We start from the raw sequence: 112538 nt of genomic DNA, 5'->3' as shown, positions 1-112538 counted from the left end.
GCCCGGCGGAATGCCCGCCTCCATGGCCAGTTGCGCCAGGGCCAGCGCCGAATAGGGCGTGGCCGACGCGGGCTTGATGACGATGGTGCAGCCCGCCGCCAGCGCGGCGCCCGCCTTGCGCGTGATCATCGCGTTGGGAAAGTTCCACGGCGTGATGGCCGCCACCACGCCCACCGGCTGCTTGAGCACCACGATGCGCCGGTCCATGCTGGCGGCCGGGATCACGTCGCCGTAGACGCGCTTGGCCTCTTCGGCAAACCATTCGATGAAGCTGGCGCCGTAGGCGATCTCGCCCTTGGCCTCGGCCAGCGGCTTGCCCTGCTCCAGCGTGAGGATCATGGCCAGGTCGTCCTGGTGCGCCATGCACAGGTCGAACCAGCGCCGCATCAGGCGCGAGCGCTCCTTGGCGCTGGTCTCGCGCCAGGCCGGCAGCGCCTGGTTGGCCGCATCGATGGCCGCACGAACGTCGGCGGTGCCGAGTCGCGGGACCGTGCCGAGCACGCTGTCGTCCGCGGGATTGGTGACCGTCAGCGTGGCGCCGTCGGTGGCGTCGACCCAGCGGCCGCCGACGAGGCATTGCTGGCGGAAGAGTTGAGTGTGTTGGAGCTTCATGGGGCGTGCTTGGAATGAAAGGGATCAGCGCAGAAGGTTGTCGGGCGTGCGGCCGGCGCGCAGCGCCTCGATGCCGTCGATGAGCAGCCAGCCCATGGCGTCGCGCGTCTCGTGGGTCGCGCTGCCGATGTGCGGCGAGAGGAAGACGTTGTCGAGCCCGCGGTAGCCGGGATGCACGTGGGGCTCGTTGGCGAACACGTCGAGCCCCGCGCCGCGAATGTGGCCACGGCGCAGCGCATCGATCAGCGCCTCGTCATCGACCAGATCGCCGCGGGAGATGTTGACCACCACCGCGCCCGCCGGCAGACGCGCCAGGCGCTCCGCATCGAGGACGCCCTTGAGCGCCGGCGAACCCGGCGCCGCGATCATGAGGATGTCGATGTCCGGAAGCATGGCTTCCAGCGTCTGGTGGTAGGTGGCACCCGCCTCCAGGTCGGGCACGAGACGCGAGCGGTTGTGATAGTGGATGGTCAGGCCGAAGGCCCGCGCGCGTTCGGCGATGGCGCGGCCGATGCGGCCCATGCCGAAGATGCCCAGGCGCCGCCCGACCAGCCCCATGCCCAGCAGCTGGGTGGGTGCCCAGCCCTGCCAGGCGCCGCTGCGCACCAGCCGGTCGGCCTCGAAGCCGCGGCGGCAAGCATTGAGCAGCAGCATCAGCGCGATCTCGGCGCAGGCATCGCTGAGCACGTCGGGCGTGTGCAGCACCTGCACGCCTTGGGCGCGGGCGGCGACCAGGTCGATGTGGTCGTGGCCCACCGACAGCGTGGCCACCACGGCCAGCGTGAGCGACAACGCGGCCATGACCTCCGCCGTCACCGGCTCGGTGGCCGTCACGAAGAGCAGGTGGCAGCCCTGCGCACGCGCTGAGATCTGTTCGGCAGAAAGAATCGAATCGTCCTCGTTGACGACGAGCTCGAAGCGCTCGGCCAGGGCGGCCTCGACGGCGGGGGTGAAGCGTCGGCAGAGGAAGGCCCGCGGCCGGTCGGGAAGGTTCATGACTGTCTCTCTTTGTCCTGCGATGCGCTGGCCATCGCCGTTTCGCGCACAAGTTGTATTACAAATACGTCACACCACTTCTGTCAAGCACGAAGCGCCGGTGCTATTCTTCGGGCCCCGACCTGCCTGCCCTCATCATGGCCTTCTCGATCCAAGACGATGCGACCTCCCGCGCTGCCGAAGGCACGCTGGCCGACCGGGTGACCGGCCTGATCGCGGCGGACATCCGCGCCCGTGTCTATCCCGTCAACACCCGCCTGCCCACCGAACTGGCCATGACCCAGCAGTACGGTGTGAGCCGCACCGTGATCCGCGAAGCCATCTCGCGCCTCAAGTCCGAGGGGCTGGTGGAAACGCGCCAGGGCAGCGGCACCGTGGTGCGCGACCCCAAGGCCGCGGACGCCTTCCGCCTGGGCCAGGGCAGCGCCAACGACGCCGAGTCGCCCGCGCACGGCGTGCTGCGCATCCTGGAACTGCGCCGCGGCATCGAGGCGGAGATGGCCGCGCTGGCCGCCGAGCGGCGCACCGGCGCCGAGATGACGCAGATCCAGCAGGCGCTGCGCGCCATCGCCCGTGCCGAGAAGGAAGGCCGCGACGGCGTGGAGGAAGACCTGGCCTTCCACATCGCCATCTCGCATGCCGCCCACAACGCCCACTACACCGAACTGCTGGGCATGCTCACACGTGCCCTGCACGACGCGATCCGCCTCACCCGCTCCAACGAGGCGCGGCGCACCGATCTGGCTGCGCAGGTGCAGGCCGAGCACGAGGCCATCTGCGCCGCCATCAAGGCACGCGATGCCGCGGCGGCCCGCACCGCCGCCTTCATGCACATGCACAACACCGCAGGGCGCATCGAGCAGGCGGGCCAGGACTTCTGGACCGGCGACAGCCGGGCCGCCGCACGCCGCGTGGCCCGCGCCAAGCTGGGCACGACATCGCCCACGCCGGTCAAGGCGGGCAAGCCCTCCGCCCCAAGGTAAACACGGGGTTCGCGCGCAAAGTTGTCTGATAGATTCATCACACAACTTTGGCATAAGTTTGGCGAGCGACTCCGCACGGACACCGCCGCCGCCCACCCTGCAGGCACCTTCTCGGTGCTGCAGGCCCCGCACCCGCCAACGGCCTCCGCCATGAGCCCACCTCGCGTCCTGCTGACCGATCCGCTGCATCCCGATGCCTTCGCACGGCTCACCCAATGGGCCGAGGCCGAGCAGATTCCCGACGGCGTGGTGCGTGAGGCCAGCGATGCCTGGCTGCGCGAGGCCATCGGCCGCTTCGACGGCATCGTGGTGCGGCGGCTGCTGCCGGCCGACCTGTTCGACCGCCCTCACCGTCTGCGCTGCGTGATGCGCCAGGGCGTGGGGCTGGACTTCATTCCGGTCGAGCGCGCAACCGCGCGTGGCATTCCCGTGGGCAACACGCCGGCCGTCAATGCCAATGCCGTGGCCGAGTACGTGTTCGCGGCATTGCTGGCCCACGCCCGGCAGCTGGCCGACTTCGACGCCAGCGTGCGCACAGGCGACTGGGCGGCGCGGGCCCAGGCCGGCGCCCGCACCTTCGAACTGCGGGGCCGCACGCTGGGCCTGATCGGCTTCGGCGCCATCGGCCAGCGCATCGCCGCCATCGCGCAGCAGGGCTTCGGCATGGGCGTGGCGGTGTGCACCGGCACGCCTGCCAAGGTGCCTGCAGGCATGGCCGCCTTGCAACTGCCGGCGCTGTTTGCGGCCAGCGACTTCGTGGTCGTCGCCTGCCCACTCACGCCGCAGACACGCGGCATGGTCGATGCCGAAGTGCTGTCGCACGCCAGGCTCGGCGCCGTGCTGGTCAACGTGGGGCGCGGGCCCGTGGTGCGGGAAGAGGACCTGGTGCAGGCCCTCGCCCAGGGTCCGCTCGGCGGCGCCGTGCTCGACGTCTTCGAGACCCAGCCGCTGCCTGCCGACAGCGGCCTGCGCCAGCACCCGCGTGTGCTGCTCACGCCGCACTTGGCCGGCATCACGCAGGAGGCCGAGCGGGCCATGGGCCTCATGGCCGTGGACACGCTGGCCGCCGTGCTGCTGCGCGGCGAGCGGCCGCCCAACATCGTCAACCCCGAGGTCTTCGGCGCCCTGCCTCCGCCCGGCCGCTGAAGACCTTCACCCCACCCTCAAGAACAGGAGACACGCCATGAAGATCACCCGCATCACCGCCATCCCGCTGTCGTACCGGCTGCCCGAGGGCAAGACGGTCACGATGGGCATCGGCAGCACGCTCAAGCGCGACTGCATCATCGTGCGCGTGGAGACCTCGGAAGGCATCACTGGCTATGGCGAGGCGCATCCGGGCCGCAGCCCCGGTGCCATCGTGAGCCTGATCCACAACACGCTGCAGCCGTTGCTGGTGGGCATGAACGCCACCGACGTGGTGGGCGCCTGGCAGCGCGTGCACCGCATGCAGCTGTCCAGCCACGGGCTGGGCGCCGGCACCTGCCTGGCGCTGTCGGGCATCGACATGGCGCTGTGGGACATCCGCGGCAAGGCCGCCAAGATGCCGCTGTACGAGCTGCTCGGCGGCTCGCACCGCCGCATTCCCGCCTACGCGGGCGGCATCGCGCTGGGCTACCAGAGCCCCGAGTCGCTGGCCGAAGAAGCCCAGTCCTATGTGGCGCAGGGCTACAAGGCCGTCAAGCTGCGCATCGGCGACACCGTCAAGAACGACGTCGCGCGCCTGCGCAAGGTGCGCGCGGTGCTCGACGACGACATCGACATCCTCACCGATGCCAACACCGCCTACACCATCGCCGACGTGCGTCGCGTGATGCCCGTACTGGCCGAGATCCAGGCCGGCTGGCTGGAAGAGCCCTTCGCCTGCAACGACTTCGCCTCGTACCGCGAGGCCGCCAAGATCTCGCCGCTGGTGCCCATTGCGGCCGGCGAGAACCACTTCACCCGCTTCGAGTTCGGCCAGATGCTGGACGCGCGCGCCGTGCAGGTCTGGCAACCCGACCTGTCGAAGAGCGGCGGCATCACCGAGGGCGTGCGCATCGCGGCGATGGCCTCGGCCTACCGCATTCCGCTGCATGCGCACAGTTCGGCCACGGGGCTCAACCATGCGGCCACGCTGCACTTTCTGGCGGCCACCGAGAACGCCGGCTACTTCGAGGCCTGCGTGTCGCACTTCAACCCCTTCCGCGACATGTTCGGCAGCACCTTCCAGATCGGCGACGACGGCTGCGTCGAGCCGCCGCGCGGACACGGCATCGGCATCGAGGTGGACGAGTCGATCTTCGACAAGTACCCCATGGTCGATGGCCCGGGCTATGTCGTGAAGTTCTGACCCACCCCGCAGCCGCCACCCCGCCCGCCGGTGCGCAACCGGCAGCACGACAACGACGACGAACAACGGAGACAAGCCATGCAATTCGACAAGCGCCAACTGCTGCGGGCCATGGCCGCAGCCCCCCTGACCCTGGCCGTGGGCCATGCCTGGGCCAACGACGACTACCCGAGCAAGCCCACGCGGATCATCGTGCCCTACACGCCGGGCGGCTTCAACGACACGCTCGCGCGCACGGTGAGCGACCGCCTCAACCGCACGTGGAAGCAGTCGGTGGTGGTGGACAACCGGCCAGGCGGCAACACGGTGCTGGGCAACAACCTGGCGGCCAAGTCGCCGGCCGACGGCTACACCATCCTCATCACGCCCCTGCCCTTCTCGGCCCTGCCCGCGCTGTACGGCAACAAGCTGCCCTACAACGCCACGGCCGACTTCCAGCCGCTGGTGTGGGCCGGCTACACGCAGAACGCGCTGGTCGTACGGCCCGACCTGCAGGGCGTGACCAACGTGCGCGAACTCATCGCCTACGCCAAGAAGAACCCCGGCAAGCTCAACTACGGCTCCACCGGCTCGGGCTCGTCCAACCATCTGTCGATGGAGCTCTTCATGAGCATGACGGGCACCAGGATGACCCACGTGCCCTACAAGGGCAGCGCGCCGGCCGTGATGGCCATGCTGGGCGGCGAGATCGACGTGCTGTTCGACAACGTGCCCAACCTCATGCAGCAGATCAAGGCCGGCAAGCTCAAGCCCATCGGCGTGACCGGCGCCAGCCGTGCCGCGCTGCTGCCCGAGGTGCCCACGGTGCAGGAGGCCGGCGTGCCGGGCTACGAGGTGATCGTGTGGTTCGGCATGCAGATGCCGGCGGGCGTGCCCAAGCCCATCGTCGAGCGCGCCAACCGCGACATCGTGGCCGTGCTGAAGGACCCGGAGGTGGTCAAGCTGTTCCGCGACCAGGGCGTCGAGGTGGTCGCCAGCACGCCCGAGGCCTTCGGCGAGCTGCTGGCCAAGGAGATCCCCAAGTGGACGAAGGTGGTGAACGACGCTGGCGTCAAGCTGGAGTGAGCACACGGGCGGGCGCGCACGAAACGTGCTGGCGGTCAGCCAGCCCGTCGCACAATCCAACGCCATGCCCGCCAGCCTCAGCCCGCTGCCTCCGGCGCCTGCCGGTCAACCCTTCACCCGCGAGAGCCTGTTCGACGGCTCCGTGATGGCCGCCCTGAAGGCCTGCGCACCGCCCGACGTGCGGCTGCGCACCCAGGAAGAGCTGGACGCCTGCCTGGACGCCACCCTGGCGAGCCACGACGCGGCCGACGACCTCTACCTCTTCGGCTACGGCTCGCTGATGTGGAACCCCGCCATCCACCACATCGACGCCGCGCCCGCCCTGGTGCGCGGCTGGGGCCGCCGCTTCTGCCTGTGGCTGTACATGGCCCGCGGCTCCGTCGAACACCCCGGCCTGATGCTGGCCCTGGACCGCGGCGGCGCCTGCCGCGGCATCGCCCTGCGCATCGCCGCCGAGCAGGTGCGCAGCGAGCTGCAGCTGGTGTGGCGGCGGGAGATGCTGTCGGGGGCCTATGCGGCGCGGTGGGTGACGGCGGAATGCCAGGGGGAGCGGCGGCGGATGCTGACCTTTGTGGCGAACCGTGAGCATCCGCGATATGCGGGGCGGATGGAGCCGGGGGAGGTGGCGCGATATATCGCGGATGGGCGGGGGGCGCTGGGGAGCTGCAGGGACTACTTTCAGCACACGGTGGATGCTTTGGCCGGTCTGGGCGTACGTGATCCGGAGATCCAGCGACTCGTGCACGCCTTGAGCACCACTGCGCAAACTTTTACGTTGTCGGGTTAGACGTAGCGACGTGAATGGGGGATCCCAAATGAAGACTTGGACATTTCGGACCTCTTGCTCTTTGCCCATTCGTCTACATTTACGACACCGCATTATCTTAAGCGCAGTCAATGAAGCAACAACATAGTGCTCCGTAGTGCTCCGCCAACAAACAGATATGCTGCCAGCCAAGTCTGACAAACTGAGTCCGAACTCGCGAAACAAAGCCTTAGGTTTTCTTCCCCTCAACGGATACCAGTTCGCAAAGCCCCATATCGAGATCTGCCATGAGAAATTTGTATTTTCCTCGAACGAGCCGCTCTCCGTAGCGCACAACGACGATCATATTGCGGCCTATCTTTCGCGCCTCCCTTCGACCCAATCCCTCGCTCATACTCGCAAGATCGGCCAAAAGCTCTGAAGCAAATGATTTGTGAATATTGCTAGAGAAAAAAGGAAGATCGAAATTCCTGAAATTCTGAAGGTTTGCGATTACGGCCCTTGCCCGAGACAAGAAGGCGGAATCTTTCCCGCGTCTCAATTCACGCTTAGAACTAACAAACTCCCTTAAAAGGGTCAACGAAGCTCGCATCGTGTTTGACAAATCGGCCTCGTCAGCAAGCTGCGTAAAAATCAAATCTCCCGCGACTGCACTAGATTTCACCACCTGGCGATTCGGCCCTCCCAAGAAAACCGAGAGCAATGCGAAAAGGTTATGTGAGCTTGGCACACCTATTTCGCTGCCATCAAACAGTTCTACAAGCTCATCACCATATTTGGCGATCATCGACGGATCAAGGCTTAGCAGTAAGCCAAGCAAGTCTCGCCGTTGAGCAGATGGTGCGTCTTCTGGAGACGCAGACACCATCCCCTCTAAAATTCCACTTGCAAGCCTTAAATTTCCTGAAGTATTCGCCAAACCGGATAGATGCGAGAACACGTCCATGAACTCGCCCTCTTCGACATGCGCTACAAGATGAGCAATCACTTTCGTGAATAGGTCCATCATTTGAGCTTTTTCAAGCTCAAATAGCATCTTATAGACAATCTCCGCGCTACAGACGACCGAAGACTCCATATCAGCAAGCGAAAACTTCTTAACCTCCGCAAGCACCGCAACTGCCTTATTTAAAATAAACTTGCGCTGAATTATGTTCTTGGTGGATTCTAATTGAGCAGCGAATACCTTGAGTTTAACCGCGCCGCTCGATAAACGTTCAGCGTATTCAAGTTCAGCTCTGGCGGCATCATTTTGTTCTCGCGCTTTTGCCAACTCCGCCAAGACGATATGCGCTTCAACGAGCGTCGACGCCGCGCTCTTGAATAAGGTACTCGAGTTCAAAACTCTGTCTTGGGCCGCCACGACGCTTTTGCAAATACCCTCGATAACCGATTTCGGCTTGCTACCCGTTTTCAAAATACAACGAGCAAGATCCACCCGAACTTCATAACCACCCGGTTTATCTACAGAAATCAGCTCTGCTGCCCGTTCAAGAGACGTTTCTGCTTTGCGAAACAAGCCTGCCCTGAACAGTGCTGTCCCTAAGAAAAATTGCTTTTGTATTTCACCGGAGTCGTCAAGCGCGCGGGAAGCTTCTAGGGCTTCTGCCGCCTCCTCATATCTGCCTAATGAAATAAGCGATCGTGCCGTCCACAGATGAATGAACCATAATTTTTCCGAATCGGGAGATGATTCGCGAAGCGCCTCTAATTCGAACAACGAACGTTGATGCTCTCCTGTCATATACAGCTTAGCAATAAGCTCAACTTTTGAGTCAAAACTGTCCGGTAGGGCATTTTGCAAAAACTCTTCGGAGAGCGCTTCCTCGAAGATCTTGTTTTTGAAATTGGGAGCCCTTCCGTTCGCCCCAGAAAGGCTTATGCCCGCAAGGTAAAGCTTTGTCTTGATGCTGTCTGCGACTGTTGATCCACGGTTGTAATGCATGGAGATGAGAGCATCCCTCACCTCTCGACTCTCGATTGCTGCCCGTTTGATCTGATCCACTGGCGGTAGCTCGATATCTCCGAAATAAAGGCGGCCTACAATTTCATCTACGGTTGCAGGCTTAGGCGTAGAATTCGCGAGCTGGACATCTTCCAGAGCGGAACAGATATCCCAAGTCATTCGCGGGTGACCGCTCGTCCAAAAAAAGAGTCGATCGACGACTTCTGTTGAGAACTGCAACCCGGCGCGCCTTAAGAAGGTTTCAACCTCGTCCCGCTCGAAATCTTCCAAAAAAATTTTTGCGCCAATATTGAAAGGAGAGACGTCCTTGTTCTTAATAATGTCGCTGGGCTCCGCGACACCAGACAGCAAATAGGTTATACGCCCAAACTCTTCAAAATTGGCTCTACCCGAGAAATAAACGCTTCGTATAAAGGAGAAAACTTGATCAGAGTAATTTGAGCCAATCAATGCATCGATCTCGTCAAGACAAATCACCAACTTTCCGGGTATGTGCTTTACCAAAAGAGAAAGCTCCAGCTCGTGCTCTTTATGGGCAAGAAGTCGGTTGTTTAACCGCAGGCTGGAGATTTGGGCCGCTAAGGCCTGATTTTCAAATATTGGATGCTCCAAACATACATCCACAATATTACGAAAAAATGATCGAAGATCCGGTATTAAGTTCGATACATCGAGATAAGCGAAGAGATCTTCTGGGCGAGAAAGTGAACGACGGGAATTCAATATAAGATTCGTCTTCCCCATCTGTCTTGCAACTAAAACATACCCGGGACGTCCCATGTCATTCAGAATCGCCGCAACTTGCCGATCCGCTTGACGTTCAACATATAGGGAAGGAGGAATAATTGTAAATGATCTAAGTTGCTTTTGCATATTACTCACCTAACTGCTGCTTGGCGGCGTCAATTAATTTATCCAAACTACGCGACGAGCCATAAATTTTCAAATCTCTTAAAACGGCTTTTGCGAACCGTGGATTTCCTTTAGACTCGCGTACGATATGTTCTCGTCCCTCATTTGAAATCTTTATCTCTGGCAACGCGGCAAAAATTTTATGAACGAGAATACTAATTTCTTCATCATCCCAGCGGTTCACCGAATAATTCGAAAAGAAATCATAGAATTTATGATTGCCCGCGGTCGCTACGGGCTGATTTATAGAGCAAACGATGACCCTGATATTTGCCGTTTTTCGCTTTAGCCCATCTAAAAGTCCAATTATCTGCCTTAGCGCATCTTGTGAGTTTGACTCAATCCCCACCTCATCGACGAACAAAACAAACGGATTATTGGCCGCATATTTAATCAAGAGATCCACAACCTTCGACGTAGTTGGATCGGCGTCGGCAGGACTATTCGAATTGATGGCCAACGTATCCGCTATTTCTTTTATTGCGTTTCCTCCTCCGCCCGAGGTTGAGGTCAACGCCAACTCCAGATGCATTATCTGCCGAACGTCGAGCCAGCGTCGTACTAATGATGTTTTTCCAGTTCCAGATCGTCCTGAAATCCAAGTACTTCCGCCATCAAAAAACTGGAATATTTCTGTCTCGACCCCTCTTTCGATATAGTATCTTGCATTTATTGCAGTGTAAATCTCGAATAGTGGGTCTGCCTTCTTTTTAACTAAATCAGGCGCCTCTCTGGTGATTACACGCGGCGGTCCCGCATGAAGCCTGACGAACTTGCTCAAAAGGCGATGCTGTATTGCGGATACGTTATCTGGTTTTGAGATGCTGGAATGATCAGAGCCAGGAACCTTAAACGAGTCTGGAAAATACAAAGCGGCCGAATCTGGTTCAACAATGCGGCCCATTAGCCAATTGAGTCCTCTATCTTCGAGTAGTTCTTTACCTACTATTGCTAATGCACTTGTATGAATAAGATTTCTAAAACTTTTATCTAAATCAGCCAGCCTGGTATTTGTCGCTGTAAGCTGCAGGATTCGCGCCTGTTCGTGTCTAAAGATCCGGGCAGCGGGAGCAATAAGATTCGCCCATCGCGAGCCGCGAGATGGCGAACCAAGAAGAAAAAGTCCAATCTTTTTGCCCGATAACGCTATTGCATTGTCGACAACAAACCTACGTGCGACGATTCCGCCCAAACTATGGCACACAAAAATAATGGTTGGAAACTCTATTATTCCATCAAGTCCAGCCAGTTCTTTCAAGGCGTCAGCTGCGTCCCCGATCCCATAGTCCCCAGTCGCGATACCTGTTTCAAAGCTGAAGTTGTAGACAGACACATCTGCCAAACTTGGATCTGTAGCAGCCAAAGTAGGCCAGTGAGTACCACTTTTGTGGGTCCAGCATTTTATTGCGTCGGACAGAATCCCATGAATAAATACCAGGCACACTGTTTTTTCGGGTCTGCTTACCCAATGACCTTGCATTTTATGTCTCTTAAAACTGCGTTTCGATGAAGAATATTAGCAGCCGAAAGCATCCCTCTCCATCAACTACTTGGCTATCGGCCTGACCCAGTTTTTCTACATCAGAACTTTTGCCGGTGAGGCTTGCGCGAAAACGTTGAAATCATATTTAAACGAAATTCCACGCAGAGGTAGAAAATCTAATTTATTTTTTCTTTGTGCATGTTGGAGATTCAATAGATCGTTTCCTTAATTCACCGTGATTTATAACATTTTCATTACGTTTGGCAATCTCACACCTCAAAATGCGGCTGAATCTCCCGAATCCGCTTGATCGCCACCCCCGCCGCCGCGGTGCGCGTCTCCACCCCTAGCTTCACATACACCCGCTCCAGGTGCTTCTTGGCGGTGGCCGGGCTGGCACCCAGGATTTCGCCGATGTCCTTGTTGGTCTTGCCCTTGACCACCCAGTACAGCACCTCGGCCTCGCGGGCGGTGAGCTTCAGGGCCAGGCTCATGGCCTCGATCACCGCCGTGTCCGACAGCTCCCGGATGATGATGAGCCAGTCGCCCGCGCCGGGCACCGTCGCGCTGGGGGTGCCGTCGGCGTCGCCGGTCTGGCGGTGCACGCGCAGTTGCAGGCGGCTGGCGGCCTGCTGGCCGATCTCCAGCGGCGGGGGCTCGGCACCGGCCTGCTGGGCCTGGGGCAGGTGGCGCTCCAGCCAGACCACGATGGCGGCAGGCGTGGCGGGCGCCTCGGTGCCGCAGTAGCGCATCAGCAGCTCGCGCGCCAGGGAGGTCTGCCAGATCAGCCGCCCCTCGGGCATGCGCACGGTGATGCTGGCGTAGCCGAAGGCGTCCAGGGCGTTGCGGGCCTGGCCCGCCTGCTGGGCCTGCTGGCGCGCACGGCGGGCGCCCTGCAGGTGCACGTTCATGCGGGCCAGCACTTCCTTGGGCTTGATGGGCTTGGTGACGTAGTCCACGCCGCCCGATTCCAGCGCCGCGACCAGGTGCTCGGTCTCGGTCAGGCCGGTCATGAAGACGATGGGAATCTCGGCCGTGGCGGCGTCGGCCTTGAGGCGGCGCGCCACCTCGAAGCCGTCCATGCCCGGCATCATGGCGTCGAGCAGCACGATGTCCGGATGGGCCTGCGCGGCGCGGGCCAGCGCGGTGGGGCCGTCGGTGGCCACGAGCACGGTGTAGCCCGATTCGTCCAGCGCGTCGTGCAGCACGGCCAGGTTGTCGGGCACGTCGTCGACCACCAGCACGAGGTCGCCGCGGGCGGTGTTCTCGCGCAGGCTGGCGGCCAGGGGCGAGATGGCGGGGACCGGCGCGTGGCCGTCGGCAGGATCGGTGGTGCGGATGCCGCTCATGGTCAGGAGGCTTCCAGTGCTTCGGCCAGGGCGCGGCCCATGTCCTCGAAGCGGAACTGCCGCGCCAGCGCGCGCTGCTGCGCCGTCCAGGCGGCGCATTCGGGCTGGGCGGCGTCGATGTCGTCGAGCTTGGTCATGATCCCGCGAAGGTAGCCGAGCTGGACGGCCTCTTCCAGCGCCCGCAGCCGTTCGGCGCCGGGGGCGACGATGGCGGCGGGCTCGGACGGCTCTTTGGACGCGGCGGCGGCGGGGTCGGCCGTCCAGCGCAGGTCGAGGCGGCGGCCGATCCAGTCGAGCAGCTCGCTGTGGCGCACGGGCTTGACGAAGAAGTCCTCGGGCGTGATGCCGACGTCGTTCTCCAGCCGCTTGTCGAAGGCGTTGGCGGAGACGACGGCGAACACGGTCTCGTGAGCGCCGCCCCGGCTCGCGCCCAGCAGGGCACGCGCGCGGCGGATGGTCTCCCAGCCGTCGATGCCGGGCATGGCCAGGTCCACGAAGACGGCATGCGGGCGATAGCCGGCGGCCAGCAGATCCAGCCCGTCATGGCCGCTGGCGGCGGTGCGCAGCTCGAAGCCCAGGGGCTGCAGCAGGTGCACCAGCAGGTCGCGGTCGGCTTCCTCGTTGTCGATCACCAGCAGCTGGCGGCGTGGGCCTTCGTAGCCGCGCCGCTGCACCGGCGATTCGGCCGCCGGCCCCGCCGCCAGGCTGGTGCTGCCGATGGAGGCGCCGTGGCCCAGCGTGCCGGCCATGGCCTCGTGCATCCGCGGCAGGAAGAGCCGCACGCGAAACAGCGCGCCCTGCCCCGGCGTACTGCTGACCTTCATCTCGCCACCCATCAGGTCGGTGAGCATCTTGGCCATGGTCAGGCCCAGGCCGGCGCCCGGTGCGCTGCCGCGCGAATCGCCGCGGGCGAAGGGCTCGAAGATGCGGGCCAGCTCGTCCTCGTGCAGGCCGGGGCCGGTGTCCTCCACCTCCAGCGTGGCGAACTCGCGGGCATAGGCGGCGCGAAACGTGACCTGGCCCCGGGCCGTGAACTTGATGGCATTGCCCAGCAGGTTGATGAGGATCTGCCGCACGCGGCGCTCGTCCGCGCGCACCACGGCCGGCAGCTGCAGCGCGGGCTCGAAGACGAAGCGCAAGCCCTTGTCCGCGGCCTGCAGCTCGAACATGTCGGCCAGCGACTGCAGCATGTCGCCGAAGGCCATGGGCCGGGCCTGCAGCGTGAGCTTGCCGGCCTCGATGTGGGCCAGGTCGAGCGTGCCTTCGATGAGCGAGAGCAGGTGCTCGCCCCCGCGCTTGATGACGGCCACGGCCTGCTGGCGGTGCGGCGGCACCGACGGGTCCTGGCCCATCAGCTGCGCATAGCCCAAGATGCTGTTGAGCGGCGTGCGCAGCTCGTGGCTGATGGCGCTGATGTAGCGGCTCTTGGCCTGGTTGGCGGCCTCGGCGGTCTGGCGGGCCTCGTCGGCGGCCTGGCGCGAGGCCTGCAGGGCGCGGTCGGTCTGGCGGTGCAGCTCGATCTCGCGCATCAGCAGGCGGGTCTGGCGGTTCGATTCCTCCTGCGCCACCTTGCGGCTCTGGTGCGCCAGCACCAGCCACCAGGCCACGATGCCGGCGATGAGCAGCAGCGCCATGTAGGCCTTGAGGAAGCCGGAGCCCAAGGCCTGCGCGGCCTCGCTGCCGGCGGCCCGGCCGGCGGCCACCGAGGGCGCACCGCCACTGTCGATCCAGTCGCCGATGCCGCGCAGCTCCTGCTGGTAGAGCACGCCGAAGACGGCGGCCAGCAGCGGCACCACGATCAGCATCAGCATCAGGAAGTGACCGAGGCCGGTGTCCAGGTAGGGCCACACGCGCCGCGGCAGCAGCCAGCGCAGCACCGCCGACCACTGCGCCGACAGGCCCGCATGCGGCTTGCACAGGTCGCCGCAGCGGGCGTCGAGGGTGCAGCACAGCGAGCAGATGTCGCCCTGGTAGGCCGGGCAGTGGGCCATGTCGGGGCCCTCGTACTCGCGCTCGCAGATGACGCAGCGGCGGGGGGCGAGGCGCTGGTAGGAGGCTTCGGGGGCGACCCAGTGGATGCGATGGGCCCGCTGCCGCGATGCCGATGGCTGTTGCTCCTTCCCCCTCTGGGGGAAGGTGGGGATGGGGGCCTGGGCGCTTGCCGATGAGCGCTGCGCCTGAACTGGCCCCCACCCCTGCCCTCCCCCAGGGGGGGAGGGAGCAACACGCGGGGCGTCGGAACCAGCAACAGCAGCAGCAGGCACCGCTCCCGGCTGCCGCGCCAGGTAGAAGCGCCCGCCCGTGGCCCAGGCGATCAGCGGCGAGGCGACCAGCGCCGTGCCCAGCGCGATCACGGCCGAGAAGGCCTGCGCCATCGGCCCGAACACGCCCAGGTACGCAGTGATCGACACGCCCGAGGCCAGCACCATGGCGCCCACGCCCACCGGGTTGATGTCCCACAGGTAGGCCCGCTTGAACTCGATGCCCGGCGGCGACAGGCCCAGCGGCTTGTTGATGACCAGGTCGGCCACCACGGCCATCATCCAGGCGATGGCGATGTTGGCGTACAGGCCCAGCACGTCGCCCAGCGCCTCGAAGACGTTCATCTCCATCAGCATGAAGGCGATCAAGGCGTTGAACACCACCCACACCACCCGGCCCGGGTGGCTGTGCGTCACGCGCGAGAAGAAATTGCTCCAGGCCAGCGAGCCGGCATAGGCGTTGGTGACGTTGATCTTGAGCTGCGAGATGACCACGAACAGTGCCGTGGCCGCCACCGCCCAGCCGTACTGCGGAAAGACGTACTCGTAGGCCGCCAGGTACATCTGGTTGGGATCGACCGCCCGCTCGGTGGGCACCATGTGGGTGATGGCCAGGTAGGCCAGCAGGGCGCCGCCCAGCATCTTGGCCACGCCCAGCACCACCCAGCCCGGGCCGCCCGCCACCACCGCCGCCCACCACCGCCCGCGGTTGGCGGCGGTGCGCGCCGGCATGAAGCGCAGGTAGTCGGCCTGCTCCCCCATCTGGGTGATGAGGGCGATGCCGACCGTCAGCGCGGCACCAAATCCGTGCAATCCAAAGCTGGAGGCACCCCCGCGATCACCACCGTAGTGCGTGATGCCCGCAAATGCACCAGGATCGCGCGCCAGCACGAAGGCGAAAGGCACCACGAGCATCAGCAGCCAGATGGCCTGCGTCCAGACCTGCAGCCGGCTGATGGCCGAGACGCCGTGCGTCACCAGCGGAATCACGACCAGCGCGCACACCAGGTAGCCCCAGGCCGGCGGAATGCCCAGCGCCAGCTCCAGCGCATAGGCCATCACGGCGGCTTCGAGCGCGAAGAAGATGAAGGTGAAGCTCGCGTAGATCAGCGAGGTGATGGTCGAGCCGATGTAGCCGAAGCCGGCGCCGCGCGTCAGCAGGTCCATGTCCACGCCGTAGCGGGCCGCATAGGCGCTGATCGGCAGGCCGGCCAGGAAGATGATGAGCCCCGTCGCCACGATGGCCCAGAAGGCATTGGCAAAGCCGAACTGAACCAGCAGCGTCGCGCCCACGGCCTCCAGGATCAGGAAGGAGGCGGCGCCGAAGGCCGTGTTGGCCACCCGCCATTCGGACCACTTGCGAAAGCGCTGCGGCGTGAAGCGCAGGGCGTAGTCCTCCAGCGTCTCGCTGCCGACCCAGCTGTTGTAGTCGCGGCGGACCTTGACGATGCGCTGGGGCGCGTCGTCGGCGTCGGGCGCGGCGGGCAGGGGCGGGGCGTCGGCGTTCACAGGCGGCAGAGTGCAGCTTTCATGCCGAGCAAGGCACGACTGTTGCAACGCGTTGACGCTGCCTATCATGCGGCGCCCGGCCCTTCCTGCCGGCATGCGGCCGCCCGTCGCCGCACGGACACCAGAGCAAAGCGAACCATGGAACTCACGCCCAGAGAAAAAGACAAGCTGCTGATCTTCACCGCCGCCCTGCTGGCGGAGCGGCGCAAGGGCCGCGGCTTGAAGCTCAACTACCCCGAAGCCGTCGCGCTGATCTCGGCGGCCGTGATGGAAGGCGCCCGCGACGGCAAGACGGTGGCCCAGCTGATGAGCGAAGGCCGCGAGGTGCTCACGCGCGCCGACGTGATGGAAGGCGTGCCCGAGATGATCCCGGACATCCAGGTCGAGGCCACCTTCCCCGACGGCACCAAGCTCGTGACGGTGCACCAGCCCATCGAATGAGGCGCCGCGCGGGCGCCCGAGCACCGCGTCCGGTTGCGGCCCTCTGCGCCACCCGCACGCACTCCGCCGCCCGGCCCGCATCGCCATCCACCCCATTTCTCAGAAAGACGCCCATGCGCACTTCCCGCCCCCTGCTTCTTCGCATCGCCACCGCCCTGGCCGCCACGGCCGCCCTGCCCGCCCTGGCCCACACCGGCGCCGATGCCGGCGCGCACCATGGCTTCGTCGCCGGCTTCGTCCACCCGCTGACCGGCCTGGACCACCTGGCCGCGATGGTGGCCGTGGGCCTGTGGAGCGCCCTGGCCGCGACCAGCCGCCGCGAGCTGCTGGCCGCGCCGCTCGGCTTCGCCGGCATGCTGCTCGCCGGCGCGCTGGCGGGCCTGGCCGGCCTGTCGCTGCCGGCGGTGGAGCCCATGATCGCCGCCTCGCTGCTGGTGCTGGGCCTGCTGGTGGCCACGCAGCGCCGCCTGCCCGCCCCCGCCGCTGCCGCGCTGGTGGGCGTGTTCGCCGTCTTCCACGGCATCGCCCACGGCCGCGAATTGGCCGAGCACGGCGGCGCCATCGCCACCCTGGCCGGCATGCTGCTGGCCACCGTCGGCCTGCATGCCGCGGGCATCGGCCTGGGCCTGGCGCTGCGCCATGCCAACCGCTGGCTGCCCCGCATTGCCGGTGCCGCCGTCGGCCTGTTCGGCCTGGCCCTGCTGGGCGGCATCGCCTGATCGAAAGGCCACGAACATGATCCCGGGCGAACTGCTCATCGATGCGGGCGACCACGACCTCAACCCCGGCCGCCGCACACTCACCGTGGTGGTCAAGAACGGCTCGGACCGGCCGATCCAGGTCGGCTCCCACTACCACTTCGCCGAAACCAACGGCGCCCTCGACTTCGACCGCGAGGCCGCGCGCGGCATGCGGCTGAACATCGCCTCGGGCACCGCCGTGCGCTTCGAGCCCGGCCAGCAGCGCACCGTCGAGCTGGTCGACTTCGCGGGCGACCGCATCGTCTACGGCTTCCGCGGCCTGGTGCAAGGAAAACTCTGATGGCCTCCATTTCGCGCCGCGCCTACGCGGAAATCTTCGGCCCCACCGTCGGCGACCGCGTGCGCCTGGCCGACACCGGTCTCGTCATCGAGGTCGAGCAGGACTACACCCTGCGCGCCGGCGGCTACGGCGAGGAGGTCAAGTTCGGCGGCGGCAAGACCATCCGCGACGGCATGGCCCAGAGCCAGCGCACGCGCGCCGAAGGCGCCGTCGACACGGTGCTGACCAACGCGCTCATCCTCGACCACTGGGGCATCGTCAAGGCCGACATCGGCCTCAAGGACGGGCGCATCGCCGCCATCGGCAAGGCCGGCAACCCCGACACCCAGCCGGGCGTGGACATCGTGATCGGCCCGGGCACCGAAGTCATCAGCTGCGAGGGCAACATCGTCACCGCCGGCGGCATCGACAGCCACATCCACTTCATCTGTCCGCAGCAGATCGAGGAGGCCCTGGCCAGCGGCGTGACCACCATGCTCGGCGGCGGCACCGGCCCGGCCACCGGCACCTTCGCCACCACCTGCACGCCCGGCCCCTGGCACATCGAGCGCATGCTGCAGTCGGCCGATGCCTTTCCGATGAACCTGGGCTTCCTGGGCAAGGGCAACGCCAGCCGCACCGGCCCGCTGCACGAGCAGATCGAGGCCGGCGTCATCGGCCTGAAGCTGCACGAGGACTGGGGCACCACGCCCTCGGCCATCGACCATTGCCTGGAGGTGGCCGAAGCCACCGACACGCAGGTGGCCATCCACTCGGACACGCTGAACGAGTCGGGCTTTGTCGAGGACACCATCGCGGCGACCAAGGGCCGCGCGCTGTGCGCCTTCCACACCGAAGGTGCGGGCGGCGGCCATGCGCCGGACATCCTGCGCGTGGTGGGCGAGGCCAACTTCCTGCCCTCGTCCACCAACCCCACGATGCCGTACACGCAGAACACGCTGGACGAGCACGTCGACATGCTGATGGTGTGCCACCACCTGGACGCCGCCATCGCCGAGGACCTGGCCTTTGCCGAATCGCGCATCCGCAAGGAGACCATCGCGGCCGAGGACATCCTGCACGACATGGGCGCCATCAGCATGATGAGCAGCGACTCGCAGGCCATGGGCCGCGTGGGCGAGGTCATCATCCGCACCTGGCAGACGGCGCACAAGATGAAGGCCCAGCGCGGCAGCCTGCCCGAGGACAGCGCCCGCAACGACAACTTCCGCGCCAAGCGCTACGTGGCCAAGTACACGATCAACCCCGCCATCTCGCACGGCATCAGCCACGAGGTGGGCAGCCTCGAGGTGGGCAAGTGGGCCGACATCGTGATCTGGAAGCCGGCCTTCTTCGGCGTCAAGCCCTTCTGCATCATCAAGGGCGGCAGCATTGCCATGGCGGCGATGGGCGACCCCAATGCCAGCATCCCGACGCCGCAGCCGGTGCACTACCGGCCCATGTTTGGCGCCTTCGGCGGCAACATCGCCAAGAGCAGCCTGACCTTCGTCTCCCAGGCCGCGCATGCTGCCGACGTGGGCCGCCGCTACGGCCTGGCCAAGACGCTGGGCGTGGTCAGGAACATCCGCAACGTGCGCAAGAAGGACCTGATCCACAACGGCCTGACCCCGGTGATGGAGATCGACCACCAGACCTATGCCGTGCGTGCCGACGGCGTGCTGCTGACCTGCGAGCCGGCCAAGGTGCTGCCGATGGCGCAGCGCTACTTCCTGTTCTGATGGGGATGCCGCCCGAGGCCTCGAAACCCAGCGGCGCGCCGGCCCTGGTCATCCGGCTGGACGATCTGCGCGATGCGCGCATCGCGCGCTTCCTCGAAGAGCACCTGGCCGACATGCGGCGCGTCTCGCCGCCGGAGAGCGTGCATGCGCTGGACCTGGAAGGTCTGCGTCGCCCGGAGATCCGCTTCTGGAGTGCCTGGACGCAGGATGGCGCCGACGAGGCGCTGGCCGGCACGGTGGCGCTGAAGCGGCTGGACGAGGGCCATGCCGAGTTGAAGTCCATGCGCACCGCCGCCCACCTGCGCGGCCGCGGCATCGCCGCACAACTGCTGGCCCACGCCCTGGCCGAGGCCCGCGCCGCCGGCCACATGCGCATGAGCCTGGAAACCGGCAGCCAGCCCTTCTTCGCCCCGGCGCGCGCGCTCTACGCACGCCACGGCTTCGCGCCCTGCCCGCCTTTTGGCGACTATGGGCCCGATCCGGCCAGCTGCTTCATGACGCGCGGACTGTGAGGGTGGTGTCGGACAGTCAGCTGTGCCGCTCCATGCGATCGCGGACCCAGGCACCCAGTTCGTCCTCGCCCAGCTCGCCCGCAGCCAGACGGACGATGGCAGACACACACTCTTCATCGGTCGCCGTCAGCGACCAGCCGTTCAGTTCAAGGAACACTTCAAGCGCCACGAATGCCACCCGCTTGTTGCCGTCCACGAAGGGATGATTGCGTGCCAGACCGAAGGCATAGCTGGCAGCAAGATCGGCCACGTCGGGAGATTCGTAGAGCGCGCGATGCCGAGGCCGCGCCAGCGCGGATTCCAGCCCTCCCTCGTCGCGCAGACCGGCAGGCCCACCGTGCTCCGCCAATTGCTCCTCGTGCACTGCCCGCAGGAGCCCGGCACCGAGCCAGACCCAAGCCGCATTCGCGGCACTCATTTGGCCAGTTCGCGCAGTACGTTGCGGCGCTTCTTCATGACCTTGCGCGCGGCATCCATCTGACGCGCGAACTCTTCGTCATAGGGAGAGATGTGATACCCGCCGATGGCGGATTCGGACAGGAAGAGGTTGTCGCCCTTCTCGACATTCATCTTGGCGAGCATCTCCTTGGGAAAGATGACCCCCACCGAATTGCCGATCTGCGTAAGCTTGACGATGGCCATGGCCGTCCCGAAAAGTTATAACAACCGTTATATTATCGACCGCTCGTCGCAGAGGCAATCCACCATGCTCACCGCCAACAAACTCATGCCCCAGGGCCGCGGCCTCGCGCCCGTGCTCGTCAAGCGCGCCGCCACCATCGAACTCGACTGGGACGTGCGCCAGAAGAGCCGCTTCGACACCACCGACTCGCAGGGGCGGCGCATCGGCGTCTTCCTGCCGCGCGGCACGGCCGTGCGCGGCGGCGACATCCTGGTGGTGGAAGACGGCTCGCTGGTGCGGGTGATCGCCGCGCCGCAGACGGTGCTGCGCATCACCCATTGCACGGCCCACGGTACGCCCTTCGACCTGGTGCGCGCCGCCTACCACCTGGGCAACCGCCATGTGCCCATCGAGCTGCAACCCGACCACCTCAAGATCGAACCCGACCATGTGCTGGCCGACATGCTGCGCGCCATGCACCTGATCGTGAACGAGGTGCAGGAAAGCTTCGAGCCGGAAGGCGGTGCCTATGGCGGGCATGTGACCAACGATGGGCATTCGCACCATCACCACGGGCATGCGCATGGGGGCGGGCATGACCACGAACACGCGCATGACCATGACCATGACCATGACCATGACCATGACCATGACCATGACCATGACCATGACCATGACCATGACCATGACCATGACCATGACCATGACCATGACCATGAGCACGGCAAGGCACAGGGCGGCCATGTGCATGGGCCGGGCTGCGGCCATGACCATTCGCACTGACATGACGCTGCAGATGGGGAGGCGCGAAGGCTCCTTCCCCCTCTGGGGGAAGGCAGGGATGGGGGCTTGTGCGCCGCGACGCATCGCGAGTGGGCAGGCCCCCACCCCCGCCCTCCCCCAGAGGGGGAGGGAGTCCGTCTCTGCCCTCCCCCAGAGGGAGAGGGAGCCAATCCCTGCGCCTCATGCATGGCGACGAAGCGGCCAGCCGGCGCGAGGGTTCTGACCATGCTCGCCCCCCACAGCCTTCTGCAGCTCATCTGGCTCGCCTCGCCCGCGCTGCCCGTGGGCGGCTTCTCGTATTCCGAAGGGCTGGAGGCCGCCATCGAATGGGCTGGCGTCAAGGACGAAGTCTCGGCCGCCGAGTGGCTGGCCGGGCAACTCCACCTGAGCCTCGCGCGCGGCGACCTGTCGGTGGTGGCCCAGGCCATCTCGGCCTGGTCGGCTGGCGACCTGGCCCGCGTGCAGGCGCTCAACGACTGGGTGCGCCAGACGCGCGAGTCCGCCGAGTTCCTGCTGCAGACCGAGCAGATGGGCCGCTCCTTCGTCGAATGGCTCAAGCTGCACCACACCGATGCCGCCGCCTGCTTCGCCGAGCTGCCGCCCACCTATCCCGTGGCCTTCGCCTTCGCCGCCGCGCGCGCGGGTGCCAGCGCCCAGGACGGCTGCCTGGCCTTCGCCTTCGGCTGGGCCGAGAACATGAGCGCGGCCGCCATCAAGGCCGTGCCGCTGGGCCAGAGTGCCGGCCAGCGCATCCTGGCGCGGCTGGCAAAGGAGATCCCCGCCGCGGTCGAGGCCGCCCTGGCCCTGCCCGACGAGCGGCGCCAGTCCTTCTCGCCCATGCTGGCCATCCTGTCGGCGCGGCACGAGACGCAGTATTCGCGGCTGTTCCGCAGCTAGGCCCGACAGGCCCTTCCCCACCTTCACGCAACAAGACCATGACCGCACTCCACCACGTTCCGAACCGCACCAAGAAACTGCCGCCCCTGCGCGTGGGCATCGGCGGCCCGGTGGGCTCGGGCAAGACCACCCTGCTGGAGATGCTCTGCAAGGCGATGCGCGCGCAGTACGACCTGATCGCGATCACCAACGACATCTACACCAAGGAAGACCAGCGCCTGCTCACCGTGGCCGGCGCGCTGCCGGCCGAGCGCATCCTGGGCGTGGAGACGGGCGGCTGCCCGCACACCGCCATCCGCGAGGACGCCTCCATCAACCTCGAGGCCATCGACCGCATGCTGGGCGACTTTCCCGATGCCGACGTGGTGTTCGTGGAAAGTGGCGGCGACAACCTGGCCGCCACCTTCAGCCCCGAACTGTCGGACCTGACCATCTACGTGATCGACGTGGCCGCTGGCGAGAAGATCCCGCGCAAGGGCGGCCCCGGCATCACCAAGAGCGACCTGTTCGTCATCAACAAGACCGACCTGGCGCCGCACGTGGGCGCCGACCTGGGCGTGATGGAAGCCGACACGGTGCGCATGCGCAAGGGCAAGCCCTTCGTCATGACCAACCTCAAGACGCAGGACGGCCTGGCGCAGGTGGTGCGCTTCATCGAGGAACGCGGGATGCTCGCTGCGGGCTGAGCGGGCGCGGACGAACCCGCATCAGCCCAGCACGCGCCGCACCCACTGCCCATAGCGGCGCACCTCGCGCGCGAGCGTGGCCTTCTCCGCGTCGGGCGCCGCCTGCAGGGCCATGGTGAACGCACCCAGCTGGAAGGCCGCGTACAGCGGCAGGTACAGCGCCAGCAGCGACGACTGCACGGCCACCCCAGCCGCCCGCAGTCGCCCCATCAGCCAGTGCCGCTCGCCGGCATCCAGCCCGAACTCCACCGTGGCGCCGGCCACGTCCCACTCCAGCGGCTGGCTGCCCACCAGGTCATGGGCCACGGCATGGTCCACCGCATCGGTCTTGCGCAGCGTGCGGCCGTCCCACAGCCATTCCCAGGCATGCAGCCGGTTGTCGGTCAGCACGCGGCGCAGCGGCATCGTCAGGCCGGCGGCCGGCAGTGCGCCGCGCCAGGCCTGCCAGGCGCGCGCGCCTTCGTCGCCCAGGCCCTTGGCAATGTTGTGGCCCGCCATGTCGAGCAGCACCTCGCGCGTGGCGCCGGCTGTGGCAGGTGCCGGCAGCCGCGTGCCGCGGAAGGCCAGGTACTCGGCCAGCCGCTCCAGCAGCAGGCCACGGGTGGGCTGCTGCGCCGCCGGCCACAGCGGCAGCGGCCGTGCATGGGCCAGCCAGCGCTCGGCCGTGAAGCCATGCCACAGGCCCTGCACCGGCGGGCAGAAGCCATGCCGGGCCAACAGGTGCCGCCGCGCGCAGGCCAGGCGGCTGCCACGGCCCAGGCCCGCAAAGCGCAGCAGCCAGTCGCCACCGTCGGCCGGCAGCAGGAACTTGAGGCGCTCCATGTGCACCTGCGCGGGCAGCGCCTCGGTCCCCTCGCCGTGCCGGGCCCGCCAGGCGCCGCCCGACAGGTCGATCATGTCGCCCGCCACGCCCGGCAGCCGGTCGCGCACCCAGTCCATCACGCGGTGCGGTGGCAAGGCGGCGGCGCCGGCCACGTCGTCGAAGCCCAGGTAGTGGACGGGCTGCTCGCGCCAGAGCTGGCGTGCCGGCGGGCTTGCCGCCGGGCCCGGGCCATGGCCGTGCGAAGGAAAGAGATGCACCCGTCGCGGCGGCACGCCCGCGCGCCGCAGCGCCTCCACACCGGCCAGGAAACTGCTGCCCGACAGGCCCGGCCCCTCGTCGACCAGGGCGGCATCGGGCGCCCAGCCGGCCGACGGCAAGGCACCGGCCTGGCGGTCGAACGGATGGCCCTGCGGCCGCAGCGTCTCGAAGCCCGGCGCACGCAGGCCCGCGGCCACCATGGCCGCAAGGCTGGTGCCGATGCTGCGCAGCCCCACCACGCGCGTGCGCTCGCCCGACAGCGCGCCGGATTCGCGCACCTGCAGCGCCGCCATGCCGTGGCCCTCGGGGTAGAGCCCATAGAAGGCATAGCCCTCGCAGCGGTGCACGGTGATCCAGGCCGGCAGCGGCTGGCAGGCGCAGTCGCGCACGGCGTCCTCCACCGCGTCCTCATGGGCCAGCGCAAAGCCGTAGCACCAGCTGTGCAGGCAGCAGCGCGCCAGGGCCAGCGTGAGCTGGGTGGCGCTGGCAACGCCCGGAGGCACGCCCTGGGACAGCGCCTCGTCGCCCACCGCATCGGCCACGCCCTGCAGCAGTTCGCCGGCCTCGATCAGCGCCTCCACCAGCCGCGCATGCCGCACGATGCCGGGCGGCAGTGCACGTGCACGGCGCAGGCCGATGCACACGCGCGCCAGCTTGGCCCGGGAACGCTCCTTCCGCTGCCCGTCGCCGTAGACGATCATGGCCGGGCCGGACGCCTCACCGGTCGGGGGCGCCGCGCGTGGCGACGTCGGCCGTGCCGCTGCCCGTGCCGCCCATCAGGTGCGCATAGGCGATGCGTTGGCACTGCGCCATGGTAGGCACCGCGAAGGGCTCGGGCGCGATATCGCGATGGCGTTCCATCCACGCGATCCAGCAGCCCAGTTGCGCGGGCGATGGCGAGACCACCGCGCGCCGCGACTTCATGTCCGCCAGCGCCTGCAGCGGCGGCATGCCGCGCGCTACCAGCACGCACAGCGCCAGCGTGGCCGAGCGGCCGATGCCCCACTGGCAGTGGATCAGCAGGCGCTCGCCCGCGTCGAGGCTGGCCTGCGCGAAGCGGATGCCGTGGTCCAGGTGCGTATCGCCCACGCTGCACATGTCGGGCGTGGGCAGGTGCAGCAGCCGCACGCCGTGGCGCGTGAGGGCCTCCTCGTCATCGCGGTCTTCCTCGCGCAGGTCGATCACGGCACGCACGCCATGCATGCCGGCCAGTTCGGGATAGAAGCCCACGGGAACATGTCCGCCCACCGCCAGCTGCGGCGTGATCCAGTCGAAATGCGGGGATGCGCGCAACGTATTCATCCGCCTGATCTTGGCGGGCAGGCCATGGCGCGCGCAAGCACCTGGCACCCGCAACGCAGTCAGCTTTGTCCCACAGGGGCACTGCCACAGCCCGGCCGAGACCGGCCCCCGGTTGCTGCGTTTCGACGGCGATGCGCGGCAGGCGGTGCGTGCGCTCAGCCCGCGGCCGCGGCCCTGTCCAGCGCGCTCGCGCGCGCCACGGCCTGCTCCGCGGTCCACGCCGCGATCCAGCCGCCGAAGGCCTCCCAGGCCATGGGCCGCGCGATGTGGAAGCCCTGCGCCTTCTCGCAGCCCATGCGCGCGAGCTGCGCGAGGGCCTCGGGCCCCTCCACGCCTTCGGCCACCACCTCCAGCCCCAGGTTGTGCGCCAGGTCGACGATGGCCCGCACGATCTTCGCGTCGCTTTCGTCGTCGGCCATCTTCAGCACGAAGGACTTGTCGACCTTGAGCTGGTGCACCGGCAGGTGCTTGAGGTAGGCCAGCGACGAATAGCCGGTGCCGAAGTCGTCGATGGACAGCCGGAAGCCCATCTCGCCCAGGCGCACCAGCGTGGCCCGGGCGCGCTGGGGGTCGTCCATGATCGCGCTCTCGGTGATCTCCAGGCAGAAGGCCCCGGCCGGCACGCGATGGCGGTCCAGGCTGGCCTGCAGCCGGCCGATGAGGTGCACATCGACCAGGTCGCGCGTGGAAAGGTTGACCGACACCATGCGCAGGCCCTGCGCCGACAGCGTGAGCCAGCAGCGGCAGGCCTCGTCGAACACCCATTGCGTGAGCCGCCGCACGAAGCCGGTCTGCTCGGCGAAGGGGATGAAGTGCGCTGGCGGCAGCAAGCCCCGTTCGGGATGCTGCCAGCGCAGCAGCGCCTCGGCGGTGCACACCTGGCCGCTGTCCAGGCTCAGCTTGGGCTGCAGGAAGAGCCGCAACTCGCTGCGCGTGACGGCGCTGCGCAGCTCGGACAGCAGCGACACGGCCACCGCCGTGCTCACCGACTGCACCGGCTCGTAGGCCAGCCATTCGCGGCCCTGCCGCTTGGCCGCCTGCAGCGCCAGCTCGGCCCGGCCCACCAGCTCGTCGCCGGTGGCGGCATCGCCCGGCCAGCGTGCATAGCCCGCGCTCATCTGCACATCGATGCGCTGGCCGGCGACCAGCAGCGGATCGTCGAACAGTCGCACCAGCGACTGCGCCCAGTCCTCCGCCTCGGCCTGGTCGAGGCCGCTGCGCACCGCGGCGAAGGTGTCGCCGCCGATGCGGGCCACGCCATCGCCCGGCAGCGGCATGCGCGCCTGCAGCCGGGCGGCCACGGCCCGCAGCACGCCGTCGCCGAAGGGAAAGCCGAGCACGTCGTTCACCAGCTTGAAGCGGTGGATGTCCAGCAGCAGCACCACGCCCTGGGCGCACGGGCTGTCCGGCGCGGGCGCCTTTTCGGCGGCCACGCCCGCCTTCGCGAGTTCCTTGGCCAGCATGCGCTGGAAGGCCTCGCGGTTGGGCAGGCCGGTCAGGGTGTCGCGGAAGGCCAGCCGGGTGATCTCGCCCCGGTGGTCGCGCAGGTTCAGCCGCATGTCGTCGAAGTCGCGCGCCAGCATGCCGACCTCGTCGGCGCGGTTGCGCTGGTGGATGGCCACGTCGAAATTGCCGGCACCGATGGCCCGGGTACTGGCCGACAGCTCGGCCAGCGGCTGCACCGCCTGGCGCACGGCCATGCGGCCGCTGATGGCGAAGAGCACCAGGCCCAGCAGCGTGATGAGGCCCAGCTGCAGCGTCATGTCGCGCGTGGCCCCGGTGGCCGGCGCGAGCGAGGCCATCAGCACCGCCTCCATGCGGCCGTCGAGCATGGGCTGCGGGGCGCGGCGCAGCAGCCAGGCCTGACCGCCATGCGTCCACTCGAGGGCGGCGTCGTCCTGCAGCCGCTGCGTGGGCGGCTGGCCGCCCACCGGCAGGGTGTCGAGCACGGGCACCAGCGGGCCCGGCCCGTCGTCGCTGGCCATCAGCACCAGCTGGATCTGCGCCAGCGCGCTGAAGTCGCGCGCAATCTCGGCGGTGAGCTCGAAGCTCATCAGCACCCAGCCGACGATCAGCGGCGCGCGGATGGGCACCAGCACGAGCTGGTAGACCTTGCCGCCCGCCGCATAGAGCTGCGCACCGCTGCCGGCCTGCAGGCCGGCCAGGTGGCGCAGCTGGGCCGTGCTCAGCCTCAGGGGCAGGTCGCCGGGGCTGTCGGCGAGCCAGCGGAACTGCGCATCGAGCGAGGCCGCCGTGCTGGCACCGATGCGCGCGAGCCCGTTGCCCAGCGCCGAGGCCAGCGTGACATCGTCGCCGGCCGCGAGCGCGGCGCGGAAGCCGTAGTCCGAGGCCAGCACCGAGGCCGCCTCGTGCAGGCGCTGCTGCCGCTGGCCCAGCAGGTTGCGCCAGATGCCCTCGCCCACCACCAGCCGCTGCTGCACGTCGGTGCGCGCCTGCCGCCACAGCGACTGCCGCGCGGCCCAGAAAGTGCCGGCCTGGATGAACAGGAGCAGCGCCAGCATCACCAGCGCGATGCGGTTGACCAGCGAAGCCCGTTGGAAGGCGCGGATCATGGCGGGGCCGTGCGCACCGGCAGCTGCGTCCGTGCCTGCACCCCTTCGCGCCCCACGTTCAGGACGGCACCGGCCGGCGGCTCGCCCACCGGCAGCGTGGCATGCCAGGCGCGCAGCTGGTAGCTGCCGGGGGGCACATCCTTCAGCACCAGCCGGCCGGCGGCATCGGTGCGGCCGTAGTGGGGCGTGTCCAGCACCAGCACCCAGCCCACCATGTCGTCGTGGATGTTGCAGCCCAGCACCACCACGCCCGGCATGTCGAACAGCACCGGGTTGGCGGGGCGGCCGATGTAGAGCTTGAGCTCGAAGCGCTTGGCCGGCGAGAAGGAATAGACGTGGTGCCGTACCTCGTCCCGGTTGGGAAAGTCCACCGAGGTGCCGCGCGTGACCAGCAGCACCTCGGGCATGAAGCGGCGCTGCGCCTGCGCCAACTCCACTTCCTTGAGCGGGCGCACCTGGGCGGCCGCAGCCGGCGATTCGAGGAACACCACCGCCTGCGCCAGCGGCCGGCCGGCAGCGTCGACCACGCCCACCTCGACCGTGGCCGCCTCACCCGCCAGCGGCAGCAGGGCGACGGGCAACAGGCGGGCGGCGCGCCGCAGTCCTGCGAGGGCCGGCATGGGACTTGGCCGCGCGGGGGATCAGGGCTCGATGGCGAAGCCCAGCACCGGCGCGCCCTGGCCCAGCGTGCCCAGCAGCGTGCTGGCGCCCGAAGCGAGCCGGATGCGGTAGAGCTGCGTGGGCGACTGCGGCGTGAGCCGGATGGCGGCCAGCGCGTCGTTGTCGCGGTCGGCGATGTCGAACTGCACCGATTCGATCCGGCCCAGGGCCAGCGCGCCCACGGTGGTGAGCTGCCCGGTGTTGGGAGACACGACCGGGGTCGCGCCTTCCAGGCTGCCCTGCATGAGCAGCCAGCCCTGCGAGGCCTCGATGGCGTAGTTGGTGGTGATCTTCGGGTCGCGCTTGTTGTAGGTGTAGGCCACGGCCTTGATGCACACGCCCTTGCCGGCGCCCGAATCCGTGGCCGCATAGGCCAGGCGGCCGTCGAGCTGCACGCCCGGCGTCGCCGGATCGGCGTCGACCACCTCGTTGGTCAGCGGGTGGAGGCGGAAGTTCTGGCCGGCGCAATCGACCACCCGCAGCCGGTCGGCGCTGGGGTTGAAGTTCATCCCGTACACCTCGCCCCGGTCCATGGGCACGGCGGTGGCGGCGGCACTCACGGCCCTGGCCTCGCCGGTGTCGGTGTCGAGCACATAGAGGCGGCCGCTGCGCGTCAGGGCGTAGAGCTGGCCGTAGGCGACGCGGTAGTCGATGCCCACCACCGGATCGCCGGCAGGCAGACCGGCCACCGGGCGGCTGGCCTGCTCGACGGCGGGCTCGTCCGCCGAGTAGCGGTGGAGCACCCGGTCGGCGGTCAGCGTCCACAGTGCGTGGGGCCGTGCCGCGGGCGCGGGCTGCGCGAGTGCCGGATCCGCCAGCCCCTGCACCAGCAGGCCGGCGGCGATGGCGGCGGGACCCAGCCCGCCAAGGCACCCACGCCGAGAAGAAATGGACAAGGTCATCTTTTGATCTTCGGCAATTCCGGCGCGGACTTGAGCCCAATCCCCCTACACAAACCCGGGTCGGGCGAAAGCCGTCCAATGCGCGCCTTGATCCGACTCAAGTCTTGCTGCGTATAGCCGAAGTCTTGGTCGTCCCATTCCTCCTGGGCTGCGCTCGGCCTCCAATCCGGCGGGCCACCTGCCGCCGTGAACTTCCTCATTCCCCGCTATGACCCGTGGGTCGTGGCCGCCTCCGTCCTGATCGCGGCCTTCGCCTCCTACGTGGCGCTCGATCTGGCCCGGCGTGTCCACACCCGCGACCGCATCGTCTCGCGCACCTGGTCCGCCGCCGGCTCGCTCGTGCTGGGCACCGGCATCTGGTCGATGCACTTCGTGGGCATGCTGGCCTACTCGCTGCCCATCGAGCTGGGCTACACCTATGCTCTGACGGCTCTGTCGTGGCTGGCGGCGGTGGCGGTCTCGGCGCTGGCCTTGCGGCTGGCCGCCCGACACCGGCTGGGCGCGAAGCCGCTGCTGTACGGTTCGGCGGCGATGGCTGCGGGCATCTGCGCCATGCACTACCTGGGCATGGCGGCCATCGACGTGGCACCGGGCATCCAGTGGCACTGGCCCATGGTGGCGGCCTCGGCCCTGATCGCGTGGGGCGCCTCGGCGGCGGCGCTGCTGCTGTTCTTCCTGCTGCGCGAGAGCGAAGGCGGCCAGGCCCGGCTGCTGCAGCTGGGCGCCGCGGTGGTCATGGGGCTGGCGATCAGCGGCATGCACTATGCCGGCATGGCCGCGGCCGGCTTCGTGGAAGGCAGCGTCTGCCTGAGTGCCGGCGAGCTCGGCGGCAAAAGCCTGGGCCTGATGGTCATGGCGGCGACGCTGCTGATGCTGATGCTCACCCTCTTCACCTCGGTGCTCGATGCCCGGCTGCGCGGGCGCACCATGCAGCTGGCGCGCTCGCTCAAGGAGGCCAACCACCAGTTGCAGGAGGCCAACGAGGAGCTGCACCGCCGCGCCTTCCTCGACCCGCTCACCGACCTGCCCAACCGCGTGCTCTTCGACGACCGGCTGGGCCATGCCCTGGCCCGCACCGATGGCGGCAAGGAGAAGCTGGCGGTGCTGTTCGTGGACCTGGACGGCTTCAAGCCGGTCAACGACTCCTTCGGCCATTCGCTGGGCGACGCCGTGCTGCGCGACGCCGCCGACCGCCTGCGCGCGGTGGCCCGCGGCACCGACACCGTGGCCCGCATCGGCGGCGACGGGTTCGTGGTGCTGATGGAGAACGTGGTCTATGCCGCCGACTGCACGGCGGTGGCCCGCCGCATCGTTGAGGCGATCCGCGCGCCCTTCCTCGTGGGCCAGCGGCCGGTGCAGATCTCGGCCTCGGTCGGCATCGTCGTCTACCCCGACCATGGCGAGAAGCACAAGCTGGTGGCCTGCGCCGACGCCGCCATGTACGCGGCCAAGCGCGCCGGCGGCGGCAACTACGCCATGTTCGAGTCGCGCATGGGCACCAACGCCGAGGAGCAGCTGAGCCTGCAGTCCGACCTGCGCCTGGCCATCCAGGGCGGCCAGCTGGCGCTGCACTACCAGCCCAAGATCGACGGCCGCCGCAACCAGATCCGCGGCGTGGAGGCCCTGCTGCGCTGGACGCATCCGACGCTGGGGCCCATCAGCCCGCTGGTGTTCATTCCGCTGGCCGAGCGCTTCGGCCTGATCAACGCGCTGGGCCACTGGGTGATCGAGGAAGCCTGCCGCCAGGTCGCGCAGTGGGAGGACGAGGGCCTCCTCATGCGCGTGGCCATCAATCTGTCGGCGCACCAGTTGCGCGAGCCCGACCTCGTCGAGCGCATCGCCGACGCCCTGGGCCGCCACCGCATCTCGGCCGAACGACTGCTGTGCGAGATCACCGAGAGCGTGGCCATGGAGGACGTGACCGCCACGCAGCGGGTGTTCGACGGCCTCTCGCGCATCGGCGTCTTCCTGGCCATCGACGACTTCGGCACCGGCTACTCCAGCCTGAGCTACCTGCGCCAGCTGCCGGCGCGCCAGCTCAAGATCGACCGCAGCTTCGTGAGCGACCTGGAGACCAGCGCCGACGCGCGGGCCGTGGTCGACGCGGTGGTGCGCCTGTCGCACGCGCTGGGCCTGCGCGTGGTGGCCGAGGGCGTGGAGACGGCCGGCCAGCGCGACATCCTGCTGGGCATGGGCTGCGACGAGCTGCAGGGCTTCTTCTTCGCGCGGCCGATGCCGGCGGACCAGCTGCTCGCATGGAGCCTGGGCCGGCGGCCGGCGGACACCCACGGCGATTTCTCGCCTTCGGTGCTCGCGCCGCTGTGAGCCGCCCGCGGCGGCGGCCCGGCGCCGCCGCCCCTACCTGACCGTGCCGACCTCGCGCCAGCCCAGCTGGCGTGGATCGAAGGCCCAGAAGCTGCCCGTGGGCGCGGCCACCTCGCCCTTGGTGTTGCCGGCAATCAGGCGCGGCTTGCCACGGGCGTTGTAGAAGCTCAGGTCGGTGAGCACCGAGCTCTGGGGCACGTAGGCCACGCTGCTGTCGAGCACCGAGGTGGCCCTGGCGTAGTTCAGCGCATAGATGCGGCTCTGGCCGCCCGGGCTGCAGGCGTCGCCGGTGGGCAGCGTGGCGCTGAAGGCGATCAGGCCGCTGAAGGCCGTGGCCGGCGAGATGGCACGCCAGCCCACCGAGCCGCTCTGGCCCAGGTCGATGTACCAGCCGGCCTTGCCGGCCAGGTTCACGGCCGAAGTCAGCGTGCCGCCGTTGGCGTTGCCCGTGGCGCCAGCGGGCGTCACCGCCGCCAGGCGGGTGCGGCCGTCCACCGGATAGCTTCCGGCATTGGTGCCGCTGGCGTCGGCCGCCGCGGTGGCGAAGCTGCCGATGCCGCCATCGATCAGCGCATAGAAGCTCTGGCTCTGGCTGCTGAGGATGTCGGAGCGGTCGAGCAGCCGGCCCGTGCCCACCAGCACGAAGCGCTGACGGGTGACGGGATGCACCTCCACCAGCGGCGCGGTGGTGATGGGCTGCACGGCGCCACTGCCGTCCTTGAAGATCGCCAGGCGCGTGGGTGCGGGATAGGCGCCGCCGCCCTTGGGCGCCGTCAGGTCGAAGCGCCAGAGCTGGCCGCCGAGGTCGCCCACATAGACGGCATCGGCGGTGAAGTCGTTGTAGTCGCGCACATAGGCCGTCGCCCGGGCCATGCCGTCGGCGGCAGTGGTGCCGGTGGACACCTTCTCCAGCAACTGGCCGTTGCGCGGATCGACGACGAACAGCCAGCCCTTGCCGTCCTGGTTGTTGTAGCCCGAGGTGAACAGCGCCACCCAGCCCCACTTGGCGGTCTTGACCACCACCGGGTCGCCGAAGCTGTAGCCGATGTCGACGCAGTTGCCGCTGCTGAGGTTGCAGGTGCCGCCCGCCGCGGAGGGCAGCTGCGCCGCGCTCGGAAATTCCCACAGCACCTTGCTGGCCACCGTGGCCTCGGTGGTCATGAGGTCGGGCCGGGTGACGTCGATGGCGTAGTAGCTGCGCCCGCCCTTGCCTAGTCCGCCGATCAGCAGGCTGCGCCAGGCCGGCGTCGGGCTCTGGCCGGCGGCCGTGTCGGCGAAGGCCTGGCCGGTGCGGGCGAAGTCGATGTCGATGACCTGCGGCGTCGCATCCACATAGTTGCGGTGCGCATAGGTGGGCTTGCCCAGCTGCGCCAGCAGTCCGTCGGCCGGATTGGTTGCATCGCCCGGGTCGCGGCCGAACGCCGCCATCGCGGGTGGCCGAGCTGTCGTTGAGGTAGCCGAAGGCGCTGAATCGGATGTCGCCCGCGTACTGCTGCACCAGGCCCTCGGGCTTCCAGTTGTTGCCGTACTGCGTGCAGTTGGCCTCCACGCCGCCGGCACCGGCCGAGGGGTCGCAGACCTTCACGCGCACCGTGTAGTCCAGCGTCGGCGCGAGCTGCGAGGACAGCGAGGCATAGCTGCCGCCCGGCGGCTGCATCTCCAGTTGCATGACGGCGCCGCCGCCGCGCTCGTAGTACTTGACCTGCACCCGCACCGACTGCCCGGCCGTGAAGACGAGGTCGCCGGTCACGTCCTGCTGCGTGCCGTGGTCGTTCCACTGGTTGATCTGCAGCACGTCGTTGACGTAGAGCAGCACGCCGTCGTCCGACGTGGTGCGGAAGCGGTAGCTGCCGCTGCTCGGCGCGGCGAAGGTGACGTTGTAGATCGCCGTGAAGTTGTCCGTGCCCACCCCATTGCCCGGCCCGCCCGTGCCCCAGTTGGTGTTGAGCGAATCGGCGTAGTTGGTATAGGTGGGGTTGCCGGCGGGGTTCTGGTTGACGGTGTTGGCGTAGTAGTCGCCGCGGATGCCGGTGGTGGGCGTCAGCCGCATCGCGAAGCCGCGGCCGTTGATGGAGATGCCCAGCGAGCTGGCGCTGGTGAACGGCGTGGCGCCGGCAATGTACTGCTGCGGCAGGTTGCGGTCGTTGAACAGGCCCTGACCCGAATGCCAGCCCTTCTCGATGATGGTGGTGTCGACCGTGTCGACCACGCGGCGCCCGCCCGTCATGGCCCAGCGGAAGGGATCGATGGCCGCGGTGGTGGCCCAGTTGAGGAAGTTGCCGCTCCAGGCCCCGCTGCAGGTGCGGTTGGTGGCGGCGCCGATGGGCGTGAAGTAGCTCTGGTCGCCCTTGCCGGTCTCGATCGTGATGCCGCCGTCCGTCACGTTGGCCGCCGTGTTCTGCACGTAGCGGTAGCACTTCTCGGTGTCGAAGTAGCCCAGGAAGCGGCTGGTGTTGGCGTAGTTGTCGGTGTGCGCCGTGCGCGAGGCGGTCGGCCATTCCACCGACAGTGCCAGCGCCAGGTTACCGGGCACGCTGGAGCTGGAGAACACCGGCTGGTCGGCCAGCGACGCCGCCAGCGCCACCCCATGGAAGGGCAGCACCAGCATCAGCAGCAGGCAGCACAGGCGCTGCGCGCATCGAAGGAGGGGCTTGGGCATGGCGGGTTCGTGCTTCACGACGGGTAGGCGAGGCGGCTCGGGGCGCGCCCGCATCAGCTTTCGGGCTTGGTGAACGAGCTCTGGACGAAGACCTGCGTGTTGCGCGGCCCGGTCACGCGCACGGTGACGCGGTAGATGGGCTGCACCGGCGGCGGCGCCCGGGTGGCGAGCTGGGCGCTGCCGCCCACGGCCTCGCGCGTGATCGGCACGCAGTGGCCGCGGCCCTGGTCGGTGGCGCTCTGGGCGGCGATGTCGCACATGCGGTCCACCACGTAGCGGATGCGCACGCCCCCGGTCAGGTCGCCGATGGCGCCGTCCATGTCGTTGGCCGTGCTGCCCACGGCGCCGAAGGCCGTGTCGGTGAGCAGCGCGTTGGGGATGCCCATGTCGTTGACGTCCAGCGGCGTCGGGCTGTAGTTGAGCGCCTTGTTGGCGGCGGCCGTGCCGCCCACCGGATAGGTCTGGTCCATGGCGCGCTTGATGGCCGACTCGGCCTGGTTGACCAGGTCGCGGCGCAGCGCCAGGCTGCCGGTGTTGGACAGCGAGGCATTCATCGAGCGCGTGACGGCGACGCCGCCGGCCAGCAGCACCACCAGCACGATCAGGCAGAAGACGAGCACGACGCCGCGCTGGCGCCGCAGGCCGGCCGCGCGGCGCGGCCGTGACACGGGACGAAAGCTCATGAGGCGGGCTGCTTCATCAACAGGTTGCGCAGGGGAACGACGGTGTCGATGACGCGGTAGCGGTAGTGCCGGTCGTCGTCGGAAAGGTTGACCGTGTACTTGAGCGCCGTCTGGTCGCTGAACAGCACGTACGTGGCCGGCGACACCATCGTCTTCTCGTACACGGGGCTGCGCACCAGCATGGCCACGCGCACGCCGACGATGCGGCGCTGGGTGTCCGGCGTCTTCATCAGGGTCTTGATGGTGTAGTCGCCGGTGGGCGCCACATAGCCGCCGTCCCACACGCCGTCCGGCGTCGAGCTGCTGTCCACGGCATAGAGCGCCCGCAGCGCATAGACGCCCTCGGCCAGCGGCTCGGCGGCACTGCTGCCGGTCGAGCGCAGCAGGTCGTAGCGGTACAGGATGCCGCCGGTGCCCACGCCGAACATCTGCATCTGCAGGTTGTCGGCATCCTGGTTGCCGAGGGCGGTCATGTAGGCGTCGGCGCTGCCGGCGATGCCGGCCAGCGAACTGCTGGTGGTGTTGGCGCGGAAGTACAGGCCGGCCAGCGGCAGCGTGTCGGTGCCGCCCGCGGGCGGCGTGAAGGTGCCATCGACCTGCGTGACCACGCAGTCGCCCGCGCTCTTGGCGCTGATGAGCAGCACGTCGTTGGCCTGCAGGCCGAGGGTGTTGTCCAGCAGGATCTTCTGGGTGCCGGCATTGCCGCGCACCAGGCGCGGCAGGTCGCCGAGCGCGGCGCTGCCGCCCATGGTGACGAGGATGTCGGAGCCGGTCTGGCTCTGCCCCTGGCCGATCAGCACCGGCGCCAGGCGCAGGTCGGCGCTGTCCGTCGCGCCGCCCAGCAGGCCTGCGAAGGGGGCCGGGAAGGCGGCGCTCACCGGCAGCACGTTGGTGCCGTTGCGCGCCGCATGGAGCTTGCAGCCCATCACGCCCCAGTCGAAGCCCTGGGCGAAGCCCGCGCCGGCGGAGCGCAGCGCCCGGTCGAGCGTGGCGACCGTGAAGCCGCCGGTCTGGGTCATGTCGTTGGTGCCGGTGGTGGTGCGGCGGTTGGCCTCACCCACCACCAGCATGCTCATCACGGCCAGCACCACGATCAGGCCCAGGGCCATGGCGACCAGCAGTTCGATCAGCGAAACGCCGCGCGCGGACCGCCGGCCCGCGGCAGCGCGAAGGAGCATCGTGCGTGCGGCCATCCGGTTCACAGCGAAGGCACGGTGACCCGCGTGCGGAAGCTGCTGGCGGCGTCGGTGCTGCTGCGCGAGGGCGGCTTCCAGGTGATGGTGATGTCCACCGCGTTGGTGCTGCCGACGCGGTCGAAGCCGCCGGTGCCGCTGGGCAGCAGGCTGGCGGACGAGGCCACCTTGTTCTTCCAGCTCGTGATGGCGTCGTTGTCCAGCGCGACCGTCTTCTTCATCCAGACCTGGGCGGCGATCTCGTCGGCCAGCAGGGCCGCGCGGCTGCGGTAGTCGGCCTCCAGCGACAGCGAGGTCGCCTGGGCCTGCAGGCCGATCAACCCCAGCAGGGCGATGGAGAACAGCAGGATGGAGACCAGCACCTCGATCAGCGCGACACCCGCCTGGCGGGGGCCGCGCGACGGGGCGGCGCGATCGGTGTGGAGGGGCATGCGGCGCTCAGCTCGGACAGCCGTCGGGGCTGCTGGTGATGTTGCGGGCCGGGTCGCACATGCGCACCTGGCCGCTCAGGCCCACGGTCACGCGCAGGGGCCGGTCGGCACCCGTGAGCGTGACGTTGTAGGCCTGCTGCGGCGGTGTGCCGGTGGGCACCTGGCAGGCGGCCGTCAGGCCCGAACTCGCACCGGTGGACACGACGCGCCCCAGGCTGCTGAAGCACAGGGCCGCGGGCCCCGTCACCGCCACGCCATCGGCCCCGCCGCTGAAGTTGCCCGAGACGACCAGTTGCGCCGTTTCGGCCGAGCCGTCCAGCGGCAGCTGGTAGACGGCCCAGAACCTGCCGCCGCTGCGCACGGCCACCGACGCGGGGGCCGTGGCCGGCGGACTGTCGGTGAACACCAGCACCATGGGACGGCTGCGGCTCATCGCCTCGGCCTGGGCGGTGCGCAGGCTGTCCTGGATGTTGTTGGCCGCGGTACGGATGCGGCTGTTGCGGACCCAGTCGGCCAGCGAGGGCACGCCCACCGCCAGCAGGATCGCCAGCAGCGAGACGGTGATCATCAGCTCGACGAGGGTGAAGCCGGCCACGCGGCTCCGCCCCCCGCGCGCGCCGCGCCTCAGGAGGGACACGTCTGGCCTCGCTTGAGGATCCACGCGTTGGCGCAGTCGGCGCCCCAGCCGGAGGGCAGGTTGGAAGTCGAGCGTTTGCCGGTCTGGTCGAGCTTGAAGGTCAGCCCGCCCAGCGCGCTGGAGACCGCCTGGATCGAATAGGCATTGGCCGTCGTGCTGTCGCAGGAGATGAGGAACTTGCCGACCGTGCGCGAGGCGTCCGTGCCGGTGCGGCAGGGCGACTGCACGCTGCTGCTCACGTCGGAGTACTGCCGGTTGTCCTGGAAGTACCGCTCCATGTTGGCCTGCATCGTCGCCAGGCCGTTGGTGCCGTCCACCATCTGGCCGCGCAGCACGTAGTCGCGGTAACTGGGCAGGGCGATGGCCGTGAGGATCGCCACGATGGCGACCACGATCATGACCTCGATGAGCGTAAAGCCCCGAGCGTGCCGCGTGCTGAACCTCATCGGGGCCTTTGCGGAAGATGGAGAGGGAAAAAAGGAGACTCTTGGCCGAATGTTAATGAATTGTTAACTGCGGTAACGAGAACGTCAATCGAACGGCTGCTTGCCGCGCGGGCCATCGACGTGCTAGTGGCTAGGCCGCAACGTGCGCCTTATGGTGGATGGACGTACCCGCGCCAGCCAGGCAGGAAGTCGCTTCGTGGGGAGGCATGCAAAAGCGACGGCCCACGCCATCCGGCGCCTACAGGCGGCAGGCTTTCCGCACTACGCCGGCATGGGGTGGTCCGCCCTGTTCTGCACGCCTCGTCTGCCTAGCATGGATGCATTCGCCGCATCGCGAATGCCTGGGGCAATCCCGCCGCAGGCGCTTCGACCAGGAGGTATTCATGAACAAGGATTCCGTGCAGGGCAACCTGAAGCAGGCCAAGGGTTCGGTCAAGGAGACCGTGGGCAAGGCCTTCGGCAGCGAAAAGATGCAGGCCGAAGGCATGGCCGACAAGGCCGCCGGCAAGGCCCAGGAAGCCTACGGCGACACCAAGGAAGCGGCCAAGGACGCCGCCGACAAGCTGCGCCACTGAGCGTCCACCGCCGCGGAGCCGGCCCCTGTTTTCCGCCCGCCCGTCGGGGCGCGGCCGAAGATGCTGGGCGCCGGGGCCCCCGCGGTCGGCGGCGATCCCCGCCGCCCCCCTTTTCAAGGTCCCCCTGCCTTCACCGGCAGGGGGACCTTTTGCATTGGACCGGGTCATCGGCCACATGGCCTGGGCGCACGGAGTCAGGCTCCGCTGGGAAAGCCCGGCGACGCTCGCCGTTAGTTAACAATAGTTCACATTTCAGTCCCTTTTCAGCGTGCAGTTCGGCGTCTTGTCCGGCACGCTCGATACCATAGTTAACTAAAGTTAACAGTCCGTACCGTTGAAGCCAAGAGTCCCGGGGACGCGGCGGAGTCCGCCGTCCGGGCGCTCTGGCCGCGGCACGCTTTCCGCCTTCCGATGCACGTCCTCTCGATTTTTGGAACCCGCCCCGAAGCCATCAAGATGGCGCCCCTGGTGTCCGCGCTGGCCGCGGAGCCCCAGCTGCGCAGCACCCTGTGCATCACCGGCCAGCACCGCGAGATGCTGGCGCAGGCCATGGGGCTGTTCGGCCTGAAGGCCGATCACGACCTGGACGTGATGCAGCCGGACCAGACGCTCAACCAACTCAGCGCCCGCCTCACGACGCGCATGGACGAGGTGCTGCGCGAACTGCGCCCCGACTGCGTGCTGGTGCATGGCGACACCACCACCGCCGCCGCCTGCGCCCTGGCCGCCTTCCACCTGCGCATCCCGGTGGGCCATGTGGAGGCAGGCCTGCGCAGCGGCGACATGAAGGCGCCCTTCCCCGAGGAGATGAACCGCCGCGTCGTCGATGTGATGAGCGAGTGGATGTTCGCCCCCACGCCCGCCGCGCGCGATGCGCTGCGACGCGAGAACCTGGGCGGCCGCGCCTGGGTGACGGGCAACACCGTCATCGACGCGCTGGCCGCCGCGCTGGCCCGGCTGGACGCCGATCCCGCGCTGTCGGCCACCGTCTCCGGCCGCTACGGCTGGCTCGCGCCCGGCCGCCGGCTGGTGCTGGTCACCGGCCACCGGCGCGAGAACTTCGGCGACGGCTTCCGGCAGATCTGCGCCGCCCTGCGCGAGCTGGCCCTGCGCGACGACGTCGAGGTGGTCTATCCGGTGCACATGAATCCCAACGTGCGCGGCGTCGTGATGCAGCTGCTGCACGGCCTGCCCAATGTCCACCTGATCGAGCCGGTGGGCTACCTGGACTTCATCTGGCTGATGCGCCGCGCCCACCTGATCCTGACCGACTCCGGCGGCGTGCAGGAAGAGGCGCCCCACCTCGGCAAACCCGTGCTGGTGATGCGCGACGTGACCGAACGCCCCGAGGCCGTGGCCGCCGGCACCGCCCACCTGGTGGGCACGGCGCCCGAGCGCATCCTGCGCGCCGCCCGGCGCCTGCTGGACGACCCGCACGCCCATGCCGAGATCGCCCGCCGCGGCAACCCCTACGGCGACGGCCATGCCTGCCGCCGCATCGTCGATGCGCTGTGCGGCCGCCCCGTGGCCGAGTTCGCGCCCCCGCCCCTCCAACCCGCTTCCGTTCCGAGCCTGGACTTCGCATGAGACTGCCCCACCGCCTGCTTCATCCTCTTCCACTGGTCCTCGGGATCGGCCTGCTGGCCCCCGTCGCCGCCCTGGCCAGTCCTGCGGGCGACGCCCTGCAGCGACTGCAGGGCGAGACCTGGGTCACGCGCAGCTTCACGCTGGCCGACCTGGGGATCACCCGCACCGTGCTGCTCACCGGCTTCGACGCCAAGCAGGAGTTCTACCTGCCGGTGCCGCGCAACGTGGCCATTGCCGATGCGGGCATCGACTTCCGCGGCCGCTACTACAAGCCCGAGGAGGCCCGCACCTCGATGACGCTGGCCGTCAACGGCCGGCCCAGCTATGCCACCCGGGTGGACACGGCCGAGGGCGACGCCAGCCAGGTGCTGAAGGTGGACACCCGCACCATCGTCGACGGCTTCCTGCGCCTGGGCGTCAGCTGGATCAACAACTCGCCCGAGCGCATCTGCGCCTATGAGCGTCCCTCGGGCAACGTGCTGGCCGTCGAGCCCGACACCCGCTTCACCTACCGCTTCACCAGCGGCGCCCTGACCAACCTGGCCGACGCCTGGGTGGCGCTGCCCGCCAGGCCGACGATGATCGTGGCCGGCAAGCGCCTGTCCAAGGGCGCCTACGACAGCGCCTGGCGCATCGGCCTGGCCATGGAACAGGCCGGCCGCCAGATCAACGTGCGCAGCTTCCCCGCGGTGGGCGACAGCGTCGACACCCAGGGCTGGCAGATCCCGCCCGCGCTGGCCGGCCTGCCCGCCTTCTCGGGCCTGGCCGCCGGCGACGCCCGCCACCAGATCCGCGATGCCGCCGAGGTGGGCGCGCTGATGGTGCTGGGCTCCGGTGCCGCCACGGGCGACCTGCTCGTCATGGACGCCACCCTGCGCCAGCAGATGAATGCCGCGCTCGACGCGCTGGCCACGCAACTCAATGCCGATGCCGACGCCGCCCGCGCGCTGTCGGACTGGCGCGGCCGGCAGACCGCCCTGGCCGCCGACGGCATGCCCTCGCACATGGTGCGCCTGGCCACGCTGGGTGCGCGGCCCGTGATCGTGCTGGCCGAAGATGCCGGCGCGCAGGCCGCCGGTGCCTTCGCCGACGCCTGGCGCAACGTGCTCATCGGCCGCAATGCCGTGATCGACAAGGCCGACCAGGCCGAGGCCGGCAGCCGCACGGTCATCCATCCGACGCAATGGGGCGGCACCAACCCCAACTTCGACGTGCTCGCCAAGGGCGACTGGACAGTCACCATGCCGCTGGCCGCGCTGTCGGCCGACGGCCGCCTGCCCACCGACATCGGCGTCGACCTGGCCGTCTCGCCCAGCGCGGGCCGCTCGCGCCCGGTGGCCACGGTGTACTGGAACGACACCCTCCTCGGCGCCCGCCAGCTCAACGCCGACGGCCATCCCGAGCGCATCGACGCCCGCGTGCCCAGCTACGTGCTGGGCCTGAACAACGTGCTGCGCGTGGCCATCCAGCGCCAGCCCTACTACGACGGCTGCAACGAGGCGCCCCAGGCCTACCCCGTGCAGGTGCTGCGCACCACCGCCCTGCGCACGGGCGACGCCGCGCCCGACGGCACCTTCGTCGGCCTGCTGCCGCTGATGGCCTACCACCCGCAGGTGGCCGTGCCCGAGTCTTACCTGGCCGACGCCATCGCCACGCTGCCGCGACTGGTGCGCATCGCCGCCGCATCGGGCGTGAGCCCCGTGCGGGCCGAGCTGGTGGTGCAGGGCCAGGGTGCCTTCAGCCCCGCCCGCCCCTTCCTGGCGCTGCAGGTGCCGGTCGACGGTGCCAACGCCCGCGTGTCCGTCAAGGACGGCCACCTGCGCATCAACGGCAAGCAGTCGCCCTGGCTGGACGTCGGTGGGCTGGCCCAGGCCAGCGCCATCGAGGTGGCCAGCAGCCACGGCCAGTACGGCCTCGTCTACCAGGTGCTGGGCACGCAGCCGGCGCTGGGCAAGCCCTTCGTGCTCAACCGTGGCGACCTGGCCGTGCTGGGCGATGAAGGCCCGGTGGCCTGGTCCGATGGCAGCGCCGCGGCCAACAGCGACGCCGCGCCCGAAGGCTCCGGCTTCCTGGCCGAATGGCGCCGCCACCTGTCGTGGGGCGTGCCGGTGATCGCCTTCGCGCTGCTGGCACTGCTGCTGCTCTTCGTGATCGCCCATCGCCTGAAGCGTCGCCATGACCGGAACAAGTGACCCCCAGGCTGCGCGCTGCGCGCTACGCCCCCCCCCTGAAGGGGGCGCACCCGGCGGCCTGGCAAAGCCAGTTCCGCGGGTGCACGCGCGTGGCCTGCTCCGCGGCCTCTTGTTTCGCGCAAGTGCCCGGTCCTGCCGATGCCGGCAGAGGATGGCGCCGCCATCGGCCGGCATGCGGCGCTGAGGCTCTTTTCCCGCATGGACTCGCTCTACTGGCCGTACCTGGCGGCCGACTACTACCACCTGCTGGAGGTGCTGACGGCGACCGTGGCGGTGCTGGTGCTGATCTCGGGGCTGGACGACCTGTTCATCGACCTCTGGTACTGGGTGCGCGAGGCCTGGCGCGCGCTCACCGTGCGGCGGCGCTATGCGCCGCTGTCGGTGGCGCAGCTGCGCGAACGCGCAGAGCAGCCCATGGCCATCATGATCCCGGCGTGGCACGAGTACGACGTGATCGCGCCCATGCTGGCCAACATGGTCTCCACGCTGGAGTACCGCGACTACGCGATCTTCGTGGGCACCTACCGCAACGACGCGCGCACCATCGAGGAGGTGGAGCGCATGCGCCGGCGCTACCGCCACCTGGTGCGCGTGGAGGTGCCGCACGACGGCCCCACCTGCAAGGCCGACTGCCTCAACTGGGTCGTGCAGGCCGTGTTCAAGTACGAGAAGTCCACCGGCCAGCGCTTCGCGGGCGTGGTGCTGCACGACAGCGAGGACGTGCTCCACCCGCTGGAGCTCAAGTACTACAACTACCTGCTGCCGCGGATGGACTTCATCCAGCTGCCGGTGACCTCGCTGGAGCGCCACTGGTTCGAACTGGTGGCCGGCACCTACATGGACGAGTTCGCCGAATGGCACAGCAAGGACCTGGTGGTGCGCGAGAGCCTGGCGGGCACCGTGCCGTCGGCCGGCGTGGGCACCTGCTTCTCGCTGCGCGCCCTGCACACCCTGGCCGAGGCCACGCAGAACCAGCCCTTCAACGTGGACAGCCTGACCGAGGACTACGACATCGGCAACCGCCTGGGCCAGCTCGGCATGAAGCAGATCTTCGGCCGCTTCGAGGTGGACTACGTGACGCGGCGCAGCTCGTGGTTCGGCCTGGGGCGCGAGAAGGTGCATGCCCTGCGCATGCCGCTGGGCGTGCGGGAGTTCTTCCCCGACACCTTCCGCACCGCCTACCGGCAGAAGGCCCGCTGGACGCTGGGCATCGGCTTCCAGGGCTGGGAGCAGGTGGGCTGGCGCGGCTCGCTCGCGGCCAAGTACCTGCTCTACCGTGACCGCAAGGGCCTGGTGACCTCCTTCGTCGCCATGCTGGGCTACCTGCTGGTGCTGAACTTCATGCTGTTCTTCCTGGCCTACCAGTTCGGCTGGTTCACCGTGCACTACCCGCCGCTGCTGCATCCGGGCAGCTGGGTGGTGACGGTGATGGCCATCAACGGCGTGCTGCTGGTCTGGCGCGTGCTGCAGCGCGCCTGGTTCGTGACCCGCATGTACGGCTGGGAGCACGGCCTGCTGTCGGTGCCGCGAATGGTGGTGGGCAACTTCATCAATGCCGCCGCCGCGGCCCGGGCCTGGCGCCTGTTCCTGTCGCACAAGCTCTTCGGCACGCGGCTGGTGTGGGACAAGACCATGCACGACTTCCCCTCCGACGACCACCTGGTGCAGACGCGCCAGCGCCTGGGCGAGCTGCTGCTGTCATGGCGGGCCATCGACCCCGAGCACCTGGAGGCCGCGCTGCGCCAGCAGGCGCAGTCGCGCCGGCCGCTGGGCGCCATCCTGGTGGACAACGGCTGGCTGGACGACGCCACCCTCGACGAGGCCATCGCCTTCCAGGAGAACGACTCGCAGTTCGTCGGCCTCGAAACCCACACCCAACAACAGGCTCCCGCATGAAACCGCTGCACCGCAAAGCCACGCTGGCGATGGCCCTGGCCGCGGCCTGGCCGGTGATGCCGGCCCTGGCCTCGGTCGCGCCCCTCGCCGCCGAGGCACCCGCCGGGCAGGACACCGGCGTCCAGCTGCGTGTCGCCTACCGTTTGGCGCTGCCCGAGACGGCCACGGCCGGCGGACAGCCGGCGCCCACGCCCGTGCCCGAGACACCGCAGGACGCCCTGCAGATGGCCGAACTGCCCGGCTGGCGCCGGCGCCTGTCGGGCGACAGCCTGGCCATGGTGCGCATGGCCCGCATCGAGCCGCGGGGCCTGCCCTCTTCCGCCGACGCCGACCCGCTCATGCAGATCGGCGGTGCGCCGCCGCCGGCGCCGCCGCAGGGCCCCTTCCCGCCCGGCGGGCCGGACGTGGTGCTGGGCGCCGGCGCCCGCCGCCTGCCGACGATCCCCACTCGGCTGGACCTGGCGCAGTTGCAGGAGTCGCCCTCGCCCGACGCGCCCGCGCAGTTCGTGCGGCCCGGCGAGCGCCGCGCGGCCCCCGCCGCGCGTGCGCCCGGGCCCCGCGCCGGCCGCGCGAGCCGCGGCGGCAACCGCCTGCGCGGCACCGCCTGGCGCCTGGCCGCGCAGGGCTACCGCGCCTACAACCAGGGCCGCTATGCCCTGGCCCTGGAGCGCGCCGACGCGGCCCTCAAGCTGCGGCCGGACGTGCCGCGCCTGCAGCTGCTGCGCGTCTACACGCTGCAGAAGCTCGGCCGCCTGGACGAGGCCGAACGCAGCGCCGCGCAGGCCATCGCGCAGGGCCACGGCAGCCCCGAGCTGCAGGCCGCGCTGGTCAACCTGCGTCCGGCGCCCGCCGGCACCGGCGCCGCCCCCACCACCGAGGCCTATCGCCGCGGCTTTCCCATCGCCACCGAGGCCTACACCCTCTACAACGACGGCAAGTACGCCGAGGCCGCAAAGCTGGCCGAGCAGGCGGTGCGCATCGATCCCAGCCAAGGGCCCTGGACCCTGCTGTGGCTCAACGCGCTGGAGAACCAGCAGCGCTACGACGACGTGGTGCAGTACGGCAACGTGGCCATGGCCCTGGGCGCGCCCAACAAGGACGCGATCATGGCCCGCATGCGACTGGCGCGGCAGCAGATCGCCAACCTGCACGCCCAGGCCGCCTACGCCGCCCTCAACAAGGGCCGCAACCGCGAGGCGCTGGCCGAGGCCCGCGATGCGGTGCGCATCGCGCCCGACGTGGCCAGCCACCGCATGCTGCTCATCGGTGTGCTGCAGGCCATGCGCGACGACGCCGCAGCCGAGAAGGCCGCCACCGAAGCCCTGTCGGCCGACGACGAGAACACCGGCGTGCAGCTGCTGCGCGCCTACCTGCGCCAGTCGCTGGGCGAGACCGCCGCCGCGCAGCAGGACATCGACGAGGTGCTGGCGCTGGACTGGATCACCGACGACCAGCGCCGCAATGCCCGGCTGATCGGCGCCGACCTGGCGCTGGCCGCCGACCAGCCCGATCGCGCCAAGGCGCTGCTGGCCCCGCTGCCGGCGGACGATGCCCAGGCGCAGGCAAGGCTCAAGCGTGCAAGCCGCTTCGCCGGCTGGGGCACCGACGCCGACAACAGCCTGGAGACCCATGCGCCGCTGCAGCTGTGCCGCGACACGCCCTACGGCACCGTCTGCGAACTGGCGCCCTGGGACGACCCGGGCACCGACAGCCCCGCCAGCCGTGCCTATGCGGCCTATGGCCGGCAGGAATACCCCAAGGCCATCGCCCTGGCCCGCCGCGCCGTGGCCGAGCAGCCCGACAGCGAGGCCAACCAGAACCTGCTGACCACCACGCTGGCCTCCGGCAATGCGCAGGAGCAGCAGGAGGCCATGGACCGCCTGAACACCGCCCTGGCGGCCAAGCCCACCGACGCCGGCCTGCTGCGCCAGCGCGCCTACCTCTATGGCGCGCGCAAGCAGTACGACCTGTCGCTGCAGGACTTCGTGGCGGCGCGCAGCACCGGCGAGGCGCCCGAGACCAACGTGCTGGACGAGGCCTATGCCACCGCCGCCGTCGGCAACCGCCCCGCCGCCGCCGCCATGCTGCGGCAGGCCATCGACGATGCCGACGCGGGCAAGCTCACGCTCGACAGGCAGCAGCGCTTCGACACCCGCAGCGCCGTCGCCAACTTCTCGCGCGAATGGGGCGTCAACGCCTCGGTGGGCTACCGCGGCGCGCGCTCGCCCTCGAACGCGCTGGCCGGCCAGCCGATCTCGGTGCCGGGCAATTCCACCTTCAGCACCGTGGAGGCCTACTGGCGCCCGCCGGAGTTCCTCAACAGCAGCAACCGCACCTTCGAGGTCTACGGCCGGCTGTCCAACACGCTGCACAGCGGCAACACGGTGACCGGCGCGCAGGTGGTGGACAACCCCTGCGGCGGCACGACCACCGTGAGCCAGGGCACCTTCAACAGCGCCTCGGGCTGGCCGTCGACCACGGGCGCCATCGGCGCGCGCTTCACGCCCGATGCGGGCACCAACCTCACCTTCGGCATCGAGCGTCAGTTCCTGCTGGGCACGGCCACGCGCTCGGGCGCCATCAACGCCGGGCCGGCCTCGGTGCGCTGCGCACTCAACAGCCAGGCCGCCACCATCGACTACCAGGGCGGCAAGGCCTCGGGCGGGTGGCAGGCCTACATGCTCTACGGCTTCTACGAGGGCACCGCGCTGCGGCTGGACAAGCCCAGCTGGTACACGATGGAAGGCTACGTGCAGGCCGGCTACACGCTGCTGGACCATGGCGTGGACTACACCGAGCGCGATGCCTCGGGCAACACGCTCGCCACCGGCAACGGGCGCCTGCGCCGCGGCCAGGGCTTCGCGGCCGGTGAAGTGCGCGTGGGCCGCAGCTTCCTGACCTCGTACAGCGACCGGCTGGTGGTGTTCCCGCACGTCACGCTGGCGGCCGACTGGTACTCGACGCAGGCGCGCGTCAGCGGCGTGCCGCTGGCCGGCGCCAGCAGCTTCGCGCTGGCGGGCAACGGCAGCAGCTGGTCCGCCGGCGCCGGCATCGGCGTCAACCTGCGCTACTGGCTCAACGAGGACCGCTACAACGCCCAGCGCTCGCATGCCGACCTGAGCCTGCAGTACCGCGCCCGCCTGGGCGGCGATGCCGACCGGGCCAAGGGCCTGTTCATGACGCTGTCCTATTCCTACTGATTCCTGCCGACGCGCGGCCCAACCGCGCGCACCGAGACGACACGACGAGGGGTTTGCATCCATGACCGACGACCGCACCGCCAGCGGCCTGCGACGCCGCCACCTGCTGGGCCTGCCCATGGGCCTGGCCCTGGCCGGCCTGGCACGGGCCCAGCCCGCCGACAACCTGGCCTTCGTGGGCCAGGACAACTACATCTTCGCGGCCTGGGACAGCCTGACCACGCCCGACTGGAAGGGCATCGACGCCACCGTGGCGCGCGTGGTGCAGGTGAGCCAGTTGCTGGCGGCCAAGGGCGTGGCCCTGGTGGTGCCGGTGCTGCCCGACAAGATGCGCATCTACGAGGAGAAGCTGCCCGCGGACAAGCCCATGTCGCCCGAGATGCGCCAGCGCTACGCCGGCATCCTCTCGCGCCTGCAGACGGCGGGCGTGGCCACCTTCGACGACGACAAGCTGCTGATGGCCCTCAAGGCCGCCGGCCAGGCGGTCTACTACCGCACCGACCAGCATTGGGCGCAGCCCGCGGCCGACGCCACGGCCCAGGCCACGGCCGACCTGATCCGCCAGAAGGTGCCCAACCTGGCCGGCCAGCCCGGCACCGGCATGGCGCTGGGGCCGCTGATCAACGAGCGCCGCTACGGCGATCTGGCGGACCGCTTCCTGTCGCCCGAGCAGCGCCGCGCCGTGGGCCGCGAGATCTACTCGGTGCGCCGCGCCGGCGACGGAGAAAGCCTGCTGGCCGACGCGCCCTCGCCGGTGCACGTCACCGGCAACAGCATGGTGCAGCCCTACTTCGGCTTTCCGCAGAAGCTGTCGAACGTGCTGGACCGGCCGGTGTCGGTCAACTGGAAGCCGGGCGACGTGGGCTTCTGGCGGGTGCTGCTCGAGTACGTGGAATCGAATGCCTTCCGCCAGCAGAAGCCGCAGGCGCTGGTGTGGCAGCTGTTCGAGCCCAACTTCCACCTGGGACCGGACGCGCGCGGGCTGTGGGACAGCGCGTCGGTGGTGTCGGCCGAGGAGTGGCAGCGCCGCATCCAGGCCGCGCTCGCGTGAGCATGGCCGCACCGCCGGCGCCCCCGCCCTCCGCCTCCGCCCCCCCCGACCGCCGGCACGTCCCCTTCGCCATCGTCATCGGCCTGCTGCTGGTCGCCGGCCTCGCCTGGGGCGCGTGGCGGCTGGGAACGACGGATCGCACCGCCTGGCAGCAGACCGGCGCCGAGGCCGCCATGAACCGCACGCTGGGCGCCTTGCCCGGCCAGTCCGACTGGACGCGCTGGGGTGCCGGCCTGCGCTGGCGCCTGCTGGGCGACCTGGGTCCGCAGGTGGCCCCGGGCTGCCCGGGCTGGCTCTTCTACCGCGACGGGCTGCGGCCACCGGCCGGCGAGGCCGTCGCGGCCGCGGCCTATGCGCGCCGCCTGGCCCTGATGCGGCACTGGGCGCAGGTGCTGCGCGCGCGCGGCGTGCAACTGGTGGTGGCCACGGTGCCGGACAAGTCGCGCATCGAGGCCGCGCACCTGTGCGGCCTGCCGGTGTCGACCGTCATGCAGGCCCGGCTGGACGACTGGCAGCAGCGCCTGGCCGAGGCCGGCGTGACGCAGGTGGACCTGCGCCCTGCGCTGGCGGCCCTGCCCCAGGCCTACTACCGCACCGACGTGCACATGGCCCCGGCGGGCGCCGAGGCGGCGGCCGACGCCATCGCCCGCGCCGCCTTGCCGATGCTCGGCGGCCCGGGCAGCCAGCGCTTCGACGAGCAGCGCGGCGCAGCGCCCGAGCCGCGCATGGGCGACCTGATCGTGCTGGCCGGCCTGGATCGAATGCCCGAAGGTTGGCGCCCGACGCTGGAGCAATTCACGCCCGAGCGCATCGTGCCCGTGGCCACTGGCGGTCTGCTGGATGCGGGACCGTCGGCCGAGGTGCTGCTGGTGGGCGACTCCAACGGCCTTCGCAGCGAATTCCCCGGCCGCCTGGGCCGCCAGCTCGGACGCGAGGTCTGGACCATCAGCCACGACGGCGGCTACTTCTCCGGCGCCATGCTGGCCGCCCTGGCCCAGCAGGACCGTTGGCCCGCCAGCCTCAAGCTCGTGGTGTGGACCTTCTCCGAGCTCTCGCTCTCGCTGCCCCTGAGCGCCGACGAGGCGCGTGCCGCCGCCGCCCTGCCCTGACGCGCATGCTGTTCAACTCGTACCTCTTCCTGTTCCTCTTCCTGCCAGTGGCGCTGGGTGGCTACTACGCCCTGGCCGCGGCCGGCCGGCGCTGGGCGGCGCTGTGGCTGTGCCTGACCTCCTTCGTCTTCTACGGCTGGTGGAACCCGCGCTTCGTCGCGCTGCTGGCCGGCTCGATCCTGGTCAACCATGTGTTCAGCCGGCTCATCATCGGCAGTGCTGCCGACAAGCGCCGGCAGTGGTGGATCACCGCGGTGGGCGTGGGCTGCAACCTGGCGCTGCTGTTCCACTACAAGTACTTCACCACGCTACTGGCTGCGCTGGCCGACCTGGGGCTGCGCGCGGGGCCGGTGCAGGACATCCTGCTGCCGCTGGGCATCTCCTTCTTCACCTTCACGCAGATCGGCTACCTGCTGGACTGCCAGGCCGGCGCGGTGAAGAAGGCGAGCCTGCTCAACCACACGCTGTTCGTCACCTTCTTCCCGCACCTGATCGCGGGGCCGGTGTTGCATCACAAGGAAATGATGCCGCAGTTCGACCAGGCCGAGACCTACCGCTTCCGCGCCGAGAACCTGTCGGTGGGCGGCACGCTGTTCGTCATCGGGCTGGCCAAGAAGGTGCTGCTGGCCGACAGCATCGCACCCTATGCCGACGCCGGCTTCGCGGCGCCGGGCGACCCTCAGTTCTGGGGCGCCTGGGGCGCCGCGCTGGCCTACACGCTGCAGCTGTACTTCGACTTCTCGGGCTATTCGGACATGGCGCTGGGCCTGGCCAAGATGTTCGGCGTGCGCTTTCCGCTGAACTTCAACTCGCCCTTCAAGGCGGCCAGCATCATCGACTACTGGGCGCGCTGGCACATGACGCTGACGCGCTACCTCACCACCTACCTCTACTACCCGATGGCCATGAAGGTGTCGCGCTGGCGCAGCCGCCGCGGCCTGCCGGTGGGTGCCGCCGGCAGCCGCACGCCGCTGGGCTTCGCGCTGATGATCGGCTGGCCCACGCTCTACACCATGGGCCTGGCGGGCGTGTGGCATGGCGCAGGGCTGCAGTTCTTCATCTACGGGCTGCTGCATGGCAGCTACCTGTGCCTCAACCACGCCTGGCGCATCGGCCTGGCGCCACGCATCGCGCCGCAGGGTGCGCGCGGCAAGCGGCTGTGGCTCATCGCCTGCGTGGGCCTGACCTTTGCCTCGGTGACGGTGGCGCATGTGTTCTTCCGCGCCCATGACGTGCAGGGCGCCCTGGCACTGCTCGAAGGCATGGCCGGGCTGCGCGGCGTGGAGTCGCTGGGCGGCGCGCAGACGGCCGGCCTGCTGGCGCAGGGCTGGGCGGGCTGGCAGGCGCTGATCGGCCGCCACATGCAGGCGCTGCTGATCGTGGGGCTGCTGGCCATCGCCTGGGGCGCGCCGAACGCCTACCAGATCCTCGGCCGCTTCTCGCCTGCCCTGGGGCGCGTGCAGGAAGGCCGGCCCACGTGGCTGCGCTGGCAGCCGAGCACAGGCTGGCTGGTCGTGGTGCTGATCCTGCTGCTGGTCAGCGTCATGAACCTGCATCGCGAAGCGCGGTTCCTCTACTTTCAATTCTGATGAAGCCTCTCGCCTTCCTCCTTCGCGCGCTGGTGCTGCCCGCCGTCTCCGCCTTCGTGACACTGCCCGCCCAGGCCCAGGACGGCGCCCTGTCGCAGCTGTATGCCGCGCGGCCACCGGCCGGCTCGTCCTTCGTGCGCGTGGTCAACCCCACGACCGAGACGCTGCTGGTACAAGTGGCCGACGGCCCGGCCCAGCGCATCGGGCCGCAGACGCCCGCCACCAGCTATGCCATCGTGGCCGGCGGCCGGCCCTTCGCCGTTCAGGTGGGGGGAAAGAAAAGCGCGACGCTGGAGGTGCAGCCCGACCGCTTCGGCACCTGGGTGCTGCGGCGCGAGGGCAGCGCCTATGCCTTCACCGCCATCGACGACACGGGCGACGTGCCCGATGCGCTGAAGGCCGAGCTGCGCTTCTACAACCTGGTGCCCGGCTGTGCCAAGGCCCAGTTGCAGATCGCACCCGCCGGCACGCCGGTCGTTCGCGACGTGGCGCCGATGGCGGCCGGTGCACGCTCGGTGAACCCGGTGCAGGCCCAGCTGGCTGCGGCCTGCGGCGGTGCCACGAGCGCGGCGCAGGCCCTGCCCGCGCTGCAGGCCGGCGACCATCTGAGCCTGTTCATGACCGGCACGGCCGACAAGCCGGTGCTGACGATGCAGCCGGCCCGCACCGACACCTTCAAGCGTTGAGCGTCTCGTACAGCCGCGCCAGCCTGGCGCGGTCGGTCTTGTAGTTGACCGAGACCGGCAACTGCGCGCAGGGCAGCAGCTCCGACGGGATCATGTAGTGCGGCAGGCGCGCGGCCAGCAGCGCCTTCCAGTCGGCCAGCTCGGCCGGCAGCGCCGGGTCGTCGCTCCCGGTCTCGACGAAGGCCACCAGCCGGGCCACGGCGCCGTTGGGCCGGCGCAGGGCCACCGCCGAGGCGCCGCGGTTGCCCGGCAGCGTGGCCAGGGCGGCGTCCACCTCCATCAGCTCCAGCCGGTAGCCATTGAGCTTGATCTGGTCGTCGATGCGGCCATGGCAGAAGAGCAGGCCGTCCTCGGTCTCGGTGCCGAGGTCGCCTGTGCGAAAGCCGCGCTGACCGTCGCGGACGAACATGCGCGTGGCGTTGAGGTCGGGCCGGTTGAGGTAGCCGCGCATCACATGCGGGCCGGCGATGCACAGCTCGCCCTCGTCGCAGTACACGGCGCTGTCGCGCTTGGCGCGGCCGATGGGCAGCGGCGTGTCGGTGGCGAGCATGGCGTCTTCCACCACCAGGAGCGTGGTCGCCACCGTGGCTTCGGTGGGGCCATAGGTGTTGAGCAGCGGCACATCGGGAAAGCGTTTGCGCAGCTGCCGGCACAGCGGCACCGGCAGCGGCTCGCCGCAGAAGACGAAGGCGCGCAACTGCGGCAGCGCGGCCTGCGTGAAGCCCGGGTTGACCAACTGCTGCTGCGCGAAGGACGGCGTGGACACCCAGGTCGTCACGCCATGCTCGGCCATCAATGCCGCCACCTTCAGCGGCGAGGCGGCGTCCTGCCGGTCGAGCATAAGGATGGTGCCGCCCAGCGCCAGCATGCCGAACACGTCGTAGAGCGACACATCGAAGCTGAACACCGTCTGGTCGAGGAAGACCGGGCGCTCGCCGAGGCCGAAGTCCAGACGCATCCAGTCGATCAGGCCCTGCACGCTCTCGCGGCCGATCTGCACGCCCTTGGGCTGGCCGGTGGTGCCCGAGGTGAACATCACGTAGCAGAGCTGCTTCTCGGCCAGCGGCGTGCCGGCGCCGTCGCGCAGCACCTCGAAGCGGCCCTGGGCCGCGTCGTAGAGCAGATGGGCATCGAGGATCTGGCAGATGCTGGCCAGGCGCTCGGCCGGGTACACGGCATCGACCGGCACGAAGGGCGCGCGCAGCATCAGCGCGCCCGTCAGCGCCACCATGAAGGCCGCTTCCTTGTGGCCGCGGATGACGATGGGCATGTCCGCGTCCAGGCCCAGGCGACGGGCCTCGTCGCACCAGGCTTCGGCCTCGCGCTGCAGTTGGGCCCAGTCCAGGTGGCGGTCGCGGGCCACGATGGCGGGCCGCTCACCGCCGGACTCGGTCTGGACGAAGCGGCCGCTGTCGTAGTCGAAATGCATGGCGGGCGGGGCAGGCCTCAGGCTGCGTTGGCGACCACGAAGTCGGTCAGCGTGCGCACCGAGTAAAGATGCTCCTGCGCCTCGGTGATGGGCACCGTGCAGCCGAAGCGGCTCTCGATGGCCAGCATCAACTCGACGGCGGCCACGGAATCGAGCAGGCCGGATTCGAGCAGGGGCACCTCCGGGTCCACCTTCTTGAGGATGGCGGACTGGATCAGGGCGATGAGTTGTTGTTCGATCTCGGCAGGCGTGGTCATGGATGGAAAAGGCGGAGGCGCGGGGCCTCGATGTTCAAAGGTCGCGGTTGAGCGGCACGCCCAGCACCACGGTGGAAAGGCTGCCGAGGATGCGGTCGTCGTTGACCATCACGGCTGCGGCATGGGCATCGCGGATGTGGCGGCTCAGGTAGAACTCGCCCGGCTCCATGTAGCCCTGGATGCCGCAGATGCGCAGCGCGATGTCGGTGACGCGCACCACCAGCTCCGAAGCGCCGACCTTCAGCGCGTTGTAGCTGACCATGCGTTCGGTGGCCGTCTGCGGGCCGTCGGCGTCCTCGTAGAGCGCCATGCAGGCGGCGAGCGTGCCGCGGAACTGCTGCACCAGCGTCTCGCCCTCGGCCAGCCGCAGGTTGGCGATGGGATTGAGCGGCGCACCGCCACGGTTGCGGTGCCGCAGAAAGGCGCGCGCCCGGCCCAGCGCCGACACGGCGATGCCCAGCCACACGGCGCCCAGCAGCAGGTGCGAGGTGGGCAGCATGGTCTGCGACATGTGCACCGAGAACGGCTCGGCATAGACCTGCGCCGGCCCGCAGTCGGCCACCAGGTCGTAACGGTCGGTGCGGGCACCGCGCATGCCCATGGGGTTCCAGGGCGCGTGGGCGTGCAGCTGGATCTGGTCCTTCAGCACGGCCACCAACCGCTGGTCGGTGGGCGCGGCATCCTCGGCGCGGCGGGCGCTGACCAGGAAGACGTCGGCCGCAGGCGCATAGGAGATGACGGCGCCGTTCTTGCGCAGCTGCAGACGGCCATCCGTCTGCGGGTCGAGGAAGCAGGCGCTGGAGCGGATGGCACCGCCGGTGGCGCCTTCGGTGGTGGCCGAGGCCACCAGCAACTGCCCGGACGCCATGCGCGCCAGCAGGCCCTGCAGCCAGTCGCTGTTCTGCGCATGCTGGATGGCCACGGCCGACTGCGACTGGTGCATGGCGTAGATCAGGCCGGTCGAGGCGCAGGCCTCGGACAGGCGCCGGCAGACGTTGACCACGGTGCGCAGCGGCAGCCCGGGGCCGCCGTGGCGGGCGGGCACCAGCAGGCCCATGAGCCCTTCCGCCCGGAGGGCGTCGAGCACCTCGGTGGGCAGCCGGCCTTCGCGGTCGACGGCATCGGCATGGGCGGCGGCCACCTCGGCCGCACGGGATGTGGCGTCCTCCACGGAGGCCGCTGCAGACAACGATTCAGCGGCCTTCATGCCCGTCCACAACTTGCGAATGTTGATACATTTTTAGTATATGTTCACTTTTCGCAAGCTTTGCGGAGCAGGCGTGACCAGCACCTGACGCGAGCGCGCCCGGTGTGACATCGACCACGCGCGGACGCTTTTTTCAGGCGTCGCCGCCGCGCCAGTCGCGCAGCAGCTTCTTGGCCTCGGGCGTGTCGCCGAGCAGCCAGGGGTCGATGGCGAAGGCGAGCACATGCTCGGCGCCGTAGGTGCGCGCCACCTCCAGCTGGGCGCGCACGCGTTCCAGCGTAGCCGCCCGGGCGCGGAAGCCGTCGGGCTGGCCGGGCGGGTTGGGCAACTGCTCGAACAACTCCACGATCAGGTCGAAGGCGACGCCGCGCTGGCGCAGCAGGCGGCGCAGCGGCTCCAGCCCCGCGTAGTTGCCCATGCCGGCGACGCCCACGCCATCCTGCAGCATGGGCCGCAGCGGCGCGGCGTCGAGGATCTCGGCCCACAGGCCATCCAGCGAGCCCGGCGTGGGCAGGCGGCTGTAGAAGGTGGAGACGGCCAGGCGCGGCTGGCTGCGCTTGAGGGGCTCGGCCGCCAGCTCGCGCAGCCAGGCGGTGAGCAGGCGCCGGCGCTCGGGCGTGGCCCAGTTGTACTGGTCGATCTCGTAGGGCAGGTACCAGCCGCGGAAGGCGGCATGGGCCGGCCAGGGCTCGCTGCGCATGGCGGCCAGGCTGCGATCGCGCGTCTGGTCCAGGAAGGCCGGCAACGCCTCGGGCTGCTTGGCACCGAGCGTGGTCCACCAGCGCTCGTCGTAGGGCAGACCCAGGCGCACGCCCATGCCCTGGCGCGCGGCCTCGTCGAACAGCATCTGCAGCAGCGCGGGCGTCAGCATCCAGTCGTTGGCGCCGCCGTACAGGCCCATCCACTGCACCACCACCTCGCGGCAGCCCAGCTCGCGCGTCACGCGCAGGCGGCGCTGCCACTCCTCGAGCGACAGCGCCTCGTGGCTGCGCCAGGGCTGCAGGAAGGTGCCGTCCAGGCGCATCGGCGCGGGCGCGCAGCCGGCCGCCAGCAGGGCTGCCACAGCGCCCGCGGCGCCGAGCCAGGAACGTCGGGTGGGCATCGTGTCGCCCGTTCAGGTGTAGCGCTTTTCGAGCGCGTCCCAACCGGGCTTGCCCACCAGGCGCTGGCGCTCGGCGAAGGGCGCCACCAGGCCGCTGGACTCCTGCACTTCCTTCTGGTCGCGCAGCACGGTCAGGGCCTTCTGCATGCCCATCACCGCCCCTTGCAGCGCGGCATTGGCGTAGAGCACGATGCCGTAGCCCAACTCGCCCAGCTGGTCGGCGTTGAAGATGGGCGTCTTGCCGCCGATGACCATGTTCATCAGCTGGGGCTTGGCCAGGCGCTGCGGCAGTGCGCGCACCTCGTCGGCCTTCGTCACCGCCTCGACGAAGAGGATGTCCGCCCCGGCCTCGGCGAACTGCTGTGCGCGCTCGATGGCGGCCTCGAAGCCGTGCGTGGCGGCGGCGTCGGTGCGGGCCAGGATCATCAGGTCGGCATCGCGGCGCGCATCGACGGCGGCCTTGATCTTGCTCACGGCCTCTTCGGTGCTGATGACCTCCTTGCCCGAGAAGTGACCGCAGCGCTTGGGCGCGACCTGGTCTTCCAGCTGGATGCAGTCGGCGCCGGCCCGCTCCAGCGTGCGCACCGTGTGATGGACGTTGAGCGCATTGCCGAAGCCGGTGTCGGCATCGACGATCAGCGGCAGTTCGACGGCGTCGCGGATGCGGGCCGTGTGGTCGGCGATCTCGGCCAGGCCCATGAAGCCCTGGTCGGGCATGCCGAACCACATGTTGGTGACACCGGCACCGGTGACGTAGAGCGCCTCGAAGCCGAGGTCTTCGATCACCCGGGCCGAGAGGGCATTGAAGGCGCCTGGCACCAGCACGCCGCGGCGGGCCTCGACCAGGGACTTGAGTTGTTTGCGAGTGGACATGCAGGCAAGAGGATTCGACCGCCAAGCGCACCGGGCATTGCCTGGCACGCGCTGACGGTCCGGTTCAGAAGGAGTCGCCGGGCACGCGCACCCAGCCTTCCATGAGCACACGGGCACTGCGGCTCATGAGGGCCTTGGTGACCTGCCATTGCGGCCCGGCCGGCCCATCGACCTGCCGCGCCTCGGCGCCGACCCGCAGTAGACCAGAGGGATGGCCGAAGCGCACGGCGCTGCGCTCGCCACCCCCTGCGGCCATGTTGACCAGCGTGCCCGGAATGGCCGCCGCGGTGCCGATGGCCACGGCCGCGGTGCCCATCATGGCGTGGTGCAGCTTGCCCATGGAGAGCGCACGCACCAGCAGGTCGATGTCGGCCGCGCGCACGGGCTTGCCGCTGGAGGCCACGTACTCCTGCGGCGGCGCGACGAAGGCCACCTTGGGCGTGTGCTGCCGCGTGGCGGCCTCGGCCACGTCGCGGATCAGCCCCATGCGCACGGCGCCCCAGGCGCGGATCGTCTCGAAGCGCGCCAGCGCGGCGGCGTCGCCATTGATGACCGGCTGCAGCTCGGTGCCGGTGTAGCCCAGCTCGGCCGCGTTGAGGAAGATGGTGGGGATGCCGGCATTGATCAGCGTGGCCGCGAAGGTGCCGACACCGGGCACGTCGAGCTGGTCGACCACCCGGCCGGTCGGGAACATCGCGCCGCCCTCGCCCTCCTCCGCCGGGTCCAGGAATTCGAGCGGCACCTCGGCCGCCGGGAAGGTCACGCCGTCGAGTTCGAAGTCGCCCGTCTCCTGCACCTGGCCATCCGCCATGGGCACATGGGCCACGATGGTCTTGCCGATGTTGGCCTGCCAGATGCGCACGGTGCACGCGCCTTCCGCAGGCACGCGGTCCGCATCGACCAGGCCCGCCGCGATGGCGAAGGGCCCCACGGCGGCCGACAGGTTGCCGCAGTTGCCCGACCAGTCGACGAAGGCGCTGTCGATGGCGACCTGGCCGAAGAGGTAGTCCACGTCATGGCCGGGGCGGCTGCTCTTCGACAGGATGACCACCTTGCTGGTGCTGGAGGTGGCGCCGCCCATGCCGTCGGTCTGCTTGCCGTAGGGGTCGGGGCTGCCGATCACGCGCATCAGCAGCGCATCGCGCGCGGGGCCCGGCTCGCGGGCGCGCTCGGGCAGGTCCTGCAGGCGGAAGAACACGCCCTTGCTGGTGCCGCCGCGCATGTAGGTGGCGGGGATCTTGATTTGAGGCGCGGGCATGGTTCAGTGCGTGGCCGGTTGAAGAGGGGCAGTCTGCCCCGCCAGGAAGTCCTGCGCAAAGCGCTGCAGCACGCCGCCGGCCTCGTAGACCGACACCTCCTCCGCCGTGTCCAGCCGGCATCGCACCGGCACGCGCAGCGGCTCGCCGCCGCGGCGATGAACGATGAGATCCAACTGCGCACCGGGCATGCGTTCGCCCTCCACGTCGTAGGTCTCGGTGCCATCCAGCCCCAGCGTGTGTCGCGTGGTGCCGGGCAGGAACTCCAGCGGCAGCACGCCCATGCCGATCAGGTTGGTGCGGTGGATGCGCTCGAAGCCTTCGGCCACCACCGCCTCCACGCCCGCCAGGCGCACGCCCTTGGCCGCCCAGTCGCGGCTGGAGCCCTGGCCGTAGTCGGCGCCGGCGATGACCACCAGCGGCTGGCGGCGCTGCAGGTAGGTCTCGATGGCCTCCCACATGCGCACCACGCGGCCCTCGGGTTCGATGCGGGCGAGCGAGCCCTTCTTCACCACGCCATCGACCACGGCCATCTCGTTGACCAGCTGCGGATTGGCGAAGGTGGCACGCATGGCCGTCAGGTGGTCGCCGCGGTGCGTGGCGTAGGAGTTGAAGTCCTCCTCCGGCAGCCCCATGCGGGCCAGGTACTCGCCGGCCGCGCTGTCAGCCAGGATGGCGTTGGAGGGCGAGAGGTGATCGGTGGTGATGTTGTCCGGCAGCAGGGCCAGGGGCCGCATGCCGCGCAGCGTCCGCGGCTGGGCGGCCAGCGCGCCCATGCCCTCGGTGTCCCAGTAGGGCGGGCGGCGGATGTAGGTGGACTGCGGGCGCCAGTCGTACTGCGGGCTGGCGCGTGATTCGCCCTCGGCGCGGATCGCGAACATGGGTTCGTACACGCGGCGGAACTGCTCGGGCTTGACGCTGGACGCGACCACGGCGTCGATCTCCGCGTCGCTGGGCCACAGGTCGGCCAGGCGCAGTTCGCGGCCCTGGGCATCGGTGCCGAGCACGTCGCGCTCGATGTCGAAGCGGATGGTGCCGGCAATGGCGTACGCCACCACCAGCGGCGGCGAGGCCAGGAAGGCCTGCTTGGCGTACGGGTGGATGCGGCCGTCGAAATTGCGGTTGCCCGACAGCACCGCGGTGGCGTACAGGTCGCGCGCCACGATCTCCTGCTGGATGGCCGGGTCCAGCGCGCCGCTCATGCCGTTACAGGTGGTGCAGGCGAAGGCCACGATGCCGAAGCCCAGGCGCTCCAGTTCGCCGAGCAGGCCGGCCTCCTGCAGGTACAGCTCCACGGCCTTGGAGCCGGGCGCCAGCGAGGTCTTGACCCAGGGCTTGCGCACCAGGCCATGGGCATTGGCATTGCGCGCCAGCAGCGCGGCGGCGATGACGTTGCGCGGATTGCTGGTGTTGGTGCAGCTGGTGATGGCGGCGATGACGACAGCGCCATCGGGCAGCCGACCCGCCGCCTCGTCGGCGCGGCCTTCGGCCAGCTTGGCTGCATCGGCGATGCCGCGCTCGGCCAGGGCACGCGCCGGCAGGCGGCGGTGCGGGTTGGAGGGGCCGGCCAGGTTGCGCTCCACCGTCGCGATGTCAAAGCGCAGCACGCGCTCGTACTCGACCTCCGCCAGCGTGTCGGCCCACAGGCCGGCGGCCCTGGCATAGGCCTCCACCAGTTGCACCTGCGCCGGCTCGCGGCCGGTCAGGCGAAGGTAGTCCAGCGTCTGCTCGTCGATGGCGAAGAGCGCGGCGGTGGCGCCGTACTCGGGGCACATGTTGGAGATGGTGGCGCGGTCGCCGATGGACAGCTTCGCCGCCCCCTCGCCGAAGAACTCGACATAGGCGCCGACGACCTTCTGCTGCCGCAGGAACTCGGTCAGCGCCAGCACGATGTCGGTGGCCGTGATGCCGGGCGCGCGCTCGCCGATCAGCTCGATGCCCACGATGTCGGGCAGCCGCATCCACGACGCACGCCCCAGCATCACGTTCTCGGCCTCCAGGCCGCCCACGCCCACGGCGATCACGCCTAGCGCATCGACATGCGGCGTGTGGCTGTCGGTGCCTACGCAGGTGTCGGCATAGGCCACGCCGTCCTGCACGGCCACCACCGGGGACATCTTCTCCAGGTTGATCTGGTGCATGATCCCGTTGCCCGCCGGGATCACCTGCACGTTGTCGAAGGCCCGCTTGGTCCACTCGATGAAGTGGAAGCGGTCCTCGTTGCGGCGGTCCTCGATGGCGCGGTTCCTGGCGAAGGCGTCGGGATCGAAACCACCGCATTCCACCGCCAGCGAATGGTCCACGATCAGTTGCACCGGCACCACCGGGTTCACCGCGGCCGGATCGCCGCCTTCGGCCGCGATGGCATCGCGCAGGCCCGCCAGGTCCACCAGCGCGGTCTGGCCCAGGATGTCGTGGCACACCACCCGTGCCGGGTACCAGGGAAAGTCCAGGTCGCGGCGGCGCTCGATCAGCTGGCGCAGGTAGTCGTCGAGGCGGGCCGGGTCGGCGCGGCGTACCAGGTTCTCAGCATGCACCCGCGCGGTGTAGGGCAGCCGGGCCCAGGCGCCGGGCTGCAGCGCCTCGATGGCGGCGCGGGCGTCGTAGAAATGCAGATCGGTACCGGCAAGCGGCTGGCGGTGAAGACTGTTCATGGGATCGTGGAGCGGGCGGCGCCTCGGTGCGCCGCCGCGTTGCGGGAAGACGGCCGGCGGCCCGCGCCGGCCGGCCCGTTTTTACTGGGCCTGGATGTTGTTGTCGCGCGCCACCTTGGCGTAGCGCGGGATCTCGGCCTTGATCAGCGCGCCGAACTGCTCTGGCGTGCCACCCGCGGGCGACACGCCCGTGGGCTCCAGCTGCGCGACCAGCTCGGGCGCCTTCAGGCCGGTGTTGATGGCGCCGTTGATCTTGGCCAGCACCGCGGGCGGGAGGTTCTTGGGCGCGATCAGGCCGTGCCAGGCCACCACGTCGTAGTCGGGCAGGCCGGCTTCGGCGATGGCGGGCAGGTCCGGGTAGGCCGCCAGGCGCTGGGCCGTGGTCACGCCCAGGGCGCGCAGCTTGCCGGCCTTCACATGCGGCATCAGCGCCTCGGTGCCGGCCACCAGCAGGTCCACGTTGCCGGCCACCAGGTCGGTCACGGCCGGGCCGGTGCCCTTGTAGGGAATGTGCGTGCCCTTGACCTTGGCCATGCCGAACAGGTATTCGGTCGTGATGTGCAGGTGGCTGCCGTTGCCGGCCGAGGCGAAGGCGACCTTGCCGGGGTTCTTGCGCATGTAGTCCAGCAGTTCGGCCATGTTCTTGGCCGGCACCTTGTTGGGGTTGATGCACAGCACGTAGGCGCCCTTGGACAGCTGGATCACGGGCGTGATGTCGGCCACGGGATCGAACTTGAGCTTGTACAGCGCCGGGTTGACGGTGTAGCTGCCCGCCACCAGCAGCAGCGTGTAGCCGTCCGCGGGCTGGTGCAGCGCATAGTCCGTCCCCAGCGTGCCGCCGGCGCCGGGCCGGTTGTCGACGATCACCGACTGGCCCACGCCCTTGGCCAGCAGGTTGGAGCCCACGCGGGCGATGAAGTCCGAGCCGCCACCCGGCGCGAAAGGGCACACGATGCGGATCGGCTTGTTGGGGTAGCCGTCCTGCGCGGCGGCGTCGAAGCCGAGCGGCAGGGCCAGGCTGGCGAGGCCGGTGTTGAAGAGGCGGCGATTGAGGGTCACGAAGATGTCTCCAGATGGGCGGGCCGCACCATGCGGCCGGCCGGGCGCGGGATGGTCGGTGTCTCAACCTGACGGGAACCTGCGCGGATCGCGCGAAGGAGGGCCATCGCTCAGCCGCGCTGGTCCAGCGGCACGAAGGCGCGGTCCTCGGGGCCGGTGTAGACCGCGCTGGGCCGGATGATCTTGTTGTCCTGCCGCTGCTCGATCACATGGGCCGCCCAGCCGCTGGTGCGGGCAATGACGAACAGCGGCGTGAACATGGCCGTGGGCACGCCCATGCGGTGGTAGCTCACGGCGCTGAACCAGTCAAGGTTGGGGAACATGCGCTTGGCCTGCCACATGACCGACTCCAGCCGCTCGGCGATGTCGAACAGCCGCGGGTCGCCCGCCTGCTGCGACAGGCGCCGGGCGACGCCCTTGATGACGGCATTGCGCGGATCGGCCACCGTGTAGACCGGGTGGCCGAAGCCGATCACGACCTCCTTCGCGTCCACCCGCCGGCGGATGTCGGCCTCGGCCTCGTCCGGCGTGGCATAGCGCTGCTGCACCTCGAAGGCGACTTCGTTGGCACCGCCATGCCTGGGGCCGCGCAGCGCGCCGATGGCGCCGGCGATGCACGAATACATGTCGCTGCCCGTGCCCGCGATGACCCGCGCGGCGAAGGTGCTGGCGTTGAACTCGTGCTCGGCATAGAGGTTGAGCGAGGTGTGCATGGCGCGCACCCAATCCTCGCCGGGCCGCCGGCCGTGCAGCAGGTGCAGGAAGTGGCCGGCGATGGCGTCGTCGTCGGTCTCGACCTCGATGCGCCGGCCGTTGGTGCTCCAGTGGTGCCAGTACAGCAGCATCGAGCCCAGGCAGGCCAGCAGGCGGTCGGCGATGTTGCGGGCGCCGGCGGCGCCGTGGCCGTCCTTCTCGGGCAGCACACAGCCCAGGGCCGAGACGCCGGTGCGCATCACGTCCATGGGATGGGCGGCGGCGGGCAGCCGCTCCAGGGCGGCCTTCACGCTGGCGGGCAGGCCGCGCAGGGCCCGCAGCCGCGCCTTGTAGGCCGCGAGTTCGGCGCGATTGGGCAGCGTGCCGTGCACCAGCAGGTGCGCGATCTCCTCGAAGTCGCAGACTTCGGCGATGTCCAGGATGTCGTAGCCGCGGTAGTGCAGGTCGTTGCCGCTGCGGCCCACCGTGCACAAGGCCGTGGTGCCGGCGGCCACGCCGGAAAGCGCGACGGACTTCTTGGGCTTGAAGGCGGGCGCGGCGTCGGGCGCAGGGGCGAGTGCGGTGGCAAGGCTCATGGGGCAGGTCTCCTGACGGTGTGCAGCGGCGGAACAGCCGGCTTGCAAGGCTTCGCAATCTACGCAGAATGGCGCCCTCCCACCAGGACTGAAAAGGCGAATCGGTGCGAACGAAATCGGCGAATCTGCGAATCCTGCGAATCACTGGGCCACGGAGTTGCGCATGAAGAAGAGCTTCATGGGCGTGCGCCTGCGCAAGCTGCGGGCCGAGCGCGGCCTCTCGCAGATCGCCATGGCGCAGGCGCTGGGCCTGTCGCCCAGCTACCTCAACCAGCTGGAGCAGAACCAGCGCCCGCTCACGGTGGCGGTGCTGCTGCGGCTGAACCGGACGCTGGGCGTCGACATCCAGGCCTTCTCCGAAGACGACGAGGCACGCCTGGTGGCCGGCCTGCGCGAGGCCCTGGCCGATGCCGCCGAGCCGGTCAGCCTGCCCGAGATGCAGGAGGTGGCCGCCCAGATGCCCGCGCTGGGCCGCGCGCTGGTCGCGCTGCACCGCCGTCAACTCGACCTGCAGGCCCAGCTGGAGACCATGGCGCTGCGCCTGGGCGACGACCGGTCGTCCGAACTCGGGTTGCCGCGCGCCACGCCCTTCGAGGCGGTGCGCGATTTCTTCTTTGCCCAGCGGAACCACTTCGATCCACTGGACCGCGCGGCCGAGTCGCTGGCGGCGCAGACCCGCGCACGCGGCGGCGCCATGGCACCCTGGCTGGCGGAGCGCCTGCGCGAGCGGCACGACGTGCGGGTCACGCAGGCCGATGCAACCGGCATCGGCGGCAAGCGGCAGTACGACGCGGCCAGCCGCACGCTGACCCTCTCGCCGCTGCTGGCACCGGCGCAGCAGGCCTTCCAGATGGCCACGCAACTCGCCTTCCTGGAGATGGCCGACACGCTCTCGGCGCTGACCGGCGACGCGCCCTTCGACGCCGACGCGCCGGCCCGCCGGCTGGCGCGCATCGGCCTGGCCAACTACTTCGCGGGCGCGCTGCTGCTGCCCTATGGCGAGTATCTGGAGGCCGCCGACCGGCTGCGGCACGACATCGACCTGCTGGCGCTGCGCTTCGGCGTGGGCTTTGAGACGGCCTGCCACCGCCTGAGCACGCTGCAGCGCCCGAGTGCGCCGGGCGTGCCCTTCTTCTTCGTGCGGGTGGACCGGGCGGGCAACATCTCCAAACGGCAGTCGGCCACGCACTTCCACTTCAGCCGCACGGGCGGCACCTGCCCGCTGTGGGCAGTGTACGAAGCCTTCAGCCAGCCGGGGCGCATCCTGCCGCAGCTGGCCCGCATGCCCGACGGCCGCACCAGCCTGTGGGTGGCGCGCACGGTGGCTGGCGGCAGCCGCGGCTGGGGCGCCCCGCGCCAGACCTTCGCCATCGGCCTGGGCTGCGACATCCGGCATGCGCCTCGCCTGGTCTATGCCTATGGACTGGACCTGCAGGACCCGGCCCGCGCCACGCCCATCGGCATGGGCTGCAAGGTGTGCGAGCGGCGCGACTGCGCCCAACGCGCCTTTCCCTTCGTCGGCCAGCCGCTCAAGGTGGACGAGCAGCGCACCGAATTCATTCCCTATGGTTGCAGCTGATCGCATGCCGAGGGCCGGCCGATGTCGCCCGCGAGCGCCCGGGCAGATGCACCAAAGCCGTGCGCCACGTAGGATGCGGGCGGCGGCCACGACCGCCCCGTACCGGCCGCCCCGAGCCGGCCAGCCTCTTCCCGCCGGCAGCCGCGCGCCGGCATTGCCTGCGTGACCATGCCATCTCTCTCCTGGGCCGATCTGGCGGCCCGCTTCCGTCCCGCCGCCGCCCGGGTGGACGCCCGCGAACGGCTGCGGGCCTTCGCCGGTGCCGGGCTGGGCATCCTGCTCACGGCCCTGATCGCCCGCTGGTGGGCCCTGCGCACCGGCATGAGCACCCCCTGGCTGGTGGCCCCGCTGGGCGCCAGCGCGGTGCTGGTGTTCGCGGTGCCGGCCAGCCCGCTGGCCCAGCCCTGGGCCGTGGTGGGCGGCAACACCGTCTCGGCGCTGGTGGGCAGCGCCTGCGCCCTGCTGATTCCCGACCCGGCCTGGGCGGGCGCGGTGGCGGTGCTGGCGGCCATCGCCGTGATGTTCGCGCTGCGCTGCCTGCATCCGCCGGGCGGCGCCTCGGCCCTGCTGGCGGCGCTGGGCGGCGTGGGTTTCGGCTTCGCGCTCTTTCCGATGCTGGTCGACTCGCTGCTGCTGGTGCTGGCGGGCATGCTCTACAACGGCCTGACCGGCCGGCGCTATCCGCATGCGCCGCAGGCCCCGGCCCCCGCGTCGGCGGCCGACCGCTTTTCTGCCACCGACCTGGACGCGGCACTGGCCCATTACAACCAGGTGCTGGACGTGAGCCGCGACGACCTGCAGGACATCCTGCAGTACGCCGAATCGGCCGCCTACGAGCGCAACTTCGGCCACCTGCAATGCGCCGAGGTGATGTCGCCCGAACCGGCGTCGGTGCAGTTCGGCACACCGCTGGACGAAGCCTGGGCGCTGATGCGCACGCGGGGCGTGAAGGCCCTGCCGGTGGTGGACCGCTCGCAGCGCGTGGTGGGCATCCTGACGCGGGCCGACTTCCTGCGCCATGCCGGCTGGGAGCAGCGCGAAGGCGTGGGCGAGCGCCTGCGCACACTGCTGCGGCGCGACGGCCTCACCCATTCCGACAAGCCCGAGACCGTCGGCCAGATCATGACCCGCGAGGTGCGCGTGGTGAGCGGCCACCGCCGCATCGCCGAGCTGGTGCCGCTGTTCGCCGAGGCGGGGCATCACCACCTGCCGGTGATCGATGCCGACAAGCGGCTGGTGGGCATCATCACGCAGTCGGACGTGGTGCGCGCGCTTCACCGGGCCACCCGCCCCGCGGGTTGAGGACGCAACGGAGCCACGGAGTCGACCATGAAGAAAACGGTGACGAGACGACAAGGCGGGCCGGAGGCGGCTCGCGCGCGGCAGGGACCCGGCGTGCGCCCACGCCTTGCACGCGGGGTCGTGCTGGCCCTGGCACTTCTGGCCGGCACGCTGAGCAGCGCCCAGGCCGCCGACGAGATGCAGCGCCGCATGGCCGCCTGCACCACCTGCCACGGCCGCGAGGGGCTGGCGACCAATTCCGGCTACTTCCCGCGGCTGGCGGGCAAGCCGGCCGGCTACCTCTATGACCAGCTTCGCAGCTTCCGCGACGGCCGGCGCCAGCAGGCCGACATGAACCACCTGCTGGCCCAGCTCTCGGATGCCTACCTGCGCGAGATGGCCGAGTACTTCGCCGGGCTGGACCTGCCCTATCCCGCGCCCACGCCCTCCGACCTGCCGGCCGCCGAGCTGGCACGCGGCCGGGCGCTGGTGTTCGAAGGCGATGCAACGCGCGGCATTCCGGCCTGCGTGCGCTGCCACGGACCGGCGCTCACCGGCGTGCAGCCGGGCATTCCGGGGCTGCTGGGGCTGCCGCGCCTGTACATCGCCTCGCAGTTGGGCGCCTGGGTCACGGGCGACCGGCGCGCACTGGCACCCGACTGCATGGCAGAGGTCGGAAGGCGGCTCAAGAGCGAGGACATCCGCGCCGTCGCCGGTTGGCTGGCCGCGCAGCCGGTGCCGGCGAACTACAAGGCCGTGCCCCCGTCGGCCCTGCCCGCGGGCCTGCCGGTGGCGTGCAGCGCGATGGAGGCGCACCAATGAGCGCGCCCCGTGCTGCCGGGACCGAAGCCCGCCTGTTCGGATTCCGACGCGTTGCCCTGTGGAGCGGATTGGCCCTCGCCGCCTTGCTCGCCGCACTGGCGACCACCGTGGTGCTGCTCAACCTGCGCGGCGAAGCCCCGATCCGCGGGGACCTGCCGCCGCCCGCGGCCTCGGCCGCGCAGCTCGACCGCGGCCGCTACCTGGCCATTGCCGGCAACTGCGCCGGCTGCCACACCGCCCGAGGCGGCGCCGCCTATGCAGGCGGGCGCGGCATCGAGACGCCCTTCGGCACGCTGTATGCCGGCAACCTCACACCCGACCCGCTCACCGGCCTCGGCCAGTGGAACGCCGACCATTTCTGGCGCGCCCTGCACCATGGCCGCTCGCGCAACGGGCGGCTGCTGTATCCGGCCTTTCCGTACACCAGCTTCACGCAGGTCACGCGCGAGGATTCGGACGCGCTCTTCGCCTGGCTGCAGAGCCTGCCGCCGGTGACGCAGGCCAACCGGCCGCACACGCTGCGCTTTCCCTACGACACGCAGGTCGCGCTGGCCGTGTGGCGGGCGCTGTTCTTCCGGCCGGCCGAGTTCGTGCCCGAGCCCGGTCGCTCGGCCGAGCACAACCGCGGCGCCTACCTGGTGCAGGGCCTGGGCCACTGCATCGCCTGCCACGGCAGCCGCAACACGCTGGGCGCAACCGATGTGAGCCGCGGCCTGGCCGGCGGCATGCTGCCCGGCGAGAACTGGTATGCACCCGCACTCGACGCGCCGCACGAGGCGGGCGTGGCCGGCTGGCCGCTGCAGGACATCGTGGCGCTGCTCAAGACCGGCCGCACCGAGCATGGCTCGGTGCTGGGCCCCATGGCCGAGGTGGTGTACCGCAGCACGCAGCACATGAGCGACGCGGACCTGCAGGCGATGGCGCTGTACCTGAAGGAGCTGCCGCAGCAGCCCGCGCCGCCTGCCCCCACCCAGCCACCGCACCGCAACGTGTCGCTGCTGGCCCGCGGCGAGAAGATCTATGCCCAGCAATGCGCCTGGTGCCACGGCGACCAGGGCCAGGGGGAGCCGGGCGCCTTCCCGCCGCTCGCGGGCAACCGGGCAGTCAACCTGGCCAACCCGGTCAACCTGGTGCAGGTGGTGCGACGCGGCGGCTACCCGCCGGCCACCGAGGGCAATCCGCGCCCCTACGGCATGCCTCCCTTCGGCCATGTGCTGAGCGATGAGGACATTGCCGCGGTGCTGAGTTATGTGCGAAGCAGCTGGGGCAATACGGGGGCAGAAGTCACGCTGCGCGAAGTCATGCAACGCTGAAGGCGAGCATCCAGCTCCGCGCGCCGCGGCTGTCGCGCAGCACAACGGAGAGCTGAAACGACAACGCCCGCGCGGACAGGCCGAGCAGGCGGGCTTGGTGGTGCAGGCCGGCTGGCGTCACGGAGCGCCGGCCAGCCGCGGGCGCATCAGTTGTCGAGCGTCAGCTTCTGCTTCTGCACCACGTCCTTGTAGACCGCGTACTCGGCCTTGATCTGTTCAGCAAACTGCTCGGGCGTGTTGGCCACGATGATCGAGCCGGTGTCTTCGATGCGCTTGCGCACGGCCGGGTCTTCGAGGGCCTTCTTGGTGCCCATGCTGATCTTGTCGACCACCTCCTTCGGCAGGCCCTTGGGCCCCAGGATGCCGTAGTAGGCCATGCGGTTCACCGGCTCCAGGCCCACTTCCTTGAAGGTGGGCACATTGGGCAGCTCCTTCAGGCGCTGCGGCGCGGCCACCACGATGGGCACCAGCTTGCCGGCCTTGATGAAGGGCAGCGCCGAGGGCAGGTTGTCGAAGATCATGGGCACCTGGCCCGCCACCACATCGTTGAGGGCCGGACCGGCGCCGCGATAGGGAATGTGCGTGATGAAGGTGCCGGTCACGCTCTTGTAGAGCTCCATCAGCAGGTGGCCGATGCCGCCGGTGCCGGAGGTGCCGTACGAGTACTTGCCCGGGTTCTTCTTCAGCTCGGCAATGAAGCCCGCGTAGTCCTTGGCCGGAAAGCTGGGGTTCACGGCGATCACGTTGGGCGTGGCCGCGATGTTGATGATGGGCGTGAAGTCCGTCAGCGGGTTGTACGGCGTCTTGGGGTTGATCGCCGGATTGGCGGCCGTGCTGGACACGGTGGCCACGCCCAGCTTGTAGCCGTCCGGCGTGGCGCGTGCGGTTTCCAGCGCGCCCACGGCGCCACCGCCGCCGGCCTTGTTGACCACCACCACCGGCTGACCCAGGATCTTGCCCAGCGGATCGGCAATGACGCGGCCCACGATGTCGGTGGTGCCGCCGGGTGCGAAGGGCACCTGCAGCTCGATCGGCCGCTCGGGATAGCCTTGCGCGAATGCGGCGGGCGCCGCAACGAGGGCGGCGAGCACGGCGCCACCCGCCAATGCCTTCCAGTGACTGCGTTGCATGGTTGTTTCCTTCTGTCGTGATCGGGAGCGGCCTCGTTGCGGGCCGGCCGGCAGTGTGGCGCGGCGGCGGGGCGGCGTCGTCCGTAGCCGCGGGCCGGCGGCCTCCGTGGCGCTACGCAGGGGTTATCCCCAATCCCGGCACGTGCAGTTCTAAAGGCCGTGCTCGCGCAGGAAGCGGTACAGCCCGTGGCTGTTGGCCACGCCCAGCTTGGCGAAGACATGGGCGCGGTGCGTCTCGATGGTGCGCAGCTCCACCGGGGCCAGCTCCTGCGCGATCTCCTTGTTGGGCTTGCCCTCGGCCACCAGCCGCGCCACCTGCATCTCGCGCGGCGTGAGCTTCTGCCACAGCGCCTGGGCGGCCTGCAGCGCCTGGCGGCGCTCGGCGCCGGCCTGGGCCTTCTCCAGCGCCTTGGCGACGGCGGCCAGCAGGCGCTCGTCGTTGCAGGGCTTTTCGAGCCAGCCGAGCGCACCGTTCTGCACCGCCTCCACGGCCATGGGAATGTCGCCATGGCCGGAGAGGAAGAGCACCTCCAGCGCGCTGTCCCGCTGCCGCAATGCATCGAAGACCTGCAGCCCGCTCATGCCGCCCAGGCGCAGGTCGAGGATGACGCAGCCGGGATGCTGCAGGTCCACGCCGGCCAGGAAGTCCTCGCCGCTTTCGAAGGTGCGCACCGCATAGCCGCGTGACAGCAGCAGCAGGCCCAGCGAGCGGCGCACGGCCTCGTCGTCGTCGACGACACACAGGTTGTTGGCGGGCAGGGTCATGGGCAGGCGATGGGCAGTTCGAGCGTGAAGATCGTGCCGCCGCCTTCGCGTCCGGCAAAGAACAGGCGGCCGCGGTGGGCCTCGACGATGGTGCGGCAGATGTTCAGGCCCAGGCCGAGCCCGCCCGGGCGCGTGGTGAAGAAGGGCTCGAACACCTGGTCGGCGATGGCCGGATCGATGCCCGTGCCGCGGTCGGCCAGCTGCAGCTGGATGCAGCCCTCGCGCGGATGCGCCTCGATCTCGAGCCGGCGCTCCGCGGCCGGCACCGCGCGCATCGCATGCAGGCTGTTGGAGACCAGGTTGAGCAGCACCTGCTCCAGCAGCACGCGGTCGCCGCGCAGCAGCGGCAGGTCGTCGGGAATGCGCACCTCGGGCGTCACCTGGGACTCCCGCAGTTCGCCGCGCAGCAGGGCCAGCGCCTGCGCCACCAGCGTGGCGAGCGCGCAGTCCTCCGCGCCCGCGGTGCGCTGGCGCACGAAGCCGCGGATGCGCCGCACGATCTCGGCGCTGCGCTGGGCCTGCGCGATGGTGTCGTCCAGGCTCTGGGTCAGCAGTGCGCCCTCGCCGCGTTGCGCGAAGGCCTTGGCCGCACTCGCAAAGCTGCTCAACGCCATCAGCGGCTGGTTCAGCTCGTGGGCCAGCGTCGAGGCCATCTCGCCCAGGCTGGCCAGGCGCTGGGCATGCTGCAGCTGCGCTTCGTTCTGGCGCTGCTGCAGCTCGGCGCGCCGCTGCTCGGTCACGTCGACCACCGAACTCATCCAGCCCGCATGCCGGCCCTCGGCGTCGATCAGCGGCGCGGTGTAGACCATGGTGATGACCTCGTGCCCGTCCTTGTGCCGCAGTCGCGACTCGTGGCCATCGGGCGCGCTGCGGCCACTCATCATGGCGTCGTAGTGGTGCCAGTGGCGCGTGACCTCGTCGGGATGCCAGTAGGGATAGGGCGGCAGCCGGCCCAGCAGTTCACCGGCCTCGAAGCCCGTCATCTGGCAGAAGGCGGGATTGACGTAGGTGATGCGCCCCTCCATGTCGCGCGCCCGCATGCCCACGGGCAGCGCGTCTTCCATGGCCTTGCGGAAGGCATGCGCCTCGCCCAGGGCGTGGGTGCGCTCCTCGACGCGCAGCTCCAACTCGCGGCGGGCGTCGCGCTGCTCGGCAAAGCGCCGCTCGCGCAGGCGCCAGTAGAGCCCGCCCAGCAACAGCAGGCTCAGGCACAGCACGGCGACCATCCACGCGCTCTCGCGCGTGCGCAGCACCTGGTCGTGGTCGGCCATCACCGTCAGCGTCCACGGCAGGTCTTCCACCGGCTCGCTCACCGCCAGGAAGTGGCGGGCCTGACCGTCGATCTGCGTGCGGATCAAGGCGCCGGGCCGGTCGCCGTCCCGCGCCACCTTCCAGGGCAGTTGCGGAAAGCTGGCACGCGGACCGTACTGCTGGTCGCGCCGCACCTGCGCCAGCCCCTCGGCATCGACCGGCCGCGTGGCGTGGTAGAGCCACTGCGGCACGGAGCTGAGGAAGACGATGCCCCGCGCATCGGTGAGCAGGATCGGATCCTTGGCGATGCGCCAGGACTCCTGCAGCTGCCGCAGGCTGACCTTGACGGTGACGACGCCCAGCACCTGGTCACCGTCGCCCCGTACCGGCGCCGAGATGAACAGTCCGGGCTCGCCGGTGGTCTGCCCCACACCGTAGAAGCGCCCGCTGCGGCCCGCCAGCGCCTCGGTGAAGTACGGGCGGTTGGCATAGGAATGGCCGACGAAGCTCTGTGGCGCGGCCCAGTTGCTGGCGGCCAGCGTGACGCCGTGCGCGTCGATGAGATAGAGCACGTCGGAGCCGGCCAGCCGGTTGAGTTCTTCGAGGTAGCGGTTGGCGCTCTGGCCGAGCGCGGCCTGCCCGGGCGCGTTCAGCAGCGCGAGCACCACAGGGTGCAGGGCCGCGGTGAAGGGCAGGTGCCGGTAGCGGCCGGTGGCATCGCGCAGGCCCGAGAGCTGGACCTCTGCCGCGCGGCGGATTTCGTCGGCCTGGTTGCGGGCGGCGCGGTCGGCGGCCCATTGGCCGGCGAGGGCGATGATGAGGACGGCTGCGGCGAGAAGGGCGCTCCAGGCGGCAAGACGGCGCCAGCGGGGCGAAGCCCGGAGAGCGGCGACATCACTGGTGAGCGAAGCGGAAGGCGGCATGAGCGGGCCGCGATTTTCATGCAGCGACGCTTGGCGGAGTCAGCGGGCCGGATAGTCCGTTAATGCGGAGGGAAGCCAAGATTGGCGGAAGCGGTGAGATTCGAACTCACGGACGGTTGCCCGTCGCCGGTTTTCAAGACCGGTGCAATCGACCACTCTGCCACGCTTCCTGGGTCGGCCTTCTGCGGCGGCGCCGGATGGCGCCCGAAGGCGAAAAGAGGCCGCAAGTGTAAGGGCACCGCCGCGCCCTTCCGCGGGTGGGTCGGCGTCAGTCCGCCTCGCCGCCCTCCGGCAGGAACATCGCCTGCAGGTCGCTCAGAAAATCCATGCCCCGCTCGGTGGGCCACACGCGGTGCAGGTCGCGCGCCAGCAGGCCGCGGGCTTCGGCCTCTTCCAGCGGGCGGCGGATGGCGCTGATGGCCAGGCCGGTGCGCTCGCCAAACTGGGCCAGCGTGAAGCCTTCCTTCAGCCGCAGCGCATTCAGCATGAACTCGAAGGGCAGGTCGGCCAGTGCCACGTCGTCGCTCTGGGCCACGGCCTGGCCGGCCAGGGCCTGCGCCATGTAGCGCTGCGGGTCGCGCACGCGCACCTGCCGCACGATGCGGTGGGCAAAGCTCAGCTTGCCGTGCGCACCCGCGCCCAGGCCCAGGTAGTCGCCGAACTGCCAGTAGTTGAGGTTGTGCGTACAGCTGTGGCCCTGCCTTGCATAGGCCGACACCTCGTAGCGCGCCAGGCCCGCGGCCGCCGTGCGCTCGGTGATGCGGTCGAGCATGGCGTAGGCGATGTCGTCCTCGGGCAGCACGGGCGGGTGCTTGGCGAAGAAGGTGTTGGGCTCGATGGTCAGGTGGTAGATCGACAGGTGCGGGGGCGCAAGGGCCAGGGCCTGGTCCAGCTCGGCCTCCAGGCCCTGCGGCGTCTGCCCGGGCAGCGCGTACATCAGGTCGAGATTGAAGGTCTCGAAGGCCTGGGCGGCTTCTTCGACGGCGGCGATGGCTTGGCGGCGGTCGTGCACGCGGCCGAGCGCCTTCAGGTGCGCGTCGTCGAAGCTCTGCACGCCGACCGACAGCCGCGTGACGCCCGCGGCGCGGTAGGCGCGGAAGCGGTCGCGCTCGAAGGTGCCGGGGTTGGCCTCCAGCGTGATCTCGCAGCCGGGCTCCAGCCGCAGGCGGGCGCGCACGGCGCCGAGCAGCCGGTCGATGCTTTCGGGCGCGAACAGGCTGGGCGTGCCGCCACCCAGGAAGATGGTGTGCACGGTGCGGCCCCACACCAGGGGCAGCGCGGCATCCAGATCGGCGATCAGGGCGTCGATGTAGCGCTGCTCGGGCACGGCCGCCGCATCGCCCTCACCGCGCCACTCGTGCGAGTTGAAGTCGCAGTAGGGGCACTTGCGCAGGCACCAGGGCAGGTGGATGTATAGCGACAGCGGCGGCGATGCGGCCAGTTGCAGCGGGCCGGGCCGCATCATGTGCAGCACGTCGTTGGCCTGCGGCGCCACGGCCACGACGGGCTGGATCGGGATGCTGCTCATCCGCCCAGGGCCCAGCGCTCGCGCATCAGGGCCAGCATGGCGCGCGCGGCCTGGCCGCGGTGGCTGTGGGCGTTCTTCACCTCGGGCGGCAGTTGCGCGAAGGTCTTGCCGAACTGGGGCAGGAACATCACCGGATCGAAGCCGAAGCCGTGCTCGCCCACCGGCTCGGTGGTGATCTCGCCGACGGCGCGGCCCACGGCGACCAGCGGCTCGGGGTCCTCGACGTGGCGCAGCGCGACCAGCGTGCTGACCAGCGCGGCGCGGCGGTTGGATTCGCCGCGCAGCTGCGCCAGCAGTGCCTTGACGTTGTTGGCGTCGCCCTTCTCGTAGCCGAACTGCGTGGCGTAGTAGGCCGTGTCCACGCCAGGCAGGCCGCCGAAGGCGTCGACGCACAGGCCGGCATCGTCGGCAATGGCGGGCAGGCCGGTGGCCGCGCTGGCGTGGCGGGCCTTGGCCAGCGCGTTCTCGACGAAGGTGCGGAAGGGCTCCTCCGCTTCGCCCACGCCCAGCTCGGACTGCCGCACGAGCGTGAGCCCCAGCGTACCGAAGAGCTGCTGCAGCTCGGCCAGCTTGCCCGCGTTGTTGGATGCGAGAACCAGTTTCATGGATGTCTCGTACGCGCGCGTGCTCAGGCGATCTGCAGCGCCTGCTTCTGCAGCTGCACCAGCTCGGCGATGCCCTTGTCGGCCAGCGCCAGCAGCTGGTTCATCTCGTCGCGGCTGAAGGCGGCGCCCTCGGCCGTACCCTGCACTTCCACGAAGTGGCCGGCGCCGGTCATGACGACGTTCATGTCGGTGTCGCAGGCGGAGTCTTCGACGTATTCCAGGTCCAGCAGCGGCGTGCCCTGCACGATGCCGACCGAGATGGCGGCCACATGGCTGCGGATCGGCGACGCGGCCAGCGTGCCGGCGGCAATGAGCTTGGCGACCGCATCGTGCGCCGCCACGAAGGCGCCGGTGATGGCGGCCGTGCGCGTGCCGCCATCGGCCTGCAGCACGTCGCAGTCGAGATAGATCGTGCGTTCGCCCAGCGCGGCCAGGTCGAACACGGCGCGCATGGAGCGGCCGATGAGGCGCTGGATCTCCTGCGTGCGGCCGCTCTGCTTGCCGCGTGCGGCCTCGCGATCGCCGCGGGTGTGGGTGGCGCGGGGCAGCATGCCGTACTCGGCGGTGACCCAGCCCTCGCCGCTGCCGCGCTTGTGCGGCGGCACCTTTTCTTCGACGGAGGCGGTGCACAGCACACGGGTCTGGCCGAACTCGATCAGGACGGAGCCTTCGGCATGGATGGTGAAGCCGCGGGTGATGCGCACGGGGCGGAGCTGGTCGGCGGTGCGGCCGCTGCTGCGGATGAAAGGGCTCATGTGAATCTCTGGATCGGAAACGTGGAAAAGCAAGGCGATGGCCGCGGGCCCGGAAGGCTCGCCGTGCAGCACCTTGCGCGGATCAGTTCTTTCGGGCGGCGGAGCGCCGTATCGCCTCGTTGATCTCGGCGATGGAGCGCTCGATGGCGGCCTCGTCGAGCTCGTCGTGGTCTTCCTCGCCCGGCAGCCCGGCCTGGATGCTGGAGGCAAAGACGTCCGGCCCGATGCTGTCGGTGGAAACGCCCGGCTCGGAGCCGGGCGCATCGGGCGTCTCCCACTCCACCGCGATCAGCGTGACATTGTCGGAGTGACTGCCGCCGCGGCGCAGGGCCATCTCGACGAGTTCGGGCGCCGCATCGGCCACCGGGCGGGCGCCGAGGGTGCGGACCAGCAGCGCGTCCTCGACCACGCTCCAGAGCCCGTCGGAACAGAGCATCAGGCGGTCGCCCTGCTGCAGGGACAGCGGCTCGGACAGATCGAACAGCGGCGGCACCGGCGAGCCCAGGCAGGTCTGCAGCAGGTTGCGGTTCACCGGCATGGCGCCCCCCTCGGCACGAGGCCGCTCGGCATTGGAGTGGTCTCGCGTGCGCACCATCAGCCGGTTGCCCCGCACCGCATACAGGCGCGAATCGCCACAGTGGACCCAGGTGGCGCAACCCTGCTGCAGCACCGCCACCACGATGGTGGTGCGCGGCGTGTCGAGCATGGCCTTGCCGCTGGCGTAACGCATGATCTGCTGGTGGGCCGCCATGACCGCCGCCGCGAGGAAGGCGCGCACGTCCTTGAGCACGGGCCGCGCCTCGCGCTGGAACAGCGCCGCCACCGCCTGCAGCGCGATCTGCGCCGCCACCTCGCCTTCCGGATGGCCGCCCATGCCGTCGGCCAGCACGAACAGCGCCGACTCGCGGGTGTAGCAGTAGCCCATGCGGTCCTCGTTCTTGAGGCGCCCGCCCTTGCGGCTGACCTGGAAGACGGAGAACTTCATGACGCCGCCGGACGGGTGGTGGGCGTGCCGGCCTTGGCCAGCGGCTTGCGCTCCGTGGCACGCATGTTGTCGATCGACAGGCGCATGCGCTCGGCCACCGACAGCTTGGTGTAGCGGCGCTCGCCCTCGCGGCCCAGCTCCTTCTGCAGCGCGAAGACGGACTGGGGCCGCGACAGCGGGTCGAGGGCCATGCACCACTCGACCACCTCGATCAGGTCGTCCGAGTACACGCCGCGCATGCGCGTGAGCGACAGGCCCAGGCGGTCCTTGTCGAGCCGCTGGGGGGCGTCCAGCGGCGGATAGCCGTGCATGCAGGCGTACATGCAGGCGCCCACGGCATAGATGTCGGTCCACGGGCCCATGGAAGAGTCGCGCCGATACATCTCGGGCGCAGCAAAGCCGGGCGTGTACATGGGCCGCACGAAGTTGCCCTCTTTGGAGAGCACCTCGCGGGCGGCGCCGAAGTCGATCATCACCGCGCGGTCGTCGTCGGTGATGAAGATGTTGGCGGGCTTGATGTCCAGGTGCAGCATCTTGTGCTGGTGCACCACACGCAGACCGCGGAGGATCTCGTCGAACAGCGAGCGGATGGTCGACTCGCGCAACACCTTGGCGCGCTTGAGTTCGCGGGCGGTGACGATGAAGTCCTGGAGCGTGGCGCCTTCCAGGTAGTTCATCACCATGTAGACGGTCTCGTTCTCGCGGAAGAAGTTGAGCACGCTCACCACCGAGGCATGGGCGATCTGCGCCAGGGCCCGGCCCTCCTCGAAGAAGCTCTTGAGTCCGAGTCGGTAGAGCGACAGCTTTTCGGGCGCCACCTGCGGAATGAGGCTGCCGTCCTCGCGCGTCACGAGCGACGAAGGGAGGTATTCCTTGATGGCGACCTGCTGGCCCGCCTTGTCCACCGCCAGGTAGACCACGCCGAAACCGCCGGAGGAAATGCGTCGAACGACTCGGTAGCCACCGATCACCGTGTCCGGCATCAGGGGCGACGGTTTGACCTTTGACATAATCGGAGGCTTCGCCCGAAGAGGTGAGGCGGCAAGCCCGTCGATCCACATGAGAGAGGGTGCCGGCCCGTCGCTTCTGCGGGGCTTGTCAGACGAACACGAGCCGAGAGCGAGGTGCAATGGCAGTTTACAGCATGACCGGTTACGCCAGCGGCCAGAGCCGCGCGTCGAGCGCGGACGCGCCCGCGGGCGAGGAACGCCCGGGCCCTCGCCTCGGCCTGGAGCTGCGCGCCGTCAACAGCCGCTTCCTGGACCTGAGCTTCAAGCTGCCCGAAGAGCTGCGCCAGCACGAGCCGGCCCTTCGCGAACTTCTCACCCGCCGCCTCAAGCGCGGCAAGGTCGAGATGCGTGGCTCGGTCGAGACCGGCACGGACGCGGCGGTGGCCGAGCCCTCCGTGCGCCTGCTGCAGCGGCTCAACGGCGTCCAGGACGCGGTGCGTGCCTGGCTGCCGACGGCCCGCGAGCTGAGCGTGGCCGATGTGCTGCGGCTGGCCGGCAGCGACGGCGGCCGCACGCTGCCCGCCGAACAGTTCGATGTCGTCGCTCTCGCCACCTCCGTGGTGGACGACCTGATCGCCGCGCGCCAGCGCGAAGGCGGCCGGCTCGTGGCCTTGCTGCAGGAGCGGCTGCAGGGCCTGCGCGCCCTGGCCGAGCAGGCGGAACCGCTCGTGCCCCGGCTCGTGGAGCAGCAACGCACCCGCTTTCTGGAGCGCTGGCAGGAAGCCATGGGCCTGACCGCGGGCAGTGCGACGCCCGAGACCGCGCAGGACCGCGCGCTCTCCGAGGCCACCGCCTTTGCGATCCGCATCGACGTCGCCGAGGAACTGGGCCGTCTGCGCGCCCACCTCGACGAGATCGACCGGCTGCTCACCAAGGGCGGCGAAGTCGGCAAGCGGCTCGACTTCCTGATCCAGGAACTGCACCGCGAGGCCAACACACTCGGCTCGAAGTCGGCGGCACTCGAACTCACCCGCATCGGCGTCGACATGAAGGTGCTGATCGAGCAGATGCGCGAGCAGGTCCAGAACATCGAATGAGCGCCATGGAATATCCCGGAAACCTGTTTGTCGTCGCGGCGCCGAGCGGCGCCGGCAAGTCCAGCCTGGTCAAGGCCTTGCGCGAGCTGGATTCGGCGGTCAACCCGTCGGTCTCGCACACCACCCGTGCGCCGCGCGGGCAGGAAAAGCACGGCCGCGAGTACTTCTTCGTCTCGCCCGCCGAATTCGACGCCATGGTGCAGGCCGAGGCCTTCCTCGAGTGGGCCAATGTGCATGGCCACCGATACGGCACGTCCAAGCGCGCGGTGGAAGAGCGCATCGCCTCGGGTGCCGACGTGATCCTGGAAATCGACTTCCAGGGCGCGCTGCAGGTGCGCAAGGTGTTCGCCAACGCGGTGCTGATCTTCATCCTGCCGCCGAGTTGGGAAGAGTTGCGCTCCCGCCTGGAGCGCCGCGGCGAGGACGCCCCCGAGGTCATTGAGCTGCGCCTGCAGAATGCGGCCGAGGAGATGACGCAAACCCGTGAATTCGACTACGTTATAATCAACGAGTTATTTGAACGCGCGCTTTTCGACCTCAAAGCGATCGTTCACGCGCAGCGGCTTCGCTACTCTGCCCAGCGCCGCGCCCGTGCCGACACCTTCGCGGCACTGAACATTCCCTGACACTTCATCAAGGCATACCGTCATGGCCCGCATCACCGTCGAAGACTGCCTGCAGCAGATCCCCAACCGCTTCCAGCTCGTCCTGGCGGCCACCTATCGCGCCCGCATGCTGAGCCAGGGCCATGCGCCCAAGATCGAGAGCAAGAACAAGCCCGCGGTCACCGCCCTGCGCGAGATCGCCGATGGCAAGGTCGGCCTCGAGATGCTCAAGAAGGTTCCGGGCTGATTGCCGCCACCTCTCGCAACTCCGGCGAAGAACAAGCACCTTTCGAGGTGCTTTTTTTGCGCCCGGAGACCGCGGGACGCTTCAGCGGCTAAAGTCGAAGCATGAGTGTGGTCCTTCCCTCTTCCGCATCCGGCGCGGCGCCGGCGCCCGGCAAGGCGCCGACCGCCGCGCTGAATGCGGCTGCGGCCAGCTTCGCCGCGCTGACTGCGCGACTGGACTATCTGGCGGCGGAGGATGTGGACCTGGTGCGCCGCGCCTACCGATTTGCCGACGAAGCCCATCTCGGCCAGTTGCGCAACAGCGGCGAGCCCTACATCACGCATCCCATCGCCGTCGCCGCCCAGTGTGCCGAGTGGAAGCTCGATGCCCAGGCCCTCATGGCCGCGCTGCTGCACGACGCCATCGAAGACTGCGGCGTCACCAAGCCTGAATTGGTCGAGCGTTTCGGTTCGGCGGTGGCGGAACTGGTGGACGGCCTCACCAAGCTCGACAAGCTTCAGTTCGACACGCGCGAGGAGAACCAGGCCGAGTCCTTCCGCAAGATGCTGCTCGCCATGGCGCGCGACGTGCGCGTCATCCTCATCAAGCTGGCCGACCGCACGCACAACATGCGCACCCTGAGCGATGCGCCGCGGGCCAAATGGGGCCGCATCGCGCGCGAGACGCTGGACATCTACGCCCCCATCGCCTACCGCCTGGGGCTCAACCAGACCTACCGCGAGTTGCAGGAGTTGTCGTTCCGGCATCTCAAGCCCTGGCGCCACGCGATCCTGACCAAGGCCGTGGCCAAGGCCCGCAGCCGCCGGCGCGATCTCATCCAGAAAGTGCAGCGCGACGTGGAGACGGCGTTTGCTGCCGCCGGCCTCCAAGTGCGTATCGCCGGCCGCGAGAAGACGCTGTATTCCATCTACCGCAAGATGGACGACAAGCACCTGAGCTTTGCACAGGTCACCGACATCTACGGCTTTCGCCTGATCGTGCCCAGCACGATCGCCTGTTACACGGGCCTGGGCGTGCTGCACCAGCTGTACAAGCCGCACCCGGGCAAGTTCAAGGATCACATCGCGATCCCCAAGATCAACGGCTACCAGTCGCTGCACACGACGCTGGTGGGCCCTTCGGGCGTGAACGTGGAGTTCCAGCTCCGTACCGAAGCGATGCATGTGGTCGCCGAGTCCGGCGTGGCGGCACACTGGCTTTACAAGGCCGTCGGCGATGCAGACCAGGGCGAGCGGCTCAGCGCCAAGTGGCTGCAGTCGCTGGTCGACATCCAGGACGAGACGCGCGACGCGCGTGAGTTCTGGGAACACGTCAAGGTGGATCTGTTCCCGGACGCGGTCTATGTCTTCACGCCTCGCAGCGAGATCCTGGCGCTGCCGCGCGGCGCCACGGTGGTGGACTTTGCCTATGCAATCCACACCAACGTGGGCCACCACGCCTCGGCAGCCCGCATCAACGGAGAGCAGGTGCCGCTGCGCACCGAACTCAAGAACGGCGACGTGGTCGAGGTGATCACCGCGCCGGTCTCCACGCCCAACCCGGCATGGCTGGGTTTTGTGCGTACCGGGCGGGCCCGCTCGAAGATCCGCAATTACCTCAAGACCCTCGCCCAGGCCGAGTCGGAGCGCCTGGGCGAAAAGCTGCTGTCCCAGGCGCTGCGTGCCGAGGGCGTGCGCAAGCTGCCGGGAATCGAAGCGGACTATCAGGCGATCTGGGACAAGCTGCTGCGCTTCACCGGCAACCGCAACCGCGAAGACCTGATGACCGACATCGGCCTCGGCAAGCGGGTGGCCAGCATCGTGGCCAAGCGGTTGATGACGCTGCTGGCCGAGCGTGGCGAGAAGCCCGATGCGCTGCTGATGAGCCGCGAGCGCTTCACGGCGCATGAGAACGTCTCGCAAGGCGCGGTCACGCTGGACGGCAGCGAAAACTCATCCGTGCGCTTTGCGCTGTGCTGCCGCCCCGTGCCCGGCGATCCGATCGTGGGCTATCTGGGCCATGGCGAAGGTCTGGTGGTCCACACCGACGCCTGCGGGGTCGGCCAGCGGCTGCGCCACAAGGACGCCGAGCGCTTCTTCGCAGTGGAATGGGCCGACGAGCCCGTGCGCAGCTTCGAGACGGGCATCCTCGTGACGGTTCGCAACGACAAGGGCGTGCTGGCGCGCGTCGCCTCCACCCTCGCCCGGGCCGAGGCGGACATCACCCACGTCGAGATGCCAGACGAAAGCCAGCAGGATTCGACCGACCTGCGCTTCGTCATCGCTGTGCGCGACGCAGCCCATGTCGAATCCGTGCTGCGCGCCGCGCGGCGTACACCGTCCGTGCTGTCGGCACGGCGGATCGTGCCCGCGCCCTGAGCGCCCCCCGCCGTCGCCCGCCCGCGCTGTGGTCCGATCAGAGGGAAGCCGGCGCCGGGTACACGACCTCGACCACCTCGATCTCCTGCGTACCGCCGGGTGTCACCAGCTTGAGCGCATCGCCCACGCGGGCCTTGAGCAAGGTCCGCGAGATGGGCGCGATCCAGCTTACCTGGCGTTGTGCGCTCTCCGCCTCGTCGATCCCCAGGATGGTGACCGTGTGCTCCTCGCCGGATTCGTCCGCGTAGGTCACGGTAGCGCCAAAGAACACCTGGTCGCTGCCGTAATGGGCCGACGGATCGGTCACTTCGGCGATCTCCAGGCGTTTGGTGAGAAAGCGGATCCGCCGGTCGATTTCTCGAAGCCGCTTCTTGCCGTACAGGTAGTCGCCGTTTTCCGATCGGTCACCATTCTTGGCGGCCCAGTGGACGGCCTCGACCACCTTGGGACGCTCCACATCCATCAATGACAGTAGTTCGGCACGCAGGCGCTCATAACCTGCCGGCGTGATGTAGTTCTTGCCACCTGGGGGTAAGGGCGGGAGGCCGCCCGCCTCGTCGTCCTCATCACCGTTGTCGCGTTCCTTGGTGAAGGCTTTGCTCATGCGCGAACTCCCTCAAAAGTTTCGGACAAAGAAAAACGGGCTAGCGCTTGTGGCGCTAACCCGTTGTTCCCCATAGGGAAATATGGTGCGGCTGGCAGGAATCGAACCCACGACCCCTTGGTTCGTAGCCAAGTACTCTATCCAGCTGAGCTACAGCCGCTGAGCTTTCTAGTATAGCACGACATTTTCGTGGCGCCAACTATCAAGCAAAACTTTCTTCGTTTCTTCCGTCCTGGTAGGCCGTGCTGGGCTTGAACCAGCGACCAAAGGATTATGCCTACCACTTCAGCTTTCGCTGCCCGTTTCCGGTTCGTGGTCTGGACTCTGTCTTGCCTTTCGGCCTTCCCGTCGAGTCTCTACACGTTCCCCTTTCGGGGCTTCGCTCGGCGTTGGCCTGGCGCTCGGAAGAGCACGTTAGCGTTCGCCGAATTTGAGAAGTTCTACTTCAAGGCAGAGTGAACTTACCTTGAGCAACCCGTCGGGCTTCATCCGTTGGCGCCGAGGCACCTTTAGGCTGATGCCCTTCAAGTCCTCTGCTCTAACCAACTGAGCTAACGGCCCGAAGAGGTGAGATTATGACACGATTTTTTAGCCTCTGTCACGCGGAACGAAGGCACGACCCGAAAAAGATTTGCCGCCGGGGCCACGACCGGCGCCCGAAGGACGACCGTCGCGCGCAGCAGGCGCGGGCCGGCGGCTGTCGCCGTGCGAGCGGGGACCGCCAAAGCCCTCGCCATGCCCACGGCCGCCAAAGCCTTCGTTGTGTCCACGATGACCTGCGAAGCCTTCGCCAGAACGTTGGCCGCCGCCGAAGCCCTCTTGACGGCCGCGATGGCCGCCACCGAAACCGTCGTCGCCCTGAGGCCGGCCAAAGCCACCCCCTGCGCGAGCGCCACCGTCGAAACCCTGCGAGCGCTGGCCGCCATGACGCGCGCCGCCCGAGGACTCACCCCAGCCCTGCGCACGGCCACCGCCGGCAAAGCCAGGCGAGCGACGGCGGTCGTCTCCTTGGCGACCGGCCGGACCACCACGGCCCCGGCCCGCGCCGCCACGCGGCGGCTGGGCCGTCGGCGCACGGCGGGTCGGCTCCATGCCTTCGATCACTTCGGGCTGGAACTGCTGCTTGGTGAAGGCTTCGATGTCGAAGATGCGGCGTTGGTCGCGGAACTCGGCGAAGGTCACGGCGATACCATCGCGGCCCGCCCGCCCGGTACGGCCGATGCGGTGGGTGTAGTCCTCCGCCTTCATCGGCAGGCCGAAGTTGAAAACGTGACTGATCGTCGGCACGTCGATGCCGCGGGCAGCGACGTCGGTGGCCACGAGGATCTGCACTTGGCCGTTGCGCAGCGCCATGAGTCGACGGTTGCGCAAGCCCTGGCTCAGCGCCCCGTGCAGCGCCACGGCGGAGAAGCCGGCCTGCTGCAGGTCATTGGCCAGGCCGTCGCATTCGATCTGCGTGCTGGCGAAGACCACGGCCTGCTGGATGGCCGTGTCACGCAGCCAATGATCGAGCAGCGCACGCTTGTGGCTGGCGTGGTCGGCCCAGTGCAGCACCTGACGGATGTTGGCGTGCTTCTGCTGCGGGCTGTCGATCTGCACCTTGCGCGGCTCGCGCATCACGCGGGCGGCCAGTTGCTGGATGCGCGGCGCAAAGGTGGCGCTGAACATCATGGTCTGCTGGCGCTGGATGGTCAGCTGGTTGATCTCGGCGAGGTCGTCGGCGAAGCCCAGGTCGAGCATGCGGTCGGCCTCGTCGACGACGAGGAAGCGCACCTGATCCAGCTTGATCTGCATCGAACGCTGCAGGTCCAGCAGCCGGCCGGGCGTGGCCACCACGAGGTTGGCGTTCTGCAGGCGGGCGATCTGCAACTGGTAGGGCATGCCGCCCACCACGTTGGCGATGCGCAGGCCGCGGCAGTGGCGCACCAGTTCGATGGCGTCGTGGGCCACCTGCTGAGCCAGTTCGCGCGTGGGGCACAGCACCAGCGCGCCGGGGACGGCCGCCTTGAAGTTGCGCGACTGCGTCGGATTGACGCGGCGGGGCTTCTTGGGCGGCGCTTCGCCGCGGGCGGCGGCTTCGGCCACCAGGCGGGCATGCTCGGCCTTGGCCTCTTCTTCTTCGCGCTGCTGTTGCAACAGCAGCGTGTGCAGCACGGGCAGCAGGAAGGCGGCGGTCTTGCCGCTGCCGGTCTGGCTGGAGACCATCAGGTCGACGAAGCCGGCCGCGCTGGCGTCCTGCTCTTCGTTGCCGGGCATGGCCATCGGGATGGCCTTCGTCTGGACGGCGGTGGGTTCGGTGTAGCCCAGGTCGCGCACGGCGGCGACGAGTTCGGGCGCCAAGCCGAGTTTGGCAAAAGGATGCGGGCCCTCGGGCGCAGCAGGCTCGGCGACGACGTCGTGGGCCAGGACGGCTTCGGGCGCGTCGGCGCGGCCATCAGCCACGATTTCAGTGGAAAAGGAAGGGTCGAGCACAGGCGCAGCAGCGCCCTGCTCATGCAGGGAGTCGGTCATAAAACTGATCGTGAACGCACGCCGCCCCGCAGGGGCAGGCACGTTGGAGGTTCAGAAAAACATCAACCATCCAACGACGATCGGCGCGCAGGCGATCCGTGTAAGAGGATCAGGCGCCGTGGTCGGGTTCATCGAGCTGTTCCGCTGTGTGCGGGAGCCGCCGACCAATGTGCAAGAAGGGAGATGCGCAAACTCGCTGCGGTCATGGTTTTGCAGCGAGCCCACGATTATGGCAGGAGTTCAGGGTTTTGCCTAATCCCGCTTTGAGCAAATGTTCAATCGTGCAGGCGCAGGAAGGTGTCGCGGTAGTGCAGCAACTCGTCGATGGACTCGTGCACGTCGGCCAGCGCCGTGTGGGCCTGTTGCTTCTTGAAGGCGGCATAGGCGGCGGGCTTCCAGCGCTTGGCCAATTCCTTGAGCGTGCTGACGTCGAGGTTGCGGTAATGGAAGTAAGCCTCCAGCCGCGGCATGTACTTGACCAGGAAGCGCCGGTCCTGCCCGATGGTGTTGCCGCACATCGGCGAGCCGCTGCGCGGCACGTAGCGCATGAGGAAGTCGATGAGCTGCTGCTCGGCAGCGGCTTCGTCGAGGGTGGAGGTGCGCACCTTGTCGATCAGGCCGCTGCGGCCATGCGTGCCCTTGTTCCACGCGTCCATGGCGTCGAGCACGGCGTCGCTCTGGTGGACGACGAGCACGGGGCCGTCGATACGCACCGACAGGTCGGGGCTGGTGACGACGACGGCGATCTCGAGCAGGCGCTCCTTCTCGGGATCGAGGCCGCTCATCTCGCAGTCGAGCCAGACGAGGTTCTGATCGCTCTTGGGGAGGGCCGGGGCAGAAGAGGCTTGGGATGCGGACATCGGGGCATTCTCGCCCACAGTCACCCGCGCCCCGTGTGGCCGGTGGGGCGCCACTACACTGCGCCACGCATGTCCGCCTCCCTTGCCTTCACCCTTCTTTTCGCCGTCGCGCTGAGTGCCGGATTGCTGCTGCGCTTCTGGCTGGCGGCACGTCAGATCCGCCATGTGGCCCGGCACCGCGATGCCGTGCCCGCGCCTTTTGCCGGCGCCGTCGATCTGGCAGCACACCGCAAGGCCGCCGACTACACGGTCGCGCGCATGCGCTTCGGCCTGATCGAAGCCGCCTGGGGCGCGGCCACCCTGATCGCCTGGACCTTGCTGGGCGGCCTGGACCTGCTGGACAAGACGCTGGCCACCTGGCTCGGCGCCGGCATGTGGCAACAGCTCGCGCTGCTTGGCGCCTTCAGCCTGATCGGCGGGCTGATCGACCTGCCCTTCACGTGGTGGCAGACCTTCCGGCTCGAAGAGCGCTTCGGCTTCAACAAGATGACGCCCAGGCTCTGGCTGGCCGACCTGCTCAAGGGAACGGCACTGGGCGTGGCGCTGGGCCTGCCGCTGGCCGCGCTGGTGCTCTGGTTGATGGGTGCGGCCGGGCCGCTCTGGTGGCTGTGGGCCTGGGTGGCACTCGCGGGCTGGACGCTGCTGCTGCAGTTCATCGTCCCGACCTGGATCGCCCCGCTGTTCAACAAGTTCTCGCCGCTGGAGGACGAATCGCTCAAGCAGCGCGTGCAGACGCTGATGACCCGCTGCGGTTTCGCGGCGAAGGGCCTGTTCGTGATGGACGGCAGCCGCCGCAGCGCCCACGCCAATGCCTACTTCACTGGCTTCGGCCGGTCCAAGCGCGTGGTGTTCTTCGACACGCTGCTGCGGCAGCTCACACCGGGCGAGGTGGAGGCCGTGCTCGCCCACGAGCTGGGCCACTTCAAGCACCGCCACATCACTCGCCGCATGGGCCTGATGCTGGTGCTGAGCCTGGCGGCCTTCGCACTTCTGGGCTGGCTGTCGGCCCAGGCCTGGTTCTACACCGGGCTGGGCGTGCAGCCGCACATGGCGGCGCCCAACGACGCGCTGGCGCTGCTGCTGTTCATGCTGGTGGTGCCGGTGTTCAGCTTCTTCGTCTCGCCGGTCATGGCGCGCATGTCGCGTCGGGACGAATTCGAAGCTGATGCCTTCGCGGCCACGCATGCCGACGGTGCCGACCTGTCCCGCGCCCTGCTCAAACTGCACCAGGACAACGCGTCCACGTTGACGCCGGATCCGGTCTATGTCGGCTTCTATTACTCGCACCCGCCGGCGGCGCAGCGCCTGGCGCGGCTGCAGCCGGCCGCGGTGGCCTGAGGCAGCCGTGGGCCGCAGCAAGCACAGTACGCCCGCCGGCACCGCACCCGCCACGGCAACGATGCAGGCGGGGCTGGTGGTCGGCAGCCATGGCCGCCACTGCCTGGTGGAGTCGCCCGACGGCGAGCGCCGCATCTGCCACCCGCGCGGCAAGAAGAGCCAGGCCGTGGTGGGCGACCGGGTGCAATGGCTGCCAAGCACCGACGAGGGCACCATCGAACGGGTGGACACGCGCCGCAATCTGTTCTACCGCCAGGACGAGATCCGCACCAAGTCCTTCGCGGCGAACCTGGACCAGATCCTGATGCTGGTCGCGGCGGAACCCGACTTTTCGGAGCATCAGCTGGCGCGGGCGCTGATCGCCGCCGAGGCGGAGCACATCCGCGCGCTGATCGTGCTCAACAAGAGCGACCTGCCCGGTCTCTTCTCGCCGGCCTGGGAGCGGCTCGCGCCCTACCGCCGCATGGGCTACGGGGTGCTGCCCCTTTCGTTGAAGGACACCGGCGCCTCGGGCCTGGCCGAGGTGCAGGCCGAACTGGCAGGCCGCACCACGCTCATCCTCGGCCCCTCGGGTGTGGGCAAGAGCACGCTGGTCAACCGGCTGGTGCCTTCGGCGCTGGCGCAGACGGGCGAGATCTCGCAGGCACTCAATTCGGGCCGCCACACCACCACGACGACCACTTGGTACTGGATGGACAAGCCAGCCGGGACGGCCTTGATCGACTCGCCCGGATTCCAGGAATTCGGCCTTCACCACATCGAGCCCACGCAATTGCCGGCGCTGATGCCCGACATCGCGGCCCACACGGGCGAATGCCGCTTCTACAACTGCACGCACCGGCACGAGCCTGGGTGCGGCGTGATCGCCCATGTGGAAGGTGACGAGCGCAACGGCAACAGCGACGCGGACATCAGCGCGATGCGCTACCGCATCTACAACGAACTCTTCGACGAGCTGAGCCGGCCGGCGTACTGAAGGGCCACGGGCTGCGCCCCGCCTCCCAGTCGCAAGCCGGGCATGCCGGCGCGACTGCCGCGCCGAACCTCAGCCTCAGCCCTCCAGGATCGCCTGCAGCGCCTCCACCAACACCCCGCACTGCGCCCGCGTGCCGATGCTGATGCGCAGCCACTGGTCGATGCGCGGCTGCCGGAAATGCCGCACCAGCACGGCCCGCTCGCGCAGCGCTGCCGCCAGGGTGGCCGCGTCGCGCTGCGGATGGCGCGCGAACACGAAATTGGCCTGCGAAGGCAACACTTCGAAGCCGAGGTCCTCCAGCTGCAGCGTCAGCCCTTCGCGCGTGTCGATCACCGCGCGGCATTGCGCGCTGAACCACTCGTCGTCCTCGATGGCCGCCTGTGCGCCGGCCTGGGCCAGCCGGTCGAGCGGGTAGGAGTTGAAGCTGTTCTTGATGCGGGCCAGGGCTTCGATGAGCGGCGCCTGCCCCAGCGCAAAGCCCACGCGCAGGCCGGCCAGCGCGCGCGACTTGGAGAGGGTCTGCACCACCAACAGGTTAGGGTGCGCCTCGACCAGTGCCGCGGCGCTGCTGGCGCCAAAGTCCACATAAGCCTCGTCGACCAACACCACCCGCATGGGGCAGGCGCGCAGCAACTGTTCGATGGCGTCCAGGGGCAGCCCCTGCCCCGTCGGCGCATTCGGATTGGCGATCACCACGCCCGCGCAGCCCTGCTCCGCCCGCCGGGCCAGGGCGTCGATGTCGATGCGCAAGGCCTCGTCCACCGGCACCGCCTCCGCCTCGATGCCGTGCAGCTGGGTCCAGACCCGGTAGAAGCTGTAGGTGACATCGGGAAAGAGCAGGGGCTCGCCGCGCTGGAAGAAAGCCAGGAAGGCGTGGCTCAGCACCTCGTCGGAGCCGTTGCCGACGAACACCTGCGCGGGCTGCAAGCCATGACGGCGGGCGATGGCCTCGCGCAGCGACGTGGACTCAGGATCGGGATAACGCTGCAGCCCTTCACGCGCGGCCTCGGCGATGGCGGCAATCACCCGCGGCGACGGCGGACTCGGATGCTCGTTGGTGTTGAGCTTGACCAGGTTGGCGATGCGCGGCTGCTCGCCGGGCACATAGGGCTCGAGCCCCACGACACGCGGGCTCCAGAAGACAGGATAGGGAGGGGACATGTCGCTCACCATGCGGTACAAGACCGCTGAGGAAGATGAAAGAGAGAAGACGACGCGGGCCTTCAGCCCAGCAGGCGCGCCAGCGTCAAGAGCGCCAGCAGCAGCATCCACAGCACCACCGAGCGCCACACCAGGCCCACGACGCTGCGCAGATGGGCCGGCTCGGGCTCTCGCCCCGCCGTGCCGCCACCGGCCGACATGGCAGGACCGGGCTGGTCGGCAGCATCCACCAGCGCGTCGGCCAGCGGCCGGCTGGGCCGCAACTGCTCGCCACCCAGGCGCACATTCAGCGCCCCCGAGGTGGCAGCCAGGATCACGCCATCGTTCACTCCCGCGAAATGACGCGCGTCGTTGCGCCAGCAGTCGATGGCTTCCTCGAAGCTACCGACCACCGCGAAGCCCAGGGCCGTGATGCGGGCGGGGAGCCAGTCGATCACCGTCCATGCGCGGTCCGCGGCCTGCTGCACCCAGACGCTTGCCGGCTGACTCATGGCGTTGTGCTTGTAGGCCCAATAGCGGCCGACGAACTCGCTCATGCGATAGAACACCGCCCCGGCCGGCCCCAGGCCCAGCAGCGCACCCAGCGAGAACCAGGCAAGCACGCCCAGCACATGGCGGTGCGCCGCAATGACCGAGTACTCGATCACGTGTCGCACGATCTCGCTGCGCGGCAACTCGGCCGCGTCGACCCGCTGCCAGCGTGCGAGCAGGCTGCGCGCGAGCGCCTCGTCGCCCACATCCAGCGCGTCGCGAATCTCCGTGAAGTGATGGCTGAACTGTCGGAAGCCCAGCGTGACGTAGAGCACGCCCACGCCCCAGACCAGCGCAAAGGGCGCGCCCAGCGTGAGCATCAGCAGCCAGTGCAGCCCCAGTGCCAGCAGGCTGGGCACCCCCACGGCCAGCGACCATGCGACCCATCCGTGGTGCGGCTTGCCGGCATCGAAGTTGCGGCTCGTCCAGCGTGTCCAGGCCAGCGCCGCGCGAGCTGCCGGGTTGTCGGATGCCAGCGGCCGGACCTGCTCGATCAGCAGCGCGCACAGGATGGCAAAGAAGCTCATCGAGGAATCATAAGACGGCCCTGAAGCCCGCCACGGACTCCGGCGGCGCAGCCATCGCTGGCACGCACAGTGCCGTCATGCGACCAGGAAACGGTAGAGATTGCGCAGCATGCCCGCTGTGGCGCCCCAGACGAAGCGCTCGCGACTGCCGTCCTGGTACGGCATCGAGAAGAAGTGCCGCGCCGCGGGGCCCTCGCCTTCCACCTGATGGCGACGATGGTGGGCAGGGTTCATCAGGAAGGCCAGCGGCACTTCGAACACATCCGCCACCTCGGCGGGATTGGGTCGCAGCACAAAGCCGGGCTGCACCAGCGCGACGACCGGCGTCACGACAAAGGCGGTGATGGTGGTGTAGGTGGGCAGTTCACCCAGCACCTCGACGAAGCCCGCCTCCAGTCCCACCTCCTCCCACGCCTCGCGCAAGGCCGCGGCAGCGATGCTGGAATCGCCGGGATCCACCCGCCCGCCCGGAAAGGCGATCTGGCCCGAGTGCGTGGACATGCGGGTGGCGCGTTCGGTCAGCAGTACCGTGGGCTCATCCCGCTGCACGATCGGCACGAGGACGGCAGCAGGGGCGGGGTTGCGGCGCGTGAGGCTCGGCTCCCTGCGGACTTCGGGGGTCCACGTCACGCTGTGGGGCGTGGAAAAGCGCTCGCGCAGGGCCGCAGCCGTCAGACGGGCGGCAGGCACCGCGGGCAGGTCGCGGTCGATGCGGGTCACCGGCACGGCGCGCGGATCCGTCACCGCCCCAGCCGGCGTGCCGACCGCGTTGACCACCTCGGGCGGTGCATGGCCCGGGCTACCGGAAGAAGGAGGTTCAGGACTCAGGGACATGGCGGTGCACTGCAATGAAAAAGGCCGCCCGAAGGCGGCCCTGTGAGGACGGCAGGAGCGGTGACCGGTCCTGCCTGCACGTCGCGAATCAGTTCGCAGCGGCCGCGTTGGAGGCCTTGCCCGGCAGCTTTTCCTTGATGCGGGCAGAACGGCCACTGCGCTCGCGCAGGTAGTACAGCTTGGCGCGGCGCACGTCGCCGCGGCGCTTGACTTCGATGCCGGCGATCAGCGGGCTGTAGGTCTGGAAGGTACGCTCGACGCCTTCGCCGCTGGAGATCTTGCGCACGGTGAAGGCGCTGTTCAGGCCGCGGTTGCGCTTGGCGATGACGACGCCTTCATAAGCCTGCACGCGCTTGCGGGTGCCTTCGACCACGTTGACGCTGACGATCACGGTGTCGCCAGGAGCGAACGCGGGGATCTTCTTGCCCAGGCGGGCGATTTCCTCTTGCTCGAGGGTCTGGATGAGGTTCATGGTTTCCTGCGAAAGGATCGTGTCCGCGCTGCACTGAAGGCGGCTGCCGGTGCCTGCACTATCGCGAGTTGCGAAGAAGGCGCCGGATCCACAAGGGCGAGCCTCGGGACGAGGGCCGCGGCCGGACAGAGGATCGAAAAGCCCTCGATTATAGCGTGGGCTGCGGCAGTTGCTGCAAGTACTGCTCGTCCCGCGGCTGGAGACGGCCTTCGGCACGTGCCACCTCGATCAGGTCGGGCCGGCGCTCGGCCGTCAGCGCCAGCCGCTGCTCCCGCCGCCAGCGCTCGATCTGGGCATGGTGACCGGACATCAGGGGCGCCGGCACGGGCATATCGCGCCAGACCTCGGGTCGCGTGTAGTGCGGGCAGTCGAGCAGGCCATCCAGTTCGGGATTGAAACTGTCCTGCGCATGGCTGTCGGCGTCGCCGAGCACGCCGGGCTGTAGCCGTGCCACGGCATCGAGCAGCGCCAGCGCCGCCAGTTCGCCGCCGGACAGCACGAAATCGCCCAGGCTGATCTGATGGGTCACGTAGCGATCGATGAAGCGCTGATCCAGTCCCTCGTAGCGGCCGCAGATCAGCACCGCCCCGGCACTCGCCGCCCATTCGGTCACCACTGCGTGGCCCAGTGGCTGGCCCACGGGTGAGAAAAGGACCACGGACGAGGCCTCACCCCGGTCGGCAACGGCAGCCTCCACGCAACGGGCCAGGGGCTCGGCCATCATGACCATGCCGGGCCCGCCGCCGAAAGGCCGGTCGTCGACGCGCCGGTAATTGCCTTCGGCAAAGTCGCGCGGATTCCAGAAGCGCACGTCCACCTGTCCGGACGCAAAGGCGCGCCGGTTGATGCCGTTGGCGAGGAAGGGCGCGAACAGTTCCGGGAAAAGGGTCAGGACGTCGAAGCGCATGCGCGTCCGCGTGCAGGCGGCAGTGGGCCAGCCGCTCAGTAGTCGGGCTGCCAGTCGGCCACGATGAGGCGGCCGGCCAGATCGACCTTGTCGACGATGGCGGAGACGAAGGGAATCAACCGCTCGCCAGGCTTGTCGCCTTCAGCAGTCGGCGGCACCTCGAGGACCAGGGTGGTCTGCGGGCCGGTCGCCAGCAGTTCACGCACCGTGCCCAAGGCCACGCCTTCGCGGTTGACGACCGACAGGCCGACAAGGTCGACCCAGTAGTACTCGTCGTCTCCCGGCGTCGGGAACAGGGAGCGCGGCACGAAGATGCGGGCACCGCGCAGGGCCTCGGCCGCATTGCGGTCGGGCACCTCATCGGAATGCGCCACGATGCAGTCGGTGTGCTCGCGGGCTTCTCGGATGGGAAGTCGAAAGACCTGGCGACCGTTGCCAGGCGGCTGGAGGAACCAGCGCTTGGAAGTGAACAGCGCCTCGGGCTCGGCGCTGTGGGGCAGGACCTTGAACCAGCCCTTGATGCCCCAGGCATCGACGATGCGCCCGACTTCGATGGCGTCCGCCGGCAGTTCGGCAGCGTCGAGCGTGGGCAGCATCGGCGACGGCGCGCCGATCAGGCGGCGGCTTGCTCGGTGGCGGCAGGGGCGGCGGCGCCGGTCTGCTTGATCAGGCGCACGACGGTGGGCGAAGCCTGGGCGCCAACGCTCTTCCAGTAGGCCAGGCGGTCCTGGGCGATACGGATGCTTTCCTCGCCGCCGCGGGCGGTGGGGTTGTAGAAGCCCAGACGCTCGATGAAGCGGCCGTCGCGACGGGTGCGCTTGTCGGCAACGACGATGTTGAAGAACGGACGGCCCTTGGAGCCGCCGCGGGAGAGTCGAATGACGACCATGATTTATCCTTGGGGTGGAGCCAGCCGCAGGTTTCTGGGAATGCCTGGGATCGGCCGGTGAATTCTTCTCCAGCGTTGAGACACGCGACATGGCCACCCGGCCAGCGACACGCTGAAAAGCCCGCGAGTATAGCGCCCTTCCGCACCCCCGCTTCCATGCACCTGACCATTCGACCCAGCCGCGACGAAGATCTCGCGGCCATCACGGCCATCTATGCCCATCACGTCCTGAATGGCACGGGCACCTTCGAGACCGACGCCCCGACCCAGGTCGACATGTCCAACCGCCGGGCCGACGTTCTGGCCAAGGGCCTGCCCTATCTGGTGGCAGAGAGCGAGGCCGGCGAGGTGCTCGGCTTCGCCTACTGCAACTGGTTCAAGCCGCGGCCCGCTTATCGCTACTCCGCCGAGGACTCGATCTATATCGCCGACGCCGCACGCGGCATGGGCCTCGGCGCACGGCTTCTTGAAGCCCTGGTCGCTGCCGCGCAGGCAGCCGGTGTGCGCAAGCTCATCGCCGTGATCGGCGACTCGGCCAATGCCGGCTCGGTCGGCGTGCATCGCAAGCTGGGCTTCGCCCACGTCGGCGTCATCAAGGACTGCGGCTGGAAGTTCGGCCAGTGGCGCGACGTGGTGCTGATGGACAAGGTGCTCGGCGAAGGCAGCAGCACGTCACCCGAATAAGGAACCGCTATGACCGTCGACACCCCGGCCAGGACCGTCCCCGCCGCCGTTTCCGTGCGCAGCCCTCGCAGCAAGACCCTCGCAGCGTGGCTCGCCTTTGTTGGCGGCCCGCTGGGGCTGCACCGCTTCTACCTCCACGGCCTGGGCGACATGCTGGGCTGGCTGCTGCCGATCCCGACCGCTCTGGGCCTCTACGGCGTCGAGCGGGCCCGCATGTACGGGCTGGACGACGGCTGGAGCTGGGTACTCATCCCGTTCCTGGGCTTCACCATCGCGGGCTGCGCGCTGATGGCCATCATCTACGGCCTGATGACGCCGGAACGCTGGAACGCCAAGCACAACCCCCAGCTCGCGCCCGATGCGGCGCCGGGTGGCACCAACTGGTTCACCATCGGTGCCGTCGTGCTTGCATTGCTGATCGGCGCGACGGTGCTGATGTCGAGCATCGTCTTCAGCTTCCAGCGCTACTTCGAGCACCAGATCGAGGAAGGCCGCCGCATCTCGCAATGAGCAGGCGGCAGGCCGGCGCCCCGCCGCCTCAGAACAGCTGCATGCTCAGCCAGTAGGCGATGGCCGCCACAAAGGCAGCAGCGGGAATGGTGAAGATCCACGCCCACACGATGTTGCCCGCCACGCCCCAGCGCACCGCGCTGGCGCGTTGGACGGACCCCACACCGACGATGGCACCCGTGATGGTGTGCGTGGTCGACACGGGAATGCCCAGCGCCGTCGCCAGGAACAGCGTCAGCGCCCCGCCCGTCTCGGCGCAGAAGCCGCCAACGGGCTTGAGCTTGGTGATCTTCTGGCCCATGGTGCGCACGATGCGCCAGCCACCGAACATGGTGCCCAGGGCAATGGCCGTGTAACAGCACACCACCACCCAGGTGGGCGGCGAGGTGTCGGCGGCGGAGGCATAGCCCGTGGCCAGCAGCAGCATCCAGATGATGCCGATGGTCTTCTGGGCATCGTTGCCGCCGTGGCCCAGGCTGTAGGCGCCGGCAGAGACCAGTTGCAGCCGCCGGAACCACCGGTCCACCCGGGAGGGCGTGGCCCGGCGGAAGATCCAGGCCACGGCCACCATCATCAGCGAACCCAGAAGGAAGCCCAGCAGCGGCGAAACGAAGATGAAGGCCACCGTCTTCCAGATACCGGCGCCCACCAGGCCCGAGGTGCCGGTCTTGGCCATCACGGCGCCCACGATGCCGCCGATCAGCGCATGCGAGGAGCTGCTGGGAATGCCGTAGTACCACGTGACCAGGTTCCAGCTGATGGCCCCGATCAGCGCGCCGAACACCACGTGCACGTCGATCACGTTGGCATGCGCGATGCCCTTGCCCACCGTCGCCGCCACGCTGAGGTGGAAGACGAAGATGGCAATCAAGTTGAAGAAGGCGGCGAACAGCACCGCCTGGCCCGGCTTGAGCACGCCGGTGGACACCACGGTGGCGATGGAGTTCGCCGCATCGTGGAAGCCGTTCATGAAGTCGAAGGCGATGGCCAGCGCGACCAGCACCACCACCACCCAGAGGGCGACCTGCACCGTTGCCATGGAGATTGCTCCCGGCGGATCAGGAGTTCTCGAGGATGATGCCCTCGATCACGTTGGCCACGTCCTCGCACTTGTCGGTGACCGTTTCCAGCAGCTCGTAGATGGCCTTGAGCTTGATCACTTCGCGCACGTCGGGCTCTTCGCGGAAGAGCTTGCTCATGGCGCTGCGCATGACGCGGTCGGCGTCGGATTCGATGCGGTCGATCTCTTCGCAGGTCTTGAGCGTGGCCTCGGCCACGGCGGGATCGGCGATCTTGCCCAGGTACTTGACGGCATCCTTGAGACGGCCGCAGCACTTGACCGACAGGGCGGTCAGGCGGGAGATCTCGTCCGTCATCTGCCGCACGTCGTACAGCGCCATGGTCTCGGCGCAGTCCTGGATCAGGTCGGCCACGTCGTCCATCGTGTTGATGAGCTTGTGGATCTGCTCGCGATCGATGGGCGTGATGAAGGTCTTGTGCAGCAGCAGGTTGACGTCGTGGGTCACGCGGTCGGCCGCGCGCTCCGCGTTGTCGACGTCGCGGTTGTACTGCTCACGCAGGTGCACGTCGTTGTAGTTGGCAACCAGCTGTTCGAAAGCCCGTGCGGCCTCGACGATGCGCTCGGCATGCTGGTTGAACATCTCAAAGAAATTGCCCTCGCGGGGCAGCAGCTTGCCGAGCATGAAATTGGCGTCCTTACACGAAAGATGCGACAGGGTGATGACACCCGAGCAACCCGCAAGTGTAAAGGGCGGCGCCTGCCGGCGCCCCCAACGGGTGCTTTAGAGGCGTTGGATGGCTTGGCCCGCCACGGCTGCGAGCTGCGCCGCGTCGACCCGCTCGGGCGCGATTTCCGCCAGCGGCAACAGCACGAAGGCCCGCTCATGCATCCGCGGATGGGGCACCACAAGGCGCGGCTCGGCGATGCGGGCATCGCCATGGAGCAGCAGGTCCAGATCGAGCGTGCGCGGCGCGTTGCGATACGGACGCTCGCGGCCCGCCTCGAGCTCCAGGCGCTGCAACTCGTCAAGGAGATCGAGCGGCGACAGCTGCGTCTCGAGGGCGGCGACCGCATTGATGAAGTCCGGGCCACCGGCATCGACGGGCGCGCTGCGGTAGAGGCTGGAGCGGGCGACCAGGCGCGTCTGCGGCAGGCCGCCAAGGTCGGCGAGTGCACGAACCACGGCCGCTTGGGCGTCGCCGAGATTGGCGCCAAGCGCCACGTAGGCGCGCACGCAGGGCACTTCGGGTGCGGCGTGCTTGCCTGGGACGGGGTGACCTCCAGCGTCGCTGGCGATGAGTGCGCCCGTCGGCGTGCCCGGCGCGAGGCTCACGCCGCGTCGGGCGAGGAGCCGCCCGCGTCGCCACCCCCCGCCGCGCCGCCGCCGCTGCGCGGCTTGCGGCGCCGGCGGCGCTTGCGCGGTGCCCCGCCCTCGCCGTCTGCGGGCACCAGGGCCTCCTCGCCATCGCCGGTCTGTTCGCCCAGGGCGGCCTCGGCCGGTTCACCGCCGCCCGTCGACGCAGGCGCCGCGGCACGAGGGCTGCGCGTGTGAACGCGGGGCGCGCGGCTGCCCGACTGCGCCTTGCGCTGCTCCGCCCGCACCTGCTCGATCAGGTCCTCGCGGCGGATGTCGTCGGCGGTGCTGAACTCCTGCCACCATTCGGCGATGGCCTCATCCACCTCGCCGATGTCGGCGCGCAGGCGCATGAAGTCGAAGCCGGCGCGGAAGCGCGCCTGCTCCACCAGGCCATAGGGCGTGCTGCCGACACGCTTGTCGAAGCGCGGCTGCATCATCCAGATCTCGCGCATGTCCGCGGCCAGCTTGCCGCGGCCCGACACGTCGCCGATGCGGGTGTTGAAGACGTCGTCGATGGCGTCCTGCAGCGCGGGGATCGGCGGCTGTGCACGCTGGCCCGGGCGCTCCTTGAGGCGCGCCTGCCAGCCTTCGCGCACGTCGCTCCACAGCACACAGGCCAGCAGGAAGCTGGCCGCCACCGGCTTGCCCTCGCCGACGCGGCGGTCGGTGTCGGCCAGCGCGGCCTTCACGAAGGGCAGGTCGGCGCGTTCCACCACCACGTCGAGCAGCGGATAGATGCCGCGCGCCAGACCCAGCGTGCGCAGCTGCGCGATGCTGGCCAGCGCATGGCCGGTCTGCAGCAGCTTGAGCATCTCGTCGAACATGCGGCTCTGCGGCACGTCGGCCAGCAGCCGGGCCGATTCGACCAACGGCGCCGCCGTCTTGGCGTCCATCTTGAAGCCCAGCGCCGCCAGCTTGGCCGAGAAGCGGATGGCGCGCACGATGCGCACCGGATCCTCGCGGTAGCGGGTGGCGGGGTCGCCGATCATGCGCAGCACCAGCTTGTGCGCGTCGCGGATGCCGTTGTGATAGTCGACCACGATCTGCCGCGCCGGGTCGTAGTACATCGCGTTGACGGTGAAGTCGCGCCGAGCGGCGTCCTCGTCCTGCGGCCCCCAGACGTTGTCGCGCAGCACACGGCCGCTGGCGTCCACGGCATGCTTCATGGCCGAGAGTTCGCTCTTGCTGGTGCGCTCGTTGCCGGCCACCTGCTCGGCGGCACCGGCCTCCATGTAGGCGCGGAAGGTCGAGACCTCGATCACCTCGTGCTCGCGCCCGCGGCCGTACACCACGTGCACGATACGGAAGCGCCGGCCGATGATGAAGGCGCGACGGAACAGGCCCTTGACCTCTTCCGGCGTGGCGTTGGTGGCGACGTCGAAATCCTTGGGCTTGAGGCCCAGCAGCAGGTCGCGCACCGCGCCGCCCACGATGTAGGCCTCGAAACCGGCCTGCTGCAGCGTGGTCACCACATTCTTGGCCCGCTCGTCCACCAGCGCGGGGTCGATGCGGTGCACGCTGGCATCCACTTCCTGGCGCTTGCCGAAGCGCGAACGGCTGCCGCGGGCCGAGCCCGTCTTGGCCAGGATCTTGTCGATGAATTGCTTGATCATGGAATCCGTGTGTCGGGCCGCCCCCGCAGGGCGGCCCGGAGTGTCTTCATTCGTTTTCGAGCATGTGCCGCACCAGCGGGATGGTGATGGCACGCTGCGTCTGCAGCGCATAACCGTCGAGCTTCTTGAGCAGCTCGATGAGGCTGCCCAGGTCGCGGCTGAAGCGGTGCAGCATGTAGTCGACCACCTCCGGCGGCAGCTTGAGGCCGCGCGCCGAGGCCAGTTCGTGCAGCACCGCCCGCCGCTCTGCCTCGCTCAGCAGCTGCAGTTGGAACACATGGCCCCAGGCCAGCCGCGTGCGCAGGTCCTCGCGCAGCTTGAGGTCGGCCGGCGGCAGCTCGCCCGCCGCCACCACGCCGCACTGCAGCGACTGGGCCTGAACGAACCAGCTGAAGGCGGCCTGCTGCTGCACGGTGTCGTACAGGTGCACGTCGTCCATCAGCACGGCGTCCCACTGTTCGTCGAAGGGTGGCGGATCGTAGAGGCCCGGATGCATCCAGCCCAGCCGGGCCCCCTGGTCGTACAGGGCCGAAGCCACCGACTCCAGCAGGTGCGTCTTGCCGGTGCCCGATTCGCCCCACAGGTAGATCGGTACCGGCGAGTGCAGCGTGCCCCGGCCCGTACCCACCCAGGCCCGCAGATGGGCCACCGCCTCTTCATTGGGCCCGACGTGGAAGCTCGCCAGCGTCGGCGCTGTCTGCAGGCCGATGTCGAGCGCGAGCTGCTTCATGCGAGGGAGATGGATGGCGGCGGAGGGGATGCGGGAATGCGGTGGGGCGGGCCGGAGCCGACCCTTAAAATCGCGTGAAATTCTATGCGGCCCGCCTCCGCGCCTGTCGAAGACGCCCGGGCCGCCTTCTTTTGGTCTCTTCCCTGCGCCGCTCGCCACCATGACTTCGCCCTCCTCCACCCCCCTCAGCTACAAGGACGCCGGCGTCGACATCGACGCGGGGGACGCGCTGGTCGACCGCATCAAGCCGCTGGCGAAGAAGACGATGCGCGAAGGCGTGCTGGCCGGCATCGGCGGCTTCGGCGCGCTGTTCGAGGTGCCCAAGCGCTACAAGGAGCCGGTGCTGGTCTCCGGCACCGACGGCGTCGGCACCAAGCTCAAGCTGGCCTTCGAATGGCAGATGCACGACACCGTGGGCATCGACCTGGTGGCCATGAGCGTCAATGACGTCCTGGTGCAAGGCGCCGAGCCGCTGTTCTTCCTGGACTATTTCGCCTGCGGCAAGCTGGACGTGGACACCGCCGCCCGCGTCGTGGGCGGCATCGCCAAGGGTTGCGAGCTGTCGGGCTGCGCGCTGATCGGCGGCGAGACGGCCGAGATGCCCGGCATGTATCCCGCCGGCGAATACGACCTGGCCGGCTTCGCCGTCGGCGCGGTCGAGAAGTCGAAGATCCTCACCGGCCAGAACGTCAAGCCCGGCGACGTGGTGCTGGGCCTGGCCTCGCACGGCGTGCATTCCAACGGCTTCTCGCTGGTGCGCAAGGTGATCGAACGCGCCGGCGCCGACCTGCCTTCCACGCTCGATGGCCAGCCCTTCCGCGAGGCCGTGATGGCGCCCACGCGCCTGTACGTCAAGCCGGTGCTGGCGGCCCTGGCCGCGCATCCGCATGGCGGCGAGGCGGGCGACGGCGGCATCAAGGCGCTGGCCCACATCACCGGCGGCGGCCTGCTGGAGAACATTCCGCGCGTGCTGCCCGAAGGCACCGCGGCCCACCTCACCAAGGGCAGCTGGCCGCAGACCGAGCTGTTCGCCTGGCTGCAGAAGGTGGCGGGCATCGACGACATCGAGATGAACCGCACCTTCAACAACGGCATCGGCATGGTGGTGGTAGTGGCCGCCGCCGACGCTGAGTCCTGCGCGGCCACGCTGCGCGCCCAGGGCGAGACGGTCTATCAGATCGGCATGATCGCCGAGCGCGGCAACGGCGCCGCAGTCGTCGTGGCCTGAGGATGCGCCCGGCCACGCCGTGACGATGCCGCATCCTGTCGCCGTCGGCGCAAGCCGGCCGGTGGTCATCGCCAGCTACCTGCTGATGGGGCTGGGCCTGTTGGGCATCCTGCTCAGCCATCTGCTGGTGGGCCTGCTGTGCGCCTGCGTGGGCTTTCTGTTCACGCGCTGGTTCACGCGCCTCACGGTGCAGTGGGCACATCGGCGGCTGCCGCCCCGCGCGCGGGCGCGGGTCGAATCGATCATCAAGGCCGTGGCGATCCTGCTGGTGGTGCTGGGCCCGCTGGCGCTGCTGGCGCTGGGTGTGTCGCAGGCGCGCGAATACGTGGTGGAGGCGCCGCAGCAGTACCGCGGACTGCTCGACTACATCGCCCGCACCATCCTGGAACTGCGCCAGAAGCTGCCGCCCGAGCTGGCCGCTTCGCTGCCGGCGGCGGCCGACGACGTCCAGCGCATGGTGGCCAACTACCTGCGCAACGAAGCGGGCACGCTCGCCCTGGCCGGCCGGGCCTGGCTCAACGCCGTGCTGCACGGCTACGTGGGCCTGATCGTCGGCGGCCTGGCCGCCGTCGCGCTACCGCCGCTCCACCGCCGCCCCCTGGCTGCCGCACTTCACCAGCGCATCACCACTTTCGGCCTGGCCTTCAAGCAGATCGTGGCGGCCCAGTTCTGGATCGCCAGCTTCAACACCGCCCTCACGGCCACCTTCCTGTTGCTGGTACTGCCGCTGTGGGACACGCGGCTGCCCTACACGCCCGTGCTGATCACCTTCACCTTCGTGGCGGGGCTGGTGCCCATCGTGGGCAACCTGCTGTGCAACGTGGTGCTGACCCTGGTGGGGCTGTCGGTGTCGCCGCTCACGGCGGCGGCCTGTCTGGTCTTCCTGATCCTGATCCACAAGGCCGAGTACGTCATCAACGCCAAGGTGGTCGGCAAGCGCACCCACATGGCGGTGTGGGAGTTGCTGTCGGTGATGTTCGTGGCCGAAACCGTCTTCGGGCCGGCCGGGCTGGTGGCGGCGCCGCTGTTCTACGCCTACCTCAAGAAGGAGCTGGAGGCGGCGAAGCTGGTCTGAGGCAGGCACGGGGCGCGACCTGCCGATGTCCGATTCCGATCGAAAGCGGGCGCAGCCGGTGCGGACGCAGGGCGCGGCGCTCCGAACAATGCAGGCTTCCTCAACGCCCAGACCGGAAGCAGCCATGACCACCGCCCTGCTCGTGATCGACGCCCAGGCGTCCTTTCTCCACCGCCCCTTCTACCGTCCCGACGACGTTTCCGCGTGGCTGGCCGCGCAGAACGCGCTGATCGCAGGCTGCCGCGAGGCCGGCGTGCCCATCGTCAGGATCTACCACGTCGACGGCCCGCACGATGCCGCCAACCCTTTCGCCGAGGAGAGCGGCCACGTCCGCCCCTTCGACGGCCTGGCCGACTTCGCCGCCGACGCCACCTTCGTCAAGCACCGGCACAGCGCGCTGGTGGGCACCGGGCTCGACGTCTGGCTCACGCAGCAGGGCGTCCGCCGGCTGATCGTCAGCGGCATCCGCACCGAGCAATGCTGCGAGACGACGACACGCCACGCCAGCGATCTCGGCTGGCAGGTGGACTATGCGCTGGACGCCACGCTCACCTTCGACATGGTCCAGCCCGATGGCCAGCCGCTGACGGCCGTGCAGATCAAGGCCCGGACGGCCACCGTGTTGCAGGGCCGATTCGCGCAGGTGTGCAGCGCGGCGCAGGCCCTCGCACGTCTGCCCGCGCTCGAAACGGCCTGAAGCGCACAGAATCGCAGGCTGACCTCGACGCCCGGCGCCCCGCGCTGCGCCCTCCAGGCGACGGCGCGCCGAGGGCACATGTCCCGGACCCCCTCCATGACGACCCCGAACGCCAGCCCCTTTGCGCACCTGCCCGACGGCACCTGCTACGCCGTCATCTTTTCCTCCCAGCGAAGTGCTGGGCATGACGACGACGGCTACGCCGAGGCCGCCGACCGCATGGTCGAGCTGGCGGCGGCGCAGCCCGGCTTCCTGGGCGTGGAAAGCGCACGCGGCGCCGATGGCTTCGGCATCACGGTCTCGTACTGGGCCAGCGAGGAGGCGATCGCCGCCTGGCGCCACCATGCCGAGCACGCCGCCGCCCGCGAGCAGGGCCGCAGCCGCTGGTACACGGCCTTCGAACTGCGCGTGGCCTGCGTCGAACGGGCCTATGGCAGCGGCCGGCCATGAGCGACCGTCCGGCCGCGCCCACGCACGTACGCGCCGCAACCACGGCCGCAACAGCACCGGCGCGCCAGCCGCAGGAAGCGCACACCATCATCCGCGTCGTCTTTGCCCTGCTGCCCGACAGCCTGGCGCTGGACTGGGCCGGGCCCGCCGAGGCGCTGCGCATCGCCAACCGGCTGCTCGAGGCCAGCGGCCGGCCGTTGCGTTTCGAGGTGGAGTTCGCCGCTGCCCAGCCCGAACTGCGCAGCTCCGTTGGCGTGCAGCTGGCGGGCCTCATGCCGCTGCCCGGCGCCTGGGATGGGCGGGCGACCTGGCTCGTGCTGGTGGGCCTGCCCGGGCGACACATCGACGTCGACACACCCGAGGCGCGTCATCTGCTGCACTGGCTGCGCGGCCAGCGTCTGGAAGCCGGCCAACTGGAGCTGTTGACCATCTGCGGCGGCGCCCTGCTCGCGGCCCACGCGGGCCTGCTGGCGGGCCGGCGCGCCACCACGCACCACCATCACCTCGATGAACTGAAGGCCAGCGAACCGGCCTGCGAGGTGGTGGCCAACCGGGTCTTCGTGCTCGACGCGCCCGTCTTCAGCAGCGCCGGCGTGACCACCGGCATCGACCTCGTGCTGCACCGCATCGGCACGCTGTGCGGCGAAGCGCTGGCAGCCCAGGTGGCGCAGACGATGGTGATGCCGCTACGGCGCGGCCCGCAGGATCCGGAACTCTCGCCCTTCCTGGCCCACCGCCATCACCTGCATGCCGTGGTGCACCGCGTGCAGGACGCAGTGAGCGAGGCGCCCCAGGCCGGCTGGACTGTGCCGGGCATGGCCGCCCTGGCCCACACCTCACCACGGCACCTGACACGCCTGTTCGTCCAGCATGCCGGCGTGGCGCCCCTGACCTACCTGCGGCGCTTGCGGCTCGAAAAGGCGCGGCAGGCCATCGGCGCCGGCGCCAGCGTGACCCAGGCGGCCGAGGCCTCGGGCTTCGGCACGGACACGCAGTTGCGCCGGGCCTGGCATCAGTTTGGGCTGCCGGGCACGCCCGCGCGCCCCTCGGCCGCCTGATCGGGCGCGGCGTCGGCCACCGCCAGCCAGTCGGCGGCATGGGCACGCAGCACGTCGATCTGCACCCACACCAGCAGCAACTCGGTGCGCATCAGCCGCAGGCGGGCCATCACCTCGTCGGCCTCGTCCGCTTGGGGGACGTTGCGACCGGCGTCCGTCTCGGCGCCGGCGGCCAGCGCTTCGCGCGCCGGGTGCGGCGGCGCCGTACCCAACCGGCCCGCCTCGACGTCTGCCGCCAACTGTTCCAGCGCCGCGGCAGCCTGCTGGGCGGCCTCTCGCAGCACCGCCACCTGCGGGCCGTCGGGCACCGCGGCGCGGTGCGCGCCGAGCGCCGAGAGGTAGCTCAGCAGCGTGTGCGACTGGATCACGAAGCGCACCGCCACGCCTGCGCGGCGGCGGGCGAAGCCGGGCTCGCGGAACATCTCGGTCACGGCCGTGGACAGCGCCGCGTCGGCGTTATGGGCGTTGCGCCGCGCCAGCCGGTAGGCCAGGTCGTCGCGTGCGCCACTGTCGTACTGGCTCGCGATCTGGCGCAGGTAGGCCGCATGCTGGCGCATGGCCTGCGCGGCGATCTCGTGGATGCGCCGGGCCTGCCAGTGCGGCAGCACCAGCAGCACGGCCAGGCCGGCGATCACGCTGCCAATGGCGGTGTCGATCAGCCGCGGCTCGATCAGGCGCGCGCTGTCGGTGATCTGGTTGAAGCACATCAGCACCAGCAAGGTCATGGCCGCCGTGGCCAGCAGGTAGCGCGTGCTGCGGTTGGCAAAGAACACCACGCCCGCCACCACGGCGAACACCGACTGCAGCAGCGGCTGCGGAAAGAGGTCGATCAGCGCCCAGCCCGCCACCACGCCGAGGGCCGTGCCGGCCACGCGCTGACCCATGCGAGCGATGGTCTCGCCATAGCCGGGCTGGCAGACGAAGAGCGTGGTCAGCATGATCCAGTAGCCCTCCTGCAGCTGCACCACATGCATGACGCCATAGCCGGCGGCCAGCGCGACGGCCAGGCGCACGGCATGGCGGAACAGCGGCGAGCGGGGCGTGAGCTGCCGGCGCACGCGCGCCAGCGCATCGCGCCAGTCGCGGGCCGAGCGGTCGAACAGGCTCATGTCGGTGCGGCCGAGCCGGGCCGAGGGATGCGCCGTATCGCTGGCGCCGGCCAGTTGCCCGTCGAGCAGGGCCAGGTTGCGCGCCAGTGCCTCGATGGCGGGCAGCCGTTGCTGCGCCTCTTCACCTGCGGTCGCACGCGCATGCACGATGGCGCTGCGCAGTTCGGCCAGGGCCTGCACGCTCTGGCCGTCCATCACGAAGGGCTCGCGCCGCTCCACCGACCGGGCCAACTGGCTGCACGCATCGCCCTGCAACCAGAGCACGCGCTGGCAACGGTAGAGCAGGTCGCTGTGGAAGAAGGCCTCGGCCAGCGCGTTGTAGTCCTCGTGCGAGGAACTGGCGCGCTCGTGCACGTCCTGCGCGATCAGGTAGAGACCGCGGTAGCGCGCGAGCCGGCCCGTGGGCGCCCGCGGGCCGAGGCGCGAGAAGATGGCTTCCTTGGCATCGTTGAGAGCGGCGACCACCTTCGCGTTGAGCCCGGCCAGCGCCAGCCGCTTGCGCTGCACGTCCACGCCGCGCAGCGGCTCGAAGAGCGAGGCCTTGTAGCGCACGTACTCGCCCAGCACGCCATAGACCCGCACCAGCATGGCCTGCACCGGCAGCGAAGGGAACAGCGCGCACCACAGCACCGAGATCGCCCCGTACCAGGCCGCGCCGGCCACCAGCAGCAGCGGCTCGCGCCAGTGGTGGCCGGGGCCGTGCGCCGCGACGGCGTGCTCCATGCTGATGGTGGCGTACATCGCCAGGATCAACGTGCCATAGGCGATGGCCTTGTAGCGTGCGCCGATGGCGCCCAGCATGGTGATGCCAAAGGCCGCCAGGCAGAACACGCCGATGAAGACCCACGACAGGCCGAACAGGGCCTGCACCCCCGCGCCCACGGCCGCGAAGCAGGCCAGCATCACCAGGAGCGCACGCAGACGGCCGCGCCAGCTGTCGTCGGTCTCGGCCAGCGCGCTGGCGATGGTGCCGAGGAAGAGCGGGATCACCGCATCCTGGTGGCCAGCCAGCCGTGCGCCGGCCATCAGCGTGGCCAGCGCCAGCAGCACGCGCAGGGGTTGCGCGCGCTGGAAGAGCAGCCGCCATTGGCCGCGCAGGCCGTCGATCGAGATCAGGGAGTCCATGGAAGAGCGGAAAGTCGTCCGGGTCACGCAGGATGCATGCCGCGGGTCTGTTGAAGCAGCGCGCCCGTCGATGCAGGCGGTGGCCCGGCGCACCGACGGCGGTGATGGCCGGCCGGCTCAGCGGGTCGTGAACAGGATGCTCGCCCGCAGCCCGCCCGAACTCGCCGTGGCGGCCAGGCGCATCTGCGCGCCCAGCAGCTTCGCATAGCGGGCGACGATGGACAGGCCCAGGCCCGACCCTTCGCCCAGCTTGCGTCCGTCGGTGCCCTGGGCCCAGCGGTGCATCAGCGCCTGCCGCTGCACCTCGGGAATCCCGGGTCCGTCGTCGGCCACCGAGAGCACGGGCACCATCGCGCCATCGACCTCTTCCTTCGACAACTCGATGGTCACGGTCCTGCCGCCGTAGCGCAGGGCGTTGTCGATCAGGTTGTCGAGGATGCCCTCCACCAGCGCCACGCTGCCGTTGATGGTGAAGCCGCCGCTTTCCTGCGCCTCGTCGAGGCCGCGGGCGCCCAGATCGACGCCGCGGGCGTCGGCACGGGTCAGGTGGCGCAGCACGGCCTCATGGGCCAGTTCGTCGAGCACCACCGGCTCACGCTGCAGCACGGCATCGGATTCGGCCGCCAGCGCCAGCGCGAGCAACTGGTCGACCAGGTGGCTGGCGCGCGCCTCGCTGTCGGCGATGCGCTGCAACTGTTCGCGCGCGACACCCGGGTCGGAATGGCCCAGGCCGTAATGCGCCAGCGCGCGGATGCCGGCCAATGGCGTGCGCAGCTCATGCGCCACGTTGCCGGCGAACTCCCGCTGCGCCCGAACGCTGCCGTCCAGGCGGACGAACAGGTCGTTCAGGGCATCGCCCAATTGCGCGACCTCGCGTGTGTCGCCGCCCACGATCACCGGCGAGAGGTCGCTGGCGTCGCGCCGGCCCAGGTCCTGCTGGAGCGCGCCCAGCGGGGCCAGCTCGCGCGCAATGCCACGCCACAGCCACCAGGCGAGCACGCCCAGCAGCAGGATCTGCGGCAGCGTCGCATAGAGCGCCAAGCGCCGCAGCAGCGCCGTGCGCGAGCCGGTCGTCTGGGCCACGACCACGGTGAAGTCGCCCGTCCCGGCGGGATGGCGCAGGACCACGGCGCGCAATTGCTTGCCGGCGAAGCGCACGTCCGCCAGATGCCAGGTCGCGCCGTCGGCCAGGAAGGGCGTCTGCAGCGTCGGCTCGCCGGAAAGCAGGCTGCCGTCGGGCCGACGGACGGCGAAGTACACCGTCTCCCGCTGGTCGAACAGCAGCGTCGTCATCTCGCGCGCCGTGAGCTGCAACTGCGCGTCGGGCCGGCCCTGGGGCTGGATGTTGGCGGCGATGGCGTAGGCATCGTCCACCAGTGCGCGGTCGAAGGCCTGGCGCACGAAATAGTTGGAGATGGTCAGCACCACCACCGTGCCGGCCAGCCAGGTGAGGGCCAGCGGCAGCATCACCTGCCGCAGCACCCGCGCGCGCAGCGACGGGCGCGGGCGATGCCCGGCCGCCGCAACTGCCGCGGCGGTGGCCGGCCGGGCGCTCAAGCGTCGCCTTCCAGCAGGTAGCCGATGCCGCGCAGGGTGCGGATGCCGGCACCGCTGCCGAGCAGCTTCTTGCGCAGGCGCGAGATGAAGGCCTCCAGCGCGTTGTCGCCCAGCGCGTCGTCGAAGCTCGAGAGCTTGTTGGAGAGCACGCGCTTGCTGACGGCGTGGCCCGGCGGGCTCATGAGCTCCCAGAGCACCTCGAATTCGCGGGCCGGCAGGTCCAGCGGCGCACTGCCGATGAAGAAACGGCGCGCCCGGCGGTCGAGCTTGAGCTGGCCGACCAATGCGACGTCATCCGTGCCCTGGGCGCGGCGCACCAGGGCGCGCAGGCGGGCGTCGACTTCGGGCAGTTCGAAGGGTTTGCCGAGGTAGTCGTCGGCGCCGGCGTCCAGGCCGGCGATGCGCTCGTCGGTGCGGTTGCGGGCGGTGAGGACCAGCACCGGCGTACGGTCACCGCGGCTGCGCGCCTGCCGCAGCACGGTCAGGCCGCTGCCCAGCGGGCTGCCGGGGCCGGGGCCGGCCGGCAGGTTCAGGTCCAGCAGCACGGCATCGAAGGGTTGCACACGCCAGAGGTAATCGGCCTCCTCCATGCTCGCCGCCACATCGACCCGATGTCCGGCATCGGTCAGGCTGCGCAGCATCACGTCGCGCAGGGTCGCATCGTCTTCCACCAACAGGATTCGCATGGGGGCGAAGGCTACCCCACCCGAAGGGAAGCTGACCAGGGGGTGGTCAGCAAGTCGTCAGTGCATCGGCGCGAATCTCGTTGTTCTGGCCTGATTGCGCCACTTGCGGGCGCGCGGAGCCCCGAGCGGGCGGTGACGGCCGTTCTTCAGGACAGTGCGCGTCTGAGTTCGGCGGCACGCTCGGTGATGGCATCGACGTCCAGAGCGTCCTCGGCATGGGCGAGGTAGGTGTCGAGGTCATGCACCGCCTGCGCGGTATGGCCCTGCTCGGCGCGGGCCAGGCCGCGGTCGCGGTACTCGCCCCAGGCCTGGGGCAGCAGCACGATCAGGCGGTCCAGAACGGCGATCAGGCGGGCCCAGTCCTCCTGCGCGCTGTGGATCTCCTTCAGGTTGCGCAGCATGCGGGCGATGATCTCCCGTGCAGGCGCGGGCTGCAGGTACAGGCCCAGCGGCACGTCGAATTCGCCCACCAGGCCGTTGCTGCGCTTGTACGGCTCCAGGCGTTCGGCCAGTTCCTCCCGCGACAGCGAACGGCCGGTGAAGGGGTCGATCACGACCTGCCCCTTGGGCAGCGACACCTTCAGCATGAAATGACCGGGAAAGCTGATGCCGCGCGCATGCAGGTTCAGGCCCTGGGCCAGCTCGATCCACAGCACCGCCAGCGAGATCGGGATGCCGCGCCGGGTGCGCAGCACCGCATGCAGGAAGCTGTTGTCGGGGTCGTAGTAGTCGTTGACGTTGCCGCCGAAACCCAGGTCGTGGAAGAAGAACTGGTTCAGCGCCCGAAGCCGCGCCAGCGGCGCGGCGTCCGCCGGCAGGCGCCGCTTGAGGCGGGCCAGCAGCTGGTCCATGTCGCCCAGCACCTGCTGGACGTCGAGCTCGGGATACTCATCCTGCGCGAGGCTGGCGGCGGCCTCGAGCAGGGGGAAGTGCTCGTCGCTCTGCACCAGCGATTCGAAATAGGCCAGTGGCGTCGGCGTGTCGTATCGAAGAGACATGGGCCTTTGTAGTGGAGCCGCGTCGCCAGCGTCAAGGCGGCCGGCGGAAGCCCCACGGCCACCTCGGCGATGCCGGGCGCCGTGCTTCAGCGCCGCACGAAGCTGCGCAACCGCAGGCCGCAGGCGGTCAACACACCGAAATACAGCACCGCCGCCCCCGCCACGAAGGCCGCCAGCAGCCCGATGCGCAGCAGCCGCTGGCTGCGCAGGCCCACCCAGTCGAAACCGTGCGCACCCCAGACCAGCAGCGTCGTCATCACCACGGTTCCCGCCAGCACCTGCAGCAGGAAGCGGCCCCAGCCCGGCGCCAACCGGTAGCTACCGCTGCGGCGCAGGCCCACCCACAGCGCCAGCGCATTGACCAGTTGCCCCACGCCGATGGCCAGCGTCAGGCCCGCATGCTGCAGCCAGGGAACGAACGCCAGGTTGAGCAGCTGGGTGATGGCCAGCGCCGCCAGGCTGATGCGCATGGGCGTGCGCATGTCGTGGCGCGCATAGAAACCGGCAGCCAGCACTTTGATCGACACGATGCCCACCAGCCCGACGCCGTAGCCCGCCAGCGCATCCGCCGTGCGCAGCACGCTGGCGTCGTCGAAGGCGCCGTTGTGGAACAGCACCGCCACCAGCGGCACCGGAAACACCAGCAGGGCCGCCGCACAGGGCAGCGCCAACAGCACGATGAGCCGAAGCCCCCAGTCCAGCATGGCGGAATAGCGATCCGCATCCTGGGCCGCGCGGGCCGCCGCCAGCTGGGGCATCAGCACCACGCCCAGGGCCACGCCCAGCATCGCGCTGGGAAACTCCATCAGCCGGTCGGCATTGGTGATCCAGGTGACGCTGCCGGCGGTCAGGTGCGAGGCGATCTGTGTGTTGATGAGCAGCGACAGCTGCGCCCCGCTGACACCGATCATGGCCGGCAGCATCAGGCCGAGGATCTTGCGGGTGCCCGGGTCGGCCCAGGCCTCGCGCAGGGCTGCGAAGCGCACCGCCAGCTTCGGCATCAGGCCCAGTCGGCGCAGCGCCGGGATCTGGATCGCCAGCTGCAACATGCCGCCCACCATCACGCCCACGCACTGGGCGTAGATCGGCTCGATGCCCCAGCGCCGGAACAGCGGCGCCCCCGCCACGATGGACAGGATCAACGCCACGTTGAGCAGTACGGGCGAGGCGGCCGGCACCGCGAAGCGCTTCCAGGTGTTGAGGATGCCGCCGGCAAAAGCCACCAGCGACATGAAGCCGATGTAGGGGAACATCCAGCGCGTCATCACGACGGCGGCATCGAAGCTACCCGAGCGTTCCAGGCCGCTGGCCATGGCCCACACCATCAGCGGCGCGGCGATCACGCCCACCCCGCACAGCAGCACCAACGCCCACAGCAGCAGCGTACCGACATGGTCGATCAGTTGCCGCGCCGCGTCCTCGCCACCCTCGGTGCGGGTGGCCGACAGCACCGGCACGAAGGCTTGGCTGAACGCGCCCTCTCCCAGCACGCGACGGAACAGGTTGGGAATGCGAAAGGCGACGTAGAAGGCGTCGGTCAGCGCGCTCACGCCGAACACCGAGCTCATCAGCACATCGCGCACAAGGCCGGTGATGCGCGAGGCCAGGGTCAGCAGGGAGACGGTGGAAGCGGATTTGAAGAGCGACACGGCGGCGCAGTGTAGGCGGGGCCTTGGGGCGCCTGGCTGCGCGGGCAACCGCCTGCTCCCGTTGCCGCCGCTGACCAGGGCACTCTTGCCCGAGGCGAGCAAGAATCGGGTGGGCTATACTCGCGGGTTCGCCGCATCATCCCCAGACACTCAAGGAACACAAATATGGCATCCGCCAAGCCCAAAAAGAAGAACCCGCGCCTCGCGTCGGGCCGCAAGCGCGTCCGCCAGGACACCAAGCTCAATGCCGCCAACAGCTCGCTGCGCTCCAAGTACCGCACGGCCCTGAAGAACGTTGCCAAGGCCGTTGCCGCTGGCGACCAAGCCAAGGCTACCGAGCTGTTCGCCAAGGCCCAGAGCGTCGTCGACACCATCGCCGACAAGGGCATCTTCCACAAGAACAAGGCCGCGCGCGACAAGAGCCGCCTGGCCGCCAAGGTCAAGGCCCTGGCCACTGCCGCTCCGGCGGCCGCCGCCTGACGAAATTCAGGTCAGCCCGGACTGCCGACAGGCGGTCCGCCGTTTGATCGGGTGCGCTGCAGCGAAAAAAGAAAAACCGCCTTCGGGCGGTTTTTTCGTTTCTGGACCCGGTGGGCCCGGAGCAGCAAAGGGGCGAGGCAATCAGCCCTTGGCGGGCTTCCCGTCCGGCACCAGGCAGGCCTCGGCCACCTGGAGGTCGTTGTCCTTGGCGAAGTTCATGACGAAGTCCCATGCCATCGGTTCGGACTCCTGCAGGTCACGGTGGACCACCACGCACTTCACGCCGTTGATCACCGTCGGCACGCACCAGGGCGAATAGCTGAGATGCCCCCCGAGGCGGGCACCGCCGGGGCGGAACTGGCTCATCACGCCGGCCAGCCGCTCGGCCCAGTCGCTGGGCCGAAAGGTGCGACCCTGGCTCGTGACGCCCTGGATGAAGACTTCTTTGGCAGAGGGGGAAACCATTGTTCTCGTGTTCGGCGCAGGCGTGTTGCGCCGCACAAGGGATTCTACCCAGCGTGTCCCGCGCGCGACCGCCGCGGGACATGCATCCGATGGGACTGGGGCGCATGGCAGTGATGCGCAATCCTCAACGAAGGCGTCATGCCCCCCACCTAGAATTTCTTCACTTTCAGGAGAACCCATGAGCGCCACTGCCGCCCCCACCTCGCCCCACGTCATGAACACCTATGGCCGGCTGCCCATCGCCCTGGTGCGCGGGCAGGGCTGCCGCGTGTGGGACGTCAATGGCAAGGCCTATCTGGATGGCCTGGGCGGCATCGCCGTCAACACGCTGGGCCACAACCATCCCGAACTGGTGCCGGCGCTGCAGGAACAGCTCACCCAGCTGATCCACACCTCCAACTACTACTACGTGCCCGGCCAGGAAGTGCTGGCCGAGCGCCTGACGGCGCTGTCGGGCATGACCAACGCCTTCTTCTGCTGCACCGGGCTGGAGGCCAACGAGGCCGCCATCAAGCTGGCCCGCAAGTTCGGCCACGACAAGGGCATCGAGCGGCCGGAGATCGTCGTGTACGAGCATGCCTTCCACGGCCGCAGCCTGGCCACGCTGTCGGCCACCGGCAATCCGAAGATCCAGAAAGGCTTCGGCCCGCTGGTCGAGGGCTTCATCCGCGTGCCGCTCAACGACATCGAGGCGCTGAAGAAGGCGACCGAGGGAAACCCCAACGTGGTGGCCGTGATGTTCGAGACCATCCAGGGCGAAGGCGGCATCCACCCGATGCGCTGGGACTACCTGCAGCAGGTGCGGGCCCTGTGCGACGCCAACGACTGGCTGATGATGATCGACGAGATCCAGACCGGCATCGGCCGCACCGGCAAGTGGTTCGCCCACCAGTGGGCCGGCATCGTGCCGGACGTGATGTCGCTGGCCAAGGGCCTGGGTTCGGGCGTGCCGGTGGGCGCGGTGGTGGCCGGCCCCAAGGCCGCGAACATCTTCCAGCCGGGCAACCACGGCACCACCTTCGGCGGCAACCCGCTGGCCATGCGCGCCGGCATCGAGACGCTGCGCATCATGGAGAAGGACGGCCTGCTGCAGAACGCCGCCGATGTCGGTGCGCACCTCAAGGCCGCGCTGCAGGCCGCCTTCGAAGGCGTGGCCGGCGTGAAGGAGGTACGCGGCCAGGGCCTGATGCTCGGCATCGAACTCGACCGGCCCGCCGGCGCCGTGCTGACCCGCGCCTGCGACGCCGGCCTCCTGCTGTCGGTGACGGCAGACAGCGTGATCCGCCTGGTGCCGCCGCTCGTCCTCACCGTGGCCGAAGCCGACGAGATCGTCGCCCTCCTCGCCCCCATCGTGAAGGCCTTCCTGGCCGAGCCGGCACAATAAGCCCATGAGCCTTCCTGCGATC

At 69.2% G+C, this 112538-nt stretch carries 100 protein-coding genes, 2 tRNA genes and 1 pseudogene (2 of these 103 only partly in view); 43 read left to right on the top strand and 60 right to left on the bottom strand.

Features of this window, described 5'->3' with window-relative positions:
* On the bottom strand, window positions 1–612 hold the 5' portion of the coding sequence (locus KBC94_RS05620; RefSeq protein WP_294367280.1) for an NAD-dependent succinate-semialdehyde dehydrogenase. It extends 858 nt beyond the left edge of the window; only the first 612 of its 1470 coding nucleotides appear in the window; the start codon lies at window positions 610–612; the stop codon falls past the left edge of the window.
* A 24-nt stretch (window positions 613–636) separates the two neighbouring features.
* Window positions 637–1608 carry a D-glycerate dehydrogenase gene (locus KBC94_RS05615; RefSeq protein WP_294367278.1) on the bottom strand — a complete coding sequence of 324 codons (972 nt, stop codon included), beginning with the start codon at window positions 1606–1608 and terminating at the stop codon, window positions 637–639.
* Window positions 1609–1745: 137 nt separating this feature from the next.
* Between KBC94_RS05615 and KBC94_RS05610 the strand changes: the two genes are divergently transcribed.
* The 5 genes from KBC94_RS05610 (at window position 1746) to KBC94_RS05590 (ending at window position 6775) form a co-directional block, all read left to right on the top strand.
* Window positions 1746–2591 carry an FCD domain-containing protein gene (locus KBC94_RS05610; protein WP_294367276.1) on the top strand — a complete coding sequence of 282 codons (846 nt, stop codon included), beginning with the start codon at window positions 1746–1748 and terminating at the stop codon, window positions 2589–2591.
* A gap of 150 nt (window positions 2592–2741) precedes the next feature.
* Window positions 2742–3737 carry an NAD(P)-dependent oxidoreductase gene (locus KBC94_RS05605; protein ID WP_294367275.1) on the top strand — a complete coding sequence of 332 codons (996 nt, stop codon included), beginning with the start codon at window positions 2742–2744 and terminating at the stop codon, window positions 3735–3737.
* Window positions 3738–3774: 37 nt separating this feature from the next.
* Window positions 3775–4923 carry a mandelate racemase/muconate lactonizing enzyme family protein gene (locus tag KBC94_RS05600; RefSeq protein ID WP_294367273.1) on the top strand — a complete coding sequence of 383 codons (1149 nt, stop codon included), beginning with the start codon at window positions 3775–3777 and terminating at the stop codon, window positions 4921–4923.
* Window positions 4924–5001: 78 nt separating this feature from the next.
* Complete coding sequence (locus KBC94_RS05595; RefSeq protein WP_294367271.1) at window positions 5002–5988, top strand: tripartite tricarboxylate transporter substrate binding protein; 987 nt, start codon at window positions 5002–5004, stop codon at window positions 5986–5988.
* A gap of 64 nt (window positions 5989–6052) precedes the next feature.
* A complete protein-coding gene (locus KBC94_RS05590; RefSeq protein WP_294367269.1) occupies window positions 6053–6775 on the top strand; it encodes a gamma-glutamylcyclotransferase in 723 nt (240 codons plus the stop codon).
* A 208-nt stretch (window positions 6776–6983) separates the two neighbouring features.
* On the opposite strand, the gene KBC94_RS05585 is transcribed toward KBC94_RS05590, so the two are convergent.
* The 4 genes from KBC94_RS05585 to KBC94_RS05570 form a co-directional block, all read right to left on the bottom strand.
* Window positions 6984–9593 carry an AAA-like domain-containing protein gene (locus tag KBC94_RS05585; protein WP_294367267.1) on the bottom strand — a complete coding sequence of 870 codons (2610 nt, stop codon included), beginning with the start codon at window positions 9591–9593 and terminating at the stop codon, window positions 6984–6986.
* Between the two features lies 1 nt (window position 9594).
* Complete coding sequence (locus KBC94_RS05580) at window positions 9595–11112, bottom strand: alpha/beta fold hydrolase (protein ID WP_294367265.1); 1518 nt, start codon at window positions 11110–11112, stop codon at window positions 9595–9597.
* 272 nt (window positions 11113–11384) lie between these two features.
* Window positions 11385–12464: a response regulator transcription factor gene (locus KBC94_RS05575; protein ID WP_294367263.1), complete on the bottom strand. Its 1080-nt coding sequence runs from the start codon at window positions 12462–12464 to the stop codon at window positions 11385–11387.
* Window positions 12465–12466: 2 nt separating this feature from the next.
* Window positions 12467–16303 (bottom strand): ATP-binding protein, encoded by a 3837-nt coding sequence (locus tag KBC94_RS05570; RefSeq protein WP_294367261.1) that lies wholly within the window; start codon window positions 16301–16303, stop codon window positions 12467–12469.
* Window positions 16304–16372: 69 nt separating this feature from the next.
* Between KBC94_RS05570 and KBC94_RS05565 the strand changes: the two genes are divergently transcribed.
* The 5 genes from KBC94_RS05565 (at window position 16373) to KBC94_RS05545 (ending at window position 19946) form a co-directional block, all read left to right on the top strand.
* Entirely contained in the window at window positions 16373–16675 is a 303-nt protein-coding gene (locus KBC94_RS05565; RefSeq protein WP_017762114.1) for an urease subunit gamma, read from the top strand.
* 113 nt (window positions 16676–16788) lie between these two features.
* Window positions 16789–17394 carry a HupE/UreJ family protein gene (locus KBC94_RS05560; RefSeq protein ID WP_294367257.1) on the top strand — a complete coding sequence of 202 codons (606 nt, stop codon included), beginning with the start codon at window positions 16789–16791 and terminating at the stop codon, window positions 17392–17394.
* Between the two features lie 16 nt (window positions 17395–17410).
* Window positions 17411–17716 (top strand): urease subunit beta, encoded by a 306-nt coding sequence (locus KBC94_RS05555; RefSeq protein ID WP_017761531.1) that lies wholly within the window; start codon window positions 17411–17413, stop codon window positions 17714–17716.
* On the top strand, window positions 17716–19434 hold the full coding sequence (ureC, locus tag KBC94_RS05550; protein ID WP_294367256.1) for an urease subunit alpha: 1719 nt from the start codon (window positions 17716–17718) through the stop codon (window positions 19432–19434). The genes KBC94_RS05555 and ureC overlap by 1 nt, the downstream gene beginning before the upstream one ends.
* A complete protein-coding gene (locus tag KBC94_RS05545) occupies window positions 19434–19946 on the top strand; it encodes a GNAT family N-acetyltransferase (RefSeq protein ID WP_294367254.1) in 513 nt (170 codons plus the stop codon). The genes ureC and KBC94_RS05545 overlap by 1 nt, the downstream gene beginning before the upstream one ends.
* 16 nt (window positions 19947–19962) lie before the next feature.
* Here the strand turns inward: KBC94_RS05545 and KBC94_RS05540 are convergent, their stop codons facing one another.
* Complete coding sequence (locus KBC94_RS05540; RefSeq protein WP_294367252.1) at window positions 19963–20364, bottom strand: type II toxin-antitoxin system death-on-curing family toxin; 402 nt, start codon at window positions 20362–20364, stop codon at window positions 19963–19965.
* Entirely contained in the window at window positions 20361–20588 is a 228-nt protein-coding gene (locus tag KBC94_RS05535; protein ID WP_294367250.1) for an AbrB/MazE/SpoVT family DNA-binding domain-containing protein, read from the bottom strand. Before KBC94_RS05535 ends, KBC94_RS05540 begins: the two co-directional genes overlap by 4 nt.
* A gap of 64 nt (window positions 20589–20652) precedes the next feature.
* On the opposite strand from KBC94_RS05535, the gene ureE reads away from it, so the two are divergent.
* From ureE to ureG, 3 genes are all read left to right on the top strand, one after another.
* Window positions 20653–21351 carry an urease accessory protein UreE gene (ureE, locus tag KBC94_RS05530; protein WP_294367248.1) on the top strand — a complete coding sequence of 233 codons (699 nt, stop codon included), beginning with the start codon at window positions 20653–20655 and terminating at the stop codon, window positions 21349–21351.
* 225 nt (window positions 21352–21576) lie between these two features.
* Window positions 21577–22248 carry an urease accessory UreF family protein gene (locus tag KBC94_RS05525; RefSeq protein WP_294367246.1) on the top strand — a complete coding sequence of 224 codons (672 nt, stop codon included), beginning with the start codon at window positions 21577–21579 and terminating at the stop codon, window positions 22246–22248.
* Window positions 22249–22286: 38 nt separating this feature from the next.
* On the top strand, window positions 22287–22934 hold the full coding sequence (ureG, locus tag KBC94_RS05520) for an urease accessory protein UreG (RefSeq protein ID WP_234196406.1): 648 nt from the start codon (window positions 22287–22289) through the stop codon (window positions 22932–22934).
* A gap of 21 nt (window positions 22935–22955) precedes the next feature.
* Here ureG and KBC94_RS05515 read toward each other — a convergent pair whose 3' ends face one another.
* From KBC94_RS05515 to KBC94_RS05495, 5 genes are all read right to left on the bottom strand, one after another.
* Entirely contained in the window at window positions 22956–24716 is a 1761-nt protein-coding gene (locus KBC94_RS05515; protein WP_294367243.1) for a hypothetical protein, read from the bottom strand.
* Window positions 24717–24732: 16 nt separating this feature from the next.
* The gene (locus tag KBC94_RS05510; RefSeq protein ID WP_294367241.1) at window positions 24733–25317 is read right to left on the bottom strand and encodes a dual specificity protein phosphatase family protein; all 585 of its coding nucleotides are present in this window, start codon (window positions 25315–25317) and stop codon (window positions 24733–24735) included.
* A gap of 155 nt (window positions 25318–25472) precedes the next feature.
* Window positions 25473–27890 carry an EAL domain-containing protein gene (locus KBC94_RS05505; RefSeq protein WP_294367238.1) on the bottom strand — a complete coding sequence of 806 codons (2418 nt, stop codon included), beginning with the start codon at window positions 27888–27890 and terminating at the stop codon, window positions 25473–25475.
* A complete protein-coding gene (locus KBC94_RS05500) occupies window positions 27887–28510 on the bottom strand; it encodes a methylamine utilization protein (protein ID WP_294367236.1) in 624 nt (207 codons plus the stop codon). Before KBC94_RS05500 ends, KBC94_RS05505 begins: the two co-directional genes overlap by 4 nt.
* A gap of 21 nt (window positions 28511–28531) precedes the next feature.
* On the bottom strand, window positions 28532–29446 hold the full coding sequence (locus KBC94_RS05495) for a DUF4394 domain-containing protein (RefSeq protein ID WP_294367234.1): 915 nt from the start codon (window positions 29444–29446) through the stop codon (window positions 28532–28534).
* 192 nt (window positions 29447–29638) lie between these two features.
* Between KBC94_RS05495 and KBC94_RS05490 the strand changes: the two genes are divergently transcribed.
* The gene (locus KBC94_RS05490) at window positions 29639–31777 is read left to right on the top strand and encodes an EAL domain-containing protein (protein WP_294367232.1); all 2139 of its coding nucleotides are present in this window, start codon (window positions 29639–29641) and stop codon (window positions 31775–31777) included.
* Between the two features lie 33 nt (window positions 31778–31810).
* On the opposite strand, the gene KBC94_RS05485 is transcribed toward KBC94_RS05490, so the two are convergent.
* From KBC94_RS05485 to KBC94_RS05460, 7 genes and pseudogenes are all read right to left on the bottom strand, one after another.
* Window positions 31811–33205, bottom strand: a complete 1395-nt coding sequence (locus tag KBC94_RS05485) for a PilC/PilY family type IV pilus protein (protein WP_294367230.1) — start codon at window positions 33203–33205, stop codon at window positions 31811–31813.
* A gap of 214 nt (window positions 33206–33419) precedes the next feature.
* Window positions 33420–33827, bottom strand: a pseudogene (locus KBC94_RS28845) (PA14 domain-containing protein); the annotation flags it as partial.
* Between the two features lie 662 nt (window positions 33828–34489).
* Window positions 34490–35119 carry a hypothetical protein gene (locus tag KBC94_RS05480; protein WP_294367229.1) on the bottom strand — a complete coding sequence of 210 codons (630 nt, stop codon included), beginning with the start codon at window positions 35117–35119 and terminating at the stop codon, window positions 34490–34492.
* Window positions 35116–36312: a PilW family protein gene (locus KBC94_RS05475; RefSeq protein ID WP_294367227.1), complete on the bottom strand. Its 1197-nt coding sequence runs from the start codon at window positions 36310–36312 to the stop codon at window positions 35116–35118. The genes KBC94_RS05480 and KBC94_RS05475 overlap by 4 nt, the downstream gene beginning before the upstream one ends.
* Window positions 36313–36317: 5 nt before the next feature.
* A complete protein-coding gene (locus KBC94_RS05470) occupies window positions 36318–36743 on the bottom strand; it encodes a prepilin-type N-terminal cleavage/methylation domain-containing protein (protein ID WP_294367225.1) in 426 nt (141 codons plus the stop codon).
* A 7-nt stretch (window positions 36744–36750) separates the two neighbouring features.
* Window positions 36751–37380: a GspH/FimT family pseudopilin gene (locus KBC94_RS05465; protein WP_294367223.1), complete on the bottom strand. Its 630-nt coding sequence runs from the start codon at window positions 37378–37380 to the stop codon at window positions 36751–36753.
* Window positions 37368–37826 carry a type IV pilin protein gene (locus KBC94_RS05460; protein ID WP_294367221.1) on the bottom strand — a complete coding sequence of 153 codons (459 nt, stop codon included), beginning with the start codon at window positions 37824–37826 and terminating at the stop codon, window positions 37368–37370. The genes KBC94_RS05465 and KBC94_RS05460 overlap by 13 nt, the downstream gene beginning before the upstream one ends.
* A gap of 383 nt (window positions 37827–38209) precedes the next feature.
* Between KBC94_RS05460 and KBC94_RS05455 the strand changes: the two genes are divergently transcribed.
* From KBC94_RS05455 to KBC94_RS05415, 9 genes are all read left to right on the top strand, one after another.
* A complete protein-coding gene (locus tag KBC94_RS05455; protein ID WP_017757436.1) occupies window positions 38210–38401 on the top strand; it encodes a CsbD family protein in 192 nt (63 codons plus the stop codon).
* Window positions 38402–38812: 411 nt separating this feature from the next.
* Window positions 38813–39988: a non-hydrolyzing UDP-N-acetylglucosamine 2-epimerase gene (wecB, locus tag KBC94_RS05450; RefSeq protein ID WP_294367219.1), complete on the top strand. Its 1176-nt coding sequence runs from the start codon at window positions 38813–38815 to the stop codon at window positions 39986–39988.
* Complete coding sequence (locus KBC94_RS05445) at window positions 39985–42180, top strand: cellulose biosynthesis cyclic di-GMP-binding regulatory protein BcsB (RefSeq protein WP_294367218.1); 2196 nt, start codon at window positions 39985–39987, stop codon at window positions 42178–42180. The genes wecB and KBC94_RS05445 overlap by 4 nt, the downstream gene beginning before the upstream one ends.
* A 198-nt stretch (window positions 42181–42378) precedes the next feature.
* The gene (locus KBC94_RS05440; protein ID WP_294367624.1) at window positions 42379–44076 is read left to right on the top strand and encodes a glycosyl transferase family protein; all 1698 of its coding nucleotides are present in this window, start codon (window positions 42379–42381) and stop codon (window positions 44074–44076) included.
* Window positions 44073–47276: a hypothetical protein gene (locus tag KBC94_RS05435; RefSeq protein ID WP_294367217.1), complete on the top strand. Its 3204-nt coding sequence runs from the start codon at window positions 44073–44075 to the stop codon at window positions 47274–47276. Before KBC94_RS05440 ends, KBC94_RS05435 begins: the two co-directional genes overlap by 4 nt.
* Window positions 47277–47337: 61 nt before the next feature.
* Entirely contained in the window at window positions 47338–48327 is a 990-nt protein-coding gene (locus KBC94_RS05430; protein ID WP_294367216.1) for a twin-arginine translocation pathway signal, read from the top strand.
* A 2-nt stretch (window positions 48328–48329) separates the two neighbouring features.
* A complete protein-coding gene (locus KBC94_RS05425; RefSeq protein WP_294367623.1) occupies window positions 48330–49436 on the top strand; it encodes a cell division protein FtsQ in 1107 nt (368 codons plus the stop codon).
* 5 nt (window positions 49437–49441) lie between these two features.
* Window positions 49442–51025, top strand: a complete 1584-nt coding sequence (locus KBC94_RS05420) for an MBOAT family O-acyltransferase (RefSeq protein ID WP_294367214.1) — start codon at window positions 49442–49444, stop codon at window positions 51023–51025.
* On the top strand, window positions 51025–51711 hold the full coding sequence (locus KBC94_RS05415) for an alginate O-acetyltransferase AlgF (protein WP_294367212.1): 687 nt from the start codon (window positions 51025–51027) through the stop codon (window positions 51709–51711). The genes KBC94_RS05420 and KBC94_RS05415 overlap by 1 nt, the downstream gene beginning before the upstream one ends.
* On the opposite strand, the gene KBC94_RS05410 is transcribed toward KBC94_RS05415, so the two are convergent.
* The 9 genes from KBC94_RS05410 to prpC all read right to left on the bottom strand — a co-directional run bounded on the left by KBC94_RS05410 (window position 51701) and on the right by prpC (window position 62837).
* Window positions 51701–53140 carry an AMP-binding protein gene (locus KBC94_RS05410; protein WP_294367210.1) on the bottom strand — a complete coding sequence of 480 codons (1440 nt, stop codon included), beginning with the start codon at window positions 53138–53140 and terminating at the stop codon, window positions 51701–51703. The genes KBC94_RS05415 and KBC94_RS05410 overlap by 11 nt on opposite strands.
* Before the next feature lie 17 nt (window positions 53141–53157).
* Window positions 53158–53397 (bottom strand): acyl carrier protein, encoded by a 240-nt coding sequence (locus tag KBC94_RS05405; RefSeq protein ID WP_017760834.1) that lies wholly within the window; start codon window positions 53395–53397, stop codon window positions 53158–53160.
* A gap of 34 nt (window positions 53398–53431) precedes the next feature.
* Window positions 53432–54604 (bottom strand): acyl-CoA dehydrogenase family protein, encoded by a 1173-nt coding sequence (locus KBC94_RS05400; protein WP_294367208.1) that lies wholly within the window; start codon window positions 54602–54604, stop codon window positions 53432–53434.
* A 133-nt stretch (window positions 54605–54737) separates the two neighbouring features.
* Window positions 54738–55706 (bottom strand): DUF4434 domain-containing protein, encoded by a 969-nt coding sequence (locus KBC94_RS05395; protein WP_294367206.1) that lies wholly within the window; start codon window positions 55704–55706, stop codon window positions 54738–54740.
* 12 nt (window positions 55707–55718) lie between these two features.
* Window positions 55719–56579 (bottom strand): isocitrate lyase/phosphoenolpyruvate mutase family protein, encoded by an 861-nt coding sequence (locus KBC94_RS05390; protein ID WP_294367205.1) that lies wholly within the window; start codon window positions 56577–56579, stop codon window positions 55719–55721.
* Window positions 56580–56643: 64 nt separating this feature from the next.
* Complete coding sequence (prpF, locus tag KBC94_RS05385; protein WP_294367203.1) at window positions 56644–57837, bottom strand: 2-methylaconitate cis-trans isomerase PrpF; 1194 nt, start codon at window positions 57835–57837, stop codon at window positions 56644–56646.
* A 3-nt stretch (window positions 57838–57840) separates the two neighbouring features.
* Window positions 57841–60489: a Fe/S-dependent 2-methylisocitrate dehydratase AcnD gene (acnD, locus tag KBC94_RS05380; RefSeq protein WP_294367201.1), complete on the bottom strand. Its 2649-nt coding sequence runs from the start codon at window positions 60487–60489 to the stop codon at window positions 57841–57843.
* A gap of 81 nt (window positions 60490–60570) precedes the next feature.
* Window positions 60571–61548 (bottom strand): tripartite tricarboxylate transporter substrate binding protein, encoded by a 978-nt coding sequence (locus tag KBC94_RS05375; protein WP_234196339.1) that lies wholly within the window; start codon window positions 61546–61548, stop codon window positions 60571–60573.
* A gap of 110 nt (window positions 61549–61658) precedes the next feature.
* Window positions 61659–62837 (bottom strand): 2-methylcitrate synthase, encoded by a 1179-nt coding sequence (gene prpC, locus KBC94_RS05370; protein WP_294367191.1) that lies wholly within the window; start codon window positions 62835–62837, stop codon window positions 61659–61661.
* A gap of 163 nt (window positions 62838–63000) precedes the next feature.
* Between prpC and KBC94_RS05365 the strand changes: the two genes are divergently transcribed.
* The 4 genes from KBC94_RS05365 to KBC94_RS05350 all read left to right on the top strand — a co-directional run bounded on the left by KBC94_RS05365 (window position 63001) and on the right by KBC94_RS05350 (window position 67832).
* On the top strand, window positions 63001–64416 hold the full coding sequence (locus KBC94_RS05365) for a short-chain fatty acyl-CoA regulator family protein (RefSeq protein ID WP_294367188.1): 1416 nt from the start codon (window positions 63001–63003) through the stop codon (window positions 64414–64416).
* Window positions 64417–64584: 168 nt separating this feature from the next.
* The gene (locus tag KBC94_RS05360) at window positions 64585–65718 is read left to right on the top strand and encodes an HPP family protein (protein ID WP_294367186.1); all 1134 of its coding nucleotides are present in this window, start codon (window positions 64585–64587) and stop codon (window positions 65716–65718) included.
* 93 nt (window positions 65719–65811) lie between these two features.
* Window positions 65812–66519 (top strand): c-type cytochrome, encoded by a 708-nt coding sequence (locus KBC94_RS05355; protein WP_294367183.1) that lies wholly within the window; start codon window positions 65812–65814, stop codon window positions 66517–66519.
* Window positions 66516–67832 (top strand): cytochrome c, encoded by a 1317-nt coding sequence (locus tag KBC94_RS05350; protein WP_294367179.1) that lies wholly within the window; start codon window positions 66516–66518, stop codon window positions 67830–67832. The genes KBC94_RS05355 and KBC94_RS05350 overlap by 4 nt, the downstream gene beginning before the upstream one ends.
* Window positions 67833–67978: 146 nt before the next feature.
* Here KBC94_RS05350 and KBC94_RS05345 read toward each other — a convergent pair whose 3' ends face one another.
* The 9 genes from KBC94_RS05345 to KBC94_RS05305 form a co-directional block, all read right to left on the bottom strand.
* Window positions 67979–68962 carry a tripartite tricarboxylate transporter substrate binding protein BugE gene (locus KBC94_RS05345; RefSeq protein ID WP_294367176.1) on the bottom strand — a complete coding sequence of 328 codons (984 nt, stop codon included), beginning with the start codon at window positions 68960–68962 and terminating at the stop codon, window positions 67979–67981.
* 150 nt (window positions 68963–69112) lie between these two features.
* Window positions 69113–69727 (bottom strand): response regulator, encoded by a 615-nt coding sequence (locus tag KBC94_RS05340; RefSeq protein WP_294367173.1) that lies wholly within the window; start codon window positions 69725–69727, stop codon window positions 69113–69115.
* A complete protein-coding gene (locus KBC94_RS05335; protein ID WP_294367169.1) occupies window positions 69724–71901 on the bottom strand; it encodes an ATP-binding protein in 2178 nt (725 codons plus the stop codon). Before KBC94_RS05335 ends, KBC94_RS05340 begins: the two co-directional genes overlap by 4 nt.
* 82 nt (window positions 71902–71983) lie before the next feature.
* Window positions 71984–72071 (bottom strand) — tRNA-Ser (locus KBC94_RS05330).
* 98 nt (window positions 72072–72169) lie between these two features.
* Window positions 72170–73429, bottom strand: coding sequence for a radical SAM family heme chaperone HemW (gene hemW / locus KBC94_RS05325; protein ID WP_294367166.1), 1260 nt, complete (start codon window positions 73427–73429; stop codon window positions 72170–72172).
* Window positions 73426–74034, bottom strand: coding sequence for an RdgB/HAM1 family non-canonical purine NTP pyrophosphatase (gene rdgB / locus KBC94_RS05320; RefSeq protein WP_294367163.1), 609 nt, complete (start codon window positions 74032–74034; stop codon window positions 73426–73428). The genes hemW and rdgB overlap by 4 nt, the downstream gene beginning before the upstream one ends.
* A gap of 23 nt (window positions 74035–74057) precedes the next feature.
* Entirely contained in the window at window positions 74058–74789 is a 732-nt protein-coding gene (gene rph / locus KBC94_RS05315; protein ID WP_294367160.1) for a ribonuclease PH, read from the bottom strand.
* An 82-nt stretch (window positions 74790–74871) separates the two neighbouring features.
* The gene (locus KBC94_RS05310; protein ID WP_294367156.1) at window positions 74872–75774 is read right to left on the bottom strand and encodes a PP2C family serine/threonine-protein phosphatase; all 903 of its coding nucleotides are present in this window, start codon (window positions 75772–75774) and stop codon (window positions 74872–74874) included.
* Entirely contained in the window at window positions 75771–76784 is a 1014-nt protein-coding gene (locus KBC94_RS05305) for a serine/threonine-protein kinase (protein WP_294367153.1), read from the bottom strand. Before KBC94_RS05305 ends, KBC94_RS05310 begins: the two co-directional genes overlap by 4 nt.
* A gap of 119 nt (window positions 76785–76903) precedes the next feature.
* On the opposite strand from KBC94_RS05305, the gene KBC94_RS05300 reads away from it, so the two are divergent.
* From KBC94_RS05300 to KBC94_RS05285, 4 genes are all read left to right on the top strand, one after another.
* The gene (locus KBC94_RS05300) at window positions 76904–77821 is read left to right on the top strand and encodes a YicC/YloC family endoribonuclease (protein ID WP_294367152.1); all 918 of its coding nucleotides are present in this window, start codon (window positions 76904–76906) and stop codon (window positions 77819–77821) included.
* 5 nt (window positions 77822–77826) lie between these two features.
* Entirely contained in the window at window positions 77827–78447 is a 621-nt protein-coding gene (gene gmk, locus KBC94_RS05295; protein ID WP_017758911.1) for a guanylate kinase, read from the top strand.
* A 22-nt stretch (window positions 78448–78469) separates the two neighbouring features.
* Window positions 78470–78673, top strand: a complete 204-nt coding sequence (rpoZ, locus tag KBC94_RS05290; RefSeq protein ID WP_017758912.1) for a DNA-directed RNA polymerase subunit omega — start codon at window positions 78470–78472, stop codon at window positions 78671–78673.
* Window positions 78674–78774: 101 nt separating this feature from the next.
* Window positions 78775–81030, top strand: a complete 2256-nt coding sequence (locus KBC94_RS05285; RefSeq protein WP_294367148.1) for a bifunctional (p)ppGpp synthetase/guanosine-3',5'-bis(diphosphate) 3'-pyrophosphohydrolase — start codon at window positions 78775–78777, stop codon at window positions 81028–81030.
* Window positions 81031–81067: 37 nt separating this feature from the next.
* Here KBC94_RS05285 and greB read toward each other — a convergent pair whose 3' ends face one another.
* The 4 genes from greB to orn form a co-directional block, all read right to left on the bottom strand.
* Entirely contained in the window at window positions 81068–81634 is a 567-nt protein-coding gene (gene greB, locus KBC94_RS05280) for a transcription elongation factor GreB (protein WP_294367146.1), read from the bottom strand.
* Between the two features lie 83 nt (window positions 81635–81717).
* Window positions 81718–81794 (bottom strand) — tRNA-Arg (locus KBC94_RS05275).
* Between the two features lie 428 nt (window positions 81795–82222).
* Window positions 82223–84145, bottom strand: a complete 1923-nt coding sequence (locus KBC94_RS05270) for a DEAD/DEAH box helicase (RefSeq protein WP_294367144.1) — start codon at window positions 84143–84145, stop codon at window positions 82223–82225.
* Window positions 84146–84420: 275 nt separating this feature from the next.
* Entirely contained in the window at window positions 84421–85005 is a 585-nt protein-coding gene (orn, locus tag KBC94_RS05265; RefSeq protein ID WP_294367142.1) for an oligoribonuclease, read from the bottom strand.
* A 69-nt stretch (window positions 85006–85074) separates the two neighbouring features.
* Here orn and KBC94_RS05260 point away from each other — a divergent pair, with 69 nt between their 5' ends.
* Both KBC94_RS05260 and rsgA read left to right on the top strand, forming a co-directional pair.
* Complete coding sequence (locus tag KBC94_RS05260; RefSeq protein WP_294367139.1) at window positions 85075–86343, top strand: M48 family metallopeptidase; 1269 nt, start codon at window positions 85075–85077, stop codon at window positions 86341–86343.
* A 61-nt stretch (window positions 86344–86404) separates the two neighbouring features.
* The gene (gene rsgA / locus KBC94_RS05255; RefSeq protein ID WP_294367621.1) at window positions 86405–87319 is read left to right on the top strand and encodes a ribosome small subunit-dependent GTPase A; all 915 of its coding nucleotides are present in this window, start codon (window positions 86405–86407) and stop codon (window positions 87317–87319) included.
* Between the two features lie 75 nt (window positions 87320–87394).
* On the opposite strand, the gene hisC is transcribed toward rsgA, so the two are convergent.
* From hisC to rpsP, 7 genes are all read right to left on the bottom strand, one after another.
* Window positions 87395–88480 (bottom strand): histidinol-phosphate transaminase, encoded by a 1086-nt coding sequence (gene hisC / locus KBC94_RS05250; protein WP_294367137.1) that lies wholly within the window; start codon window positions 88478–88480, stop codon window positions 87395–87397.
* Between the two features lie 62 nt (window positions 88481–88542).
* Window positions 88543–89538 carry a CobD/CbiB family protein gene (locus KBC94_RS05245; protein WP_294367135.1) on the bottom strand — a complete coding sequence of 332 codons (996 nt, stop codon included), beginning with the start codon at window positions 89536–89538 and terminating at the stop codon, window positions 88543–88545.
* 75 nt (window positions 89539–89613) lie between these two features.
* On the bottom strand, window positions 89614–90372 hold the full coding sequence (locus KBC94_RS05240) for a CoA pyrophosphatase (protein ID WP_294367132.1): 759 nt from the start codon (window positions 90370–90372) through the stop codon (window positions 89614–89616).
* Window positions 90373–90460: 88 nt separating this feature from the next.
* Window positions 90461–90844, bottom strand: coding sequence for a 50S ribosomal protein L19 (gene rplS / locus KBC94_RS05235; protein ID WP_017759816.1), 384 nt, complete (start codon window positions 90842–90844; stop codon window positions 90461–90463).
* Between the two features lie 148 nt (window positions 90845–90992).
* Window positions 90993–91751, bottom strand: a complete 759-nt coding sequence (trmD, locus tag KBC94_RS05230) for a tRNA (guanosine(37)-N1)-methyltransferase TrmD (protein ID WP_294367126.1) — start codon at window positions 91749–91751, stop codon at window positions 90993–90995.
* Window positions 91752–91786: 35 nt separating this feature from the next.
* Window positions 91787–92347 carry a ribosome maturation factor RimM gene (rimM, locus tag KBC94_RS05225; protein WP_017759818.1) on the bottom strand — a complete coding sequence of 187 codons (561 nt, stop codon included), beginning with the start codon at window positions 92345–92347 and terminating at the stop codon, window positions 91787–91789.
* A gap of 17 nt (window positions 92348–92364) precedes the next feature.
* The gene (rpsP, locus tag KBC94_RS05220) at window positions 92365–92640 is read right to left on the bottom strand and encodes a 30S ribosomal protein S16 (protein ID WP_294367120.1); all 276 of its coding nucleotides are present in this window, start codon (window positions 92638–92640) and stop codon (window positions 92365–92367) included.
* A gap of 156 nt (window positions 92641–92796) precedes the next feature.
* On the opposite strand from rpsP, the gene KBC94_RS05215 reads away from it, so the two are divergent.
* Window positions 92797–93324, top strand: a complete 528-nt coding sequence (locus KBC94_RS05215) for a GNAT family N-acetyltransferase (RefSeq protein WP_294367118.1) — start codon at window positions 92797–92799, stop codon at window positions 93322–93324.
* A gap of 9 nt (window positions 93325–93333) precedes the next feature.
* Window positions 93334–93834, top strand: a complete 501-nt coding sequence (locus KBC94_RS05210; protein ID WP_294367114.1) for a hypothetical protein — start codon at window positions 93334–93336, stop codon at window positions 93832–93834.
* Between the two features lie 28 nt (window positions 93835–93862).
* On the opposite strand, the gene KBC94_RS05205 is transcribed toward KBC94_RS05210, so the two are convergent.
* The 5 genes from KBC94_RS05205 to hda all read right to left on the bottom strand — a co-directional run bounded on the left by KBC94_RS05205 (window position 93863) and on the right by hda (window position 98555).
* The gene (locus KBC94_RS05205) at window positions 93863–94873 is read right to left on the bottom strand and encodes an inorganic phosphate transporter (protein WP_017759822.1); all 1011 of its coding nucleotides are present in this window, start codon (window positions 94871–94873) and stop codon (window positions 93863–93865) included.
* Between the two features lie 19 nt (window positions 94874–94892).
* Window positions 94893–95537, bottom strand: a complete 645-nt coding sequence (locus KBC94_RS05200; RefSeq protein WP_017759823.1) for a DUF47 domain-containing protein — start codon at window positions 95535–95537, stop codon at window positions 94893–94895.
* Window positions 95538–95636: 99 nt separating this feature from the next.
* Window positions 95637–96098: a 2-amino-4-hydroxy-6-hydroxymethyldihydropteridine diphosphokinase gene (gene folK / locus KBC94_RS05195; protein WP_294367619.1), complete on the bottom strand. Its 462-nt coding sequence runs from the start codon at window positions 96096–96098 to the stop codon at window positions 95637–95639.
* Window positions 96099–96184: 86 nt separating this feature from the next.
* Window positions 96185–97825: a polynucleotide adenylyltransferase PcnB gene (gene pcnB / locus KBC94_RS05190; RefSeq protein WP_294367106.1), complete on the bottom strand. Its 1641-nt coding sequence runs from the start codon at window positions 97823–97825 to the stop codon at window positions 96185–96187.
* Window positions 97826–97871: 46 nt separating this feature from the next.
* The gene (gene hda / locus KBC94_RS05185; protein ID WP_294367103.1) at window positions 97872–98555 is read right to left on the bottom strand and encodes a DnaA regulatory inactivator Hda; all 684 of its coding nucleotides are present in this window, start codon (window positions 98553–98555) and stop codon (window positions 97872–97874) included.
* 160 nt (window positions 98556–98715) lie between these two features.
* Between hda and purM the strand changes: the two genes are divergently transcribed.
* The 5 genes from purM (at window position 98716) to KBC94_RS05160 (ending at window position 103063) form a co-directional block, all read left to right on the top strand.
* Window positions 98716–99783 (top strand): phosphoribosylformylglycinamidine cyclo-ligase, encoded by a 1068-nt coding sequence (purM, locus tag KBC94_RS05180; protein WP_294367100.1) that lies wholly within the window; start codon window positions 98716–98718, stop codon window positions 99781–99783.
* Window positions 99784–99808: 25 nt separating this feature from the next.
* On the top strand, window positions 99809–100858 hold the full coding sequence (locus KBC94_RS05175) for an AI-2E family transporter (RefSeq protein ID WP_294367097.1): 1050 nt from the start codon (window positions 99809–99811) through the stop codon (window positions 100856–100858).
* A gap of 124 nt (window positions 100859–100982) precedes the next feature.
* A complete protein-coding gene (locus KBC94_RS05170; RefSeq protein ID WP_294367094.1) occupies window positions 100983–101555 on the top strand; it encodes an isochorismatase family protein in 573 nt (190 codons plus the stop codon).
* A 96-nt stretch (window positions 101556–101651) separates the two neighbouring features.
* Window positions 101652–102005 carry an antibiotic biosynthesis monooxygenase gene (locus tag KBC94_RS05165; RefSeq protein ID WP_294367088.1) on the top strand — a complete coding sequence of 118 codons (354 nt, stop codon included), beginning with the start codon at window positions 101652–101654 and terminating at the stop codon, window positions 102003–102005.
* Window positions 102002–103063 carry a helix-turn-helix domain-containing protein gene (locus KBC94_RS05160; RefSeq protein ID WP_294367085.1) on the top strand — a complete coding sequence of 354 codons (1062 nt, stop codon included), beginning with the start codon at window positions 102002–102004 and terminating at the stop codon, window positions 103061–103063. The genes KBC94_RS05165 and KBC94_RS05160 overlap by 4 nt, the downstream gene beginning before the upstream one ends.
* Here KBC94_RS05160 and yccS read toward each other — a convergent pair.
* The 5 genes from yccS to murJ form a co-directional block, all read right to left on the bottom strand.
* Entirely contained in the window at window positions 103018–105297 is a 2280-nt protein-coding gene (yccS, locus tag KBC94_RS05155; RefSeq protein WP_294367083.1) for a YccS family putative transporter, read from the bottom strand. The genes KBC94_RS05160 and yccS overlap by 46 nt on opposite strands.
* Window positions 105298–105414: 117 nt before the next feature.
* On the bottom strand, window positions 105415–106854 hold the full coding sequence (locus tag KBC94_RS05150; RefSeq protein WP_294367081.1) for a sensor histidine kinase: 1440 nt from the start codon (window positions 106852–106854) through the stop codon (window positions 105415–105417).
* Window positions 106851–107540 carry a response regulator transcription factor gene (locus KBC94_RS05145; protein ID WP_076507850.1) on the bottom strand — a complete coding sequence of 230 codons (690 nt, stop codon included), beginning with the start codon at window positions 107538–107540 and terminating at the stop codon, window positions 106851–106853. Before KBC94_RS05145 ends, KBC94_RS05150 begins: the two co-directional genes overlap by 4 nt.
* A gap of 146 nt (window positions 107541–107686) precedes the next feature.
* A complete protein-coding gene (locus KBC94_RS05140) occupies window positions 107687–108538 on the bottom strand; it encodes a tetratricopeptide repeat protein (protein ID WP_294367072.1) in 852 nt (283 codons plus the stop codon).
* An 86-nt stretch (window positions 108539–108624) separates the two neighbouring features.
* Window positions 108625–110187, bottom strand: a complete 1563-nt coding sequence (murJ, locus tag KBC94_RS05135; protein WP_294367069.1) for a murein biosynthesis integral membrane protein MurJ — start codon at window positions 110185–110187, stop codon at window positions 108625–108627.
* Window positions 110188–110352: 165 nt separating this feature from the next.
* Between murJ and rpsT the strand changes: the two genes are divergently transcribed.
* Window positions 110353–110667: a 30S ribosomal protein S20 gene (gene rpsT, locus KBC94_RS05130; RefSeq protein ID WP_017761815.1), complete on the top strand. Its 315-nt coding sequence runs from the start codon at window positions 110353–110355 to the stop codon at window positions 110665–110667.
* A 141-nt stretch (window positions 110668–110808) separates the two neighbouring features.
* On the opposite strand, the gene KBC94_RS05125 is transcribed toward rpsT, so the two are convergent.
* The gene (locus KBC94_RS05125; RefSeq protein WP_017761816.1) at window positions 110809–111132 is read right to left on the bottom strand and encodes a DUF3579 domain-containing protein; all 324 of its coding nucleotides are present in this window, start codon (window positions 111130–111132) and stop codon (window positions 110809–110811) included.
* 178 nt (window positions 111133–111310) lie between these two features.
* On the opposite strand from KBC94_RS05125, the gene KBC94_RS05120 reads away from it, so the two are divergent.
* Together KBC94_RS05120 and argF are read left to right on the top strand one after the other, a co-directional pair.
* Entirely contained in the window at window positions 111311–112516 is a 1206-nt protein-coding gene (locus tag KBC94_RS05120) for an aspartate aminotransferase family protein (protein ID WP_294367059.1), read from the top strand.
* A gap of 4 nt (window positions 112517–112520) precedes the next feature.
* A protein-coding gene (gene argF, locus KBC94_RS05115; protein ID WP_234196151.1) for an ornithine carbamoyltransferase crosses the window boundary here: on the top strand, window positions 112521–112538 show its 5' portion. It continues 939 nt past the right edge of the window; only the first 18 of its 957 coding nucleotides appear in the window; its start codon is at window positions 112521–112523; the stop codon falls past the right edge of the window.

Source organism: Pseudacidovorax sp., assembly GCF_017991995.1.
GTDB lineage: Bacteria > Pseudomonadota > Gammaproteobacteria > Burkholderiales > Burkholderiaceae_C > Xenophilus.
The sequence above is the reverse complement of the archived record's forward strand: the minus strand, read 5'-3'. Positions and strand labels throughout refer to the sequence as shown.

Excerpts from the sequence above, each read along its gene's own strand:
- KBC94_RS05535 (WP_294367250.1), bottom strand. The coding sequence starts at position 20,588 with ATGGCCATCGTCAAGCTTACGCAGATCGGCAATTCGGTGGGGGTCATC.
- greB (WP_294367146.1), bottom strand. The coding sequence starts at position 81,634 with ATGAGCAAAGCCTTCACCAAGGAACGCGACAACGGTGATGAGGACGAC.
- KBC94_RS05475 (WP_294367227.1), bottom strand. The coding sequence starts at position 36,312 with ATGGCCGCACGCACGATGCTCCTTCGCGCTGCCGCGGGCCGGCGGTCC.
- purM (WP_294367100.1), top strand. The coding sequence starts at position 98,716 with ATGACTTCGCCCTCCTCCACCCCCCTCAGCTACAAGGACGCCGGCGTC.
- KBC94_RS05200 (WP_017759823.1), bottom strand. The coding sequence starts at position 95,537 with ATGCTCGGCAAGCTGCTGCCCCGCGAGGGCAATTTCTTTGAGATGTTC.
- KBC94_RS05505 (WP_294367238.1), bottom strand. The coding sequence starts at position 27,890 with ATGATCCGCGCCTTCCAACGGGCTTCGCTGGTCAACCGCATCGCGCTG.
- KBC94_RS05560 (WP_294367257.1), top strand. The coding sequence starts at position 16,789 with ATGCGCACTTCCCGCCCCCTGCTTCTTCGCATCGCCACCGCCCTGGCC.
- KBC94_RS05545 (WP_294367254.1), top strand. The coding sequence starts at position 19,434 with ATGGGGATGCCGCCCGAGGCCTCGAAACCCAGCGGCGCGCCGGCCCTG.
- yccS (WP_294367083.1), bottom strand. The coding sequence starts at position 105,297 with ATGGACTCCCTGATCTCGATCGACGGCCTGCGCGGCCAATGGCGGCTG.
- KBC94_RS05285 (WP_294367148.1), top strand. The coding sequence starts at position 78,775 with ATGAGTGTGGTCCTTCCCTCTTCCGCATCCGGCGCGGCGCCGGCGCCC.
- KBC94_RS05145 (WP_076507850.1), bottom strand. The coding sequence starts at position 107,540 with ATGCGAATCCTGTTGGTGGAAGACGATGCGACCCTGCGCGACGTGATG.
- rpoZ (WP_017758912.1), top strand. The coding sequence starts at position 78,470 with ATGGCCCGCATCACCGTCGAAGACTGCCTGCAGCAGATCCCCAACCGC.
- KBC94_RS05175 (WP_294367097.1), top strand. The coding sequence starts at position 99,809 with ATGCCGCATCCTGTCGCCGTCGGCGCAAGCCGGCCGGTGGTCATCGCC.
- KBC94_RS05215 (WP_294367118.1), top strand. The coding sequence starts at position 92,797 with ATGCACCTGACCATTCGACCCAGCCGCGACGAAGATCTCGCGGCCATC.
- rph (WP_294367160.1), bottom strand. The coding sequence starts at position 74,789 with ATGAGCCCTTTCATCCGCAGCAGCGGCCGCACCGCCGACCAGCTCCGC.
- KBC94_RS05500 (WP_294367236.1), bottom strand. The coding sequence starts at position 28,510 with ATGCCGGCCCTCGCAGGACTGCGGCGCGCCGCCCGCCTGTTGCCCGTC.
- KBC94_RS05470 (WP_294367225.1), bottom strand. The coding sequence starts at position 36,743 with ATGCCCCTCCACACCGATCGCGCCGCCCCGTCGCGCGGCCCCCGCCAG.
- KBC94_RS05240 (WP_294367132.1), bottom strand. The coding sequence starts at position 90,372 with ATGTCCCTGAGTCCTGAACCTCCTTCTTCCGGTAGCCCGGGCCATGCA.
- hemW (WP_294367166.1), bottom strand. The coding sequence starts at position 73,429 with ATGAGCAGCATCCCGATCCAGCCCGTCGTGGCCGTGGCGCCGCAGGCC.
- KBC94_RS05440 (WP_294367624.1), top strand. The coding sequence starts at position 42,379 with ATGGACTCGCTCTACTGGCCGTACCTGGCGGCCGACTACTACCACCTG.
- KBC94_RS05480 (WP_294367229.1), bottom strand. The coding sequence starts at position 35,119 with ATGAGCTTTCGTCCCGTGTCACGGCCGCGCCGCGCGGCCGGCCTGCGG.
- wecB (WP_294367219.1), top strand. The coding sequence starts at position 38,813 with ATGCACGTCCTCTCGATTTTTGGAACCCGCCCCGAAGCCATCAAGATG.
- KBC94_RS05210 (WP_294367114.1), top strand. The coding sequence starts at position 93,334 with ATGACCGTCGACACCCCGGCCAGGACCGTCCCCGCCGCCGTTTCCGTG.
- KBC94_RS05305 (WP_294367153.1), bottom strand. The coding sequence starts at position 76,784 with ATGTCAAAGGTCAAACCGTCGCCCCTGATGCCGGACACGGTGATCGGT.
- rdgB (WP_294367163.1), bottom strand. The coding sequence starts at position 74,034 with ATGAAACTGGTTCTCGCATCCAACAACGCGGGCAAGCTGGCCGAGCTG.
- KBC94_RS05555 (WP_017761531.1), top strand. The coding sequence starts at position 17,411 with ATGATCCCGGGCGAACTGCTCATCGATGCGGGCGACCACGACCTCAAC.
- KBC94_RS05245 (WP_294367135.1), bottom strand. The coding sequence starts at position 89,538 with ATGAGCTTCTTTGCCATCCTGTGCGCGCTGCTGATCGAGCAGGTCCGG.
- KBC94_RS05590 (WP_294367269.1), top strand. The coding sequence starts at position 6,053 with ATGCCCGCCAGCCTCAGCCCGCTGCCTCCGGCGCCTGCCGGTCAACCC.
- KBC94_RS05595 (WP_294367271.1), top strand. The coding sequence starts at position 5,002 with ATGCAATTCGACAAGCGCCAACTGCTGCGGGCCATGGCCGCAGCCCCC.
- KBC94_RS05270 (WP_294367144.1), bottom strand. The coding sequence starts at position 84,145 with ATGACCGACTCCCTGCATGAGCAGGGCGCTGCTGCGCCTGTGCTCGAC.
- rplS (WP_017759816.1), bottom strand. The coding sequence starts at position 90,844 with ATGAACCTCATCCAGACCCTCGAGCAAGAGGAAATCGCCCGCCTGGGC.
- KBC94_RS05515 (WP_294367243.1), bottom strand. The coding sequence starts at position 24,716 with ATGATCGTCTACGGCGACGGGCAGCGGAAGGAGCGTTCCCGGGCCAAG.
- KBC94_RS05205 (WP_017759822.1), bottom strand. The coding sequence starts at position 94,873 with ATGGCAACGGTGCAGGTCGCCCTCTGGGTGGTGGTGGTGCTGGTCGCG.
- prpF (WP_294367203.1), bottom strand. The coding sequence starts at position 57,837 with ATGCCCGCGCCTCAAATCAAGATCCCCGCCACCTACATGCGCGGCGGC.
- KBC94_RS05455 (WP_017757436.1), top strand. The coding sequence starts at position 38,210 with ATGAACAAGGATTCCGTGCAGGGCAACCTGAAGCAGGCCAAGGGTTCG.
- KBC94_RS05405 (WP_017760834.1), bottom strand. The coding sequence starts at position 53,397 with ATGACCACGCCTGCCGAGATCGAACAACAACTCATCGCCCTGATCCAG.
- KBC94_RS05360 (WP_294367186.1), top strand. The coding sequence starts at position 64,585 with ATGCCATCTCTCTCCTGGGCCGATCTGGCGGCCCGCTTCCGTCCCGCC.
- KBC94_RS05585 (WP_294367267.1), bottom strand. The coding sequence starts at position 9,593 with ATGCAAAAGCAACTTAGATCATTTACAATTATTCCTCCTTCCCTATAT.
- KBC94_RS05260 (WP_294367139.1), top strand. The coding sequence starts at position 85,075 with ATGTCCGCCTCCCTTGCCTTCACCCTTCTTTTCGCCGTCGCGCTGAGT.
- KBC94_RS05580 (WP_294367265.1), bottom strand. The coding sequence starts at position 11,112 with ATGCAAGGTCATTGGGTAAGCAGACCCGAAAAAACAGTGTGCCTGGTA.
- KBC94_RS05570 (WP_294367261.1), bottom strand. The coding sequence starts at position 16,303 with ATGATAGGCAGCGTCAACGCGTTGCAACAGTCGTGCCTTGCTCGGCAT.
- rpsT (WP_017761815.1), top strand. The coding sequence starts at position 110,353 with ATGGCATCCGCCAAGCCCAAAAAGAAGAACCCGCGCCTCGCGTCGGGC.
- KBC94_RS05350 (WP_294367179.1), top strand. The coding sequence starts at position 66,516 with ATGAGCGCGCCCCGTGCTGCCGGGACCGAAGCCCGCCTGTTCGGATTC.
- KBC94_RS05400 (WP_294367208.1), bottom strand. The coding sequence starts at position 54,604 with ATGAAGGCCGCTGAATCGTTGTCTGCAGCGGCCTCCGTGGAGGACGCC.
- KBC94_RS05395 (WP_294367206.1), bottom strand. The coding sequence starts at position 55,706 with ATGCCCACCCGACGTTCCTGGCTCGGCGCCGCGGGCGCTGTGGCAGCC.
- KBC94_RS05420 (WP_294367214.1), top strand. The coding sequence starts at position 49,442 with ATGCTGTTCAACTCGTACCTCTTCCTGTTCCTCTTCCTGCCAGTGGCG.
- KBC94_RS05540 (WP_294367252.1), bottom strand. The coding sequence starts at position 20,364 with ATGAGTGCCGCGAATGCGGCTTGGGTCTGGCTCGGTGCCGGGCTCCTG.
- orn (WP_294367142.1), bottom strand. The coding sequence starts at position 85,005 with ATGTCCGCATCCCAAGCCTCTTCTGCCCCGGCCCTCCCCAAGAGCGAT.
- gmk (WP_017758911.1), top strand. The coding sequence starts at position 77,827 with ATGGAATATCCCGGAAACCTGTTTGTCGTCGCGGCGCCGAGCGGCGCC.
- KBC94_RS05605 (WP_294367275.1), top strand. The coding sequence starts at position 2,742 with ATGAGCCCACCTCGCGTCCTGCTGACCGATCCGCTGCATCCCGATGCC.
- KBC94_RS05160 (WP_294367085.1), top strand. The coding sequence starts at position 102,002 with ATGAGCGACCGTCCGGCCGCGCCCACGCACGTACGCGCCGCAACCACG.
- rsgA (WP_294367621.1), top strand. The coding sequence starts at position 86,405 with ATGCAGGCGGGGCTGGTGGTCGGCAGCCATGGCCGCCACTGCCTGGTG.
- pcnB (WP_294367106.1), bottom strand. The coding sequence starts at position 97,825 with ATGATCAAGCAATTCATCGACAAGATCCTGGCCAAGACGGGCTCGGCC.
- rimM (WP_017759818.1), bottom strand. The coding sequence starts at position 92,347 with ATGCTGCCCACGCTCGACGCTGCCGAACTGCCGGCGGACGCCATCGAA.
- KBC94_RS05340 (WP_294367173.1), bottom strand. The coding sequence starts at position 69,727 with ATGACCCTGCCCGCCAACAACCTGTGTGTCGTCGACGACGACGAGGCC.
- ureE (WP_294367248.1), top strand. The coding sequence starts at position 20,653 with ATGCTCACCGCCAACAAACTCATGCCCCAGGGCCGCGGCCTCGCGCCC.
- KBC94_RS05410 (WP_294367210.1), bottom strand. The coding sequence starts at position 53,140 with ATGCATTTCGACTACGACAGCGGCCGCTTCGTCCAGACCGAGTCCGGC.
- KBC94_RS05525 (WP_294367246.1), top strand. The coding sequence starts at position 21,577 with ATGCTCGCCCCCCACAGCCTTCTGCAGCTCATCTGGCTCGCCTCGCCC.
- KBC94_RS05390 (WP_294367205.1), bottom strand. The coding sequence starts at position 56,579 with ATGTCCACTCGCAAACAACTCAAGTCCCTGGTCGAGGCCCGCCGCGGC.
- KBC94_RS05565 (WP_017762114.1), top strand. The coding sequence starts at position 16,373 with ATGGAACTCACGCCCAGAGAAAAAGACAAGCTGCTGATCTTCACCGCC.
- KBC94_RS05575 (WP_294367263.1), bottom strand. The coding sequence starts at position 12,464 with ATGAGCGGCATCCGCACCACCGATCCTGCCGACGGCCACGCGCCGGTC.
- rpsP (WP_294367120.1), bottom strand. The coding sequence starts at position 92,640 with ATGGTCGTCATTCGACTCTCCCGCGGCGGCTCCAAGGGCCGTCCGTTC.
- KBC94_RS05435 (WP_294367217.1), top strand. The coding sequence starts at position 44,073 with ATGAAACCGCTGCACCGCAAAGCCACGCTGGCGATGGCCCTGGCCGCG.
- KBC94_RS05170 (WP_294367094.1), top strand. The coding sequence starts at position 100,983 with ATGACCACCGCCCTGCTCGTGATCGACGCCCAGGCGTCCTTTCTCCAC.
- KBC94_RS05445 (WP_294367218.1), top strand. The coding sequence starts at position 39,985 with ATGAGACTGCCCCACCGCCTGCTTCATCCTCTTCCACTGGTCCTCGGG.
- KBC94_RS05120 (WP_294367059.1), top strand. The coding sequence starts at position 111,311 with ATGAGCGCCACTGCCGCCCCCACCTCGCCCCACGTCATGAACACCTAT.
- KBC94_RS05415 (WP_294367212.1), top strand. The coding sequence starts at position 51,025 with ATGAAGCCTCTCGCCTTCCTCCTTCGCGCGCTGGTGCTGCCCGCCGTC.
- KBC94_RS05300 (WP_294367152.1), top strand. The coding sequence starts at position 76,904 with ATGGCAGTTTACAGCATGACCGGTTACGCCAGCGGCCAGAGCCGCGCG.
- KBC94_RS05610 (WP_294367276.1), top strand. The coding sequence starts at position 1,746 with ATGGCCTTCTCGATCCAAGACGATGCGACCTCCCGCGCTGCCGAAGGC.
- trmD (WP_294367126.1), bottom strand. The coding sequence starts at position 91,751 with ATGCGCTTCGACGTCCTGACCCTTTTCCCGGAACTGTTCGCGCCCTTC.
- KBC94_RS05600 (WP_294367273.1), top strand. The coding sequence starts at position 3,775 with ATGAAGATCACCCGCATCACCGCCATCCCGCTGTCGTACCGGCTGCCC.
- KBC94_RS05310 (WP_294367156.1), bottom strand. The coding sequence starts at position 75,774 with ATGAAGTTCTCCGTCTTCCAGGTCAGCCGCAAGGGCGGGCGCCTCAAG.
- KBC94_RS05365 (WP_294367188.1), top strand. The coding sequence starts at position 63,001 with ATGAAGAAGAGCTTCATGGGCGTGCGCCTGCGCAAGCTGCGGGCCGAG.
- acnD (WP_294367201.1), bottom strand. The coding sequence starts at position 60,489 with ATGAACAGTCTTCACCGCCAGCCGCTTGCCGGTACCGATCTGCATTTC.
- KBC94_RS05140 (WP_294367072.1), bottom strand. The coding sequence starts at position 108,538 with ATGTCTCTTCGATACGACACGCCGACGCCACTGGCCTATTTCGAATCG.
- KBC94_RS05165 (WP_294367088.1), top strand. The coding sequence starts at position 101,652 with ATGACGACCCCGAACGCCAGCCCCTTTGCGCACCTGCCCGACGGCACC.
- KBC94_RS05345 (WP_294367176.1), bottom strand. The coding sequence starts at position 68,962 with ATGCAACGCAGTCACTGGAAGGCATTGGCGGGTGGCGCCGTGCTCGCC.
- KBC94_RS05460 (WP_294367221.1), bottom strand. The coding sequence starts at position 37,826 with ATGAGGTTCAGCACGCGGCACGCTCGGGGCTTTACGCTCATCGAGGTC.
- KBC94_RS05335 (WP_294367169.1), bottom strand. The coding sequence starts at position 71,901 with ATGCCGCCTTCCGCTTCGCTCACCAGTGATGTCGCCGCTCTCCGGGCT.
- hisC (WP_294367137.1), bottom strand. The coding sequence starts at position 88,480 with ATGTCCCCTCCCTATCCTGTCTTCTGGAGCCCGCGTGTCGTGGGGCTC.
- KBC94_RS05125 (WP_017761816.1), bottom strand. The coding sequence starts at position 111,132 with ATGGTTTCCCCCTCTGCCAAAGAAGTCTTCATCCAGGGCGTCACGAGC.
- KBC94_RS05430 (WP_294367216.1), top strand. The coding sequence starts at position 47,338 with ATGACCGACGACCGCACCGCCAGCGGCCTGCGACGCCGCCACCTGCTG.
- KBC94_RS05510 (WP_294367241.1), bottom strand. The coding sequence starts at position 25,317 with ATGAATACGTTGCGCGCATCCCCGCATTTCGACTGGATCACGCCGCAG.
- prpC (WP_294367191.1), bottom strand. The coding sequence starts at position 62,837 with ATGAGCCTTGCCACCGCACTCGCCCCTGCGCCCGACGCCGCGCCCGCC.
- hda (WP_294367103.1), bottom strand. The coding sequence starts at position 98,555 with ATGAAGCAGCTCGCGCTCGACATCGGCCTGCAGACAGCGCCGACGCTG.
- KBC94_RS05425 (WP_294367623.1), top strand. The coding sequence starts at position 48,330 with ATGGCCGCACCGCCGGCGCCCCCGCCCTCCGCCTCCGCCCCCCCCGAC.
- ureG (WP_234196406.1), top strand. The coding sequence starts at position 22,287 with ATGACCGCACTCCACCACGTTCCGAACCGCACCAAGAAACTGCCGCCC.
- ureC (WP_294367256.1), top strand. The coding sequence starts at position 17,716 with ATGGCCTCCATTTCGCGCCGCGCCTACGCGGAAATCTTCGGCCCCACC.
- KBC94_RS05485 (WP_294367230.1), bottom strand. The coding sequence starts at position 33,205 with ATGGCGGCGTTCGGCCGCGACCCGGGCGATGCAACCAATCCGGCCGAC.
- KBC94_RS05615 (WP_294367278.1), bottom strand. The coding sequence starts at position 1,608 with ATGAACCTTCCCGACCGGCCGCGGGCCTTCCTCTGCCGACGCTTCACC.